Source organism: Shewanella yunxiaonensis (genome assembly GCF_018223345.1).
Taxonomy (GTDB): Bacteria; Pseudomonadota; Gammaproteobacteria; order Enterobacterales; family Shewanellaceae; genus Shewanella; species Shewanella yunxiaonensis.
Genome location: NZ_CP073587.1, coordinates 2,284,188 through 2,399,530 on the forward strand (window position 1 = coordinate 2,284,188; position 115,343 = coordinate 2,399,530).

Consider the following 115,343-nt stretch of genomic DNA (forward strand, 5'->3'; position numbering starts at 1 on the left):
TGTATATCCTTGCCCTCACCCAACAACTGTTGCGACACATGTTCCAGTGAATAGCGTTCAAATTTATAAAATGCCGCTTTGAGCCAATCGATGCCATCAAGTACAACAATGCCAGGCAACAGCAATGTTTCCGGTCGGAATTTGCCTTCAACCAACCACTCCAGCAAGGCGCCATCACGGCCAAGCGCGGCAGGAATGTTATAAAAAGCAAAACGGCGCCATAACAGCGCTAAATCAAAGGTCACTACCGACCATCCAAGCATGACATCTGGCTGCCATGCAGCGAACCAGGCAACCAAAGCTTCTAACAAGTGCTTTTCATCTGCAACCCAATCTATCCAGTCCTCACTACCATGAGCTTGACCCACCATTATCACTTTGCGCAACAGTACGCCTTGGTCATTCTCACCATATAAGCCAACGGAATACAGTTCGCCATTGAAACTGCACTCCACATCTAATGACACAACATTAAGTGCTACATCATCGGCCAATGTCGCAGGTCGAGCTTTACTGGCAACAAAATGAGCTGCATTATTCTCGTTAAAACAGCCAAAAAATTCGGCATCCAGAGCGATAAAACGCTCTATCAAATAGCGCTGGTGTGGACGAATTTCTGCTTCATGTAGCGCAATTTGCTGTTCCCGGCTCCAACGTTGTAGCTCACGAAATTGTTTGCGGTTGTGGCAATATACAGCAGCTACGGGTTGCTGCTGAAAGTCCTTCATCGGCAAATGACGACAGGTGACAGACGGGAATCTGCGGGCAATGGCGGCGACCGCAAATTGCGGAACAAAAGCCACCTGAGCTTCGCCAGGGACGTCCACCGTCAGCGGTCCTGAATCGGTCTTCAAACAGTAACGCAGGCACATCCCATCTGTGGCTGGCAATGTCTGCCGAGTAAGAATTCTGCCTTTGACTGTAGTGAAACCGCTGGTGGGCATAAAACACGTCCGCTGACATTAAAGGTTTATTAGCATAAGAAATTACTGTTAATATATACAGGATTATTTTCCAGGATCCATTCGATGCTTGCTGCCAATGTAAAAAACCAGATCCGCGAGATTTATAAGGCGATATCCAGCGCGCTACCCAATTTCCGCTCCCGCCGGGAACAAAATTATATGGTGGCAGAAATCTCCAAAACGTTGGCAGGGGAATACGATAAGCAGCGCCGCATCATAGTGATTGAAGCGGGTACAGGTATTGGTAAATCGCTGGCCTATATTCTGGGCACCATTCCGCTGGCATTGGCATCCAAGAAAAAAGTCTGTATCTCCACCGCAACCGTGGCACTGCAAGAGCAGTTGCTGCACAAAGACCTCCCCTTCTTTTTACAGCACTCGGGCATCGATTTTAAATTCGGCCTGGTAAAAGGGCGGCAGCGTTATGTTTGTCTGGCAAAGCTGGAGATGCTGATTGGCGAAAGCAGCACGGGTCAGATGGCAATGTGGCAAACCAAGCCGGATCAATCACAAATACAGTCACTGCAACAGTTACTGCAGGATTATCGCGCCGGACGCTGGAATGGCGAGTGGGATACCCTAGAAACCCCATTACCGGATCACCTTTGGCAACAGATAGCCTCAGATAAACACAGTTGTCATAAGCAACTGGCCAACCACGCAAAATGCCCGTTTCACAAAGCCAGAGAAGATATTGAGGAATGGGATGTGTTAATTGCCAACCACAGTCTGCTGCTGGCCGATCTAGAACTCGGTGGCGGGGTGATTCTACCAGAACCAGAAAATCTTTTTTATGTTGTTGATGAGGCCCATCACCTGCCAATTGTGGCGCGGGACTTTTCCAGCGCCCAAGTGCCTGTGCGAGGTGCTGCTGACTGGCTGGAGAAAATAGGCAAACTCGCCGGGAAGCTGCAAACACAGATAAAGAGTAACAATATCATCGCGCCAGCACAGGCGATGATGGACCACGTTGAGGAACTCACGTCATTACTCAATAAAGTGGCACATTTTTGCGAAACACAACCCAAGCTGTTTGCCAATGAAGATCAACGCTGGCGCTTTGAGCATGGCAAATTGCCAGGAGCCTTATTGATCCTGGCGGAAAACCTGGCTACCGCCAGTAGCGATGCACTCAAACAGTTCAATAAGATGCAATTGCTACTGAATGAAAGTTTTAAAGACGGTGAGATCCCCAAACATCAGGCCGAAGCCTTACTTACTGAATGTGGTTTTATGCTGCAACGGCTGGAAAACCTGCAGAAGCTTTGGAAAATGATGGCGCGGGAAGACAATCCGAAAGGAGCCCCCCTTGCCCGCTGGATTGAAGTGATTAGCGGTAAACAGCCTGACTATCTTTGCAGCGCATCCCCCATCGAAGTGGGCTTTATGCTGGAAAACATGCTGTGGGAAAAAGCTGCCGGCGTGGTACTTTGCAGCGCCACGCTGCGTGCGCTCAACAGCTTTGAACATTTCACTTATCAAGTGGGATTATCGCTCAATGATGGCAGTCGCTATCTGGCGCTACAATCACCGTTTGATTTTGCCAATAACGCGACACTGTTTTTACCGCAAATGCAGACTGAGCCCGCAGATGATGCCTATACGGACGAACTGGCGCAACAGATTAAAGCCTTGGTCGAAGAAGAGCAGGCAACCTTAGTGCTGTTTGCTTCTTACTGGCAAATGGAAAAAGTCACCGAGTTACTCAAAGACAAATTACCGGTTGCGCCGCTTATTCAGGGCAGTGCGCCGCGACAACTGTTGCTAGAAACGCATAAACAGCGTTGTGATAGCGGCCAACCCAGCATTTTATTCGGCACGGGCAGCTTCTCCGAAGGTCTGGATTTGCCCGGTGATTATCTGACCAATCTCATTGTCACTAAACTCCCTTTTGCTGTGCCCACTTCCCCCGTGGAACAGGCACATTCGGAATATATCAAACTGAAAGGAGGTAATCCTTTTCTACAATTGACGATTCCCGATGCCAGCCGCAAGCTAGTCCAGAGTTGTGGACGTTTGCTGCGAAAAGAGGAAGACTATGGCCGAATTACCATCCTTGATCGCAGGCTGGTCAGCAAACGTTACGGTAAAGCACTGCTCGACGCCTTACCGCCCTACCGCCGCGTTATTGAATAAGCCGGGAATTTTGTGGAAATAGTTGCACATTCAGGAAGCTGGTTGCTGTTAGCCATTGTTGGGTTAATTGCTGGCTTTATTGATGCGGTAGTTGGTGGTGGTGGGCTGTTGTCTATCCCCGCACTACTGACACTCGGGATGCCACCGCATCTTGCACTGGGTACCAATAAACTGGCGGCAAGTTTTGGCTCTTCAATGGCGGCTTACACCTACTACCGACAGCATCTGTTGCAACCCAAACTCTGGCGTTCCTGTTTTGTGGCGACCGCCATTGGTGCACTATGTGGCAGCATTTTAGTCTATCTGGTAGATACGTCTTGGCTTGAAAAGCTACTACCATTGCTGATCATCATCATCGCGCTGTACAGTCTGTTGAGTAAAAAGGCACTGAAAGACAAACCAGCTTTAGATGAAGAACATCCTAAACGCAGCCATAAGATCCTTCAGGGTTTAATCCTCGGCGGTTATGATGGTTTCGCTGGCCCTGGCATTGGCGCGATCTGGATAGTCAGCTCAAAAACACTCCATAAGTTGTCATTTCTTAAAAGCTGCGCTTTATCACGAGCAATGACCTTTGCCAGTAATACTACTGCGCTAACCGTGTTCTTATTGCTCGGCAAAGTTGACCTTGCTATTGGATTATTGCTTGGACTTAGCATGATGCTTGGCTCCTTTGTGGGTGCCCATTCAGCGATTCGCTTTGGCCTGCCGTTTATTCGACCACTGTTTATCACCATGGTCATGGCAATGGCGTTACATCTCACCTGGAGTGCTTGGTTATGAACCAACAACAACTGGTAAGCAAATTGCGTGAACAGTTGGTGCAGCTGGAACAACAAGTATTGCAACACGATGCATCACTCCCCGCCAAGGACCACAAATTACTGGCCCATCTTGAACGCTTCAATGATGAACTATTTCATCAGAATGGCGCCAAGCTCGCACCTTGTGTGCAACAACTCCGAGACAATATCAACCAATTAGAAAAACAGCTGCAATTACAGATGTCAGCAGCGACGGTCAGCAGGACCTGTGAAAAAATTCAGGATCGCTTTTCAGCACTAAAGCGGGCTATGGCAACCACGGCGATAGATGTCAAAGAACAGCAGCAACAAAAACTGAGTAAACAACGATATTTCCAGCAAAAGCAGTCCTTGCACCACGAGCAGAGCGGCTTCAGCTGGATTGCCAGTCAGGTGATGTCAAGCAGCCATAAGCTGTACGACGAACTAAATAAACACCTGAATTGGGAGAAGAAAATTTTATTCAAAATTGAACAATTGCAATCGCAGCTAGACACCTGTCATAGTACTGCAAAAATTGCGGTCCAGAATGACCTGCTTTTGATGCACCGCCGTTTGGGTAAGTGCCGCCAGGCCATCAGCTATATTGAAGATCGCATCCAAACGTTCGAACGCCCGCAGCAAAATAACCATCGTTAAGGAGCAACAATGAAATTAACTGTTACCGCTTCAGCGCTGTTTGCGCTTCTTAGCTCATCTTCCGTATTGGCGGCCAACCTCAATATTCCCATGTCTTTTGAATATTTGGCTCTGGATGGACAAGAAGTCGAGACTAACCATTTTACACATAAAGCAGACCTTACCCTGTCTGACGGCGAACACAAAATCGCGATCCGCTACAGTGATGTATACGATGATGGGATTAGCGAAAGCCCTAATTTTGTAAAGTCATCACCCTTCATTGTGACACTGAATACCAGCGGCGATCATCAATATATTCTGCTGCCGAAAAGCAAAATTGTAGCACCACAAAAATATGCCAAGGCGCCTGAAGTGATTATCAAACGTAAAGATGGTGGCGCAGTCGATTACAGTATCGTACAGACCCAACTGAAAGAAGATTCCTTTATGAGTAAACTTTTAGGCACGGATACTGGTGTTGATGTTGACTCTGCTTCTGTAGCCGTCACCGCAGGAAAGGAGTTACCCACTGCGCCTATCAAACAACCAACAGAAGTTGAGGCCATGACAACCCCAGTAACCGCACCCGCGGCACAGACTCCAGCGAGTCAGACAGACTCAGCACATGCCGGCCAAATGCTGCAATACTGGTGGTTGCATGCTGATGCGGCAACCCGAAAAGAGTTTATGAGCTGGGCTATCAAGCAATTGTAATGATTTGCTATTTTGATCCCGGTCAGCTATCACGCCAGCTACTCAACGCTGGCGTTACCCCCCCACCACCGCTTTCCGATTGGCAAATATCAGGCGCTGTTCCACTGGTTACAACAAAGTGATATTTGCCATCACTTTCAAATAATGTCGCCCTCAGCTATTGCGCCGGTTCAGCTATGTCTGGTTCATGATCCTGAGTATATCCAGCAGTTTATCAATGGCACACTTCCCAAAGAAAAAATGCGACGTATTGGATTCCCGTGGAGTGAAGCTTTGGTAAGGCGTACTTTACATTCGTTGGGAGGGACACTACTTGCTACGCAGCAAGCACTAGAACAGCGAATAGCCATGCAAATTAGCGGCGGTTATCATCATGCCTATCGCGACTTTGGCAGTGGCTATTGCATTTTTAATGATCTGGTATTTGCCGCTGCTAGCGTAATCAGTCAAGGAACAGTCGACCGCGCGCTGATCATTGATTGCGATGTCCATCAAGGCGATGGAACTGCCAATATGACGGTTGGGCGGGATGACATCATCAGTTGCTCTATTCACTGCACAAAAAATTTTCCTGCACGTAAGCAACAATCACACTACGACCTTGAACTACCACCTGACAGTAATGGCTCAGAGTATTTTGAGTTACTTCAGCAATCGATACCTTGGATATTGCATCGTCATCAGCCACAGATTATTTTTTATGATGCTGGTGTCGACGTTCATCGAGACGATGAATTGGGTCTGTTAAACCTAACAACGCAAGACATCTATCTGCGCGATAAATGGATATTAGGGCTTGCTGCTGCCAAGGAGATCCCAATTGTGTGCGTCAGTGGAGGCGGATATTGCCACGACACTCTACAATTAATCTCTAGACACAGTCAGTTATATCTTGCCGCCGCTGAATGCTTTGCAAACTGAAGGAGAACAGTGAATGCAACTGGATATCCGCAATTACTACGAAGTACTACTGATGGAAATTCTGTCTGATGAAGGGCTGCTAGAGGAGCTTCCTGAAAACTATCTGGCGGATCTTGCGTGTATTACGTTAAACCAATTGCCCGTGCGCTATATCCACCATCTGGTAGATACTTATTTTTACGATGATATTGGTGAACAAGAACAGATGCGCCGAGAAATCTACTCAGCACTGGAAAAATCCAGAGCCTTTTTGAAATCTAAATTAGCCAAAGACGGCAAGACAACTGAATCATCATCGATGAGCTAGACGGCTTTTAGTTAGATTTAACTGAACAATTTCTCATGAAATGTACCACCAAGTGTACGACTCGATGTTTTTCTGAGATAGCTCTTTGATTATAAGAAAGATTGGAGGCTCCCCCAGAGCCAACACCCCGGCACATGAATCGCTCGCTACGGTTGCTCCCTTCCGGGCCTGGCCGAGTTCACGAGTTATCATTGCGGGGGGACCCTGGGGTCGCCACTGATTTGCAGCGTTACTGCAACGGCGTGGATTATCTCCGAAGGAACCCTAGGGATCAAGGATAAATACCGGCAACTGAAGTAACTGACGATTAGATAAACAAAAAGTCCGCAATCACGGACTTTTTTATTTTTACTAAGCCTGGTCGTATCACAATGACAACAAGTGGCCGTTCTTTTCAATGAATTTCGGGCCAATCCCTTTTACTTTGGTCAAATCCTCTAAGGACGCGAATTTGCCGTTGGTTTCCCGATATTCCACGATTGCCTTGGCTTTTGCTTCACCAATCCCCTTAAGGAGCTGCAACTCAGCAGCACTGGCAGTATTAACATTTACTTTTTGTAGCTGCTCTGCTTGCTTAACAACTTCCGGAGCAACAGTTTCTGCATAGGATGTAAAAATATACATTGGTGCAAGCATGGCAACCGCCATTGCCACCGTTTTCAGATAGCGTTTCATATTGATTCTCCATTTAGATATCCGTAAAAATCAGGCCGAATTCCATATATCCCTAGCCCATGGAGAAGTGTAGTAAACGTTCAAAAATTAGCCAAATCTAAATTTACGACTTAGGATACTTCGTTATCTTCAGTCGCCTGCTTGGCTTTTTGGCGAAGTTGTTGCAGCTCTTGCAGTAATTCTTTATGAATACCCGACAAACGCGGTCGTTGTTTATCATCAAATGCTAGCGGTCGACATAGTGCCATCGCCTGATATCCGAGTCTGGCAGTCAGTAACCCCGCGCCGAGCCCCTGCCCTAATCTGGCGGATAACTTGCCAGTCAATTCAACAGATAACAATTGATTGCCGATATCCATCGCAAGTTCCGTTGTACCGGCATAAAGGATATTGAGCACAATCCCGCGAAAGAGCCTGATACGGCTCCAGTAACCCAGTTTGATACCATAACTCTCGGCTATCTGACTGATCATCTTCTGGTTGCGCCACAACACTAAGGCCATGTCTAACACGGCAAACGGGCTAATCGCCAGCAGTAACGCCGACTCAGCAGCAAAATGACGCACAATTTTTTTCGCCGCTTGATCTCGTTGGCGCAGCACAATAGTGTCAAATAAACGCACCTGTTCCGCATCATTCTGTTCCGGTGATAATGCCGCTTCCAACGCGCGGATCTCTGCGACTGCAGAAGAAGGCATTGAGGCGGTAATTCCCCGAATAAACGGCAGGGCCTCGCCCATCTGCATACTGCCGAGTAAACGTGCCCCGATAACCCTGTCATCCTCCATCTGTTTCAATTTTTTCAGCTGTCGCCATTCAGCCAGGGTAATCCCACCGGTCCATAACAACACCACCCCGATAACCGTACTGTAGAAGCCAAATAGCCAAGGGCTTTGGGTCCAGGCGTCAGCTAGCCCCAATCCGGTTTGCACAACGACGGCTGCTAGCAGTCCCGATAGCGCGAGTTTTGCCAGCCGTGATAATTTTTTGGGTCTGAGCAAGGTTCCAATAGAAGCCTGCTTTTTGGCATGATGCGCAAGTATCTCATCCGCATCGGCGGTATCCTTTACCGGTAGCAGAACTGTCGCAGTAGGTTCAAACGTCACTTGGGTAGTCTGCTGATACTCACGAAATGGACGAAGATTATCCTGCTCGGTTGTTTGCTGTGTTAAAGGCTGTGCAGTGTTTTCGTTTGACTGCATTTTCTGTTTTGACGTCATTGCAGTTTGTCCCCTAACAAAAACTCAAGCAGATGGTCGAGACGCACGTGTTCAAAGTCCTCGGCACTATCCACTTTAGGTGGCGCAAAATCACAGAAGTGAAACCCTTGTTGCTGCCAGAATGTTTCATCCGGCAAATGCCTTGGGACCTGACCAGGATAGAGCGTTACATATTGGCGATCGCTGAGTCGGGTACCGGTAACCACCTCCTGCTCACCATATTCGTTATCACTCACCATTCCTGGACGAGTGGCGCGAATAGCACTCACCGCCATGGTTTCAACACTACAGCCAGCACTGTCGGCAAAGTTTCGCCCTGGAGCCAGCATGGCATTTAACAGTGCTAACACATTACCTTGTTGATCACGAGTGATCTGATCCACTTTACTCGCGGCGAATAGCAGTTTGTCTATCTTGGGCGCAAACAGACGTCGTAACAAACTGCTGTTGCCAAACCGAAAACTCTGGGTAATGGCGTTAAGTGCCCGGGTCATATCTTCAAATTGTGCTTTACCGCGATTAAGCGCTGTAAAACAATCCACCAGTACCAACTGTCGGTCAAAGCCAGCGAAATAGTCGTAATAAAAGGGTTTGACGACTTTAGCGACGTACTCGCGGTAGCGGTGTTCTAGTACCCGATAAATTGAGCCAGATACCCATTTTTCTGCCATGAGTTGTTGGGGTAATAATGGGAAAAAGCTCAGGATTGGGGCGCCGGCCAAATCGCCGGGTAACAGCAATCTGCCCGGTTGTGCCAGATAAAATCCTTGCTGCTGTACCATGTCCAACAACAGTTGTTGGTAACTCGCCGCTACCATGGCAAGCTGTTCATCGCTGGCTTCAGCGTCAGGCAATAGGGCACTCACCTTTGCCTCAAAAGCCTCGAAATAGGGAGATAACCTGAAATTATCAATGGATGCCCACACGCTATCACACCATTGCTGATAACTCAGACCCAACATAGGTAAATCCAATAACCATTCACCCGGATAATCGACAATATCCAATAACAGGGTGGCACTAGTATCATCGAGAAACTTAGCTAACAGTCCTTGCGCCGGCCGAAACTTGATTGCTAACCGTAGTTCGCTGATATTGGTGGTGGACGGCGGCCACTGCGGTGTTTCCGCCAGTAATTGATTGAGCGCTGTTTCATAGCCAAAACTGGCTAATTGTAAATCCGGTTGTAGTACGCGTTTCGTCGCCAGCAATCGTTGATCTCGACACACGGAAAAAAGCGGCAGTTGTTTACTGTTATTGGGAGACACAAGTAATAGCTTATTGATGATTGCCGTAATAAACGCCGTTTTTCCTGCGCCGGCGAGTCCTGTGACTGCCAGTCGCAGATGCTGGTTTGCAGTGCGATAACTCAGCTCTAATGCTTTATTTTTCAGTTGCTGCCAGTGGCGATTCATAAGGCTCCCAAAAACAAAAAGGGCGGCCAGGCCGCCCTCTACGAGGATTACAGGTTGTTAATTTGACGTTTCAGTTCAAACTGTTCTGAGGTGACGTAAGTTTCCAGATCCCGCAATTTGGTTTCTAGCCCAGCAAAACGTTGATTCAGATCTCTAAGTGCCTGAGTTGCGGGTTCGCCAGCTTGCCAGACTTTCTTCTTGATACCGTGCTCGCGGTAGTCCGATTCAAATTCTTGCGGCTTCTCATCCAGGATCATCCACAGTGCAACATAGGCAACGACCATGACCGCTGAACCACCCAACAAGAAGATAGACACCACCGCCACTCTGACCAACCAGGTTTCAAGATTGAAGTAATCTGCAATTCCTGCGCATACTCCCGCAATCTTGCCATCACGCTTGTTGCGATAAAGCGTCTTCTTGCCGTTGTTTTTATCTGTCATGGCGTTGTCTCCATTCTGGTGACTCGGCATCCAAAATAGACTCTAACGTGGTAATACGTTGGCTCATCTTGTCAGCCTTGTCGATCAACTCATTGAGTTGTTTAAATTCTTCATCAGTCAGTCCCTTACCCACCTGCCGCTTGCTGCGATAATGAAGAATCAACCAGATGGGCGCCACAAAGATCATGAACAAAATCAGTGGTGCCATCAACAGATCCATATCCATAATTCACCTCAGCTTTAATCGTTATTCTTCAGACTTGGCAGCTTTGCCTTTAATTTTGGCTTTCAGTGCTGCCAGCTCTTCGCTGACTTCATCATCCGCTTTCAGTGCAGCAAACTCTTCATCCAAACTGTTTTTCTTCTTACCGCCCAGCTCATAAGCTTCGACTTCCGCTTCCAAGCCTTCAATGCGACGCTCATACTGTTCAAATTTCAGCATAGCATTGTCGATTTTGCTGGAATCCAGCTGCTTTTTAACTTCAAGACGAGAAGAGGCAGACTGCTTGCGGATGATAATGGTTTTCTGGCGAGCCTTAGCATCAGCCAGTTTCTCCTGCAATTGCGACACTTCTTCTTTCAAGCGCGCAATATGCTCTTCAATGACATCCCGCTCGGCTTCAAGATGCTGCACAGCAGTAGCAACCTTCTGCTTTTCAACCAGAGCAGCTTTAGCCAGATCTTCACGCTCTTTGGTTAATGCCAGTTCAGCTTTTTCCTGCCAGTCATTAACCTGTGTTTGCATTTTAGCAATGCGACGTAACAGCTCTTTTTTCTCAGCCAATACTTTAGCTGAAGTGGAACGTACTTCCACGAGCGTGTCTTCCATCTCCTGAATAATCAGGCGTACCATTTTTTCTGGATCTTCCGCCTTATCCAACAGTGCGCTGATATTGGAGTTTATGATATCGGCGAAACGCGTAAAAATTCCCATAATCCTATCCTCAAAAATTATTGTGGGTTGCGGACGTTCTAATACAGATACCGTGCCAATTTTTATAAATAGTTATATTTCAATATGTTACATGGATATAAAGTTTTTCTTTATTTATTTTTACTACCCACATATCATGAATTTCACCACTTATTAGTGTTAAAGACCAACGAATATCGTGAATAGATCCTATCAGCAAGATAATCTCATCGGCCAGTCCAACGCTTTTCTGGAAGTGCTGGAACATGTGTCGCAACTGGCGCCGTTATCTAAACCCGTGCTGATTATTGGTGAACGCGGTACCGGCAAAGAGTTGGTCGCCGAGCGTTTGCATTATCTGTCTCAACGCTGGGATCAGAACTTTATCAAACTTAACTGCTCTTCGCTTAGCGAAAATCTACTTGAAAGTGAACTATTTGGTCATGAAGCGGGCGCATTTACCGGTGCCCGTGCTCGCCATGAAGGCCGTTTTGAACGAGCCGATAGTGGTACCTTGTTTCTCGATGAACTTGCCAACACCTCCGGCTTAATCCAAGAAAAACTATTACGCGTGATCGAATATGGTGAATATGAACGCGTGGGTGGCAGTAAGACACTGACTGCCGATGTTCGGCTGATTTGCGCGGCCAATGAAGATTTGCCCTCTCTGGCGGAGGCGGGGGAATTTCGCGCCGATCTTTTGGACAGACTGGCGTTTGATGTGATCACCCTGCCACCGCTACGTTACCGTCAGGACGATATATTACCGCTAGCCGAACATTTTGCGTTGGGGATGGCCAAGCAGTTAAAACTGAAACTGTTTCCTGGCTTCACCAATAGTGCCATACACACTTTGATGAATTACGATTGGCCAGGCAACATCCGTGAACTAAAAAATACTATTGAGCGTAGTGTTTACCGTCACGGCAATGAAGATAAGCCGATTCGGGAAATTGTGTTAGATCCCTTTGAGTCGCCATTCAGACCTAAACAGCGAATAAAAACACTCTCCAGACAAAACGTCACACCATCAGATGTTGCAGTGCATACAGTGCCAGAGCCACCGCAACATCAAAGCGCTGAGATACCTACGGAGCTAGCAGTCCATCAGTTTGAATTTCCGGTGGACTTTAAACAGAGCTGCGAAGCCTTTGAAGTCGAGTTAATTCAGAAAGCGTTAGTCGCCAGTCAGTTTAATCAGAAGAAAACGGCTGAACTGCTGCAACTCAGTTATCACCAGTTGCGCGGTATTCTTAAAAAATACAATTTGCTGGACAAAAATTGAGAGAATTGCTCAAGACAACCTGACACTGTTAGAATGGCCGGTCTAGATCCAGATAACTAACAACGTGCAATGAAACTGCTGATGCTCAACACCAGACCGACGAATAACTCTGATTGCAGAGATTCACTGGTTAAGAAGCTAACTCTGAGGATGTTCATGCTCGATAAAGCAGCACTACGACAGCTACTGTGCGCAATGTTAGGACTCACCTTGTTTGGTTGTGGCCCACAGCCGGTCCCCTCTGGCTTAGTGTATTGCTCCGAAGGTAACCCTGAATCTTTTAATCCGCAAACCGTAACTTCAGGCACCACTATTGATGCGACCTCTCATCAAATTTATGACCGCTTAATTGATGATAATCCTTATACTGGCGAGTTTATTCCGGCCTTAGCCACTGCCTGGAACATCAGTAAAGATGGCCTGACGTACGACTTTGAACTGCGCCACGGCGTTAATTTCCAGGATCGTCCTTATTTTCATCCGACCCGAAAATTCGATGCCGATGATGTAATTTTTTCTTTTGAACGCATCATCGATAGTAATAATCCATTCCATGCAATATCACGAACTGGCTACCCATTTTTTGAAAGTGTTGGCTTCGAAAAACTGATCAAGCGAATCGTCAAATTGAGTGATGACAAAGTACGATTTGAACTCAATTATCCCGACGCCTCCTTTATGGCCAATATGGCGACAGATTTTGCGGTGATTCTGTCAAAGGAATATGCTGATCAGCTGCAAAAATCAGGAAAGATGCCAGATATTGATAGTAAGGCGGTGGGTACCGGTCCTTTTATGCTGGTTGATTATGTGAAGAATGATTATATCCGTTATCGTCGTAATCCAGGTTATTGGGGAACCATCCCAGCATCAGACCAACTGGTTTTTGATATAACGCCCAGGAGCACCATCCGACTGGCAAAACTCATTATCGGGGATTGTAATATTTCGGCGTTACCTAAGGCTGGGGAGTTACCCGCAGTCGCCACCCACGATAATTTAACCGTTGAAAGCCAGCCAGGAATGAACGTAGCCTACTGGGCTTTTAACACTCGCAAAAAACCGTTAGATAATATTAAAGTACGACAAGCCCTCGCTTATGCCATTGATAAGCAAAACTTATTACGTGCGGTATACCAAGATACCGCAATTGAAGCCTCTGGCATCCTTCCACCCTCATCATGGGCGTATACCGGCACTTCAGCAGAGTATCATTACAATCCCCAAAAGGCGCGACAATTACTGAAAGAGGCTGGGGTGCATAATCTCAGCATTGATATCTGGGCCATGCCGGTGGCGCGCATTTACAATCCCAACTCACAAAAAACCGCGGAGTTGATCCAGGCGGATCTTGCTGCGATTGGTGTGCGCGCTAATATTGTTAGCTATGACTGGAGTGTATTCACCCGTCGATTATCTAACAGTAACTATGATTCGGTACTGATTGGCTGGAGTGCGGATAACAGCGATCCTGATAACTTTTATACTCCACTGCTGAGTTGCAGCTCGGTACAATCTAAAAGTAATCGATCCAAATGGTGTAACAGCCAATATGACCAGCTAATTTCACGCGCCAAAACTATCACTGACAAAGGTGAGCGAACTGAATTGTATCGCCAAGCTGAAGAGTTAATTGATGCTGAAGTACCGATAGTGCCGCTTGCGTACGCCAAACGAATGTTATTGAAAGAAAATGATGCACCACCAATTATGCTCATGCCTTTCGGAGGTATTAATTTCAATAACGTCAGTGAGCGAGGGAAACAGTAATGGCCAACTATCTGATAAGACGCCTCAATCTGTTTATTGCAACCTCTTTATTGCTGATAGGCATATTGTTTTATGCCACGCATCTTTTTCCGGTCGATATTGGCTATGCCTTAAGTGGCATTCAGTATCCAACAGATGTGCAAGAGGTGCAGATCAAGCGGGATTACGACCTTGATAAAGGCAGCGTCCGTCAATTTATCGCGTATGCAGGAGAACGCTTAAGTGGGAATTTTGGCGTGTCGGCCACCTCAAAACGCCCCGTTTCAGAAGAGTTATTGGAAGTGCTACCCGCATCGTTTGAACTTGCCGTGGTCGCCGGCATTATTGCGTTAGTATTTGGGGTGCCGCTCGGGGTAATTGCCGCGTTAAGCCACCATCCATTTCTGAAGAAATTTATTATGGCCGGCACACTGACCGGTTATTCCATTCCGGTGTTCTGGTTAGGGCTGACCTTGTCATTTTGGTTTGGCGTTAAGTTAGGTTGGCTGCCTATTTCAGGCCAAATTAACTTGTTGTACGAAATTCGCCCCGTTACCGGGTTTATGTTATTCGACACACTGTTATCAGATTCACCATATCGTATAGCGGCTTTTCGCGATGCATTACTGCATATCATTTTACCGGCAGTGACCCTGGCGGTTCTCCCCTTCACGGTCGTGGTACGTATCACCCGCGCCGCCATGACCAATGTGATGAATCAAACCTATATTCGTGCTGCAGAAGCCCGTGGACTATCATCGGTAAAAATTGTGTTACATCATGCGCTTCCGAATGCCTTAATCCCGCTGTTGAAACACATTGGCCTGATGCTGGGCCCCTTTGCCAGTTATGCGATAGTTGTTGAAGTGATCTTTTCATGGCCGGGGGTGGGCTCATGGCTGGTCTCTGGCATATATCAACGTGATTATACCGTGATCCAGAGCGGTATTATGGCCGTGGCCTTGATCATTGTGTTTTTGAGCATTTTGATTGAGGTGCTGTACACCATAGCGAATCCGTTAAGTCGCAAGGAATTTTATGGCTCAAACTAAAACCTATTTAGATGACGCCATCCCCTCTCCAGCGTTAAAGGTTTGGCGTATCTTTGCTGCAAAGCCTCAAGCCATAACCGGGCTTTGGGGAGTGGGCGCATTATTATTGCTTGCGCTATTTGGCCACTACCTCGCACCTTTTGCGGCTGAATTTCAGGACCCCGATGCTTTGTTGCTGCCGCCATCATGGAATAGTAATGGTACTGTCGAACATTTCTTGGGAACCGATGATCTAGGTCGGGATATATTCAGCCGCTTGCTGTACGGCGTACGCCTGACGTTTGGCATGGCATTAGCCATTGTCAGTTCCGCGTTGTTGGCAGGCATCATCATCGGCTCTATTTCCGGGATGATGAGCGGTCTAAAATCCAGTATTCTCGGGCATTTACTGGATGCACTGTTATCGATCCCTTCCCTGTTAATGGCGATTCTGGTCGTCGCGGTTACTGGCCCTGGGCTTGGAAATGTGTTCTGGGCAGTTGGCATATCGCTGACACCACAGTTTGTACGTGCGATCCACCAGACTGTGCATGAAGAATTACAAAAAGAATATGTGACGGCAGCAAGGCTAGATGGTGCCAATTCACTGCAAATTTTCTGGTATGTCATCATGCCCAATGTGTGGGAAACCATCATTATTCAAACCACATTGGCGATTTCTGCGGCGATACTGGATATCGCCGCACTGGGATTTCTGAATCTCGGGGCTCAGGCACCACAACCTGAATGGGGCGCGATGGTGATGCAGGGATTGGACAGCTTCCTGACCGCGCCCTGGACAGTGACAATTCCTGGATTTGCTATTTTGCTGAGCGTGTTGTCTGTCAATCTCGTGGGTGATGGCCTACGCTCTGCAATGACGCCGATGAGAAACTGATTATGCCGTTACTCGATATCCGCAATCTCACAATTCAGATCGACACGCCTAGCGGTCCGGTCAAGGCGCTAGAAAAAGTCAGCTTGACCATCAATGCTGGTGAAGTGCATGGTCTCATCGGCGAATCGGGCTCTGGTCGCAGTATGTTAGCCCGCGCCATTTTGGGCCTTAATGAGCCCAACTGGACGATTACTGCAGATCGTATGATGTGGGACGGTCAAAACCTGATGGATATGACTCGTCAGCAACGTCGTAACTTGATGGGTGAAGATATTTCGATGATCTTTCAGGACCCCTCCGGCAGTTTTGACCCAGCATTCAGTGTTGGTAAGCAACTGTTGGAAGCTATTCCGCTCAACAAAAACCTGTTGTTTTGGAAGCGGCCCAAAGAGCGACAATACTTAGCGCAGAAATGGCTCCACAAGGTGGGAATCAAACATCCTCGTAAGGTGTTATCCAGCTATTCCTGGGAGCTGTCAGAAGGCGAATGCCAGAAAGTGATGATCGCGATGGCTTTGGCCAAGCAACCACGGTTGTTGATAGCTGATGAACCGACGGCCTCCATGGAACCAAGTACACAGGCACAAATTTATCGGTTGTTGACTCAGTTGAATCAGCTGCAGAACGTTACTATTCTGCTCATTAGTCATGAACTGGATACCCTGTCCAACTGGTGTAATCGCATGACAGTGTTATATTGCGGTCAGGTAATGGAATCTGGCCCAACTGCAGACTTGCTGGAACAGCCCAATCATCCCTATACCAAAGCACTGCTGGATAACATGCCGGATTACACGAATCCGAAAATCCATAAGATCATGATGCCAACACTGCCAGGCTCAGTTCCGGCGTTGCAGCATCTGCCTATCGGATGTCGTCTGGGTCCTCGTTGCCCGGAAGCAAGACGCAAATGTGTTACCCAGCCACTGCTGTCGCATTACAAAGATCGCTACTTTGCCTGCCATTTCCCATACCAGAGTGAGCCTATAGAAGATGACCCCCTTGCTTAAAGTCAAAGACCTCAGCAAAACCTACTTTTTGGGTTATCGTGGGTTTAAACGACAATATGCAGAAATTCTCAAGCCGGTGTCGTTTGAACTTGAAGAAGGTGAAACACTGGCCATTGTCGGCGAGGCTGGCTCAGGCAAGAGTACACTTGCGCGAATTTTGGTGGGGGCAGAATACCGCAGTGGCGGTGAAATTTTCTATCAGGGACAGGAATGGGATAAAAAGAATATCAAGCAACGATGCCGTCTAATCCGCATGATATTTCAGGATCCCAATACCTCGATGAACCCCAGACTCACCATTAATGAATTACTGACGGAGCCGCTGCGGTTTAATACGGATTTATCGAAACAGGAACGCCACGAATTAGTGGTTGAGACGCTGCGTAAAGTCGGCCTTTTACCCGAACATGGCGAGTTTTATCCGAATATGATTTCTGAAGGGCAGAAACAGCGCGTTGCAGTTGCGCGAGCGTTAATGCTGAGTCCTAAGATCATCATCGCTGATGAAGCGCTCAGTGCCCTGGATCTGTCAGTACGTGCGCAAATCCTCAACCTGCTGTTAAAATTACAGCGGGAAATGGGGTTGTCCTATATTTTCGTTAGCCACAATCTGAACGTGGTGCGACATATCAGCGATAAAGTTCTCGTGTTACATAAAGGTATGATTGTGGAATCTGGCGCGACGGAAGACGTGTTCAGTAATCCGCAACATGAATATACCCAACGATTATTGCAGGAGCAGGCACAATTAAACCGTCGTAGAGGCTGATTTAACTGCTCCAACCACTGTCCGCTGGGCGTCATTTAGGTAAAAATTAGTACCAATTGCAGCGGAAATACTTATCCTAGTGTCAATTTTGCTGGAAGAAGTTAACAAGATGATTATTAAACCCAAAATTCGTGGTTTCATTTGTACCACCACTCATCCACTTGGCTGTGAAGCCAACGTTCTGGAACAGATTAACTACACCAAAGCCAAGGGACAGATCACTAATGGCCCGAAACGAGTTCTGGTAGTAGGCGCTTCCAGTGGCTACGGCCTTTCATCCAGAATTGCTGCGGCATTTGGTTCCGGTGCGGCTACTATTGGCGTGTTCTTCGAAAAGCCAGGCACTGAAAGCAAACCTGGCACTGCGGGCTGGTACAACTCTGCGGCCTTTGACAAATTTGCCAAAGCTGAAGGACTTTACGCCAAAAGTATCAACGGCGATGCGTTCAGCCATGAAGCTAAAGCAAAAGTCATTGAGCTGATCAAACAAGATCTGGGTCAGATTGACCTGGTAGTGTACTCTCTGGCCTCGCCGGTAAGAAAGCTGCCTGACAGCGGTGACTTGGTACGTTCTTCACTCAAACCTATCGGCACTCCCTATACCTCTACTGCTGTCGATACCAATAAAGACACCATTATCGAAGCAACCGTCGAGCCTGCCACTGAGCAGGAAATCCAGGATACTGTGACTGTGATGGGCGGTCAGGATTGGGAACTGTGGCTACATGCTCTTGAACAAGCCGGTGTTTTAGCTGATGGCTGCAAAACCGTTGCATACAGCTACATTGGTACCGAGCTCACTTGGCCTATCTACTGGCATGGTGCGCTGGGTAAAGCCAAAATGGATTTGGACCGAGCCGCGCACGCATTAAACAGCGAACTGGCCGCCAAAAATGGCAGTGCCAATGTCGCCGTGCTGAAAAGTGTGGTAACACAAGCGAGTTCTGCAATTCCAGTCATGCCATTGTATATCGCAATGGTATTCAAAAAAATGCGAGAAGAAGGTCTGCACGAAGGCTGTATGGAACAAATATACCGCCTGTTCAGTGAACGTCTGTACCGTACCGATGGTCAGAAGCCTGCTACTGATGACGACAACCGTTTACGTCTTGATGACTGGGAGTTGCGGGAAGATATTCAGCAACACTGCCGCGACTTATGGCCGAAAATCACCACCGAGAATATCAGCGAACTCACTGATTATCAGGAATATAAAGCTGAATTTATCAAATTGTTCGGCTTTGGTATTGATGGCATTGATTACGAGCAGGATGTCAATCCGTTAGTAGAATTTGATGTCATCGAACTCTAGGTCACTAACGCCACCGCCAGGTGGCGTTTTTTATTCTCATTTGAGTTCTCTCTCCTATACTGAAATAGTTCGTATGTCACTAAAAGGAAGTCTAGATGAAAGTTAGCGCACGTAACTGTTTAAGTGGTATCGTTAAATCCATTGAAGTGGGTGCCGTCAATAACGAAGTGGTTATAGAACTGGCACCTGGCGTTGAAATCACTTCAGTCGTGACCAAAGCATCTGCCGAGCGGCTGGGCTTAAAGGTGGGCGGTAGTGCATATGCCCTGATTAAGGCGACAAGTGTGATGGTAGGTGTAGACGATTAAACAAGGCGGTGGCGCGTGGCGCCACCAGATTTTCTGATGACACAAACCCCGACTTGGGCCGACGTTCTGGGCCCAGAAAAAACGAAAGATTACTTTGTCAGTACGCTTAAATTTATTGATGCTGAACGCGCTCACCACAAATGCATTTATCCTCCCCAAGAAGATACATTCAATGCATTACGCTACACGCCATTGGCGGATGTCAAAGTGGTTATTCTGGGACAAGATCCTTACCATGGACCTGGACAAGCTCATGGTCTGTGTTTTTCAGTGAAAGCAGGTATCACACCGCCACCTTCGCTGCAAAACATGTTTCAGGAGCTTTGCCACACCGTACCTGGCTTCAGTTATCCTCAGAGCGGTGATCTTACGCCGTGGGCCCGACAAGGCGTTTTACTGCTCAATACGGTGCTGAGTGTCGAAGAGGGAAAAGCACACTCACATGCGCATTTGGGATGGGAACAGTTTACCGATAGGATTGTTGAAGCAGTCGACCGCTACCAGCACGGTGTCGCATTTTTGTTATGGGGACGCCATGCCGGTGACAAGGCACAACGCGTTAACCCTCGTAAGCATTTGGTTCTTAAAGCAGCACACCCATCGCCTTTATCTGCTAGCAGAGGCTTTTTCGGCTGTAACCATTTTAATCTGGCAAACCAGTATTTGCAGTCTCAGGGAAAAGTCCCCATCAGCTGGCAACTTTAAGCACTATTTTGACCATAAAAAGCCGGCGAATGCCGGCTTTTTATGGTTTCACGATTTTAGTTAGTGTGATAGGTAATTTCAGCCTTAGCCTTCAACATATCAATCACAGCACTGTAATCTGCCTCGCTGTATTGACTGTTCAAACGCTGTTTGACCGCTGCGAGCTGATCCGCAGACGCTGTGTCAATATTGTTGATCTTGTCCAACACGACTACTGCATAACCTTTCGCTAAAGCGACACTGTCGATACTCAAACCATCTTTGGCTTTAGCCATCTCAAATGCTTTTGCGACAATCGCTGGATCAATCCCCTGAGCAGTGCGAGTTACTGCACTATGAGCCTCAAGAGCAATACTGGAATCACCCTGTTTCAGTTTGGCGACCAACTCTTCAGCTTTTGCTTTAGCCAGATCATTAGCTTTCTGTTGTTTCAAACGGCCTTCAATATCCGCTTTCACTTCGTCATAAGCCATCAAACCTGCTGCTTCATGCTTCTTAAGCCGCACCACCATCACATCATTGTCACCGACTTCCAGCATGTTACTGTTCATTCCAGAAAGCACGTCACTGGAGAACGCGGCCTTGAGAATTGCAGGCTGCTGAAATGGTTCTGGCGCAGATTCACGGCTAAACAGTTCAGTTGATTGTACAGTAGCACCAACAACTTTGGCCGCATCTGCCAGCGTATCGGGGACTTCATAACTGGTATCAGACAACTTTTGCTGCAAGCCATAGAACTCGTTAACAGCTTTATCCATCTTCAACTTGTCAACAATTTTGGATTTTACTTCAGCAAAACTCGCCACTGCGCTCGGCTGAATATCCAACACTTTGATGATGTGGTAACCGTAAGCAGTATGAACAACATCTGAATATGCCCCCTTGTTGAGCGAGAACAGGGTCTTATCAAATTCAGGAGCCATCACCCCAGCTTCAAACCAGCCTAATTCGCCACCTTTTTCGGCGCTCAAGGTATCCTGAGAATCCTGCTTGGCCAATTTAGCAAAATCGGCACCATTCACTAATTGCTTATGAATGTCCTCAGCTTTGGTCTTAGCAGCAGCGTCGTTACCGGTGATCAGAATATGTGCCGCCAAACGTTTCTCAACGGTCTTATATTCGTCTTTATGCTGGTCGTAGTAAGCTTGTGCGTCGGCATCACTGACTTGTTGTTTGTCAGCTAAGGATTTAGCACTCAACTCCACATATTCCAGACTCACCATTTCTGGACGCTGGAACTGATCAGGATTGGCATCATAGAACTTTTTCAGTTCATCATCGGTTACTTTCACTTGGCTCAGGAAAGGATCTGAATCGACTTTCAGCAGCTGAATGTCTCGGGTTTGCGCCTGCAGTTTTGCCAACTCGCTGGCTTCACCCTTCAACACGAATTCACTACCAATCAGCGCATTAATAAGTTGACTACGGGTCATATCCGCCCGCATGGTTTCGCGGAAACTGGTAGGTTTAAAGCCCAATTGCTGCAACAAGGCTAAGTAACGATCATTGTTAAATTGACCATCTACCTGGAAAGCCGGTTCATTGCGAATTGAGGCAATAATCTGTTCGTCGGAAACCCGAAGCCCCAAGTTCTTGGCGGCTTGATCCAGTAAACGCTGCGCAATCAAACGCTGCAACACATTCTGCTTAACATTAGCCAGATAAGCATCATTGCCGGACAACGTATCGAACATATCACCTAACTGCTGTTTCAGACGGTTTTTTTCATTCTGAAATGCCTGTTCCAGTTCGGTTTGAGAAATATCTTCACCGTTTACCGTTGCCACAGCTGATTGTGAAGTACGCCCCAAGTAGCTGCTGACGCCGGCAAATGCAAAGGACAGGATCACCAACACCAAAATGACTTTGGCAATGACACTTTGTGCTCCGTCGCGGATTTTATCTAACATCAGTGGTCTCGCTTATGCGATAAATTCTAAAAAAAAGACGCATCACTGAAGGGATGCGCCTATCTGTAATGATTATTGGAGTGTTTCAAAAGACGCTGTATCACCTTCACCACACTCCGGACGCGACATTATCGCCATCCTTTCAGTCCGTAAAAAGCACCGCATGCCGCAGTGCTATTACAGAAGCCTTACAAGGCCGCTATGGAAATTAATTAACTGCGTCTTTCAGTGCTTTACCTGCTTTGAATGCAGGAATTTTAGCGGCTGCAATTTTGATCTCTTTCCCAGTCTGTGGGTTGCGACCAGTACGCTCAGCACGCTCACGTACTTCAAAAGTACCGAAACCAACTAGAGAAATCTTGTCGCCATCTTTCAGACCATCGGTCACAGCAGCGATAAAAGAATCCAGTGCGCGGCCGGCAGCGGCTTTGGAAATGTCAGCACCAGAAGCGATTTTCTCGATTAGTTCAGATTTGTTCATGTCATCCCCTTGAATGTAATTGTATGCACCGCAACCAAGTCCTTCTCTAGAGCGGTCTGCGGAGGCTTTTATAACAAGCTTGATTTGAAAGTTCAAGCCCCGTAGGAAAACCAAAATTATGAAATCGGATACAGCTCAAAGCCAGTCACTCCAAGGGCTTGGAGCAACTGGCTCTCCACGAACCTAGGCTACCACAGCTCTAGGCTTTGTTAACCACCTTTTTTCATTTTTTTTCAAATGGCTGGGCAATTTTTTGCGTCAGTCCAAATTTTTTACAACTTCAAACCCTGCAACGGGTCTTTCAAGTGCTAATTTCAATACTTCATCAATCCAACGCACTGGTTTGATTTCCAAATCAGCGACTACATTGGCCGGAATTTCTTCCAAATCGCGTTCGTTTTCTTTCGGGATCAACACTAACTTGATACCACCACGATGCGCAGCCAATAATTTTTCTTTAAGACCACCAATCGGTAATACTTCGCCACGTAAGGTGATTTCACCGGTCATCGCGACATCGGCACGCACAGGATTACCTGTCAGGCTGGATACCAAGGCAGTACACATCGCGGCACCGGCTGACGGACCATCTTTAGGTGTCGCACCTTCAGGCACATGCACGTGAATATCGCGCTTTTCATAGAAATCCGGATTAATACCTAACTGCTCAGAACGTGCTCTGACTACCGTTAACGCCGCCTGAATGGACTCTTGCATTACATCACCCAACGAGCCGGTATAGGTCAGTTTGCCTTTGCCTGGAACTGAGGTGGCTTCAATGGTCAGCAAGTCACCGCCGACTTCAGTCCATGCCAAGCCCGTGACCTGTCCCACCTGATTATGAGATTCCGCCTTGCCGTAATCGAACCGTTGTACCCCTAAGAAGGACTTGAGGTTATCCTGATCTACAGTCACATGTTGGATGTTCTTGTCGAGCAAAATCTGTTTCACGACTTTACGGCAGATCTTAGAAAGCTCACGTTCTAGCGCACGCACCCCCGCTTCACGAGTGTAATAACGGATAATGCCGACAATGGCACTGTCGTCAACGTTAATCTCATTCGGCTTCAGACCATTACGTTCAATCTGTTTCGGCAACAGATGCTGTTTGGCGATGTTAAGTTTCTCATCTTCGGTGTATCCAGACAGACGAATAACTTCCATACGGTCAAGCAATGGCCCTGGAATATTCATAGAATTAGACGTTGCCACGAACATGACATCGGACAAGTCATAATCCACTTCCAGGTAATGGTCATTGAAAGTGGAGTTCTGTTCTGGGTCCAGTACTTCCAGCAAGGCTGAGGCCGGATCACCGCGCATATCGGAACTCATCTTGTCGATTTCATCGAGCAGGAACAGAGGGTTCTTTACACCAACTTTAGACATCTTCTGAATGATTTTGCCTGGCATAGAACCAATGTAGGTACGACGATGCCCACGGATTTCTGCTTCGTCCCGCACCCCACCTAATGCCACGCGCACATATTTACGGCCCGTTGCTTTGGCAATCGATTGTCCCAGCGAAGTCTTCCCTACCCCTGGCGGTCCAACCAAACACAGGATAGGCCCTTTAAGCTGTTTCACACGGCTCTGTACCGCCAGATACTCTAGAATACGTTCTTTGACCTTTTCCAACCCATAATGGTCGGTATCCAAAACCACTTCGGCTTTGGAGAGGTCACGTTTGATCTTGGACCGCTGTTTCCAGGGCACCGAGGTCATCCAGTCCACGTAACTGCGCACTACCGTAGCTTCAGCTGACATCGGCGACATCATCCGCAGCTTATTCAATTCAGCAGTAGCCTTCTCTTTGGCTTCTTCAGGCATGCCTGCTTCTTCAATCTTACGACTGAGGGTCTCAAATTCGTCATGACCTTCGTCCAGATCGCCGAGTTCTTTCTGAATAGCTTTCATCTGCTCATTCAGATAGTACTCACGCTGGCTTTTTTCCATCTGCTTTTTAACACGCGAACGGATCCGCTTTTCCACCTGAAGCAGGTCGATTTCCGACTCCATGGTAGCCATCAGATATTCCAGCCGCTCGCCAACATTTACCATTTCCAGGACAGCTTGTTTATCCTGTAATTTCAAAGGCATATGCGCTGCCATAGTATCGGCCAGCCGGTCGGCTTCTTCGATACCACTGAGCGAAGTCAGAACTTCTGGCGGGATCTTTTTATTCAGCTTGATATAGCCTTCAAACTGACCAATAGCACTGCGCACCAGGACTTCTTCTTCACGGTCCTCTAGCGGCTGAGACTCCAGATAATGCGCGGTGGCAATAAAGAATTCTTCTTCTTGCACATACTGCTCAATCTTGGCGCGACGACCACCTTCTACCAATACCTTGACAGTACCATCTGGCAGTTTGAGCAACTGCAGAATGGAGGCAACCGTACCCACATCGAAAATATCGTCAGCAGTAGGTTCATCGAGATCGGCGTCACGCTGGGCAACCAGGATAATCTGTTTATCCTGTGCCATTGCCGACTCCAGACAACGGATGGACTTCTCTCGTCCCACGAATAACGGAATTACCATATGGGGATATACCACCACATCTCTTAGTGGCAGCACGGGTAATTCGATTCGCGCTTCACGCTCTATGGTCATAGTTCGATTCCGTTTCAGTTAAATGTATTACTGTGAGTATATTGGGGCTGCTTTATTGCTTTCAATGGCAAATATAAAAAAAGGAGTCACTCGGACTCCTTTATTTTTATGAAGATAAACACGTGCTTATTTAGTGTTCACCAGAGGCGGCTTGAGATTCACTGTTCTCATAAATCAAAATTGGCGCAGATTCGCCTTTGACCACAGATTCGTCCACTACCACTTTCACCACATTTTTCAGCGATGGCAGATCGTACATGGTGTTAAGCAGTATTGCTTCAACAATAGAGCGCAAGCCGCGGGCACCGGTTTTTCTGGTCATCGCTTTCTGAGCGATGGCTTTCAGTGCATCTTCACGGAATTCTAGCTCCACATTTTCCATCTCAAACAAGGCTGAAAACTGCTTGGTGATAGCATTTTTCGGTTCAGACAGAATTTGTACCAGTGCCGCCTCATCCAACTCGGATAAAGTAGCCACAACTGGCAAACGGCCAATAAACTCAGGAATAAGACCGTATTTAACTAAGTCTCCTGGCTCGACATCTAACAAGGTATCACTGATATTTTTCTTATCTGCCTGGCCTTTTACCTGAGCGCCGAAACCAATACCACTACCGATATGAGAACGCTGCTCAATCACTTTTTCCAACCCAGCAAACGCACCACCACAGATAAACAGGATCCGCGAGGTATCGACCTGCAAAAACTCCTGCTGAGGATGCTTGCGTCCGCCTTGTGGCGGTACCGCAGCGACGGTTCCCTCGATGAGTTTCAGCAACGCCTGCTGCACGCCCTCACCAGACACGTCACGGGTAATAGAGGGGTTATCAGACTTGCGGCTAATCTTGTCGATTTCATCAATATAAACAATACCGCGCTGTGCCTTTTCCACATCATAATCGCACTTCTGCAGCAGTTTCTGGATGATATTTTCAACGTCTTCACCGACATAGCCTGCTTCAGTCAATGTCGTGGCGTCAGCCATGGTAAATGGCACATCTAGGAAACGGGCTAACGTTTCTGCCAGTAAGGTTTTACCACTACCGGTAGGCCCGATAAGTAGAATATTACTCTTACCCAATTCGACGCCATCTTTAGGTACTGAATGCTTTAGACGCTTATAGTGGTTGTATACCGCTACCGAGAGCACCTTTTTAGCCTGTTCCTGGCCAATAACATAATCATCCAAGTGTGCCCGCAACTCATGCGGCGTCGGTAACTTGTCATGATCTCTCTTCGGCGAGATATCCTTTATCTCTTCACGGATGATGTCGTTGCATAACTCAACACATTCATCACACACATATACGGAAGGACCGGCAATAAGCTTACGTACTTCATGCTGACTCTTACCGCAAAAAGAGCAGTACAGCAGTTTACCGTTATCACCGTTGCCTTTATTGTCACCCATCACTTTTCCTCATATGCAGTGTCCACCTGTCACACTGCTTTTAGCTACTCTTTGAGCATAGCCCAGCGTGCAGCAAAATTCAGCCTAAAGCTATCAGTCTCGCTTACTTATCACGGAGTCAACCAAGCCATATTCCATCGCTTGAGTCGCACTCATAAAATTATCGCGGTCAGTGTCACGCTCAATCACTTCTAATGGTTGGCCAGTGTGCTCTGACAGGATCTGGTTCAGTTTGTTCTTGATACCCAAAATTTCCTGCGCATGGATAGCAATATCGGATGCCTGCCCCTGGAAACCACCCAGCGGTTGATGGATCATCACCCGCGAATTAGGCAAACAATGGCGTTTATCTTTTGCCCCGCCTGCCAGTAAAAATGCCCCCATACTGGCCGCTTGACCGATACAAACCGTACTGACGTCGGGTTTAATGAACTGCATGGTGTCATAAATTGCCATGCCAGCAGTCACTGAACCGCCAGGAGAATTGATATAAAGAGAGATATCTTTGTCCGGATTTTCAGACTCCAGAAACAGCAACTGCGCGACGATCAGATTAGCCATATGTTCTTCAACCTGACCAACCAGAAAAATCACCCTCTCTTTCAACAAACGAGAGTAAATGTCATAAGAGCGTTCACCTTTGGAGGTTTGTTCCACAACCATAGGAATTAACGCGTTCATAATGGATTCCGGTGCTGTCTGCATTCCTGATATTCCCTGTAAAAAAATGGCCCGCATGAGGGACCTCATACGGGCCATTATAAATGGCTAATGGCTTAACAAGTCAAGCGTAGGTTAGGCTCTACCGGCAGCCTTGTTCATAAAATCTTCAAAAGCGACAGTCTTTTCGGTCACTTTGGCAGATTTTAAAATAACTTCAACAGCTTGTTCTTCCAGCGCCAGGTTACGCATACTCTGCATCAGCTCTTTATTGCTGTTGTAGTATTCGATCACTTCTTTTGGATCTTCGTATGCTGATGCCATAGAAGCGATCTGCGCCTGAACACGCTCATCTTCTGGTTGCAGCTCGTTAGTTTTGATCACTTCACCCAGCAACAAACCAATCTTCACGCGACGCTCAGCCTGTTCTGCAAACAGCTCTGCTGGCAGTTCTGGCATCTTAGCGTTCTGACCACCAAAGCGCTGCAGCGCCTGACGACGCAGTACATCAACTTCACCGTCAACCAGGGCTTTTGGCAACTCGACTTCGTGACCAGCCAGCAAACCGTTCAGAACTTGTTCTTTAACGTTGCTCTTCAGTGCCTGCTGCAGCTCACGTTCCATATTCTTACGGATTTCAGCTTTCAGTGCGTCAACACCACCGTCCTTGATACCGAACAGGCTGGCAAACTCATCGTTCACTTCTGGCAGCTGTGCACCTTTTACAGATTTCACAACGATAGCGAATTTGGCGGCTTTTCCTTTAAGATTTTCAGCGTGATACTCTTCAGGGAAAGTCACATCGATATCAAACTCTTCACCGGCTTTATGACCTGTTACGCCCTCTTCAAAACCAGGGATCATACGGCCACTACCGATCTGCAGTTCAAAGTCTTCTGCTTTGCCACCCTCAAATTCTTCACCGTCGATGCTACCAGTAAAGTTAATGACAACTTTGTCACCATCTTCAGCAGCACGTTCAACGGCGTCATAAGTCGCATGCTGCTTACGCAGAGTTTCGATCATGTTGTCTACATCAGCATCCAGCACTTCTGCTACCGGCTGTTCAACTTCAATAGCGTCCAGCGCCTGCAGTTGAACTTCAGGATACACTTCAAAAGTGGCAGTAAATTCGAAACTCTCCGCTGAAGTAGCACCAGGTACCAATGTAGGTGCGCCAGCAGGATTCAGTTTCTCTGCAATAATAGCTTCAACAAAGTTACGCTGCATCACTTCACCAGTGATGTCCTGGCGAATCGCTTTGCCATAACGTTTTTCAATCACACTTGCAGGGACTTTACCTGGGCGAAAACCGGGGATACGGGCGCGCTTGGCTTCACGTTGCAGACTGTCTTTAACCAGTTTCTCGATCTGCTCGGCAGGAACAGAAATGGTCAGGCGACGCTCCAGGCCTTGGGTTGTTTCAACAGAAACTTGCATTGTTTTACCTCGAAATGTGTCTAACGTCCTTTTAATAGCCGAACTCATTCAGCTATTCAGGTATTCGGCTCTTGATTTTGTATTTGACTGGAATGCCCATCAGAACTGAATTTCGGCTCCGGTCGCACAATGTTCATAGTTATCAAGACGCAGCATTATATCGACGCTTATCTAATGAGTCGAGCCACAATGGTCCGGAAAAGACATAAAAAAAGCGACCTGAGGTCGCTTTTTTTAATGAAATAATGGGGTGACTGATGGGGCTCGAACCCACGACAACCGGAATCACAATCCGGGACTCTACCAACTGAGCTACAGTCACCACTGAAAGTGGTACGCCCGGCAGGATTCGAACCTGCGACCATCCGCTTAGAAGGCGGATGCTCTATCCAACTGAGCTACGGGCGCAGGGTCTGCAGGCCATTGCCTGCATCCTAACCAGGCCAGACAACGCGTTTGCATTATCTAAAATTTGGTCGGTGATAGAGGATTCGAACCTCTGACCCTCTGGTCCCAAACCAGATGCGCTACCGGACTGCGCTAATCACCGAAATCTGTCAGGTTATCGCCGATATTTTTGTCAGCGACTTCCAAGATAATCGCCACTGGGCGGCGTATCTCAAGAACGGAGCGCATCTTAGCGATTCACCCAGGTAGCGTCAATCATTTTTTTGGTCTACCACACTGGCTGCTGTTTTTTAATGCGACACAATGGAAATTCTGTGTTCACGGTCGCGTTTAACCATGACACTAACCTCCCCCGCTGCTAAAATATCGCCGCTCAAATTACTCATCGCGCCATATATAAAGGATACCCTACACCCATGACCGCTCAATTAATTGATGGCAAAGCGATAGCCCAATCCATAAGAAAAGAACTAAAGCAGAAAGTCGCTGATCGCCGTGCCGCAGGTAAACGTCTTCCGGGACTGGCCGTTGTGTTGGTCGGCGAAGATCCCGCTTCACAGGTATATGTGGGGAGTAAACGTAAAGCCTGTGAAGAAGTGGGCTATGTGTCTCGCTCCTATGATATGCCAGAGTCAACCTCCGAGGCAGAATTGCTGGAGTTGATTGACACGCTAAACAATGACAAAAGTATCGATGGCATTCTAGTACAGTTGCCGCTTCCGGTGCAGATTGAAGACGCTAAAGTCATTGAACGTATCCGTCCGGATAAGGACGTGGATGGTTTTCATCCCTACAACGTTGGCCGCTTGGCGCAACGAATTCCGCAATTACGTTCTTGTACACCGATGGGCATCATGACCTTGATTAAATCCACCGGGGTGGACCTGCACGGGATGGATGCAGTCGTTGTTGGAGCATCGAATATCGTGGGTCGTCCCATGACACTTGAACTGCTATTGGCTGGCTGTACCACTACCACTTGTCACCGTTTTACTCACGATTTACAGGATAAAGTCAGCCGCGCGGATTTATTGGTGGTCGCTGTTGGTAAACCCGGTTTCATTCCTGGTGAGTGGATAAAGCCTGGTGCCATTGTGATTGATGTCGGCATTAACCGTTTGGAAGATGGCCATCTGGTGGGTGATGTGCAGTTTGATGTTGCAGCAGAGCGTGCCTCATTTATCACGCCAGTTCCAGGGGGCGTAGGGCCCATGACCATTGCCAGTCTGCTAGAAAACACCTTATATGCGGCAGAACGCTATCACGACTGATCAACTGTCGCTGCATTGATGTAAACATAAAGCCAGCAAATTGCTGGCTTTATTATTTATTTAGGAAAGCAATTATTTCTTGCGCCAAGTGGTGCCACTTGCACCATCTTCGAGAATAACCCCCAGCTCATTGAGACGATCCCGTGCTTTATCGGCGGCCGCCCAATCTTTCTCTTTACGGGCACGATTACGCTCGGTGATCAGCGCTTCAATTTCGGCGACTTCTTCATCACTCCCCTGCCCTTGCAGAAAAGCTTCTGGAGACGAACTGAGAATACCCAATACATCAGCAAGCTGCTTCATTGCCACAGCCAACGCAGCAGCGGCCGCCAGATCAGTGGCTTTCAGGCGGTTGATCTCACGCACCATATCAAACAGTACCGAGTATGCTTCTGGCGTATTGAAATCATCGTCCATTGCGGCTTTGAAACGTTCGACGTACTCAGTGGCCGCAGCTGGTGCAACGCTGAGGTCTAAATCTTTTAACGCGGTGTACAGACGCTCAAGCGAGGCACGCGCCTGCTTGAGGTTATCCTCAGAGTAGTTGAGCTGGCTGCGGTAATGGCCGGACAACAAAAAATAGCGCACAGTTTCGGCATCATAGTGCGCCAGCACATCGCGAATGGTAAAAAAGTTGCCCAGTGATTTGGACATCTTCTCTTTGTCCACCATCACCATACCGGTGTGCATCCAGTAATTGACATACTTAGTGTCATGGGCACAGCAGGACTGGGCAATTTCATTTTCATGATGGGGGAACATCAAGTCAGAACCACCACCATGAATATCAAAATGATCCCCCAGATGTTTGCTGTTCATAGCCGAGCATTCAATATGCCAGCCAGGACGACCCGCGCCCCAAGGTGAATCCCAGGTTGGCTCGCCCGGTTTGGACATTTTCCACAGCACAAAATCCATCGGATTACGTTTGTTTTCGTCGACTTCGACACGAGCCCCGGCCTGCAGCTGATCCAAATCCTGCCCAGACAGACGACCATACGCTGGGAAGGACCCCACACTAAACAGCACATCGCCATCTGCCGCCACATAGGCATGACCGCGGTCAATCAACTGCTGCACCATTTCGATGATGTCAGCGATATGCAACGTGGCGCGCGGTTCCATATCCGGGCGTAACATGTTCAATGCATCAAAATCTGCATGCATATCGGCAATCAACCGCTCGGTAAGTGACTCACAGCTTTCGCCATTTTCATTAGCGCGCTTAATGATCTTGTCATCAACATCAGTAATATTACGCAAAAAATTCACTTCATAGCCTGCATAACGCAGATAACGCACTATCATGTCAAAAGAGACAAAAGTCCTACCATGACCGATATGACACAGATCGTAGATGGTAACGCCACACACATACATACCCACCTTACCGGGAGCAATGGGTTTGAATTCCTCTTTTTGGCGACTCAGACTGTTGTAGATCTTCAACATTGACGTTCTCTTAAACAAAAATAACGAAAAGGGTAAACTGGACCAAGAGTTTAGCATTGGCACAGGCAGTTGAATACCGCCCTTTAACGCCATTCCCGGATAAGTTAGAATCCGCCCACGAAATTTGTCCAAAGGAAAAATTATGATCACACTGCACACAAATCATGGCGATATCAAATTAGCCCTGAATGAAGAGAAAGCCCCACAGACAGCAGCCAACTTTGCGCAATACGCCAGCGAAGGTTTTTTTGATGGCACCATTTTTCACCGTGTTATCGATGGATTTATGATCCAGGGTGGCGGTTTCACTGCCGACATGCAGCAAAAGCCAACAAATGCCCCGGTCAAAAATGAAGCCAACAATGGCCTGTCCAACAAGACTGGCACCATCGCGATGGCGCGCACCTCAGATCCCCATTCTGCGACCGCGCAGTTCTTCATCAACGTTAACGACAACACTTTCCTGGATTTCAAAAGTGAATCAATGCAGGGTTGGGGTTATTGCGTATTTGGTGAAGTAGTTGAAGGTATGGACGTGGTCAACAAGATCAAGGAAGTCAGCACCGGCAATAGAGGCATGCATCAGGATGTACCACTGGAAGCCGTTGTGATCGAAAAAGTGACCATCAGCGAATAAGCGCGTATGCACACACTTTTTATCGGCGATCTGCATTTGAGTGCAGATCGCCCAGATATCACACAAGCTTTCATCCGCTTTCTTGATACGCAGCTAGCGGGGACTGAAGCGCTCTATATTTTAGGTGACCTGTTTGAAGTGTGGGTGGGTGATGATCTGGCAGAACCCTTTGCTATAGACATCGCGACACATCTTAAAACGGTTAGTCTTCAGCTACCCATCTATTTCATCCATGGCAATCGCGATTTTTTGTTAAGCCAAGATTACGCCAGGCAAGCCGGTATGAAGCTGCTACCTGAAGTTCAGGTACTATCGTTATATGGTCGGGAATCGGTGGTGCTGCATGGGGATAGCCTGTGTACACTGGATCATGATTATCAACGCTTTCGCCGCTTTCGTAATCGCCCATTCGTGCAATGGTGTTATCGCCATCTGCCACAACAACTGCGCGTGAATATCGCCGCCAAACTGCGTCGCAACAGTCAGCAGCAAAATCAGATCAAACCCGAGCAGATCATGGATGTCACCGTTGATGAAGTGTCCAAGCTATTGGCTCAATCCGGTGCTTCATTGATGATCCACGGACATACTCATCGACCAGCGATCCATGAACTGGGTCATGGGCAGCAACGAGCGGTGGTGGGCGACTGGTATCAGCAAGGCAGTATTCTGAAAGTCAGTCAGGATACCATCGAACTGCAAACGCTGCCGTTCGCTTAATCGGCTAACTAGGCAGGAATGCCACTGTGGAAACGGAACTCCGCATCGCTTGTCATTATCAGATGTGCTTCTGCCGCCACTAATTGCCCTATTCTGTCACTGATATCACCACCAGCAACGGCTCGAGCCAGTGACAGATAATCCTGATAATGGCGCGCTTCTGAACGCAGCAACGAGACATAAAAACGCCCGAGTTCCTCGTCCAGATATGGGGCGAGTTTAGCAAAACGCTCACATGAGCGAGCTTCAATCAGGGCGCCCACAATCAATTTATCAATCAAGGTCTGTGGCTCATGCGTTGTCACCTGCGTTAACAACCCTTTGGCATAGCGCCCTGCTGGAACATTGCTGTAGGGAATATTGCGTGCCTGCATAATTTCCAGCACTTGATCGAAATGATGTAACTCCTCTTTGATTAATCGCACCATTTTGGCAATCAGATCATCACTTTGTGCAAAATCGGCCCGAGGTAACAATGGTTTGTAGCAGACATCAGTTTCCTCGGTGTCGGATACTACCTGAGCCAGTAAATGGCTTTGGCTGTCCGCCCATTGCGATACTGACCGCGCGGAAGGCAGGTCAGCAACATGTTTGTCCAACAGATAAAGCGCCTGTTTTGCGGCTTTCACATCGCTATTGCTAGCTGTTGCCGCTCCAGCAGGAAAAAACCAGCGCTGGAATTCATCTACTGACCACTTATCAAAGCGAAACAGAAAGAACTCGTAAGGTTTCAACATATTCACTACAGCGTCTTGTGATGACACTGCGTATTTTCGCAGCAATTTACCGGCGGTCGCGGCCGCTTTCCATTCGCAGTTACAATGATCAATCAATAGCGCAGCCAGATTTTCTGGTTTACGTGCCTCGGTAATCCAGCCATCAGGCGTTTCACAGCCTAAGAAGTCCTTAATAGGTGCAAGCAATTGGGAATACATGTCTGATACTAACTAAATTTAATTGTGAAAATTTTCTCTTGTCGGCATTCTCTCGTCAACCGCTGGTCGCATCAAAACAGTGACGGTGATGGACTAGTAATAGTATTGGTTTGGGTCGTCACGATATTCTGTTCGAGGATTAAAAAGAACCAATTTTCACATACTAATGCCGTTCCTTTTTATTCAGATAATGCGTTCATGGTAAAGGCGGTTAAGTGGATAACCATTTTGCTAACGTATGCCTGCCACCATAAATGATGGCAATGACACCAAATTCCAAACCACAAATGCGCTCTCATAAAAAAAGGCCACCTATCGGTGGCCTTCAATGCATAACAATTAGATTACTGCTCTGTTTTCACATCGGAAAGTGAAGCAGCCGCACTGTCACCATCACTGTTGCCGTTGTGAGAATGATGAGTCTCGGTCAGGCGGCGCATCAGTGGTAAAACTGCCAACGCAATCAAAGTACAAACCACCGCTGCGATCCCCAGCTTATTGAACAGGCTGGTATAAATAGGCAATGTCTGTAGTGGATCGGTAATATCTCTAGGCACACTTGCGAAGTTTGCCACCACGCCACCTAAATACTGAGAAATACCGGACGCGACGAAATAAGCTCCCATCATAAAGCCGCCCATACGAGCAGGCACATAACGGGCAATCATCGCCAAGCCTAAACCACTCACCAGCAATTCACCCAGTGAATAGGAACCATAGCCCCAGATCATGATCCAGGATGAAGTTTTACCATCCACCGCAAACTGACCAGCGACACCGTAGATGAAGAACCCAATCGCAACAACAGCAAATCCCAACGCAAATTTTCCTGCGATAGAAAAGTCTTTATTGTTACGACCAGCCCAAGAGTAAGTCCAGGCCAATACCGGGCTCAGCAACATGATCCAGATAGGATTGAGTGCCTGGAACTGTGCAGGCGCCCAAGTCCACAGATGCACACCAAATACCTTGAAATCCCAGTCAACATTACGCAATGCGAACAAGTTCAGGGACGTAGACATCTGTTGATAGAACACGAAGAAAAATACGGTCTGAACGGTTAATACTAACGCCGCAATCAAACCGGCACGTTCACTGACTTCACTGTTGCGGATCAAGTGGGCAAAGATACCGAGAACAGCAACACCAGCAGCGTACACGAAGATACGAGCCACAGTTTGATATTCGAGAATAATGGCGGATAACACCACTGAAGCAGCTGCAGCAATCAATACCATAGCCAGTTTAGATTTGTTGACTGGATGACGATCGGGCTCAGAACCATATTCGGCAACAGCGTGACGCATGACAGAATAATTACCTAAACCGACTAACAAGCCCACACAGCAAACCGCAAACGCTGCATGCCAACCAAAATCATTACCATAAGTGGCATTCACATAATCTTTAATCCATGGAGTCAAGATCATTGAAATGGTTGAACCAACGTTGACCGCCATGTAATAAATGGTGAAGGCACTATCAATTTTAGCGTCATCACCATCATAGATTTTACGCACTAAGTTGCCAGCATTTGGCTTAAACAGGCCGTTACCGACGACGATAACGCCCAGCGCGGCGAACAGGAACCAGGTATTTTCTGTCGGGACGGTCATCAATGCGTAACCTACAGACAGCACCCCGGCACCCAGCAACATGGTACGTTTAGTCCCGAGTATTTTATCCCCAACCCAACCACCAATTGCTGGAGATACATAAATCAGTGCTGCACAAGCACTCCATACCAAGTTTGCTCTGTCATCAGCAAAACCTAAACGCTGCACCATAAAATAAATGATCAGCGCCTGCATGCCGTAATAACCAAAGCGTTCCCACAATTCGATTAGGGAGACCGTCATAAATGACTGAGTTTTGCTTACCTTAGCTGAGCCAAGAGTCATATTGCTTGCTTCCATCATTGTTGTAGTAATGTTTAAGGCCAAGAGTATAAGTCGAGTGCCGGGGTAAACCAATGTTGAACCCCGGCAAAATAGACTTTGTTACAAAAGCCTCGATATTGTTGCTGCCAAAAAGGGTGTATCACATCCGCTGCCACTTCCTTCACCAGTCAGATATGTTCACCACTTAAAAAAGCACCTCAAAAATAGGTGCTTTTTGTCATTTCTGACCTTTTTTAGCCATCATTGCCTTGAGATCAGCAAATGGATTAAAGGTCGCAGGTGCTTGCTTAGTTTCCGAAGTATCACCATAGGACACTAATTCTTCAAAGCGAGCATGTTCATTGTCATGACAATACAGGCATAACAGCTCCCAATTAGAGCCGTCCGATGGGTTGTTATCATGATTGTGATCGCGATGATGCACCGTGAGTTCACTCAGATTTTTATGAGTAAATTCTCTGGCACAGCGACCACAAACCCAGGGATACAGTTTTAACGCCTGTTCCCGATACCCTTTCTCACGGTTGGCCCGATATTCCCTGGCCTCCGCCAGTACCCGGTCCAATTTGCTTGGTGTTGTCATACCTGATTCCTACGTCTAACGACGCTACGACCTTAATTACTCACATATTCTGCATTAGAAAGATGCAGATAATGCAGATATTTCTCGTACTGAGTTACTACATCCGCCTGTAGCTGCTCTGGCGTATACCCCATAACATCATAATACTGCCCGCCATGTTCGAGAAATACTTCGACGCGATAATAGTGTCTATCACCGGTCTCAAGCAATGTTGGTAAGGTAAAACTGCGGATCCGCAAGGCGTATACAAAGGTTTGCACCTGGAGTTCCTCAATCAGCAAACGCACCCGGTCTTGCTCATATTGCAGTTTGGTATCAATGCCTCGTTCGACAAATTCACGCGCTACCATCGACAAAGCCGGTTCGGCAATGTCATCTAAATACTGCCGGGCGTCCTTATAACTCGGATGCGAAACCAACACTTCGAGGTGTTTTTGCCAAGGAACACTGGTCTGCGAATACTGCACACTAGTGTTATGTAAGCGCACACTCATTAGCTTCAAACGATCATCCTTTAACGCTTTGAATAAACCGATACACATCAGCAACATCACCACCAGAAACGGCATGGCGCTGGCGATTGATGCCGTCTGCAAGGCTTTCAGTCCACCGGCCAGTAATAATACCGAGGCGACAACGCCTTCAAGCAAAGCCCAGAAAATTCGCTGCCACACCGGCGCATTTTCATCACCACCAGACGTCAGATTATCCACCACCAGTGAGCCTGAATCTGATGAGGTCACGAAAAACGTTACCACCAGACACACACCTAGAATGTCCAAAAATCCTGACCATGGCAGGTGTTTAAAGAAAGTAAACAGCGCCACTGAGACATCTGAAGACACTGCATCAGCCAGATACTGAGCGCCGTGATTCATGATGGCGTCAATTGCCGAATTGCCAAAAACAGTCATCCATAAAAATGTAAAACCGGTTGGCACAAACAACACCCCCACCAAAAACTCACGAATTGTGCGACCACGGGAAACTCTGGCAATAAAGGTACCGACAAAAGGTGACCAAGAGATCCACCAGCCCCAATAAAAGAGCGTCCAACCGCCCAACCAATCATTTTTCTGCTGGTAAGCGTAGAGATTAAAAGTCTTATTAACGATGTCACTGAAATAAGCCCCAGTGTTCTGCACAAAATGTTGTAACAGATCCACCGTTGGACCAACGAGCAACACAAACATCATCAGCAGAAACGCCAAGCCCATATTGAGTTCGCTGAGGCTCTTAATGCCTTTGTTGACACCGGAGACCACCGAAGCAGTTGCCATCAGCGTGATCACACAGATAAGACCTACTTGTACGGCTGGGGAAATGGGAAAAGCATCTCCCATCAAAAAATGTAGGCCTGAATTAACCTGCGCCACACCAAAACCCAAAGAAGTTGCTACGCCTAACACTGTGCCAAGAACGGCTAAGGTATCGACACAGTGACCAATCGGGCCATAAATGCGATTACCAATCAGCGGATATAAAGCACTACGGGGTAATAAAGGTAAATTATGGCGATAACTAAAATAAGCGAGACTCAGGGCTACAATAGCGTAAATGGCCCAGGCATGTAATCCCCAGTGGAAAAAGGTAATTTTCAGCGCTTCTTTAGCAGCTTCCATCGTCTGTGGATCGGCATCAGGCGGTGCTAAAAAATGCATGACCGGTTCACCGATACCAAAAAACATCAAACCAATCCCCATCCCGGCAGAAAACAACATGGCGATCCAAGTTTTATAACTGAAATCAGGTTCGGAATGGTCAGGACCTAACTTAATATCGCCGTAACGGCTCAGCATAATAAACACGACGAACACCAGGAAAATCGCCACCGCCAGCACATAAAGCCAACCTGCTTTTAACTGTAACCAGGTTTGTACGCTATTGAATAGCGCCTGTGACTGTTGCGGCCATACTGCCGCAATCAATACCAGCGCCACCAGACAAATTACTGATGAAAAAAACACTGGTGGATTGATACTCGATTTTATCGACATAAACGCTCCCATCAGATGACAGGCTACTGCTTGGTAAACCGTTTCTCAGTCGTTGTGTACTTGCAGACTGCAGCAGCCAACACATTGCCAATGGGCGACAGCAAGGGTAATTCAGCGACATTGTTGCTCCGCGGCAAGGCTAGGAAACCTTTGATAATGGAGCAACATTCCCGCCGGCTCATGGGGCGGGAATTACGGGAACCGGAGCAAAATGAAACCGGCAAACCCGCTGAGATTACTACTGTTTTGGCAACAATTCGCGCCGATTATACACAAAATCAGCCAGATTGGGGAGCATAAAGGACGTTTGTACGGTTAATCACCCGGTTTGTGGTGATGATCGTGATCTGTCACCGCTGACTGCGAAATCCCTGCGGTCAGGTTAAAACGCATGGCTTCTTCAAATGACCAGTCGACTTTGATTAAGTCTTCCCGTTTCACCAGACTGGTGATCCCGGCCATCTGATAAGACAACTGAAACAGCACCGGAACCCAGTCGCCTTCAGGTAACGCATCCACCAACGGTTGTGGCGGGCGGTCAGTCATGATGAACCCCACAACGTAGCCACCATTAGCCTGGCGCACTAACACTGTCTGTTGTGACTTCGGTTTAGAAGGGTCGCGATTCATCAACGAGGCAATATCGCGAATACTGCCATACACAGACTTAAACAGAGGGAACCGCATCAACTGTCGTTCAACCCAGCTCCACAGCCACACCACCGGACTGACTGAAAACAGTAACCCTGCAATAAACACCAGCGCCACCACCAGCAGAAAACCCGCGCCAGGGAATGGGGATGGAGCGTGCACTATCGTTAGCAACAATTTTCCAAGTTCATCCAATGATGCAAATAGCGACCAGAACAACCACAGGCTGAGCGCCATCGGCAATAAATTGAGCAGACCTCGGATCAGGGTTTGTTTCATGATGTCCTCACAGCAACACCGACGACATGACGGTGCGATGGTTATCTTAGCACTACGACACTCCGCACCTCTACGGGCGAAGATTATCTGCCGCTTATTTCAGCAGCATAAGTGGAACACCTACTGACATAACACCTGAAATAACATGGTATCCATAAAAAACGCCAGCAATCGCTGGCGTTCAGTACACATAAGTGCAATCAGTCTTTTTCCATCTCTTCATAAGAAACGTGGCGGACATCGCGGCCTTTCACGTAATAAATCACATACTCACAGATGTTTTTACAGCGATCCCCTACCCGCTCGACCGCGCGCGCAGCCCACAGCACATCAAGAATGCCGGGGATAGAGCGTGGGTCTTCCATCATGTAAGTCATCAATTGGCGAATGATGCCTTCATATTCTTTATCGAGCTTGGCGTCTTCCTTATGCAGTTCTATCGCCGATTCCGCATCCATCCGCGCCAACGAGTCCAAAGTTGCGTGCAATAAACGGGTGGCATGGCGTCCCATGCTCTCAATACTCACCAACAACGGTTGCTGGTTATTGTTACGTTTTTCCAATGCTGCCTTGGCAATACGCACACAAGCGTCACCGATACGTTCCAGGTCCGCAATGGTCTTAGAAATCGCAATGACCAAACGCAGATCGCTGGCAGCAGGCTGACGCTTGGCAATAATACGGGTGCATTCTTCGTCAATGTCCACTTCCATGCCATTAACACGGTGATCGCCGTCAATCACCTGCTGTGCCAGTTCTATATCTAAAGCACCTAAAGCATCCAACGCCTGCTCCAACTGGCGTTCAACCAATCCGCCCATCGCCAACACTTTATTGCGAATATCTTCCAGTTCGGCACTGAACTGACCGGAAATATGCTTATTAAGATTTTTGTTTTCCATAAAATCTGCCTTTGTTCAGTGGGAGGCGTTAACCGTAACGCCCGGTAATATAATCTTCGGTTTTACTCTGCCGTGGCGTAGTAAAAATGGTATTGGTATCGCCATATTCCACCAACTCGCCCATATACATGAATGCCGTCTGATCAGAGACCCGTGCGGCTTGCTGCATGTTGTGCGTCACAATCACCACGGTAAACCGGGTTTTCAGCTCAGTGATCAGCTCTTCAATCGTCAGGGTTGAGATTGGGTCCAGCGCAGAGGTCGGTTCGTCCAGCAATAACACTTCGGGCTCGATGGCAATGGCGCGAGCAATCACCAGACGCTGCTGCTGACCACCAGACAAGCCAAAGGCGTTATCGTGTAAACGGTCTTTGACTTCATCCCAAATAGCGGCACCGCGAAGTGAACGCTCACAGGCTTCATCCAACTCGCGCCGATTATTAATCCCCTGTAATCGCAAGCCATAAACTACGTTTTCATAAATAGATTTCGGAAATGGATTGGGACGCTGAAATACCATGCCGACGTTGCGGCGCAATTTGGCAACATCCACTTTTTTATCGTAGATGTTGTGACCATTAAGCAGAATTTCACCATCGATATGACAGTTGTCTACCAGATCATTCATACGGTTGATACAACGAAGCAGCGTGGATTTACCACAACCACTGGGGCCAATGAAGGCAGTGACCTTTTTCTTGGGGATTTTCATCGACACGTTAAACAGTGCCTGCTTATCACCGTAGTGCAGATTAAGGTCGCGGATCTCCAGCGCCGTCTGTTCCGGTGGCAGATTCTTCAAATCTACTTTGGCAGAAGCGGTCATTAGTGAGGCATCTATCGAAATCATAGGTTGTTTCTGTCCTGTCTCTTGCACTGGCTGTTATCAGTTTTCCAGCGAACGATACTTTTCACGCAGATGGTTACGCACGCTGATAGCCGTCAGGTTAAGCGCCACAATCACAGTTACCAGGAGGAACGACGTGGCGTATACCAAGGGCCGAGCGGCCTCTACATTGGGGCTTTGGAAGCCCACATCATAAATATGGAACCCGAGGTGCATAAACTTACGTTCCAGATGCACAAAGGGGAAATTCATATCCACTGGCAGGTTAGGTGCTAATTTCACCACGCCAACCAGCATCAGTGGCGCAACTTCGCCAGCAGCGCGTGCCACCGCCAAAATCAACCCCGTCATAATGGCCGGGCTGGCCATCGGGATCACAATCCGCCACAGGGTTTCTGCCTTGGTGGCACCTAACGCCAAACTGCCTTGCCGGACCGCACTCGGGATACGCGACAACCCTTCCTCAGTGGAAACAATCACCACGGGTAAGGTCAGAATGGCCAAGGTCAAGGCCGACCAAATCACACCAGGCGACCCGAAAGTGGGCGATGGCAGCGCTTCTGGATAAAACAACTTATCGATGGAACCACCCACCATATAGACGAAAAAGCCTAGGCCAAAAACCCCGTACACAATTGAGGGAACCCCGGCAAGGTTAATCACTGCAATCCGAATAATCTTGGTCAACGCGCCTTTTCGAGCATATTCGTGCAGATAGATAGCCGCAATCACGCCAAATGGCGTGACAATGATTGCCATCAACAACACCATAAATACGGTACCGAATATCGCCGGGAACACCCCACCTTCGGTATTGGCTTCACGAGGATCTTCACTGACAAACCGGCCGACACGGACACACCAGGTGCCCAACTTCTGCCAGAAGCCCATGCGATTGACATAACTGACATCCAATACCGTATCTAATGGCAGTGTCACTTCCTGACCACGCATATCTTTAACGACTACCGCATCACGCCCTGCTTGTTCACGCAATGAGAACAACTGCTTTTCCAGTACCTGATATTTGGCCTGCAACTGCTGACGCTGCTGCGCCAGATCTGCCTGACGTTCAGCCGTCAGCTCATTGTCCAACTCATACTTACGCCCTTTGAGACGTAACCGTTCCAAATCATAATTGACTGAACCAATATCCTGTTTCTGCAAAGCATCGGCCTGCTCGTTGAGCGTAACGGCTCGCTGAATATACTGATGCAGTGTATCGGCAATATCACCCTGCGAGGGCAAACGCTTCCCGGACTCAAGGATGGCAACCGGATAACCATAGAAATTACCGTTTTTACTGCGCTCCAGCATTGCCAGCCCCTCTGGCGTAGTGCGACTTTTAATATCCGTTTGCAGTATCCAACGAAAATCCAGACTCACAAATTCGCGGTTACCTGTTTTCACCAGATACCGATTCACAAATTCACCAGGATCATTGGCAAACTGATGACCAGCAGCACGCAAGCGCTCGGTCGGCACCTGTTCGCGGTCGTGGATCTCTCCAATCAAGGTGTAGGGTTTGCCGTTTTCATCCTGCATCTGCCACTGATAAATGGTCGCCGGCCAAAAATAACTGAGTCCACGCCAGGCGATCAGCAGCAACAAGCCCAACACCGCAATCAGGCTCAGACTGACAGCGCCGCCTGTCATCCAAATCCAAGGTGCTCCGGATTTAAACCATTTGCCCATCAAACTGCCCCTTGCTCATATAAACGCTTCATCTGCCAATACCTTTACAGCGAGCTGTAACGTTCACGCAGCCGCTGGCGCACCACTTCGGCAATCGTGTTAAAGAAAAACGTGAAAATAAACAGCACAAATGCGGCTAAGAACAGCACCCGATAATGGGAACTGCCAATGGCGGACTCCGGCATTTCCACGGCAATGTTCGCCGCGAGTGTGCGCATGCCCTGAAAAATACTCCAATCCATGATGGCGGTATTACCGGTCGCCATCAGCACGATCATGGTTTCGCCTACAGCACGGCCAAGCCCCATCATGACCGCAGAGAAGATCCCGGGACTGGCGGTCAACAACACTACCCGAGTGAGTGTTTGCCAACGCGTTGCGCCTAGTGCCAGGCTGCCATTGGATAGATGCCGCGGCACTGAGAAAATGGCATCTTCAGCAATGGAAAATATTGTCGGGATCACCGCAAAGCCCATGGCAATACCCACTACCAGCGCATTGCGCTGATCAAAGCTCATGCCCAAGGTATTAGTAATGAACTGACGGGTATCACCATGAAACAGCCACAGCTCAATGGTGGGACTAATCGCAAATGAAAACCACCCAAAGAAGCAGATGACCGGGATCAGCAATAGCTCCTGATAAGTTTCTGGCAACAACGCTTTGATGCGAACAGGAAGCTTAGACCAGGCAAAAGCCGTGAGTAGTATGGTCACTGGCAACAGGAGTAACAGCAGAAGCAAGCCAGGCAAATGATCTTCAATCAACGGCGCTAACCACAAACCTGCTAAAAATCCCAGGATCACGGTGGGCAGCGCTTCCATAATCTCGATGGTCGGCTTGACCAGTGACCGCACTTTTGCAGACATGAAATATGCGGTGTAGATAGCACCAGCAATTGCCAGCGGAACTGCAAAAATCATTGCATAAAATGCTGCTTTTAACGTGCCAAATGCCAACGGCATCAGGCTCAGTTTAGCTTCAAAATCATCCGAGCCAGAGGTGGATTGCCATACATATTGCGGTTCCGGATAACCTTCATACCACACCTTGTTCCAGAGAGCGCTCCAGGAAACTTCCGGGTGTTCATTGCTCACACTAAATAACTGCAACTTGTCGCCAGCTTGCACAACCAGCGCATTGGAGCGAGGACTAAAACCCATTGCAACAGGGTTAGCCAAATCGAATTTCTTCGAGAATAACTCGCGTTCACTGGTGGTATACAACAGTTCTAAACGGCCATCTTCACTGACAGTAGCAAAACTCTTACGATAATATTCGCTGGCCAATGCACCAATATTACCTAAGCCCTTGAACTCTCGTATGTACTGATACAGCCGACCATGCTCACCAGCCACCTGAAAATATTGCGCGACCACGCCAGAGTTATAACTCACTAATAATGAGCTTGCCCCCGCCAACAAACTGATATTGCTGACCTTTGCTTTGGCACGCTCAAGATCCAATACCTGTAGCAAGCTGATATCATCGACATCATTAATGTTGTATATGAATACTTTATTACCGGACTGTAACATCAACTGGCGCTGATCAGGTGTCAGTAGCTGATGCTCTACAACTGGCGGAGTATTTGGCAACACGACAGTGTGTCGTTGCCATTCAACTTCCTCGGTGAGCATGTTTTGCTCGCCACCCAGTCGAGTCAGGAACCAGTGCTGATCTTTGCCGCAGTAAGCGAAACTGATTTTGTCACTATTGTAGGCAAACACCAGTTGCTGCAATGGCGAGCCATGGTCATCTACCGTCACTAATGGCTCACCCATGGGGTATCGAATTCCCGGGGTAATCAAACGTTGATTATTGGGATAACTGACGCTGAAATCGATGCCTGCCAATAATGCCTGGCCGTTGTCCAAACCCAGGGCAAATAGCTGCTGATTGGGTACTGAAGCCGCACTGCTCACGACTTTCGTACCTTCAGGCACAGGTAATGACAGGACTTTTTTTGAGCTATCTGCGACTCTGAAGAAATCTACCTGGCCTTGTTCATTTACCCGATAAATCAGCTCATTCTGTTCATCGGCACCGACCATCAAGGTCTTACCATCGGTAGCGACGGGCACACTGCTGAGCGGAATCACCTTAGCAGCGTCAAACACCGGCTTAATGACATATAACAGATAGAAAAATATCAGCAATAACGCCACAAAAACCATGATGCCACCAATGGTGACACCGGCTCTGGCCAGCTGATCTTTCAATGCACGCCGATTGCCACGTTTTTCCATCAAAAAATCATGGGATTCAGGAGCAGGCTTAGAGACCTGACTTTCCATCGAAAACCTCTATTATTTAAACTATAAGGCGTGTCACAATTATTGTCTTGTAGGCGGTAATTATCATAAATTACAACCTGCCAAACCGGTTCATTTCCACTCAGGTGGCATGTTCTGAATTATATGACGCAAAAATGACAGTAATGTTACACCGTCTGTTTTTAACAGCATACAGGAGCCGTCCCAATATGCGCCGATATCTGATTACATTACAGCTGCCTGATCGCAAAGGGTTGGTCGAGCAGATCGCCAACGCTGTCAGCCACCACGGGGGAAACTGGCTCGATTCTGAGCTGCGTCATATTGACGGTATTTTTGCCGCCATCTTGTTGCTGGAAATCGACGAGCAACATTGGGATGAACTGCAGGAAGCTCTGGAATCTATCGACGGACTGATGATGACTGCCGCGCCAGCGGCTCACTTTAACCCACCGCGTCTACGCCTGACCTATAATCTGGTAGCTTATGACCGTCCGGGTCTGGTTAAGGAAATATCCAACAAGCTTAGCAGCTTAGGGATAAATATCGAACGATTTAGCAGTAAATATGAAAGTGCCAGCCATACCGGTATCGCCCTGTTTCGCGCCACGATCAGTCTGGGTCTTAGCGATCCGCATCAGGAAGATTTACTCACGGAAGCGCTATATGAAATTGGTGATGATGTCGTAATAGACAAAGTACGAAGCCGTTAACATAGGTCAATCGAATTTTCCGGTCGGTATCATGGCATTCCAACTGATACACTGCCGGAAACTTCTTAATAAAACACCGCATTATGTTAGGTACGCTGGATAAAATGGCCGTCACCCTGGATGACAATGGCCTTGCACAATATTCGCTGCGCGTGGGTGCGCAGCAACTACCCCTGAATACGCTTATCGGAAAAAAACTCTCGTTAAACTTTACTGGCCGCATCCTCTGTTGCAATTGTGGTAACCGCACCAAGAAAAGTTACGCTCAAGGTCACTGCTTTGTCTGTATGCAGAAATTGGCCAGTTGCGATATGTGTGTGATGAAACCCGAAACCTGCCATTACGCCCAAGGCACCTGTCGTGAGCCACAGTGGGGACTGGAGCATTGCTTTGTACCGCATTATGTTTATCTGGCGAATACTTCTGGAATTAAAGTCGGCATCACCCGTCATACTCAACTGCCAACCCGATGGCTGGATCAGGGTGCGACGCAGGGAATGCCATTGTTTCGGGTTAACTCGCGTTATTTGTCAGGTCTGATTGAAGTCGCACTGGCGCAACTCATCGCTGATAAAACCAATTGGCAGGCGATGCTTAAAAGCGATAATGACCCACTGGATTTAAAAGCAGAAGCTGAGATATTGCTGCCGCAGATCAGTGCCAAGCTGACTGAACTGGATGGTTCAAAGCAATTTATTATTGAACCGCTCAACAGTGCCATTACTGACATCCGTTATCCGGTCACGGCATACCCCAGCAAAATTAAATCGCTCAATTTTGATAAAGATCCGTGCGTCAGTGGCACCCTGATGGGGATCAAAGGCCAATATCTGATATTTGATAATGGTGTTATCAATATCCGTAAATTTACTGCCTATGAAGTCGACGTAAGTTTGTAAGCCATTAATAGTCACGGTAACTGGGCTCACTAAATTGTAGTGACCGCCCAGTTACCGCCAAAAATCCCGTCTACCGCATTCTGCAAATGTTTTCAAATTGTTGCTAAACAGTTTCAATTTAGACCTTGGTCGGATATTAGCCAAAAGTTGTATCCATTAACATCAATAAGTTACATATATAACTACACACCCAGAGGTGATGCATGAATGCTATCTTTTTGATGTTAATGGGTTTAGGGGCGATGGCGATTGGCTATTTCGTCTACTCTAAATTCATCTGTGAAAAAATCTTTAAGGTTGATCCTAATTTCGTCACACCTTCCCATGCCATGCAGGATGGGGTGGATTACGTACCGACCAACAAATATGTGTTATGGGGGCACCACTTTACCTCTGTCGCCGGTGCGGCGCCGATTATTGGTCCCGCTATTGCGGTAATTTGGGGTTGGGTACCGGCGTTTTTATGGGTGACGCTGGGGACAATTTTCTTTGCTGGCGTTCATGATGCCGGTGCTATCTGGGCCAGTAACCGCAATAAAGCCAAGTCTATTGGTGCCGTTACCGGAGATGTCATCGGTTCCCGCGCGCGCTCTATCTTCATGGTGGTTATTTTCCTGGTGCTGCTGATGGTAAACGCCGTATTTGCGGTGGTAATTGCCAAGCAGCTGATTAACTTCCCCAGTGCGACAGTCCCGGTATGGGGGGCAATCGCGGTAGCGTTGATTGTGGGTCAGCTTATCTACCGTCAACACATCAATCTGCTGGTTGTGTCGGTTGTTGGGGTTATCGCGCTGTATGCGATGATCTATGTCGGCCCGATGATCCCGATTTCATTGCCTGAAATGGTGGGGCCACTGACTGATAACGAAAGCTGGATTATCTTATTATTCATCTACGCGGCAGTCGCTTCTCTACTGCCCGTATGGATGTTGCTGCAACCTCGTGACTACATTAATGGCATCCAGTTGTTTATCGGTCTGGGTCTGCTGTACGGTGCCGTCATTATTTCTGGTCCCGATGTGGTAGCGCCTGCGTTTAACACAAATGTACCGGAAGGAACACCATCGATTGTACCGCTGCTGTTCGTGACCATCGCTTGTGGCGCCATTTCCGGCTTCCATGGTCTGGTAGCCAGCGGCACGACGTCAAAACAGTTGGATAAAGAACCTGATCTGCGTTTCGTGGGGTACTTTGGTGCTATCGGTGAAGGCTCACTGGCATTGGCCGCAATTATTGCCTCTACCGCCGGCTTTGCCACCTTGGCTGACTGGCAGAATGTCTACCATTCATTTGGTCAAGGCGGGGTTGGTGCATTTATCCGTGGTGGTGCAAATATTCTGGAATCAGGTCTGGGCCTAGACGAAACCATGGCACAAACGCTGCTCACCGTAATGGTGGTTCTGTTTGCAGGAACCACCATGGATACTGGCTTGCGTTTACAGCGTTACATCTTCCAGGAATGGGGTGTCATTTACAAAATTGGCTGGATGAGTAAAGGCTCCATCGCCACGTTCCTGGCGGTAGGTTCCTGTCTGTTACTGGCATTTGGTGCAGGCGGTGATGGTGCAGGCGGCCTGTTGATTTGGCCGTTATTCGGTACCACTAACCAGTTGCTTGGCGGTCTGACACTGCTGGTGATCACCGTGATGCTGGTGAAACTGGGGCGGCCGATGATTTACACCCTGGCACCACTGGTGTTCCTGTTAGTCATGACTATCTCTGGTCTGGTGATCCAGCTCAAGGGCTTCTATGTCAAAGCTGACTGGTTCCTGTTCACGTTGGACCTGATTGTGTTGATTGCGGCAATCATCATTACGCTGGAATGTGTTGCGACATTAACCACAACCATTAAAGAGCGTAAAGCACAGGCCCAAGGAGACTAACTGATGAAACTGGAAAAGATCCGTCGTCTGTTTCGAGACTTCAGCCTGATGGCTGAAGAAGCCTATAACGCGCCATTTCGTTCGGCAATTGCACGAGCCAGGCGGGACCAGGACGATCTTTTCATGCTGCTGATTTTCTCCGAAATGATGGGCGTGCCCAATCCAGCCAGTTATTACACGTTGGAACTGCAGCCCATCATGCTGGAGAAATTTCACGACTGGCATCTGCGAATGGGCATGCCCCATTCGCCGCTTGACCAGTTTAAATGCTGTTAAGCAGAACGGCGGTACCTAATATGGACGTTCTTACTGATAAACAAGTTATCTGGGTCGGTGGCAAAGGTGGCGTGGGTAAAACTACCGTGTCTTCTGCCTTGGCTTTGCTGGCCGCCAGTCGCAACAAAAAAGTGCTACTGGTCTCCACCGATCCGGCACATAGTCTGTCTGATGCCTTTGCCAGACACATTGGCGATAGCATTACCCGCATGGCCCCCAATCTGGATGCCTTGGAAATTGACCCTGATCAGGAAGTGCAGCGTCATCTGGACCAGGTCACCAGCCAACTCAAACGTTTTACCCGCCCCGAGATGTACGGCGAAATTGAACGACAGATGCGGCTTACTCGGCAGTCGCCAGGGGCTCAGGAAGCAGCACTGTTGGAACGAATAGCCAACACCATTGAACTGGGGCAACAGCAGTACGACTTAGTGATATTTGATACGGCGCCAACCGGGCATACGCTACGGTTGCTGAGTCTTCCGGAAGCCATGGCCGCCTGGACACAAGGACTGCTGAAAGCCAATGAACGCTCGGAAAAGCTCGGCGCCGTGCTGGAACACCTTACGCCAAAAGCTGGCCGCGATATCGATAATCCTTTTGAAGATCCGGCTGAATATGCCACAGCTGGCATGGACCCGCGTAACAAAGAGATTGCGGAAACGCTGTTAACCCGGCAACGATTATTGCAACGTACCCGGGAGATTTTGCAGGATAAAAAGCGTACTGCGCTGCTGTTTGTGCTGACACCAGAAAAGCTGCCAATTCTAGAAACCAGTCGTGCAGTAGAGAGTTTACTCGCTGAAAAGCTGCCATTGGCGGGGTTGGTGGTTAACCGTATCTTGCCTGATAGTGCTGATGGCAGTTTCCTAGCACAGCGACGGGCACAGGAACGTAAACATCTGCAGGAAATTGATCAACGCTTCAGTCAGCTGCCGCTATATAAGCTGCAACTGCAACCGACTGACATCGAAGGTCTGAAAGGTCTGGAACAGATGGCCAAATGGCTGGAACTATCCGGCTTGTAAAGGGAGATTCACGCATGAAAAAGCCCGCTGCTGCGGGCTTTTTAATGACATTATCTATCAGTTTTCGATGCCTTTGCTCGCCAGGAACTCATCGTAAGTACCTTTAAAGTCAGTCACACCACGGCCAGAAATTTCAATGATACGGTTTGCCAATGATGATACAAATGCACGGTCATGGGAGACGAAGAACAGCGTACCTTCGTACATTTCCAAGGCGTTGTTAAGTGACTCAATGGATTCCATATCCAGGTGGTTGGTCGGTTCGTCCATTACCAGGATATTCGGCTTCTGCAACATCAGCTTGCCGAACAACATACGGCCCTGCTCCCCACCGGATAACACTTTCACTGACTTTTTAATGTCATCAGCACTGAATAACATCCGCCCTAATACGGCACGTACCGCCTGGTCATCATCACCTTCACGGCGCCACTGACTCATCCAGTCAAACAGATTCATCTCGTTTTCGAAATCATCCGCATGATCCTGCGCGTAATAGCCAATACTGCTGTTTTCAGACCACTGAATAGTGCCCTCTTTTTGTGGCAATTCATGGATCAGGGTGCGCACCAGGGTAGTTTTACCCGCGCCATTTTCACCTAGGATGGCGATGCGCTCACCCACTTCAGCAATCAGATTAACATCTTTAAACAATGGATGATCGTAACCATTACTGAGGTTTTCGACGATCAAGGCATTGCGGAACAGTTTCTTATCCTGTTCAAAACGGATATAGGGGTTAACACGGCTAGACGCCTTGACTTCATCCAGCTTAATTTTATCGATCTGGCGGGCGCGAGAGGTAGCCTGTTTAGCCTTAGATGCGTTAGCAGAGAAGCGGGCCACGAAGGTCTGCAACTCAGCAATCTGCGTCTTTTTCTTGGCATTTTCTGCCAACAAACGCTCACGGGCTTGGGATGCAGCTGTCATATACTCATCATAGTTGCCCGGATAAAGCCGCAGCTCACCGTAGTCCAAATCCGCCATGTGAGTACACACAGAGTTCAGGAAGTAACGGTCGTGAGAAATGATGATCATGGTGCTGTTACGCTGACTCAGCGTTTCCTGCAACCAGCGGATAGTATCGATATCCAAGTTGTTGGTCGGTTCGTCGAGCAACAGAATATCTGGGTCAGCAAACAGTGCCTGCGCCAACAACACACGCAATTTCCAGCCGGGCGCTACAGCACTCATCAAGCCGAAATGCTGTTCCAGCGGAATGCCAACCCCTAGCAACAACTCGCCGGCACGAGACTCGGCGGTGTAACCATCCATCTCAGCAAACTCCATTTCCAGTTCAGCGACCTTAATGCCATCTTCTTCGCTCATTTCCGGCAAAGAATAGATGCGGTCACGCTCCTGTTTCACCTGCCATAATTCTTTATGGCCCATGATCACTGTATCAATGACGCTGAATTCTTCGTAAGCAAATTGATCCTGATTCAGTTTGCCCAGACGTTCATTGGCGTCCAGCGATACGTTGCCAGATGTTGGCTCCAGCTCACCGGAAAGGATTTTCATGAAGGTGGACTTACCGCACCCATTGGCGCCAATCAGGCCATAGCGGTTGCCTTCACCGAATTTGACGGAGATGTTTTCAAACAGAGGCTTAACGCCAAACTGCATGGTGATATTCGCGGTTGTGATCACGTCAGAAATTCCAAATCTGTAGCTGAGTGGACAAAAATTCCAGACTGTTCGAGGACAGCCGGATAAAGCGCGTCACTATAAACAGCATTCGCAGATTTATCAACCGCAGTGCAATGACGTTTAGCTTGAAATGCAAGCCCGCTGCGCCAATTAGACAGCGGGCTTTATGCTATTGCAGGCGTTGATGGCGTAAGCGATTAGCGTTGGTAACGACGGTCAATGACGACAATGCCATGGCAGCACCAGCGATTACCGGACTGAGTAACACGCCAAAAAATGGATATAGCACGCCTGCGGCAATAGGGATGCCACAGCTGTTGTAAATAAACGCACCAAACAGATTCTGTTTGATGTTGCTAAGGGTCGCTTTGGATAAAGCAAACGCCTGCGCTAAATTTTCCAGTCGTGGGGTCAACAATGTCAGATCGGCACTTTCAATCGCGACTTCGGTACCGGTTCCCAGCGCCACACCGACATCGGCTGCCGCCAACGCCGGCGCATCATTGATGCCATCGCCCACCATGGCAACCACTTCACCTTGCTGTTGCAGCTTTTTTACCCACGCCTGCTTTTCATCCGGCATAACACCCGCGATAACCTGCTCAATACCTAACTGTTTGGCTACCGCGTTGGCCGTATGTTGATTATCCCCCGACAACAACACCAGTTTTTTACCTTGCTGTTGCAAAGCCGCTAACGCCGCCTTGGCATCCCCCCGAATTGGGTCACTGATGGCCAAAATGGCCTCCAGCTTGCCATTTTTGGCCGCCAGCACCGGTGTTTGTCCTAACGTAGCAGCATTATCCAGTTGCTGCTGCGCAGTCTGATCGACAGTGACATCCATGGCGGTTAGCAGTTTACGGTTACCCAACAGCCAATGATCATCACCAATAGTGCCGACTATGCCCTGTCCCTGACGATATTCAAATGCTGCTGGCGCTATCACATCTACCCCACGGGCTTTCGCGGCGTTGAGAAATGCCTGAGCCAGGGGATGACCGGATTGCAGCTCTAAACTTGCTACTGCTTGAAGCAAACGGGCTTCATCAAGTTCATCAGTATCTATGGCATGAATAGCAACTAGTTGCGGTTTACCTTCGGTGATGGTGCCCGTTTTATCCAGCACTACACAGCTGACATTACTGGCGGTTTGCAATGCTTCGCCATTTTTGATCAATACGCCCATCTGCGCCGCACGGCCAACTGCCACCATAATTGACATTGGCGTTGCCAAACCTAATGCGCAGGGACAGGCAATGATGAGGACACTAGTAAGGACCACTAAGGCATGTGACAGCTGAGGCGCTGGTCCGAAAAAGTACCAAAGCACCGCGGCCAATAGGGCGATAACAACGACCACCGGCACAAACACCCCGGCGATTTTGTCTGTCAGACGGCCGATGGGCATCTTCGAGGTTTGTGCTTCCTGTACTAAGGCGATAATTTTCGCTAGACGGGTATCTTTCGGTCCAACCGTCACACGGTAAGTTAATGTGCCATCACCATTAATAGTACCGGCACTAACAGTATCCTCACGCGTTTTTCTTACCGGCATGGGCTCGCCAGTCAGCATTGATTCGTCCAGCAGTGACTCACCACTAACGACTTCACCATCTAATGCCACCCGATCACCGGGGCGCAAGCGCAATACATCGCCGGGCTTTAGGTCAGCTATCGGCGTCTGCTGGTCTCCCGCATCGGTGATCAGTAATGCGGTATTGGCTTGCAGACCAATCAATTTTTGTACCGCCTCACTGGTTTTTCCGCGGGCACGCAATTCCAGTGAATGACCCAGGTTTATCAGACCAATGATCATCACGCTGGCTTCAAAATAAACATGGCGAGTCCCTTCAGGAAACCAGTTTGGGAACAGCACCACCGCTGAAGAATACAACCAGGCGCAACCGGTTCCCAACGCGATCAAGGTATCCATATTGGCACTTTTGGCTTTTAATGCACGCCACATGCCTTGGTAAAAATGGCCACCGCAACTGATGAGTAACAGTAAACACAACAGCGATACTGCGCCCCAGTTCCAACGCGAGCTATCGCTGTGCACTGTCATGTCGCCGCCGCTCATGCCCCAGATCATCAGCGGGATGCCGACGCCAAGCGTCACGACAGACTGAATGATCCGCGTACGGTATTCCTTGGCATCATGCGCGGCTTTATCCGCCATTGCGTTGGCTGCGTCTTCAACCACTTCACCACGGTAGCCAGCACTGGCCAGGATTTGTTGGGCATCTGCAACCGATACACCTTTTGCGGCGCTAACCTGTTTATCGGCCAGGTTAACACGCGCGTCAACTCCCGCATTGGCAAATGCCTTTTCTATTTTTACCACACAGCTGGCGCAGCTCATATCCGGCACAAACATCAACACACCTTCAGTGGCTGACGGCGCAATGGCAGCTGACTGGTGAGAGGGTTCTTCCTGAGTTTTGTGGTTCGACTGCGGAGCCGCAGCCACGACTGAGGCTCCTTCAGATTTTGGGGACTCATGGTCCTCCGCAATTGACCATGGTTCTGGGTTGTAACCTGCCCCCTCAATGACCGCTAACAGCTTACTATCATCAAGTTGACTCAGTACCGACACCTGCTTAGTTTGCAGATCAACTTTCACCTCATCAGCATCTGCGAGCGCTTTGCGAATAGAGGCTTCACAGTGACCGCAGGTCATATCCGGCACCTTAAACTGATGCCAGCTGCTGGTACACGGTTCCGACCACACATCAGGCGTGTAACCTGCGTCGCTGATGAGTGTCATTAGCGCTTGCTCGTTCAGGGAACTCAACACTGACACTTTCTTAGCAGGTAAATCGACCTTCACCTCGTCCGCATCGGCCAACGCCTTGCGAATTGTGGCTTCACAATGGCCACAGGTCATATCCGCCACCTTAAACTCGTGCCAATGGCTTTCTGATTTTTGCCAAGGTTCGGGCGTAAAACCGGCATTGGATATGGTTGCCATCAGTAACTGTGTATCCTGTTGACTTAGCACCGACACCTGCTTGGTTTGCAAATCAACTTTTACCTCATCAGCATCGGCTAATGCCTTCCGAATAGAGGCTTCACAGTGACCACACGTCATATCTGCAACTTTAAATTCATGCCAGCTGCTGGCGGTGTCTGCCGGGTACTCTGCCTGCTGCAAACGTTGCTTTGCCTCGGTCTCCGTTAGCGTAGCGTTATCATCCAACGTTAATGTCAGTGATTTTTCCGTCACATCGGTTTGCGCATTTACGCCGATGTCATCGGCGAATAACGCCATGATTTTACGGGCACAACCGCCACAGTGCATATTGTCGATATGAAATTGATAAGCTTTCATGTCCCTCTCCTAAGCAGCTCATCAGCAAACTGCTCATGGTAATCTGATACTGTAAAGGGTAAAGTCTCCAGTAGCTGGAGAGTCAAGCAGACGAGCAAAAGATGTTGCGAAAGTTCAGTAGTGGATCACAGGAGTCATACCATGAAAATCGGTGAAGTCGCCAAAGCGACGGGATTAAGTATCAAGAGCATCCGTTATTACCACGATATCGGATTGGTACAGGCCGAACGCGGTGACAATGGCTACCGGGAATACAGTGACGCGCAACTCGAATCGCTGCAGTTTGTGCAGCATTGTCGCGAGTTGGGTTTTAGCATTGAAGAATGCAAAGATCTGCTACTACTGAAACATGATCCACAACGCTGTGCCAGTGATGTAAAACGACTCGCCAGTGAACATCTGAAAGTACTCGAGCAACGAATGGCCAGCCTGCAAGCACTGCACGCAGAATTAAGTGAGTTGGTGAACCAATGTCATGGTGGCGATTCTCCGGAGTGCCCCATCATTGAAGGACTTTCTGGAAAATCTTGTTGCCACCACTGACATTAATGCTGTGCTGCTTTGGGTAATGCAGCCGCATTATCTATAGGCAATACGGGTAACTCGCCTGCCGGAGTGAAACCAAACACCTGCCCATAAAAAGATAATTCGGATTGCAATGAACGAATGTTATTTGCCGGTTTACGGAAGCCGTGCCCTTCCCCCTCAAACCCGATAAACGCGGTGGGTACCCCTTTGGCTTTCACTGCCTGATATATCAGCTCAGATTGATTGGGAGGCACGACTTTGTCATCCAGTCCCTGCAATAAAAGCAGCGGCTCATTCAGCCCTTCGAGATGATACAGCGGTGACCGATCATGAAAAATCTGCTTTGCAGCAGGATACGGGCCGATTAACTGATCAATATAATGGGATTCAAATTTATGTGTTTCCTGCGCCAGCACCGCGATATCACTGATACCAAAGTAACTGGTGCCAGCTTTAAACGTATCATGGAATGCCAGAGCTGCTAACACACTGAAACCTCCAGCACTGCCACCGCGAATCGCAACCTTGTCGGGGTCAACCCATCCTTCATCCACCAGGTACTTCACGGCATTGACCGCATCATCGACATCCGCCACACCCCATTTGCCGTAAAGGCTTTTACGGTATTGCCGACCATACCCAGTGCTGCCCCGATAGTTGAGGTCAAACACCGCAAATCCGCGCGTTGTCCAATACTGAATAGCGCTGCTATAGGCACTGCTGGCGGCTGCCGTGGGTCCGCCGTGTAACATCATCAGCAACGGCGGTTTGGTATCTTTGGGCGCGACATACTGTGGATTAGTCGGCGCATAGAAATAACCGTAAGCTTGCTGTCGCTCGTTGGTATCAAAACTTACCGCTACCGGCCGCGAGATATAATCGGGTTCTAATCCCTTGATAGCTGGGGCATAAACTAATTCGGTACCACGGCCAGACACCTTGTAGATACCATGTTCCGGTGTCGACTTTGCCCCCATAAAATACACACCTTTGTCAGCACTGATGACTTGTCCAACACTGGCGAAATCAGTCGCCAGCTCTTCGCTGACACCGCTGGTCAGGTCCTGACGCATCAGATGGACCTTGCCATCCTGGTGATAACTAAAAATGACACTATGGGCATTTTCAAACGCATAAGCGTGCTGACCGAAGCGCCATGCTGGCCCCCCTATTTCACCTTTGAGTTGGGTCACTTGCTCAATGCCACCCGCCGCAGTTACCCGATAGAGGTTCCACCAATTATCATAATCAGCAATAAAATACAGTTGGCCGTCCGGTGCATACATTGGCTGCATCAGCGACCCGTGGTGTCGCGGTGCAATTTGTCGAATATTGCTAATCTGGCCTTTCCGGTTGAGATCGCCTACCCATAACTGTGTGTTATCCCATGGCATATTAGGATGGTCCCAGGCTACCCACGCTAACTGTGTGTTATCCGCATTAATTGCCGGAGAGCTGAAAAAATCGTGACCTTCCACGAAGGTATCGCCTTCACCGGCGAAATTCAGATTGATAGTGACCAGACTGGCCTTAGCTTCACCTTCACCACGGTGATCTTCACGGACACAGATAATACGGGAACCTTTGGGATAGGAGATACAGTCTGCATGCCGAGTACCCGCAGGTGTCAACGCTAACGGAGGTTGATCGGGCGCGATACGATAAAACAGCTGATCGGACATTTTGCTGGCAAACACACTATTACCAATCGCCAAATACGGCGCACCGCCATATTCATGAACCCGTGAACCGACACCAAATGCTGCCGGAACGACATCAACAACTTTATCATTATCGTCAAGACGTTTAATGCCTATCTGCCCAGCTTGCGCAGGATCAGACTCACTGAAATAAATTGCACCATCGACACTTTGCATTTGCCCAAGCACCACCGATTGTCCAAACACATCATCAGCAGTTAACGGGGATTCCCAAGTACCATAGGCCGCAGTTTTCATCGTATGTTGTTCTTCAGGGGCACTGGTGTTTACTTCTACCGCTGGCTGAGGGCTACAAGATATCTGTAACGCCAATAATGCCGCCATACTCAGAATTCTCACCGCAGAGCCAAAGGTCATCATTGCCCTTTCCTTATGTTGCCGCAAAGCAGCATAGATAGAATTATTTTTTGCCTTTAAATTTATTTAAAAACCACTGTAGCACCCGATGTTGCTGTTCTTTCGATAAGCCAAAGAACACACATAACCAAGGCGATAACAAGTAGTACCAGTTGATGGGAGCGGTTGAACGCCCGCTGAAAAGCAAGTAAAAAAAGCCCCCATAAATCACCACCACACCTAAGCCGCCCAACACCAGCATGAAGCGCTTTATTCCAGTTTCCAGCCTGTGCATTGACCAGCCTAACCTCTAAAGTAACCGTTCTTAGAACAAGCGCAGATTGTTCAGTGTGACAGGCTTTATGTCAACTTCGGCGACGGCTACTTCGCTGGGAATAAACAGTTTACAACAACAAAAAATCCTGATTACTCCCCACGTTAGAACATTCTGTAACGAATGGGAATAGTCAGGATTTTGACTGGCGTCAGCGCACTAAAACTTACAACGTCAGACCGCCATCAATTTCAATGACCCGGCCATTAACATAGTCATTTTCAATCACAAATTTTACGGTGGCTGCGACTTCATCGGCCAGACCTAAGCGACCTACCGGCACGGCTTTTTCCAATCGCGCCAGCGCGTCTGGTTTCATCGCTGCCGTCATCTCAGTCGCAATCACACCTGGGGCAATCGCTACGGCTCTGATCTGATAACGTGCTAGCTCTTTCGCCCACCCCACCGCCAAGGATGCGACACCGGCTTTGGATGCAGCGTAGTTGCTCTGGCCGATATTACCGTGCCGAGCCAAGCTGGAGATATTGATAATGAGTCCTGGTTGTGCGGATTCAATCATGGCAGCTGCGGCTTCCCGGCCACATAAAAAACTGCCGCTGAGGTTAACATTAATTACCGCCTGAAACTGCGCCAGAGACATACGCTCAGTCACCTGCCCTTCTTTTGCTTTGAGTAGCATGCCGTCCAGCAGTATGCCAGCGTTGTTGACCAATACGTTGAGCTGACCAAAGTCTTCCAGAATAAATCGAAAAGTCGCAATCACATCCTCTTCGTCAGTGATATCCACCGCGTACCCCTGAACTTCAGTATCGCCCAACATGGCGCATGCTTGTTCCAGTTTCTGTTGGTCCACATCAATCAGGGCTAACTTGGCACCGGCGGCGGCCAGTAGTTGTGCCATCGCAAATCCGAGGCCACCCGCACCTCCGGTAATCGCCACCACCTTACCTTTTATCTCCATCAAAAATTCCTTGTGATTATGCTTTTTTATCGTTGAACTGTTCAAAAATACTGGAAAAATCGCGACGACCATTCCCCTTGCGAGCATGGGCAACAAACAGAGCACGTGCCAGTGCCCCCATGGGTGTGCTCGATAAACTTTTTAACGCAGTTTCCTGACTTAACCCCAGATCTTTAACCATCAGATCGACCATAAAGCCGCCTTGATAGTCTTTAGATGCCGGAACATCAGGCATAACACCGGGGCAAGGATTGTACTTTTCCAGCGTCCAGTTACCACCACTACTCGCCTTCATAATATCCGACAGCACTTTGGGATCCAAACCATTGTCGATGCCCATACTCAAGGCCTCACTGGTACCGACCATGAGCACTGACAGCAACATATTGTTACAGATCTTCGCTAACTGCCCACTACCTGGCCCACCCGCATGAAAAATATTGCGACCCATGGCTTCCAGAATTGGTCTGGCGCGGTCAACAGCGCCAACATTCCCCCCACAGATAAACGTCAGGGTCCCGGCGGCGGCACCTGCCGTTCCACCGGACACCGGCGCATCCACGAAATCAAAACCCTGTTCTTCTGCCTGCAGCGAAACTTCCTTGGCCGTCGCGGCATCAATGGTTGAGCAGTCAATCAGCAAGGTGTCTTCTGAGACTGTCTGTAATAGCCCTTTGCTATCACCATCCCCCAGATACAATGCACGCGTATGCTTTCCCGCAGGTAACATTGACACCACGACATCGGCACCAGTCGCCGCCGCAACGGCACTGTGGCAAGCCGTTGCGCCTTTTTCTGCCAAAGCCTCCGTCGCTTCGGTAATCAAATCAAACGCCCTGACCTTAAAGCCCTTGTGCAGTAGATTGATAGCCATCGGCAGGCCCATGTTGCCAAGTCCGACAAATGCTACAGTGCTCATATTGCGTGCTCCTGTTCAAAGAGATTAGTTAAAGATCAGCAAGAGGATGATCGTGTGAAAAAGGATCGGCTAACAGCGCGGCTAGCACATCCGGCGGTGCTAATTGACCTTTGCCATAACGCCATTGTGGCGAGCGATCTTTGTCGACTAACAGTGCTCTTACACCTTCGCAAAAATCACCGATAGCACAGCAGTTCAGGCTCCAACCTAATTCCATCCGGAAACAATCCGCCAACGTCAACGATTTGCCGAGATGAGCTTGCTCCCAGGCCAATGCCCAGCTCAGAGGGCTGCCACTGAGCATAGTGTTGCGAGCCTTATCTAGCCATGTGAGCTCGGACACCAACCGCTGCATTTTTTCCACTATCTGCGGCAGTTCTCCGGACATCAGCTCATCAAGCAGCGACTGATGAGCCTTCAGGCGACTGTTCCCGGAGTGCTCACTGCAATTTGCCGCTAACATCGTGAGTAAATCGTGAAGTTTCTGATGATTGAGTGTGTGATTGCCGCCCCAATTCAGAGTCGTCATGGCATCAAACAAGCGCTGTTTATCCGAGGAGGCCAGGAAATGATTAGCAAATCCGCAATATCGCGCATCGGCCGCATTAAGATTGTAAGCTGTGAGGCCAAGGAACAGTCCGGTTTTACCCGGTAACCGCCTCAGAAAATAACTAGCGCCCACATCCGGGTAAAGACCGATAGTGACTTCAGGCATGGCGATGCGCGAGCGCTCAGTAACAATGCGGTGACTTGCCCCCATCATCAGTCCTAATCCACCGCCCATCACAATACCATCGCCCCACAGCAGCACCGGTTTGCCGTAGGTGTGGATCAAATAGTCCAGTCGATATTCTTCTTCAAAAAAACGTTCAGCTTCGCAGGTAAAACTACCGGGATGGCATTGTTGGGCATAATAGATCGCCCGCACATCACCCCCGGCGCAAAAGGCTTTTTCGCCTTTTGCCTCAAGAATGACGGCAGCGATCTGCGAGTCCTGTTGCCATTGGCGCAATTGCTGGGCGAGTAGCCGCACCATGTCGAACGTCAATGCATTAAGTGACTTCTCTGCATTTAATGTGGCAATACCAAGCAGCTTGCCACTGACAGTTTTCAGGGTGGTAAACAGCACCTGTTCCACAAATACTCTCCCTATTGATTGTGCCAATGAGCCGGACGCTTCTCTATGAAGGCGTTGACACCCTCCTGTTGATCTTCAGTATCAAACAGCGCCACAAACAGTTCTCGTTCCAACGGTAATGCCTGACTTCTGGGCATATGACGACCTGATTGGATTAACCTTTTGCAAGCAGTAACACTGGCAGGACTTTGATGCTCCACCAGGCTGGCCAGTTTGAGCGCCTGCTGTAATGCACTGCCGCTGGCAACAACTTCTTCAATCAAACCGATTGCTAACGCTTTCGCCGCAGTGAGCCGTTCACCACAAAGGATCATCCGTTTGGCCCAGCCTTCGCCTACCAAAGCGGTCAGATTTTGTGTGCCGCCAGCACAGGGTAACAAGCCCACACTGGCTTCAGGTAACGCCAGTTGTGCCTGTTCTTCAGCAATGCGAATGTCACAGGCGAGAGCGACTTCGAGACCGCCGCCCATGGCATAACCATTGATAGCAGCAATCGACACCCCGCGAAATTGGCTGAGGGTTTCAAAGGCGGCCCCGAACGCCGCAGCGACTGTTGCTGCCAGCGCTTTGTCACCCTCAGCAAACTGTTTCAGATCCGCGCCGGCGGAGAAAAATTTGGTGCCAGCGCCGGTAATAATCAGCGCACGGATCTCCGGCTTGAGGTTTAACTGTTCGATAGTATCCCGCAGTTGCCGCAAGCTGGTTAAGGTCCAGGTGTTTGCGGGCGGATTATTGATAGTCAAAATGGCGCAATGGCCTTCAATTTCTACAATTGACGGTAACATAAGCTCCCCGGTTACAAAGCCAATACACTGTTTTGTTCCAGCAAACGCCGTGCAATAATCAGTCGCATAATTTCGTTGGTGCCTTCCAAGATCTGGTGCACACGAACATCACGAAAATATCGCTCTAACGGATATTCGCGGATATAACCATAGCCACCGTGGATCTGCAGCGCACTATCACAAATGGCAAATCCGGCGTCTGTTGCAAAGCGTTTTGCCATGGCGCAATAAGTTGTCGCTTCCACTGCCTGTTCATCCAATTTGACCGCGGCGAGATACATCATCTGCCGCGCGGCAACCAGTTCCGTGGCCATATCGGCGAGTTTGAATTGCAGTGCCTGAAATGCTGCCAGCGGTTTACCAAACTGCTGACGTTCCTGCATATAGTTGAGCGCCTGTTGCAGTGCGGCTTCAGCAGTGCCAACCGAGCAAGCAGCAATATTGATCCGCCCGCCATCAAGGCCTTTCATCGCCATTGTGAAGCCTTGACCTTCCGCACCTAAAAGATAACTGGCCGGGATCCGAACGTGGTCGAAACTGATCTGTCGCGTTGGCTGCGCATTCCATCCCAGTTTATCTTCAGCTTTACCATAACTGATGCCTTGAGCATCAGCAGGCACGGCAAAAGCTGATATACCTTTAGGGCCTGCATCACCGGTGCGAGCCATCACGATCAGTAACTCTGTCGCTCCGGCACCCGAGATAAAGCATTTAGTGCCATCCAACACATACTCATTCCCTTCGCGTTTGGCGCTGGTGGTAAGAGACGCGGCATCACTGCCAGCGCCGGGTTCTGTAAGGCAATATGAGGCCAACTTCTGTCCCGAGGTAAGACTTTCCGCCCAACTATTTTTCAGTTCAACGCTACCCCAGTAACAGAGCATCCAGGTCGCCATATTGTGGATGGTGATCATGGCGGTAGTGGTGGTACAACCCTGCGCCAGTTGTTCAAAGATCAATGCAGCATCCAGACGTGATAAACCAAGGCCACCACACTCTTCTGCAGCATATAAGCCACAAAAACCCAGCGCACCGGCACGCTGGATCACGGCTTTGGGGAAAGAATGTTCTGCATCCCATTGTGCCGCGTGTGGTGTCAGCTCCTCTGCGGCAAATTGCCGAGCCAATTCCACAAACTGGCGCTGATCTTCGTTCAGATTAAAATCCATTGGTAACTCCCGGCGGCAACTTAATACCGCCCTGTATCAAGGAATAATCGCTACGCGAAACCTATCAACCAAGATTGATGGTCATGTTCGGTGCGTGTGAAATGTCATCTTCAAACCAGCGACTGGTGATGGTCTTGGTTTCGGTATAAAAGCGCACGGCCTGTTTGCCATATGCATGCTGGTCGCCCAAAAAGCTACCTTTCCAACCAGTGAATGAGAAAAAGGGTAATGGTACGGGGATCGGAATATTGATGCCGACTTGCCCCACTTCAATTTCATGCTGAAATTTACGCGCCGCCGCACCGCTGGCAGTAAACAATGAGGTGCCATTGCCATAGGGATTTCGATTTACCAGGGCTATTGCCTGTTCAAGAGAATCAGCCACCATACAGCTGAGTACTGGTCCAAAGATTTCTTCCCGATAGAGCGTCATCTCTTCGGTGACACCGCTGAAGAGAGTCGGGCCAACCCAGTTACCTTGTTCATAACCAGCGACACTGGCATCAGCGCCATCCAACAGACACGCAGCCCCCTCGGCCTTGCCCTGCGCAATCAATCCCAGCACTCGCTGTTTGGCCTGCGGACTGATCAGTGGTCCAAATCCGGCGTCAGTATCGTCCCACAGTCCTGGCCGCACTTTCGCCATAGCGTCTCGAAGCTCTGGTAACCAGGCTTTGGCGGCGCCGACAAATACTGCCACGGAAATTGCCATACAGCGCTGACCCGCAGCACCGACTGACGCACCTACCAGCTGATTGATCACCTGCTGCTTGTTGGCATCAGGCATGATGACGCAGTGATTTTTGGCCCCCGCAAACGCCTGAACACGTTTCAGATGTTGAGTACCGGTCTGATAAACATGACGACCAACAGCCACAGAGCCCACAAAAGAAATTGCTTTAATATGTGGATGACAAAGCAAAGCATCCACCACCTCACGATCGCCATGCAGCAATTGCAGCACGCCTTTGGGAGCCCCGGCCTGCTCAAACAACTCCGCCAGGCGCTGAGCCGTCATCGGGTCCTGTTCAGAAGGTTTTAGTATGAAGGTATTACCGCAAGCAATCGCAAGCGGGAACATCCACAATGGGATCATTGCCGGAAAGTTAAATGGAGTGATCCCTACACAAACGCCCAACGGCTGGATCATGCTATAGGTGTCGATACCACCAGCCACATTCTCTACCGTCTCCCCCATCAGCAACGATGGGATATTGCAGGCATGTTCCACAACCTCAATGCCACGCCAGACATCACCACGCGCATCAGCAAAAGTTTTACCGGTTTCCTTTGCCAGGATGGTTGCCAGCTCATCATGGTGTTGCTTAAGCAGATGCTGATAACGCAGCATCAAGCGAGCCCGCTCTGGTACTGCCACTTTTCGCCACGCGGTAAACGCCTCCGCAGCACTGGTAATCGCCTGTTCAATCTCGGCGTAGGTCGCACAGTTTAGCTGAGCAAGCTCCTGATTATTGGCGGGATTAGTAATACTGATACAACGAGAACCGTTACCAGCCGTAAACTCGCCGGCAATTAAATGTTTTACGTGCGTTGTCATAAGAAATAAGTCCTGTGGTAGCTGCCATTAAACTTCGACAGCAATAGCAGTTGCCTCACCACCACCGATACACAAAGTGGCGACGCCGCGCTTGAGACCTCGGTGTTTCAGGGCGTGAATCAGCGTGACCAGAATACGGGCACCGGAACAGCCAATCGGGTGACCGAGTGCACAAGCACCACCATTGACATTGACTGTTGCAGGGTCCAACCCTAACTGACTGATTGCCAACATGGTGACCATGGCGAAGGCTTCATTGATTTCATAAAGGTCAACATCAGCAGATGACCAATCCAGCTTTTGCAGTAACTTGTTAACCGCACCGATCGGTGCCGTTGTAAACTGTGCAGGCGCTTGGGCGTGGCTACAGTGTCCTTTAATGGTTGCCAGAATCGGTAAGTCCAGTGCCAGAGCCTGAGCGCGACTTGTCAACATCAGTGCAGCGGCACCATCAGAGATAGAACTGGAATTTGCGGCGGTGATGGTACCATCCAGTGCAAATGCCGGTTTTAGTGCGGGAATTTTTTCTGGTTTAGCATTTCCCGGCTGCTCATCAAGATTAACCTGATAATCTCCACGACGATCATTGATGGTCACTGGCACCATTTCGTCATCAAATGCCCCACTGGCGATGGCGGAATTGGCGCGTTCCAGCGAGGTTAACGCCCAACTATCCATATCACGGCGACTCAAACCAAATTCATCGGCTGTTTTTTGCGCAAAACTGCCCATTGAACCTCCGGTGTAGGCATCTTCCAGGCCGTCGATAAACATGTGATCAACCAATCGACCATGCCCCATTCGTTGACCGGTACGGGCTTTATCCAGCATATAAGGCGCCCGGCTCATGCTCTCCATGCCACCAGCGATAATAATATTGGCGCTACCTGCACGGATCATATCGTGCGCCAGCATCACCGACTTCATACCCGAGCCACACACTTTGTTCAAAGTGGTTGCCCCGACCGACATCGGCAACCCAGCCCCCAAAGCGGCCTGACGAGCGGGTGCCTGACCGATGCCAGCCGGCAACACACACCCCAGCAACACTTCATCCACTCGCTCAGGTGGCACCTGAGTGTTGTGTAATAATTCCCTTATCACTGTGGCAGCCAGCTGTGGGGCGGGCACCGATGCCAGGCTCCCCAAGAATCCGCCCATCGGTGTCCGCCGTGCGGCGACGATCACTACTTCATCAGTGATTGCTACGCCCATCTTCGCCCCCTTGATAATTATGGGCTTCTCCCCAAAAGAAGCCTTCTTCGTTAAGCGACGCTACAAGATTACGTTTACGCGAACGTAAAGCAACTAGCCGTTGGTCTAATATTAGGTCACGCTGAAAAATTTGCGAGAGGATCGCCGCAGGAAAGCCGACAATGGCGAACCAATTGATGAGAGTGGACAACATAAACAAAAGGCCACCGTTAACGGTGGCCTCATGCTTCATTTAGGCTTTGCGCTGTTCCCAGGGAGTTTTCGCACTGAGATCGCTCAAGTCATACGGTGTCAGCTGATAGACGTAATAGTTGAGCCAATTACTGATGAGCAGGTTACCGTGACCAAACCAGCGAGCAACGGGTTCGGCATTGGGATCATCGTTGCGGAAGTAGTTTTGCGGGATCTGCGGATTGATGCCTGCGGCTAAATCTCGGAAATACTCGTCGCGCAAAGTGCCTTTACGGTATTCCGGATGCCCTGTCACAAACAGATTACGGTGGTCATTGCTGATCACTAGATAAGCACCGGCCTGTTCAGACTCAGCCAAGACTGACAATTGCGGATGGGCCTTTAATTCTGCCACGTCCATCTGTGCATAGCGGGAATGTGGCGCATAAAACACATCATCAAACCCACGCAGTAACGGTATATGGGCTTTTACCCGAGAATGTTCAAACACGCCGGAACACTTAACATCGAGAATTTTACGTTTCAGCCCGTACAGATGAAATAACCCGGCATGAGCTGCCCAGCATAGAAATAACACGGAGGTCACATGCGTCTGTGACCAATCGATCACCTCTTTGATATGATCCCAGTAAGTGACCTCTTCAAAGTCCAATTTCCCCAGTGGCGCACCGGTGATGATCAAACCGTCAAAGTTACGCTCTTTCACTTCCTCAAAATCGCGATAGAAAGTGTTAAGGTGATCCATTGGCGTGTGTTTGGACTCTTTATCATGGATACGCAATAAATCGATATCAACTTGCAGCGGTGTATTACTGAGCAAACGCAACAGTTGCGTCTCAGTTTCGATTTTGTTGGGCATCAGGTTGAGGATCAACACCTTCATTGGCCGGATGTCCTGCATGGCCGCCCGGCTCTCAGACATCACAAAGATATTCTCAGACTCAAGCACATCGGCAGCAGGTAAATTATCAGGAATTCTTACGGGCATCATCCGCCTCTTACTGTTTGATAGAGACTCTCGGTTCTCTGGTTTACGCTTGATTATTCGTACTGGCTGACTTTCTTCTGCAAAGCTAACGCTGAATGGAGAAACTGCAATACGGACTGATGATTAGGATCATACATAAAGACATCTGGATGTCTACACTTCCATGATTAAATCTTGAGAAGGCGTCACTATCATCCTATCATAAAGCCCATTTTCTGCCGCAGAGTCACATTATGTCCGCTACTTCAGCCATTATTGTTGGTGCCAGTTCCATGTTAAGTAAAGAGATTGCCAGGCAATTATCCGCCGAAGGAGTTGCACTGGCGTTATTGGCTCATGACGCTGAATCTATAAGGGAATTCGCTGAGGAATTACCGGCACCGGCCAAAGTGTATGATTTCACCATTGAAGACCCACAGATATTGATCCCGCAGCTTGAAGCCGTATGGCGGGAGATGACGGACGTGCGGCTAATTCTGGTTAACACTGGACTCAATTCCTATCACCCTGAATTACCTTGGGCGTTAGAGCAGGAAATCATTGAGGTCGATGTTCGAGGGTTTGCAGCCGTCTGCAATACCGCGTTTCGGTTATTCCAAAAGCAAGGTGTTGGACAGATTGCGGCGATCAATTCCATTGCGGGTCTGCGAGGTGGTCCCAGTGTAGCGTTTCATGCTGCAAAAGCCTTCGCTCAAAATTACCTGGAAGGGCTATCTATGCATGCCCAACGGTTAAAACTCCCTATTACCATCACAGATATTCAACTGGGACTATTAGACAAGGCTGCATTACAACGCAGCCGACTATGGCTATCACCCGTCGATGAAGTTGCACGCCAAGTGGTGGATGCACTGCTTAAGGGTAAGCGCCGTGTTTATGTCACCAAGCGTTGGCGTCTGGTGGCATGGCTTACCAAGCTGCTACCAGAATATATCTACAACACGCGCCACTGGAAAAAGAAAAAATCAAAAGAAGTCTCTTCAACAGAACAACATTAATGACCACCACCTCGTTAGGAGGTGGTTTTACATTGATAATAAAAAAGGCGCCAATTGGCGCCTTTTTTACTCCCCCCCAACAACGCAATCTAGAACGAATAACCAACACTGATCATGTAAACCCAAGGATCAATATCAGTACTAACTTTGTAGTTGGTATCCGCTAATGTGAATTTCACATCAGTATTAATTTTGGCGTACCAAATCGACGCGTTAACTAACCAATCTTTATTTATCTGGTAATCCAAACCTACCTGAGCCGCCAATCCCCAAGAATTGCTCAGACTTAGATTATCCAGACCCAACTCTTTAGCCCCAGCAGTAAAGTCGTTATCAAAGAACATGGTGTAGTTTACGCCCGCCCCAACATAGGGACGCAACTTAGACTGCGCATTACCAAAATAGTACTGAGCCACTAATGTGGGTGGTAACTGCTTGGTGTCGGCAATCTTACCAAGGCCTTTCAATTTTACGTCATGGCTAAAGGGAGTAGCAGCCAGTAATTCAACGCCCCAATTATCAGTCAGCATATAACTGAAATTCAGTCCTAACTGAGTGTCGTTGTCTACCTTAAACTCCCCAAAGGTCAATACATCATCACTAGATTCGTTTGGAGCTACCACCGCGGCACCAGCTCGAACAATAATGTCCCCAGCCTCATGAGCCATTGCCGGTGCAGCAGCAGAAAACAGTGCAGCAACTATCAATCCTGACAGGATATTCTTTTTCATTCATTCACTCCATAGCGACTTGATACCGCATCAATTTTCATATTTCTTGTAACTGCAACGTCTACCCTGCCACCATCAACACTTAACAACATTGATCTAAATCAATTCTAATTCCATGACATCAAACAGATCTATATCATTGATTAATAGCTCACATTATTGTTTTATTGCATATTTTATACACCTTTAAAGTGTGCACTCGTTAACATTTCACACAATTCAACAGTACAGATTTTGTGCAAAATTAAATTTAGCTAAAAAATTAAAATCTGATAGTTAGATTAGTGATAACAACTGGTCCAATCAGATATATATGCTGATTTTTATAGTTTTATTAGTGTTTTATAAATTTACCAAAAGGCATCTTATTTGCTCACGTTCCACACCAGCAAATAATGAGTAAATAAAGAGGCTGCTACAGACCCCCCAGTGACCAGATAACAAAAAGCCCCTGAATCGCTTCAGAGGCTTTTTAATTAACGGAGAACGAGCCGATTACTTGTCTGCTTCTTCTCTATCCATGTTCTCTGTAGTTTCCAACCAGAGCGCATTGATAATACCAAAGGAACAAGCCAGCAACAGACCGAGTACCCAAGTGAAATACCACATAACTGTCGCTCCTTAGTAAAGTGAAGAACTGTTTGTTTCAATGTGCTGACGGCCGATACGACCATACATTTTGTAATAAGTGTACAAAGTGTATGCGAGCACAGTTGGAACAAAAATAATGGCCACCCAGGTCATGACTGTCAGAGTCAGATGGCTTGCAGTAGCATCCCACATGGTCAGACTGACGTTAGGATCCAGTGATGATGGCATCACGAATGGGAACATAGACACGCCACAGGTCAAGATCACCCCAGCAATGGTCAATGAACTAAACAAGAAGGCAAATCCTGAACGTCCCATACGGCTAGTGACAACCACTAACAGTGGTGATACCAGACCAATGATGGGGAAGATAACAGTCAATGGGTACTTGCTGTAGTTAGTCAACCAAGCGCCAGCTTCCACAGCAACCTGTTTAGTCGTTGGATCTGAGGCAGCATGAGTATCTAAGGCTGATTTCAGGACATAACCGTCAATACCGTAAGCTAACCACACACCAGCTACCGCAAACAGCACCAGGACTACCAGAGACAGGATCTGAGCCACACCCGCAACACGGGCACGCAATTCACCTTCAGTCTTCATTTGCAGCCAGCAAGCGCCCTGATTCATGAACATTGCGGCACTGATCAATCCGGCCAACAGGCCGTACGGATTCAGCAGATACAGCAGGTTAAGAATCCAGTTGCTGTCACTAGTGCCATAGTAGGCACGCAGATATTCATCAAAATGGAATGGCACGCCCTGCAGCAGGTTACCGAAGGCGACACCGATCACCAATGGGGGGATGAAACCACCGATGAACAGACACCAGTCCCAAGTTTTACGCCATTTTGGATCCTGAATTTTTGAACGATAGTCAAAGCCAACTGGGCGTAACCACAAGGCAGCCAATACCAGGATCATCGCAACATAAAAACCTGAGAATGATACTGCGTAAACCATTGGCCATGAGGCAAACAGTGCTCCACCGGCAGTGATCAACCAAACCTGGTTGCCATCCCAATGCGGCGCTACAGTATTGATCATTACGCGGCGTTCAGTGTCGTCCTTGCCCACGAAAGGCAACAGTGCACCAACACCCATATCAAACCCGTCTGTTACGGCGAAGCCTATCAGCAGTACACCGACCAGGGCCCACCAGATAAATCTTAATATTTCATAATCAAACATGGTCTAATCCCTCTGCTCAGGCTTCCAATTTTTCAAAGTGATAACGGCCTGTCTTCAGACTGCTGGGGCCACGGCGAGCAAATTTGATCATCAGATACAGTTCAACCACCAACAACACTGTGTAAATCAGCGTAGCGGTAATGATACTGAACCACAGATCACCCGCGCTCAGAGAGGACGCAGACATGTAAGTTGGCAGCACTTCGGAGATTGTCCAAGGTTGGCGACCATACTCAGCCACAAACCACCCACATTCAATCGCAATCCAAGGCAACGGCAAACTATAGAAAGCCGCTTTAAGTACCCAAGGCTTTTCTTCGATCTTATGACGAGTGCTTTGCCAGAATGAAGCGGCATACACCAGCAACATCACGAAGCCCAACGCAACCATCACACGGAAGCTATAGAACAAGGGGGCTACATTAGGGATAGAATCCTTAGCAGCAGCTTTGATCTGTTCATCAGTAGCATCGACGATTTTATCTGTGTAAGGCTTCAATAGCAGGCCATAACCTAAATCGACTTTTTTCTCTTCGAATGCGGCTTTATCAGCAGGATCAACCACTATGCTTGGATCTTTCTTAGCTTTACGTAATTTTTCCAGTAATGCATATGCAGTCATACCATTACGGATACGGGCTTCGTGTTCTTTAACCAGATCGTGAATACCGGTAACCTGTTCATCAAGAGAGCGGGTTGCGATAATGCCCATTGCATAAGGGATCTTGATAGCGAAGTCGGTTTCCATCTCTTTCTGATTCGGGTAACCGAAAGCAGTGAAAGAAGCAGGTGCGGGTTCGGTATGCCATTCAGCTTCAACAGCAGCTAATTTTACTCGCTGAACTTCACCCATGCGGTAGCCGGACTCATCGCCCAACACAATTACTGACAGGATAGAAGCCATACCGAAACTAGCGGCTACTGCGAATGAACGACGCGCAAATGGCAGGTCACGTTTTTTCAGGATGTAGTAGGCGCTGATGGCCAATACAAACATAGAACCTGCAACATAGCCTGAAGCGACTGTATGTACGAATTTCACCTGGGCTACTGGGTTAAACAGCAGTTCAGTGAAACTGGTCATTTCCATTCGCATGGTTTCGTAGTTAAACACTGAACCGACTGGGTTCTGCATCCAACCATTTGCCACAAGAATCCACAAAGCAGACAGGTTGGTACCTAATGCAGTCAACCAGGTAGCTGCCAGATGCTGTCGCTTCGACATGCGATCCCAACCGAAGAAGAACATACCGACGAAAGTAGATTCAAGGAAGAATGCCATCAGGCCTTCGATGGCCAGTGGTGCACCGAAAATATCCCCAACGTAATGAGAATAATAAGACCAGTTAGTCCCGAACTGGAACTCCATAGTCAAACCGGTAGCGACCCCCAATGCGAAGTTGATACCGAACAACTTACCCCAAAACTTGGTCATGTCCTTGTACACTTGCTTATTTGTCATCACATAAAGTGATTCCATAATAGCTAGCATGAAGGTCATACCCAGAGTGAGGGGAACAAACAAGAAGTGATACATGGCTGTCAGCGCAAACTGGAAGCGCGATAGCTCAACAACCTCTCCAACTATCATTTGTGACTCCTTACATGGTAATCCATCAACCCGTTTCAATCCCCATTAAAACGACCCGACGGTGAGTAGGATAGCGTTAGTAATTTTGTAAATTTCTATCTGATGCTGCTCCATCAGATAAACCATCCAAATGATTCCCGAACGGCTATTCAGCAACACTAACCTTGTAAATCAGGTTTTCACTGCCTTAACGTGACGCGAATCACATTTCATTAGAATTTTGTGTATAACTTCAAAATCCACATCATGCTTGATACAAACAAAACATTAAATATCAGTGATTTGGATAAATGCGCTCGCCAAAATTCGCCATCATTTTATACCACTTGATTTTGACTCAAATCAATCAAACCCTCGGATTTAAGCGGGTTTTGAGGCAAGCCACACACTAGCCATAACGTATCATTGACACATTGTCTTTTACATGCTAGGAGCAACTGACAAACTTCATTTTTTATTATTTTTCACCGCTAAGTTAGTAAGTTATACAAAAAACCCAATTTAAATACATTTTAACTTTTATATCTTAATATTTTTCTAAGTTTAAAAAATAACGTCAGAACATAAATATAACTTATATTATTGTTTTATATACATTTTTAATAAATAAAAAATTATATTTAATTATTATTAGATTTTTATTGATTACTTAATCTAATAGTATTTTTTATTTTTATCACACCAAATCATTCGGTAATTTTCTTCAGGAGTGCATCCCATTACGCCGAATTCTGCTGCGCGCTGCGTAGAGGTTGGCAGTCTCAGTTACATTGATGGAGACAATTAGCGGTAAGTTTTCGCAAAATGCATGTTGCTAAAATTTTTTAAATATAAACTATCTTATTGTTTTTAATCGATTTAAATTTATTTAATTACAGTAATAATAATAGAACGCGATATCATTAAATTTAATGCAGATATTAGCACTTAAAGAGCAGTACATAACCTCACCGGCTATTTAAAGAAGCGCGCGAATAAATTAGGAAGAGCCCAAAAAAGGCAGGTTCGGAAAGAATCGTAAACATCTGGTCAAGCCACTGATTTTACTCACTTCAGTGGGTTCGAAAGTAAAAATGACAACATAACCATATGAAAATTATTGAATTTAACCATATAACAACATAGATAAAAAAGGCGGGTGTTAAATTTACCCGCCTTTTTCCATCAGAAAAAATTTATATAACTCGCTTTAACCAACATTCACTCTGGCATTGCGGAACATCCTCATCCAAGGACTATCTTCGCCCCAGTTATCTGGGTGCCATGAGTTTGCAACCGTACGGAATACACGTTCTGGATGCGGCATCATGATAGTTACCCGACCATCTTTGGATGAAATGCCTGCCAACCCTTCTGGAGAGCCGTTTGGGTTTTGCGGATATAGTGTCGCTATCTCACCTTTTCCAGTCACATAACGCAACGCCACAGTACCACTTTGTTCCGCTTGCTGTTGCGCTGTATTAGAGACAAACTCCGCTCGACCTTCACCATGAGAGACTGCAATGGGCATTCTGGAACCGACCATACCATTGAAAAACAACGATGGACTCTGTTGAATTTCCACCAGACTGAAACGCGCCTCAAACCGTTCAGAACGATTACGAACAAAACGCGGCCAATGCTCGGCACCTGGAATAATTTCCTTAAGGTTAGAGAGCATCTGACAGCCATTACACACACCCAACGCAAAACTGTCGTTACGAGCAAAGAACTGGCTGAATTCCTCTCGGGCACGGGCATTAAACAGAATTGACTTAGCCCAACCTTCTCCGGCACCTAATACGTCACCATAAGAGAAGCCACCACAGGCTACCAGCCCTTGGAATTGCCCCAATTGGATGCGTCCTGAAAGAACATCCGACATGTGCACGTCGATACTTTCAAAACCGGCACGGTCAAATGCTGCGGCCATTTCAGTCTGCGAATTAACGCCCTGCTCGCGCAGAATAGCCATTTTGGGTGCCACCCCTTTGAGAATATACGGCGCAGCCACATCTTCCTGCGGATCGAAGCCCAACTTCACGGTAAGACCTGGATCGGTAGCATCTTGTTTTAGCGCAAATTCTTCACTGGCACATTCTGGGTTATCACGCAGTGCCTGCATGCGATATGTGGTTTCAGACCAGAGTTTACGGAGCTCGGTACGACTGGCACTGAACAGTTCACGCGAACCATCACTAATACGCACGACATCGTCTTGATTCATCGAAGCGATGGGCAAACAATTCACACCCGCGGCCTGATAGGCAGCAGTAATTTCGGCAACCTCTGCGGCGGCGACCTGAATCACAGCACCAAGTTCTTCGTTGAACAAGCGGGCAATATCACTGCCGGGCAATGCACTTACATCCACATTCAGACCGGTATGCCCGGCAAAGGCCATCTCAGTCAGGGTAACAAACAATCCGCCGTCACTCCGATCGTGGTAGGCCATGAGTTTATGTTCAGCGACCAGTGTCTGCGTCACGTTGAAGAACCCTTTCAGCACGGCGGCACTGTCTACGTCGGGCGCCTTATCACCTAATTCGCCATATACCTGTGCTAAACAGGACCCCCCAAGACGCTGCTGACCGTTGGCAACGTCCACCAGCAATAAAGCAGTTTCCCCTTTATCACTACGTAACTCAGGTGTAACCGTATTGCGAATATCACGCACGGCGGCAAAAGCCGTGATGATCAATGACAATGGGGCGATAACGGCTTTGTTGCCTTCACTGTCTTGCCACGCAGTTTTCATCGACATGGAGTCTTTACCGACAGGAATCGTCAGTTCCAACTCTGGACACAGTTCTTCCCCCACTGCTTTTACTGCGGCATACAAACCGGCATCTTCGCCGGGGTGGCCAGCGGCCGCCATCCAGTTAGCGGAGAGCTTAATGCGTTTCAAATCACCAATATCGGCACCTGCAATATTGAGCAGCGATTCCGCCACCGCCATACGCGCAGAGGCGGCAAAGTCCAATAACGCCAGCGGTGTACGTTCACCCATCGACATTGCTTCACCAGCGTAAGTGTCGTACGTTGCCGCAGTGACCGCGCAATCGGCCACTGGCACCTGCCAAGGGCCAACCATCTGGTCCCGATTGACCAAGCCGGTAACGGTGCGATCGCCGATGGTGATCAGGAAAGTTTTGTCGGCGACGGTCGGTAAACTCAGTATACGTTTAACCGCGTCTGCCAACTGAATTTGACTCTTATCCAGCGGCTTACCAGTTGCCTGCAAACTGCTGACGTCACGGCTCATTTTTGGCGGCTTGCCCAGCAATACTTCCAATGGCAGATCAATCGGCTTATTGTCGAAATGGGTGTCGTGTAGGCTCAGATGTTCTTCTGCTGTTGCTTCACCAACAACGGCAAATGGGGCACGTTCACGTTCGCAGATAGCTGTAAAGGTTTCAAGCTTTTCAGCCGCAACCGACAGCACATAACGTTCCTGTGATTCGTTACACCAAATCTCTAATGGACTCATACCCGGTTCATCAGATGGCACATTGCGCAGTTCAAATTTGCCACCACGACCGGCATCGCTCACCAGTTCAGGGAAAGCGTTAGACAAACCACCGGCACCCACGTCATGAATAAACTGGATTGGGTTATCGTCACCTAGTTGCCAACAGCGATCGATCACTTCCTGACAACGACGTTCCATTTCCGGGTTGTCACGCTGCACAGAGGCAAAATCCAGGTCTTCGCTGGATTGTCCTGATGCCATGGAAGAAGCCGCGCCACCACCCAGACCGATATTCATCGCCGGGCCGCCCAAAACAATCAGCTTGGCTCCGAGCGATATTTCGCCCTTCTGTACGTGTTCTTCACGGATATTACCCAGTCCACCGGCCAACATAATGGGCTTGTGATAGCCACGGACTTCGACACCGTTGTGGCTGCTCACCTGCTGTTCATAGGTACGGAAATACCCCAAGAGTGCCGGGCGACCGAACTCGTTATTAAATGCGGCACCGCCTAATGGGCCATCCATCATAATATCGAATGCGCTAACAATACGTTCCGGCTTGCCATAATCCCCTTCCCACGGTTGTACAAACCCAGGGATTTTCAGGTTAGAAACACTGAAGCCGGTCAAACCTGCCTTAGGTTTTGAACCGCGACCAGTAGCGCCTTCATCGCGTATTTCACCGCCAGAACCGGTGGCAGCGCCAGGATAAGGACTAATGGCGGTCGGATGGTTATGGGTTTCTACCTTCATCAAAATATGGACAGGTTCGGCGTGATAACGATAAACACCATCGCTATCAGGGAAGAACCGTCCGGCATCACAACCGGTCATCACTGCAGCATTATCTTTATAAGCAGATAACACATAGTCGCCCGTCGTTTCATAGGTGTTCTTAATCATCTTGAATAACGACTTGGGCTGTACTTCACCGTCAATGGTCCAGTCTGCATTAAAGATTTTGTGGCGGCAGTGTTCTGAGTTTGCCTGCGCGAACATCATCAATTCGATATCGTTGGGGTTACGCCCCAGTTTGACGAAGTTCTCAACCAGATAATCAATTTCATCGTTGGCGAGCGCTAAGCCTAACTGACGGTTAGCAATTTCCAGTGCTCGACGCCCTTCGGCGAGAATATTCACGCTGACAACTGGCTTAGGTTCGGCTTTCTGGAACAGGCAAGCGGCCGCTTCAAAGTTATTCAGAACCACTTCCATCATGCGATCATGCAACAGTGACTTCAGTTGTTTGAGCTGAGGAGCATCAAGCTCTTCTGCCTGAACATAGTACGCAATACCGCGCTCTAGGCGTTTAATCGCTTTCAAACCACAGTTTTGTGCAATATCAGTGGCCTTTGAAGACCAGGGAGAGATAGTGCCAGGACGCGGAGTAACAAACAGCAATTGCCCCTGTGGTTCATGAGATTCAATCGCTGGACCATAGGTGAGAATTTTTTCCAGCTGGCTTTTGGCTTCATCAGTTAAAGGCGCTGTCACATCAGCCAAATGCACAAATTCAGCGTAGATATCCTTAACAGGCAACCCATTGGCACTGCAGGCTTGCAACAATTTTTGCACTCGGAAAGCTGAGAGTGCCGGGGCTCCGCGGATGATTTCCATCACGTCTTATCACCTTATATAGATAGGATTACTGGGTCAGAAGTGGCGATATTATAGGGAAATACCGAGGGTAAATCACCTTGCAGTTTGCGCAATTCACCGCCATATATGGTATAAACTTATTCAATAAGAGGAACATAGCGTTCAGCACACCAAACAACGCCCTTAAGGACACAGATAACTGGTACAACAGTTGAGGCAACAGGCTGAATTGTAGACGTAAATTATCAAGCGGATAAATTTGCGGCAACTTGATGGGATAACACTCATCGGAAACTCAATTAGCCGATACTCATGAAAAAATTAACTGCTGTTTTCACCGTGATTCTGTTGCTGGCAGGTTGTCAGAAGCTGCCATTAACTGAAACGCCACCACCCACGCCACCGGGTCAGTTTGAGACTCTGCGGGTAGGTACGCTATACGGTCCACAAATCTACGTTGAGTCAACCCGCGGCGACAGTGGTTTCGACTATGAATTAGCAACGCGTTTCGCTGATTTTCTGAATAAGCCATTGGAGATGGTGCCCTACGGCAATATTCAGGAACTCTATCAGGCGCTGGATACTGGAAAGATTGACCTGATTGCAGCCGGACTTGCCGATACAGAAAGCCGCCGGTCGCTATTTCGCTTAAGTCCACCGTTATATCATGTAAATCAAATATTGGTATATCGAGAAGGTACACCGGTACCTACAGATTTAGCGGACCTCAACAGCCCCCTAGAAATTGCGGCAGATTCTTCGTTTGTCGAAACGCTAGAAGATCTCAAACCGGAATATCCCTCACTGCAATGGCATGAAGCGAATGACAAAGATAGCGAAGAGTTGTTGTCGATGATCGCCAGTGGCGATCTGCAATACACGGTAGCAAACTCCAGCAGTCTGGAAATCAATCGTCGCTTTATGCCGGAACTGCGCGCCGGTATGACACTCAAAGAGCAGCAGCCAATCGTCTGGCTTCTGGCACATAACCATAGCGATACCTTGATGAGTGAACTTTTGCGTTTCTGGCATCAAGAGAAACGCGATGGCACGCTGGATCATCTGGTGGAAAAATATTTCGGCCACGTAAAGCGGTTCGATTATGTGGACACCAGAGCTTTTATCCGAGCGGTAAAAGGTCGACTACCACAATTTGAACAATGGTTTAAAAGTTACGCGGGTGAATTAGACTGGCGCAAACTCGCGGCAACAAGTTATCAGGAGTCTCACTGGAATCCGCAGGCACGCTCTCCAACTGGTGTACGCGGCATGATGATGCTGACCATTCCTACGGCGGAACAGTTAGGAATTGAAGATCGTCTGGATCCTCAGCAGAGTATTCGTGGTGGAGCAGAATATCTGGCGTCGATACTGGATACCCTGCCTGCCTCTATTCCAGACGAAGAACGGATGTGGTTTGCACTGGCGTCCTATAACGTTGGCTTTGGTCACGTAGAAGATGCCAGAGTGCTCACCGAAAAGATGGGAAAAAATCCCAGTGCCTGGAAAGACGTAAAGCAGGTACTGCCGCTGCTGCAAAAACGCAAATACTACCAGCAAACTAAATATGGATATGCCAGAGGCAGTGAAGCGGTGCAATACGTCGACAATATTCGTCGTTATTACGATACCTTGGTTTGGTTGGATAACCAGCAGAGTCAACAGGCATTGGCAGATAATGATAATAGCGATACCACACAGTCACAGGCGATATCTGCGACGGACCCAGATGCTGAAGCCGTCATTCAACCACGTTAACGAATTGTGAATTCTAAGCATAAATGTTACTGGCGGCAAAGGCATTAACCTGATAACGTGGTAACGAATTTTTTTGCCGAGACAGCCAGCCAATGAAAGCAGGTTCCATCACCCGCAATGCCGCCCATAGACGGCGCCTTATCAAGAAAATCCACCGCAAACGTATCTTTGCCAGAGAAAGATTATTTTCTGGCTTTTATTATATTAATCACCACCACCATCACCACAGTTGCCCAATTTTAGCTGTTTCTTTTCCTGGCGACGGCGGCGAAAAAAACTGCTGAGTAACTCACCGCATTCCGTCGCGAGTACTCCGCCACTCACCTGTACCTGATGGTTGAAAATCGGATGTTGTAACAGGTCAATTACCGACCCGGCAGCACCGGTTTTAGGATCGGGGGCACCGAAGACTACACGCGCTACCCGACTATGCACCATAGCCCCAGCACACATGGCGCAAGGCTCCAAAGTGACGTACAAGGTGGTGTTAAGTAAGCGATAGTTTTGCAAAACCTGTCCAGCCTGACGTAGACAGATAATTTCGGCGTGTCCGCAAGGATCATGACTGCCGATGGGCTGATTGCGGCCACTGGCAATCAGCTGGTTATCCCTTACCAGCACCGCACCTACCGGCACTTCTCCAGCGGCTTCAGCCTCCTTTGCCAGCGTCAGCGCCTGCTGCATCCAATAATTATCCTGCTGTTCTGTCATAGCTAACTCATTCAACCCGAATTACACAAAACAAAGAGCGCCGTAGCGCCCTTTGAAAATTCGTCGGTAGTATTATTACCGGTCATTATTCCCACTCGATAGTGGCTGGCGGCTTACCGGAGATATCGTAAACCACACGGGAAATGCCGTCGATCTCATTAATGATGCGGTTAGAAACGCGCCCCAGAAAATCATATGGCAGGTGCGCCCAATGTGCGGTCATAAAGTCGATGGTTTCTACTGCACGCAGTGACACCACCCAGTCATATTTACGGCCATCGCCCATCACCCCGACACTCCGCACCGGCAGGAACACGGTGAATGCCTGGCTGACTTTCTGATACAAGTCAGCTTTATGCAGCTCTTCAATGAAGATGGCATCGGCACGGCGTAGCAAGTCACAGTACTCTTTCTTCACTTCACCTAACACGCGAACACCAAGGCCTGGTCCAGGGAATGGATGACGGAACAGCATGTCATAAGGTAAGCCCAGCTCCAAACCGATCCGGCGGACTTCATCTTTGAACAGTTCACGCAACGGTTCTACCAACCCCAGCGCCATATCTTCAGGCAAACCACCCACGTTATGATGCGATTTAATCACATGGGCTTTTCCAGTAGCACTTCCCGCAGACTCAATCACATCAGGGTAGATAGTGCCTTGCGCTAGCCATTTGGCATTCACGCGCTTAGAGGCTTCTTCATCAAAGATTTCTACGAACACGCGGCCAATGATTTTACGCTTGGCTTCTGGATCGTTGACCCCTTTCAGAGCGTCCAGGAAACGGTTTTCACCATCAACATGCACAATATTCAGGCCAAAATGATCGCCAAACATCTCCAGCACTTGTTGTGCTTCATTTAGGCGCAACAAACCATTATCAACAAACACACAAGTCAGCTTGTCACCAATGGCGCGGTGCAGCAACATCGCGGTAACCGATGAATCAACGCCGCCAGACAAGCCCAAGATCACTTCGTCATCACCGACTTGTGCTTTAATCCGTGCGACAGCGTCTTCAATGATGGAGGCAGGCTGCCATTTATTATCACAGCCGCTGATCTCCAGCACGAAGTGCTCCAGAATACGCAAGCCTTGACGAGTATGAGTGACTTCCGGGTGGAACTGCACGCCATAGAAACGCTTGGCTTCATTAGCCATTGCTGCAAATGGACAGGTGTCAGTGCTGGCAACCGCTTCAAAACCTTCAGGGATGGCCGATACTTTATCACCATGGCTCATCCATACATCCAGTAACGGCTTACCTTCAGCATTCACCGCATCCTGAATATCATGGAACAGCGCAGAAGATTGCAACATTTCCACTTGGGCATAGCCGAATTCACCTTCACCTACCCCCTTAATCACTTTACCGCCCAACTGCTCACTCATGGTCTGCATACCATAGCAGATGCCTAATACCGGAACCCCGGCGTTAAACACATACTCTGGTGCACGTGGTGAATCTGCTTCGGTAACACTTTCTGGACCGCCAGACAGGATGATGCCATTCGGGGCAAAATCGCGGATCTGTTGCTCGCTGACATCCCAGGCCCACAGTTCGCAATACACGCCGATTTCTCGAATTCGACGGGCAATCAACTGGGTGTACTGAGAGCCAAAATCCAGGATCAGTATTTTGTGCTCATGAATATTGCTCATTGAAAACCTTTATTTCTGGTGCAATTGCCACCATTGCTGGCGGCATCAACTAAAAAGCAAGGGCGACTGTCGCCGCCCCGAGATTATTATCAGCCACGAACGTTGTAGTTCGGTGCCTCTTTGGTAATCGTCACATCATGCACATGGGATTCCCCCATACCGGCAGAAGTGACCTTCACGAACTGTGCTTTTTCATTCAGTTCTTGAATTGTGGCACAACCGGTCAGTCCCATGCAGGAACGTAACCCGCCCATATGCTGATGGATAAGTTCTTTAATTTTGCCTTTGTAAGGTACACGGCCTTCGATACCTTCCGGTACCAGCTTATCTGCGGCGTTATCACTCTGGAAATAACGGTCAGATGACCCTTTAGACATCGCGCCCAAGGAACCCATGCCGCGGTAAGATTTATAGGCACGGCCTTGATATAGTTCTACTTCACCAGGGGCTTCATCAGTACCGGCAAACATTGAACCGGCCATAATGCAGGAAGCACCGGCAGCCAACGCTTTTGCCAAGTCGCCAGAATAACGGATACCGCCGTCTGCGATGACGGGAATGCCTAGGTGCTTAACTGCTTCCACCGCATCAGATACCGCAGTAATTTGTGGTACACCCACACCAGTTACGATACGAGTGGTACAAATGGAACCAGGGCCAATACCCACTTTAACTGCGTCGACACCCGCTTCTACCAACGCCAACGCGCCCTCAGCAGTTGCAACGTTACCACCCACAATCTGTAATTCAGGATATTTAGCTCTAGCATCACGGATACGCTGCAACACACCTTCTGAATGTCCATGTGACGAGTCGATCAGCAGCACGTCGATACCAGCTTTAACCAGTGCATCAATGCGATCTTCATTTCCGGCACCAGCGCCAACAGCGCCACCTACACGCAGACGACCAAACTCATCTTTACAGGCGTTCGGTTTACGTTCCGCTTTCTTGAAGTCCTTAACAGTGATCAGACCTTTAAGTTTGAAGTCATCATCCACTACCAAGACTTTTTCAATACGGCTAGAGTGCATCAATTTCTGCACTTGATCGTGCTTGGTGCCTTCTTTAACAGTGACCAGACGTTCTTTAGGTGTCATCACTTCCTGCACCGTCTTACTGTGATCAGTCACAAACCGAACGTCACGACCAGTGATAATACCTACCAGTTCGTTGGCATCAGTTACTACCGGATATCCGGCAAAGCCGTTGCGCTCAGTCAGCACATGCAGCTCAGCAATTGTGGTAGAAGGGGTAACGGTGACCGGCTGAGCCACAACACCCGCTTCATAACTTTTAACTTTACGAACTTCTTCGGCCTGAGCTTCAATGCTCATATTTTTGTGGATAAACCCAATACCGCCTTCCTGAGCAATAGCGATGGCCAGACGGGCTTCTGTCACAGTGTCCATCGCTGCTGACAGCAATGGAATATTGAGCTCAATCTTTTGGGTCAACCGGGTTTTCAGGCTTGCGGTATTAGGGAGAACGGTGGAGTGCGCTGGCACCAATAACACATCGTCAAAGGTAAGCGCTTCTTTGATTAAACGTAACATTGCAACATCTCCCCTTGCGGTAGGATACAAATCAAAATAGAGGTGAAATATTGCGGCGGCATTATACCTTGCAAGCTTTCATGGGTAAATGGGAAAATAACTAAAAATTCTGTCAGGAAAGTGATTGATGTCGGAATCGGCTAATCAGGTATACACCGTCTCCCGTCTGAATGGCGAAGTGAGACAACTGTTGGAAGGACAATTTGGCCGTATCTGGCTCAGTGGCGAAATCTCTAATTTTTCAAATCCGTCCTCCGGCCATTGGTATCTCACGCTGAAAGACAGCCATTCCCAGATCCGCTGTGCCATGTTTCGCACACGCAATCAGCAAGTTACCTTCCGCCCCATTAACGGCCAACAGGTACTGGTACGCGCCAACATCAGTGTGTATGAACCTCGAGGTGATTATCAATTAATCATTGAGACCATGCTGCCGGCAGGCGATGGACTGCTGGCGCAGCAATTTGAAGCCCTAAAAATGAAACTGGCGGCCGCTGGCTTATTTGCTGCGGAGAGTAAACGGCCATTACCAAGCAGTATTCAGCGCATCGGTGTGATTACGTCCCCTACCGGCGCAGCCATCCGCGACGTGCTCAAGGTGCTGTCACGACGAGATCCTTCCATTGAGGTGGTTATCTATCCTGCCGCCGTACAGGGCGACCAAGCGCCTCTGCAGCTGATCCGTGCCTTAGCGTTGGCCAATATGCGGCAAGAGGTGGACGTGCTGCTGCTCACTCGTGGTGGCGGCAGTCTGGAAGATCTGTGGGGCTTTAACAACGAAGCTCTGGCCTACGCCATCTATAACAGTGAATTGCCAGTAATTTCTGCGGTCGGGCATGAAGTGGATATCAGTATCAGTGACTACGTGGCAGATCTGCGAGCACCGACACCGTCGGCCGCCGCCGAGATGCTGTCCCGTGATGCAACAGAGAAGCAGCAGAAACTGCGTACCGCTAAAGCACGGTTGTTACAAGGTTGGCAACACTGGCAATTATTGATACGTCAGCGACTACAACTGCTGGATCACCGCTTGCAACGCCAAGACCCGTTACGCCAGCTGCAGCAGCTGGCACAGCGCTTTGATGAACAGCAACTGCGACTGACTTCAGCATTAAGAGAGTTACTGCAGCATAAACACCAACAACAGCTGACGCTCAGTGGCCGACTCAACGCTCAGCATCCTCGACACCGCTTGGCGTTAGCAAGCAAACGCTTGGAATATCTGACGCAGCAACTGCACAAGCAAACCCAACTTAGACTACAGCAGGCACAACAGCGGCTCAGCCATGGTGCTCATGCGCTAGAAAACGTCAGTCCATTGGCGACGCTTAGTCGCGGCTACAGTATCAGTCGGAATGCTGCTGGTGAAATCGTCACCGATGCAACGCAACTGCAGCCCGGAGACACTCTGCGCACCCTGGTGCAACATGGCGAAGTGATATCAACCGTCAATAAAGTGCATTCCTAGCATCGCGGTGGCATAACGCTCAGCTGTACTTATGATGGCATCAAGAAAACAACAAAGCCGGAGATATCTCCGGCTTTTTCATGCATTATTCGCGATTCTTCAGATGCGTCATCATCCGTTTTCGACGACGTTGCTGACTTAAGGTCAATTTCTCGGTCTTACCTTCGAACGGGTTTTCCCCTTCCTGAAAGCGTAACTGGATCGGGGTACCAACAATATTCAGCGTGCGCCGATAGTAATTCATCATGTAACGCTTATAGGAATCTGGTAAACGCGAAACCTGGTTACCATGGATCACAACGATTGGTGGGTTATACCCCCCGGCATGAGCATACTTCAGTTTTACACGGCGACCATTCACCAATGGTGGCTGATGATCATCCTGTGCCATCTGCATGATCTTGGTCAGCATCGACGTACCAACGCGGCGGGTCGCACTTTGATAAGCTTCTTCTATGGACTCGAACAAATGGCCGACGCCAGTGCCATGCAACGCCGAAATAAAGTGGATCCGCGCAAAATCAATAAAACCTAAACGACGATCCAATTCGGTTTTTACCCGCTCTTTAATGTCGGTATCGATGCCGTCCCACTTGTTGACGGCAATGACTAATGCACGGCCAGCATTAATGGCGAAGCCTAACAGCCCCAGATCCTGCTCGGCAATCCCCTCACGGGCATCAATAACCAACAACACAACGTTGGCATCTTCTACCGCTTTCAGGGTCTTGATGACAGAGAATTTTTCAACAACGTCATGCACCTTCGCACGACGGCGCACACCGGCAGTATCGATCAGCACATATTCTCGGCCATCGCGTTCCATCGGAATATAGATAGAATCGCGCGTGGTGCCGGGCTGATCGTAGACGACGACCCGCTCTTCGCCCAAAATACGGTTGGTCAGTGTCGACTTGCCCACGTTAGGCTTACCGATAATGGCCAATTTGATGGGCAACTCTTGCAGACGTGTCTGCTCCGCTTCCGCCTCTTCTTCGGTATATTGCCGTACCGGTTTACGCGGTTCGTCACTCTCGTCTTCGCCTTCATCATCAGCCATCGCTTTAGCAAATGGGGCCAATGCATTGTCAATCAGGCTGGAAACACCACGGCCTTGTGACGCGGCAATCTGATAGATTTCACCCAGACCTAACGCCCAAAACTCAGCAACAGCAGAATCGCCATCGATACCATCAACCTTGTTAGCGACCAGAAAGGTCATCTTTTCACGAGAACGCAAATAACGAGCGATGGCTTCATCGGCAGCAGTCAGACCGGCGCGGGCATCAGTCATAAATAACACGACATCAGCCTCGGCGATCGCGGCCAGCGACTGTTCGGCCATTTTGGTTTCAATGCCTTCTTCGCTACCGTCAATACCACCAGTATCGACGACAATAAACTCGTGTCCGGACAAAAACGCCCGACCATACTTACGATCCCTGGTCAGCCCCGGGAAATCCGCCACCAGCGCATCGCGGGTACGGGTAAGCCGGTTGAACAGAGTCGATTTTCCCACATTGGGTCGCCCCACTAGGGCCACGACAGGAATCATGTTTTTCCTCTTACAAATTCTTAAACAACAAAAAGCCCCCGGGTTGGCTCCCGGAGGCTTCGTAAAACGATATTGTACCTGTTACGGGAGAGAAATGGCAGCTACCTTACCATCTCGGGTCTGCACATAAATTTTATCATCAGCAACTTGAGGTTGGCTGAACAATCCAGATCCGTCCACTTTAACACGGCCTACAATCTTACCAGATTCACGATCGATAAAGTGCAGATAACCTTCAAAATCACCCACAACCACATACCCACGATAAACTGCTGGAGACGTCAACTGGCGATTAGCCAACTCACTATTGCTCCACAACTCCAAACCATTACGACGATCAACAGCATAGACGTTACTGTGGTCATCAACTAGGTACAGATCGACACCACTCTCGGCGAGTTCATGGAAACTGGAGTACTTACGGCTCCAAACCACACGGCCACTGCGCAGTTCCATACTCACTAAGTTACCGTTATAACTCACGGCATAGATATTGCTGCCAATCAGCAAAGGGGTCATGTCAACATCAGCCATACGACTGAATTCATTACCGCCTTTTGGCACATAGATGGGCTGTTCCCACGCGGCCTGACCACTGGTTTTTACCACGACAGCGACTTTGCCATCGGCAGTACCAACAAAGAAACCACCTTCGGCATATGCAGCTGAACCAGTGCCACGTAATGTTAAGTTGGGCAAAGTAGACTCGTAGGTCCAAAGCTTGGCACCAGTATCAACGTTGAACGCATCTAAAGCACCGGTAGAGCAATTAACCACTACGGTATCTTCAGCCACGGTAGGGGCTGACAGTAACTCACCACTCGCAAGGCTATGCCAGATAGGCTTACCGGTTTCAACATCCAAGGCAACCAGTAAACCGCTTTCACCACCCACAAATACTTTATTTTGGGCAACGGTAATGCCTGCAGCCAAACGAGCACCTTTGGTTTCTTTCAACGGCCCGTCGCCAAACAGATCATTAAAGTCTACTTTCCATAGCTCATCACCACTTTTTTCATCAAAAGCGGCAACTTTGCCATCTCTGGAAGCAACAAAAATTTTGCCGTAACGAATTGCGGGGTGGAGTCTGGAGTAGTAATCACCTACGCCATCACCGACAGAGTCATCCCATACCACATCAGGGTGCACTGTTGGCGTGATATCCGGTAATGGACTAACAGGCGCTTCATCTACGTCACTGGACGCACAACCTGCAAGAGCACCTACGACCAAACCACAGGCAATAAGAGTTTTACACCATGACATCATCCGGTGGTTCCTTATGCCTGATTAAGATTATCGAGTTTCATTTGCAACGCAGGACTGGAGGCAGCGCCACCTTTTTCAATCGCTGCTTGATATGCACTGCGCGCCTTGGCGGCATCGCCCTTGCGCACATAGAAGTCACCTTCAAGTTCAGATTTTTCTGCAGCGAAGGCATCATCTGACACATTATTTAAGGTCGTCAAAGCAGCATCTAATTGTCCCTGTTCAGCCTGAACACGAGCCAGACGTAAGCTAGCAATCGCAGCAACTACTGGTGTTGGTTTAGCGGCTAACACTTCTTGTAACGCGGAAGAAGCCTTGTCCAAATCACCGGATTCAGCCGCAGTTTTAGCGACGATTAGCTGCATCAATGCGGAATAGCCAGGCTGTGAATGAGCTTTGTCAAATTGAGCGGCCGCAGCCAGTGTGCTGGCAGCATCTTTGCTAGTTGATAAGGCAGTGTTGAAAGCTTCAGAAGCGGCTTCGGCTTTCTTAATCTGGTAACTGGAATAGTAATTCCAGCCATAAAGTGCACCCAGTCCTATCACTGCACCAGCCAAAATCGAAGTGCCGTAATCCTTCCAAAACTTTTTAATCGCTTCGACCTGTTGTTCTTCTGTGCTGTAAATTTCCACCCGCACTACCCCTTATTATTTTTTGAGTTGTTCCGTCAGATAAGCAGCCAATGAAGTGCGCTCAACCAACTGTTGTTCGCTATCTTCACGTAACGGTTTAACGGCTACCTTGTTATCCGCCAATTCACTTTCACCAATAATCAACGCGTAAGCCGCGCCACTCTTATCAGCTCGTTTAATCTGTTTTTTAAAGTTACCACCACCACAGTGGCTCATGACTCGCAGTGTTGGCAGCGCTTGACGCAGTTCCTGAGCTATCTTGATCGCTTCAGGGACACATTCGTCGCCCATCGCTGTGACATAAACGTCCACAGGTGAAGCAACATCTGCCGTCAGGCCGAGGGTTTCCAGCAATAACACAATGCGCTCCAGGCCCATTGCAAAACCCACCGCCGGCGTATCTTTACCACCCAACTGTCCCACCAGGCCGTCATAGCGCCCGCCTGCTAATACAGTACCTTGAGCGCCTAGGCTATCTGTCACCCATTCAAACACGGTACGGTTATAATAATCGAGACCACGTACCAGCCGGGGATTAACTTTGTATTGGATGCCAACCGCTTCGAGTAGTTCACACAATCGTGAAAAATGTGCTTTGGATTCTTCACCGAGATAATCCATCAACACTGGGGCGTCCGCCAACAATGCCTGAACTTCGGGATCTTTGCTATCCAGTACCCGTAGCGGATTGCTGTACATGCGGCGTTGGCTGTCTTCGTCCAACACTGCTTTATGTTGTTCAAGGAAAGCCACTAATGCATCGCGATAAGCAACACGTTCTTCGTTATCACCGAGAGTATTGAGCTCTAACGAAACATGCTGGCGCATACCCAGCTTATCCCACAACGAAGCCGACAACATCAAGACTTCTGCGTCGATTTCAGCACTGGCGATACCATAAACTTCCACCCCAAATTGGTGGAACTGACGATAACGTCCCTTTTGCGGTCTTTCGTGACGGAACATTGGGCCGATATACCACAGGCGTTGTTCCTGGTTATATAACAAGCCATGTTCATTACCTGCACGCACGGTAGACGCGGTACCTTCGGGGCGCAGGGTCAAACTGTCACCATTGCGATCGGCAAAGGTATACATCTCTTTTTCGACGATATCGGTCACTTCACCAATAGACCGTTTGAAAAGATCGGTGTTTTCTACGATGGGAGTGCGGATTTCACTGTAGCCGAATGACGCAACAGAGGCGCGCAATACCGCCTCAACTTTTTGCCATACGGGACTCTGGTCGGGCAGAATATCATTCATGCCACGAATCGCTTGGATCTGTTTTGCCACTGTTAGACTCGTTTGTTCCAGGCCGGAAAGTTAAAAAATGCCAGCATTATAAGCGGTTCGCGAAGTAACGCCAAACCGCGGGATGACGCGTGGCTCACACTGCGAAATTATTCCTCGGATTTCACATCAATACGCTGCGCGATCATCGCGGCTTTAGCGCGAATACGTGCTTCCAGCGTATCTATCAGGTCATCGTTGTCGAGACGTTCTTTCTGGCGCACACCGTCTTCATACAAACCGCTTTTATTGTGTCCCCCGGCCAAACCGAGGTTGGACACCAGCGCTTCGCCGGGACCGTTTACCACACAGCCAATGATGGATACATCCATGGCGGTGGTCACATCTTCCAGACGTTGCTCCAGTGCATTGACAGTACCAATCACATCAAATTCTTGGCGTGAGCATGACGGACAGGCAATAAAATTGATGCCACGAGAACGGATCCGCAAAGATTTGAGAATATCAAATCCCACTTTGATCTCTTCTACCGGATCGGCCGCCAGTGATACACGAATGGTATCGCCAATACCTTCCGCCAGCAGCATACCTAATCCAACCGCGGATTTTACCGCACCTGAACGGGCGCCGCCCGCTTCGGTAATGCCTAAATGCAATGGTTGCTTGATCTGCTGTGCTAACAAACGATACGAGGCAACCGCCAAAAATACATCGGATGCTTTCACTGATACCTTGAACTGGTCAAAGTTAAGTCTGTCGAGGATGTCGACATGACGCATGGCTGACTCCACCAGAGCTTCCGGAGTCGGTTCACCATACTTGTCCATCAAGTCTTTTTCGAGACTACCGCCATTAACTCCGATGCGGATCGGAATATTTTTATCGCGGGCCGTTTCGACAACCTGGTGAATACGTTCTTCATTTCCGATATTTCCAGGATTGATACGTAAACAATCGGCACCGTATTCGGCCACTTTCAGCGCAATGCGATAATCAAAATGGATGTCAGCAACGAGCGGTACATTGACTTGCTGTTTGATCAGCTTGAATGCTTCCGCCGCATCCATTGTCGGAACAGAAACTCGCACAATATCGGCGCCAACGCGTTCCAGTGCATGGATCTGCTTGAGTGTAGCTTCGACATCAGTGGTACGAGTATTCGTCATTGACTGCACGGCAATGGGGGCACCATCACCGATAGGCACGTTACCCACATAAATACGCGTTGAAGGACGGCGTTTGATTGGAGATTCGGTGTACATCGTATTCTGCTCTATCTCTTAATCTGACCGTCACACGGCCAGCATCTATTCTTGACTGTTTCAGGCTTTGGGAAGCGTGAGTCGGGCAACTCTACCTTCAGGGAACGGTGTCAGATCCACCGCGGTGCCATTATAACTGACGCTGACACTTTGCGGCGCACCTAATACCAAGCTGATAGGCGGTTTACCACTAACGGCAATATTGTGACCCGCAGATTTTAAACCATCAACCAGTGTCTTACCGTCAGCATCCAACGCCTTAATCCAGCAGTCCCCTTTAAGGCTGATTGCCAATTGGGCACTGGTAACCGCTGACAAGGATTCATCACTGGCGACCGCTTGTGGCACAGTTGTAGCGAGCGCAGTAACATCACTCGTTGCCGCGGTCACTGCTGCATCAGGCATTGCCTCATTCTGCGGCGCTGGTTCCTGCGACTGACTAGCGTCAGAGACTACCGCACCTGGCACTTCAATTGGCGTATCTTCCGCCTTGGGTCCGCTGTTGTTGTCAGCTTCAGATATACTGCTATCCGCAACGGATGAAGGCTCTGATTGCAGTTCTTCTACGGTGGGTTTTGAAAAATTTTCAGTCACGGCCGCAGGCTTTTGCAACCACCACAAGACTAGCAATGCCAGAGACACTATCACGATAAGATAGGTGAGGACCATCAACCGCTTGTCCCAGTTTTTCTGGGTTGTCTTACGGGAAAAACTCTGCATCACTGGCGCCGCGACCATGGGCACCTGACGCGTCAAGCACGCTTCAATACGCGGTGCGTCGATCTCCAGGAAACGGGCATAGTTACGCACGTATCCCCGCACATAAGTGCTGGAAGCGATATTGCCAAACTCATCGTTCTCAATATCGGCCACAATAGATACACGAAGGTGCAATTTAGCCGCAGCATCCTGCTGACTTAACTGTTTTTCCTCACGTGCATGTTTCAGTATGGTGCCAAGCGTTTCCTCATGCTCGGTCGGAATTGTCTTGTCATCTTCCTTGTCGACATCATTTTTAATATCAGTCATCAGTGCATACTTGCCCGGTATTCTTTTGCCTGGGGAGAGGTTGGAAATTTCGCCAACAACAACACGCCATAACTTTTGGCGGCTTCACTATCATGTAACCCACGCGCAATTTTAATCGCGAGTGCCAAACTAAGCGCTGAATCCATCGCTACCCGATGATAACGATCCATCTGAACCTTGGCTGCCTGGTAATTACCCTGCCCCAATTCCATTTCGGTCAGTTCCAGCAATGACACCTGCCTGTTTGGCTCATACTTTAACGCCATCTCAAAATACTGTCTTGCTTTTTCTATTTCACCCGCCTTGCGCTGGCAAATCCCTAAGTTTTCATAACTCGAAGCGATGCGATTGTATTTGGGGTTATGGACGGCGCGCAGAAACATTTTCTCTGATTTAGCATATTTGCCATTTTGACAGAGAAACACACCGAAGTTGTTTGCGGCATCGCCAGTAGCATTGCTGGCATTAATCGCACGCTCGTAGGTATCTTCGGCTTTCTGCTTTTCGCCGACGGTTTGATAGTAATAGGCCAAAGCGACGTTTACCTCTTCTAAATCAGGGGCGTATCCCATCGCTTTATCAAGATTGAATTTCGCCTGTTCAGTATTGCCTTTTTTTAAGTAGGTTAGCCCTAACTGAACCCGCTCCAGCGCGGCGGCGTTTTTATCAAATTTGTGTTCAACTACCGGAATATCAGTTCCGGCATAAGTTTTCTCAGTCACACATCCCGGCAGCGTCGAACAGATGGCTGCCAGCATCGCCAAGCCCCACAATTCGTGCTTCATTGGCAAACCCTTTAATGTTGACAAACAATGCGTTAACTCATTGTGACTGATATTTGGTTTTGTTGCATTCGTTTTTTTGCCAAACGTTTTGTACGGTCACGAATGTCGCCAGCTAACTGGCCACACGCCGCATCAATGTCATCCCCGCGAGTTTTTCGGACGATGACCGTCAGACCATATTCCATCAACACTTTGGCAAATCGATCGATTCTGGAATTGGAAGAACGACCATATGGCGATCCAGGATAAGGGTTAAATGGGATCAGGTTAACTTTGCAGGGGGTATCTTTCATCAATTCGGCCAGTTCGTGCGCTTGTTCAGTGCTGTCATTAATATGATCGAGCATGACATATTCCACAGTGACACGGCCACGATTGGCATTGGATTTCCCAATATAACGACTGATACCCGCCAGAAACTCTTTCAGTGGGTACTTTTTGTTAATGGGCACTAATTCGTTACGTAACTCGTCATTAGGCGCGTGAATACTTACGGCCAATGCCACATCCAGCACATCGCCCAGCTTATCCAATGCCGGCACTACGCCAGAGGTTGATACTGTGACTCGCCGTTTAGAGAGTCCGAAGCCAAAATCGTCGAGCATAATATCCAGCGCGGGGACCAGATTTGCCATATTGAGCAAAGGCTCACCCATTCCCATCATGACAACGTTGGAGATCGGACGATCACCAGTTTCATATTTCAACCCCAGAAAGCGTGAAACTCGCCAGATCTGACCGACAATTTCCGCGACGGTCAGGTTACGGTTAAATCCTTGCTGTGCGGTGGAGCAGAAGGTGCATTCCAATGCACAACCTACTTGAGATGACACACACAAAGTAGCGCGATCATCTTCGGGAATATAGACGGTTTCGACTTCCTGCCCTTCACCCACATTGATCGCAAACTTGATGGTGCCATCGGAAGATTTCTGATAAGTGGATATCTGCGGTGCCGAGATTTCACACTTTTCACTGAGTTTGGTGCGCAGGTTTTTATTGATATTGGTCATCTGCTCAAAATCATCAATGCCGTAGTGGTATACCCACTGCATTACTTGATCAGCACGGAAAGGTTTTTCGCCCAATTCTGCGAATAACGCTCGCATGCCTTTACGATCAAGATCCAGCAAATTGATCTTTTTTTCGTTCATTTGACTCACCTCACACCAATACCTGTAACAGGGCGGCGAATTATACAGACCATAGCCAATTTTAGCCAGAGAAGGCGCTAAATAACCAGGTGTCTCGTAGTTGTGAACTGCGAAGATTTAAGTTCCGTTAAAGTCTACTATGGTTAGCTTACCAGCCAAATTCCATTGTTTGACCAATGACGCCGGATGAGTCGGCAGTTTTGCTATGTTTGCACTTACTATCACTGTATTAATTGCTATCACAATTTCTTTTCTCTGTAGTGTTTTTGAAGCAGTGCTGCTGTCGGTAACACCCAGCTATATTGCCAGTCTGCGCAGCTCTGCACCGCTGGCAGCCAAGCGGCTTGAGCAACAAAAAAAGGCCGTGGAATCCCCTTTGGTGGCAATTTTAACGTTGAACACTATTGCCCATACCGTCGGTGCGGCTGTCGCGGGCGCACAGGCCGCACATGTGTTTGGCGATGACATGGTGGGGGTGTTTTCTGGGGTTCTGACATTTCTTATTTTGTTTTTGTCGGAGATCATCCCTAAAACAATAGGGGCTAACTATTGGCGCAGTCTGGCTCCCACTGTATCCATTATTCTATTGTGGATGGAACGACTCTGTCTGCCCTTGATCTGGGCCTCCAATAAAGTCACTAAGCTCTTTGGCAAAGGTGATTCCGGCCAGTACATTCGTCAGGAAATTAGTGCCATGGCAAAGATTGGTGTCGAATCCGGAGAGCTTGACCGTCAGGAAAGTAAAATTCTGACGCAGATGATGAAAGCCAAAGAAATGCCGGCCAGCGCCATCATGACGCCAAGAACCGTGATGTTTACGCTTCCCGCAGAGACTCGTCAGCGTATCTTCGTGCGGGATTACCTGAACAAGCCTTTTAGCCGCATTCCTATTTATGAGCATGATCATGACAATATTATCGGCTATATCAACCGCACAGACGTGCTGTTGGCAGAGCGCTATACCCCAGAAGCCCCCATTGCGGCGGTAAAGCGGGTACTGTTGGTAATACCAGATTCCGCGCGCATTTTGCCGCTGTTTGAGCTGATGATTAAACGCAATACTCAAATTGCCATGGTAGTCGATGAATATGGCAGCACCCGCGGTCTGGTGTCGCTGGAAGATATTATCGAGTCACTACTTGGGTTGGAAATTGTTGACCTTAACGATCCTGCCATCGATATGCAGCAGTTAGCACGCCAGTTATGGGAGAAGCGCATGCTGGAAAAAGGCATTCGCTTGTCTGAAGATGATAGTGAGCAAGAAGAGCCGCATCACTGATTGGTCATCGACAGCACACTCTCAGGGCGTCACAAAAACGTCCCTTGTGCTGTAACACTTCAGGTGTACAATCTCTGTTTAATTACAGAGGATGTTATGACTTACCGTTTAACGCTCACCCATATCAACGATACCCACTCCCATTTCGATCCCAGTCTGGTGCAGTTCAAAGTACAACTGCAGCACGGACAGTTTACGCTAGCGAGCCACAGTGGCGGCTACAGTCGCATTGCCGCGCAAGTGACAAAACTACGGCAGCAAGCCCAGGCACAACAGCGAGAGATGCTGTTTCTGCATGCAGGCGACAGTTTCCACGGCACGTTGTTTTACAGCGAATTCAAAGGCCGGGCGAACGCCCGACTGCTGGAATTACTGCGGCCGAATGCCATGACGATTGGCAATCATGATATTGATGATGGTAATGCGGTGCTGGCAGATTTTATCCGTACGGTTTCGTTTCCTGTGATGGCTGCCAATATGGATATCAGCCACGAGCGACCTGAGAAAATAGGCAGTTTTCAGGGGTTAAATAATCTCTATCCCTGGGACAACGACGTAGGAATTGGTCGCTATCTGTTACGCGATTTTTATGATCAAAAACTCGCCATTATCGGTATTACGCTGGATCAGATGAATAAAGTAGCAAGACCGGATCCAGACACAGTGTTTCTTGATGCTATTGCGACCACCAAGGCTACGGTGAGTTACCTGAAACAGCAAGGTGTGGCTCATATCCTGCTGCTAAGTCATCTTGGCATAGATCAGGATCGACAACTTGCCACAGAAGTTCCCGATATCAGCCTAATTATCGGTGGCCACACTCACACGCTGATGGGGGAATTTACCGATTTGGGCCTACCCTGTTTGCCCTATGCGGAATCAATCAACGGCATCCCCATTGTCCATGCCGGGAAACATGCAGAAACCTTAGGGATTGCCGATATCGAATTTGATGACCGAGGTCGGGTTACAAAAATACAAGGCTCCAGCCACTTTATGCTCGATAGGCATTTTCTGCTCAGCGGTGAAACGGCTGCCTTGGAAAGTGATTATCGGGAAGCACAAGAGCTGTTGGCAAACCATTCAGGCATTTTATGGGATGAGCAGGACGAACGGATAAGCCAAGTCATCGACAGTGAATTTCGCCCGGCGATCAGCAATATGGAACAGCAGGTATTGGCTTTCGTTCCTAAAACCTTGCTACACACCCGGCTGCCAAGTCACAACCTGCCTCACGGGAGTGAAATCGCCCCCTGGGTCAGCCAGAGTATGTTTCTGGCGGCAAAAGCTCAGGATCCGCGAGTAAACTTCGCCTTACATAACGCCGGAGGCGTGCGCCAATCACTGGTGCAGGGACAGGTCACGCTGGCGGATGTGATGGGCAGATTACTGCCGTTTGAATTGCCATTGGTGAAATATGAGATTGCCGGTGATGCGTTGTTCCGAGTCTTGGAGTCAGCAATCAACGCGGCAACGAATAACAGTGTCATGGGTACTGGTGCTGGCAGTTTTCCTTATACCTACGGCCTACGATATTTCTATGATGGCCGACTGGCACTCGGTCAGCGCCTGTTTCGCTTAGAATTGCAAGATCATCTCGGTGGTTGGCAAGCGCTGCAACGGGACGACTTTTATATCGGGGTGTCCACCAGCTACACCGCCAGTGGTAAAGAGGGGTATGACGCACTGCTGGAAGCCCGTTGGCAACAGGCACTGCCAGAAGTGACCTTACCCAGTGCCTTCATTCGATTATTGCAACAGACTCCGGCGTTTGATACCCAAATGCAGCCGATGGTGTATTACACCAGCCATCTTACCGGGTTGGCCGATAGCTCAGGCATCAGTAAGTAAACCACTGCTGTCGGCACAAGTGTTCCACAAACCAGTTAAGTGCCTTGCCACATTCCCCTTTTCGCCAGGCCATGTACATAGGTAGTGGCGGTCTGGGCACTGCGACCTTGCGCACAACCAGGGTGCCTTCGTCTAATTGTTGACGGATCAGATGCAGCGGTAAAAAGCCGACACCAGTTCCCTGCTGCTGCAAGCGGACTTTATCAGCCATAGATGACACGCGGATCTGCTGCCGACTGGCAAAAATACCGCTGGAGCGCTGTAACAATGACTGCGAGCTATCGGCTACGACGATAGAGGGAAACTGCAATAATGCCTCCGACGGAATTTCTGCATCGTGTTGCGCCAAGGGATGCGTTGGCGCTATGGCAAACACAAACTCCACTTCCCCCAACTGCTGCAGTTCATATTGCCCCCGAGGTAATTCACCAGAAACGCCAATCGCAATATCGGCACGTCCGGAATATAACGCATCCCAGCCACCGCCCAACGCCTCTTTAGACAGACTGATTGTGACTTGCTTGCCGAGGTGAGTGAACTCTGCGATAGATTTCATCACGGGCTCGTCCGGCAAAATACTGTCCAGTGCCAGCGATACGGCAGTTTCCCAGCCCGTCTCCAACTGTCGCACCGCATCTTCCAGACGTGCAGCGGCTGCCAGAATTTCTCGCCCCTGCGTCAACACCAACAGCCCCACATCGGTAAGCTGGGCACGTGTGCCCTTACGTTCAAATAATCTGCTGCCGAGATCCTGCTCTAGCTTTTGTACCGTATAAGTTAATGCTGATGGTACCCGAAAAAGCGACTCGGCAGCCGCTGCGAAACTGCCCTTTTTATCTATGGCATCCAACACCTTAAGTGCATCCAGACTGATCACAGGATTCATGAAATTTCCAATATTCAATTTTTTTAAAATTTAACTTCAAAATGTTCCGATTTTCAAGCCGTAATGACCTGGCTAGACTTGCTTTCAACGACAGGGAATCTCCCTAAGCCAGATTTAAACAAGATTCAAATTTACTGAGGAAAACATCATGAAAAAACTTATCGCAACGCTCGTTAGCAACAATGCTGGTTATGCACCACTGATTATGCGTGTGCCTGTCGGTCTGACACTGATGGCTCATGGTAGTCAAAAGCTGTTCGGCATGTTTGGTGGGTATGGTTTGGAAGGTACGGGTCAATGGATGGCATCCATCGGTCTGACGCCCGGTTACCTGATGGCATTGCTGGCCGGTTCCGGTGAGTTCTTCGGCGGTCTGTTCCTGTTATTAGGGCTGCTGTTACGTCCAGCCGCGGCTGTAGTAGCATTCACCATGCTGGTAGCACTGTTTACCGTACATATTCACAACGGTTTGTTTATGGCGAATAACGGCTATGAATACGCGTTGACATTAGCGGCGATTGCCCTATCCCTGGTCGTGTCTGGTGCGGGTAAGGTATCGCTGGACAATATTATCGCCCGTAAACTTTAACTGGGAGGAATTACTGATGATTACTGTAAGAAAAGCCGCTGAACGGGGTCAGGCCGACTTTGGCTGGCTCAAGAGCCGCCACACCTTCTCATTCGGTAATTACTACGACCCACGTTATATGGGAGTGTCCGCCCTTAGGGTGATTAACGATGATAGGGTCACCCCCGGACAGGGGTTCGCCACTCACGGGCACCGCGACATGGAGATCATCAGCTACGTTATCTCTGGTACGATTGCCCACAAAGACAGCTACGGCCATGTGAAAGACTTGCCCGCAGGAGAGTTTCAGTTGATGTCGGCCGGCAGTGGCATCTATCACAGTGAGTTCAATCCTTCGGCAACGGAACCTCTGCACTTTCTACAGATCTGGATCCAGCCAGCAATCACTGGCGGTGTCCCTGGATATCAGCAGAAAGCCTTTGCACAGACTGAAGCGCTTACGGCGGTTGTTACCCCAGATGGTCGCGATGGCACGTTGCAGATAAAACAAGATGTCACCGTGTATCGTCTGATATTGGCAGCCAGCGAACAACTGACCTTGCCGCTGACAAGCACACGAACTTTGTACCTGCATCTGATTGGCGGCGAGCTGGAACTGAATGGTAGCAAGCTTAGCACAAGTGATGGCATCAGTATCACTGATGAACAGCTGCTGACAGTGAACGCCAACAATGATGTGGAAGCACTGGTATTTGACCTACCCTAAGTCCTCCCAGTGTCATGGGATAACGACGTAAAAACCGGCGCAGGCCGGTTTTTTATGTAGACGTGGCTACCTTATTATCTGCTAACTTTTCTACTAGCGGACAGTACATTAAAAAACTCGTGAGCTGCTGGCCAGATTTTTCTTGATAGCAACGATGGTGGCTGCGAAATCCCTGCCGCTCAAACACGGTTTTAGATTGCATTGAGGCGTGAGTACTGAGTCTTGGTAATGCTTGCTGAAGCGCCCACAGCTTTACCGTAGTGATCAGCTGTGCCGCTATTCCTCGGCGCTGCCAGCTCGGTAAAACATATAAACAACTGATGTAACCCGCTTCCCCATACTGGCGTTCCACCTGCACAAAACCAATACAATGATCGCCGCTATCGAGCGCCAGCCAAGCGGTGCTATGGCGTAAACGCAACTGCCAGTACTTTTCCGAACGCGGGGCACGGGACCAGGCGTTACACTGCGCCGTGGAATAAAAACCACCCGCAAGAGATTGTACGGATTGATGATAAACGAGTGACACTTCAGCGGCAAAATGCCGGTGTTGTGCATGAGAATAAAGAACCAGGGTCGCTGCCATCCAGCGAAAACCTCAATAAAGGCTAAAATCGCCTTGATTCTTGCTGGTAACCTCAACAAACGCAAGCAGTTTTCAGTCGTTGAGTCATAATGTTTTCGTTGCGAAACCGCGAAAAGAAAGCCGCCTCTATGGCGGCTTTCTTAACGGATTACGCGTTTATGGCCGGGTAGCATTCATGACGGTTTGCGGAATCGTCTGTCGTACTTTGGCGACATCCGCCGCGGTGACTGCCGGAGCCTGGTTATTCCAGGCATGACGCACAAAGGTGAGCAACTGTGCCACTTCATCATCGTTAAGCCGCCAACCAAACGCTGGCATAGCCAATGCTTCTGGAGCCCCTTTGGTAGACGGTAAACGTGCACCAGCCAGCACCACATGGATTAACCCACTTGGATCTTTGGCATTAACCAAGGCATTGCCATCCAGCTTTGGAAATACCCTGGCAGCGCCTTGTCCCTGCGTAAAATGGCAAGCACCACAACTGTCGAGATACAAACGTGCGCCAGAGTTAATGCCCACTTTGGCACTATCAAGTTCGTCACTGGTTTTCTTGGTAGCAGCGGCAGTCATCGCTAGCGAGTTACCATCTCCAGGCAATGACTTGAGATAGTCGGCAATTGCCGCCAGGTCATCCTGACTCAAATAACTGAGACTGTGTTCAATCACTGAGGTCATTTCACCGGCTACGGCAGTAGTATCATTGCGGCCATTGGCGAGATAGTCGACAATTTCGGCTTTACTCCAATTTGCCAATGCCCCTTTATCGCCACCTCTCAGACTTGGGGCTGTCCAGATGCCAATTTTGCCGCCACTGAGGAAGCTATTATCGGATTCATCATAGCCTTTTTCCTGAAAAGCTATGCCTCGTGGACTATGACAGCTGCCACAGTGACCTAATCCTTGTACCAGATAGGCACCACGATTGAAGCTATCAGACTTGCTGGTTTTAGCCTGATAGGCCTTATCGTTTGCAAACATCCAGTTCCAGAAGCTAATGCCCCAGCGCTGGTTAAACGGGAAACTTAACGCGGTTTCAGGGGCTTTTTGATCAACCGCAGTAACGCCGTCCATAAAATAGGCGTACAACGCTTTAACATCATCGGCAGTCAACATGGCATAGTCCGGATAGGGCATTGCCGGATACAAGTTACTGCCATCAGCTCGTTTACCGTGTCTCAACGCTGCATCAAATTGAGCTAGCGTGTAATTGCCAATTCCCGCAGTCTTACTTGGCGTAATGTTAGTGGAATAGATTTTCCCAAACGGACTGTCAATTGCTAAACCTCCAGCAAATGGCTTGCCCCCCGGAATAGAGTGACAAGCGATACAATCCCCTGCGCGGGAAAGATATTCACCCTTGTCGATGGTGGCTTTATCAAAAGCTTGTGCTTCAGTTGTCGCTAACAAGGCCAACGGCAACAGCATCATGATCAGATTGCGTTTCATCTGCTGCTCCTTATGCTTGAACCAATGGGCCGGGATGTTTCAGGTACTGTTCACGGATTGCTTTGGCTGACCAGTACGCCAATGCTCCAACTAACATTGTCGGGTTGTACTGCAGGTTCTGTGGGAATGAACTTGACCCCAGAACAAAGACGTTATGAACGTCCCAGCTTTGTTGATAACGATTAAGCACACTCGTTTTGGGATCAGTTCCCATAATCGCCCCACCCACGTTATGGGTAGATTGATAGGGCCGCACATCATAATGCGTACCTATGTCCTTAAATGACATTTTTAAAAAGTCAGGATTAAGTCCTTTGGCCAGTGCCCCTACTTTATTCTTCATAAACTGGGTCATGCGCAGATCGTTTTCTTTCCAATCAAAGGTCAAACGCAGCAATGGCAAGCCATGATTGTCCTTGTAGTTGGGATCCAAGCTCAAATAACAATCCCGGTAGGACATGTTGGAACCATGTGAACTAATGGTCATCGAGTGACCATAGTAATCCTTGGCGGCTTTTTTCCAGCCAGTCCCCCAACTAGGTGAGCCCTGAGGCAATGGCAGATTACGTATTGGTTGGCCATTGGTTTGCGCCGCCAGCAAATAGGAGCCACCAATAAAGCCTTCTTTAGCGAAATCGATCTGGTTGATAGCAAAATCATCTACTGTGGTGGCATTACTGCCGGCACCGATGAAGGGGTTAAACACCTTGTCTTTAAAAAACAATGTTGCTCCGCCCATCATCTGGTAAGCGTAGTTACGACCCACTGTGCCAGTATTAGATACCGGGTCGTAAGGCTGACCAATACCTGACAACAACAAGAGTCTCACGTTGTTATACGCAAATGTCCCCACCACCACAATCTTCGCGGGCTGGAACACCTCTTCACCATTGCCATCAATATATGTCACACCGATGGCAGTCTTCTTATCATCGGCAAGATTCACCTTGATCACTTCACAGCCAGTGCGATAAGCAAAATTCTTATGCTGCTTTAGCGCGCCAAGAATCGAGGTTTGAGGTGATGCTTTGGAATAGTTGATACATCCATATCGTTCACAGAAACCACAGAAGTTACAAGGACCTAACTGCATACCATAAGGATTGGTGTAAGCCTCAGAAGCATTAGATGAGGGCAACGGGAAGGGATGTAATCCCTGCGCTTTGGCCGCTTCGGTAAACAGATCATCGTTAAGGGTTCGTTTCAGCGGTGGTAATGGATATTCATTGCTTCGAGGTCCTTCAAATGGGTTACCACCTGCTTGAATTTTGCCATTGATATTGCCCGCTTTTCCGGAAACCCCCAACACTTTATCGAAGAAATCAAAGTGCGGTTCCAGCTCTTCATAACTGACTCCGTAATCCTGGATAGTCATGTCCATTGGCATAATATTTTTGCCGAAGGTTTCTTCCACATAACTGCGTAGACGCAGCTCTTCTGGCATTGGACGCCAGGTATGACCGTTCCAGTGAGTACCGGCCCCGCCGACACCATCACCCGGCAAAAATGAACCGAGATGCCGATAGGGAACTGCGGTTTCCGTCAGACTATGGCGCACGGTGATGGTACTTTTAGCTGGCTTCACCATCAACTTGTAACGTACTCCGTAAGTCAGTTCATCTGCCATTTTCGGATACGCGAAATCGGGTACGGTATCACGGTCTTCGCCACGCTCCAATGCCAACACATTCAGGCCTTCTTGTGCCAGCTCCATGCCCATGATCGCATTGGTCCAGCCCAGCCCAACCAATACAACATCGACAGCTTTCTGTTGCTGAGCCATAAATTACCCCCTATCACCATTCAGACTAACGGGCCCCATTGGATAGGGAACGTTATGCAAATCCACCCATTCTAGATAGGAAGCTCGGGCACCTGGGAAGCCAATCATCTTCCACGCCGCCATCTCTTTATTGCCTCCATGCATAGGGTCGGCAAAATAGCCTTCTTTGGTGTTTTGTAGGAGGAACTCAAAAAACTGTTTAGCACTAACATCCGCCAGGTCAATCTGCCCCAGCTGTAGTTGTGTTAACAGATTATCCTGTTGCTCAGCTGACAGCTCGGCAAAGGATTTTCCCAGTGTCTTCTGACAATAGCTATCTGTTGCGGCAATACCTTTCTGGTAAGTTTGCGCGGGTGTCAGCGGTGATTGGTATCCAAGTTCGGCAGGCGCTTCAAAAAATGGCCCCTTCATATACCAATCTTTCGCTTGCCCGAAATCACCTTGCATCTGCCGATCAATAAACACCGGAACATTGGCCTGTAATGCCCCCGGGCCATTATCATCTGCAGGAATAAGTCGATCACATGCTGCCAGCACAAAGCGCCATTCGGCGTCACTAAAAAATACTGGCTTATATTGCGCAAGTTCGGGAGCGGCATTGGCATTTGCCGATAGCATTACACCTGTGCCGAGTGCTGAAGCGGAGATCACCCACATTGCGCCTTTTACGAAACGGCGGCGGGAATCATCTGTTAAATTTGGATCCATAGGAACTCCTGTGTGCCCTGATACGACGTCACATTTGCCTGTACACTTCAGGCAAACGCTCTGTCGGCAGTCGTTAGGCGAAATCCATATGGATCAGTCGATAGTTACGGCATGCATCCTAATTACAGAGCAGCGAAAAAACGTTTGTCTGACCAAGCCGGGCCAATGCTGCTATGCACCACTGATGAATCATTAAGAAGTTTATCTTTTCGAAAAATCCAGAGTCATAGGAAAAGAAGCTTCCGCTGTACCATCAAAAAAAGCGACATAGTTCAAAAATTGAAATTTCATATCATCTTATTTATTGATGTTCTGCAGTGCCCGCGTATTATCTGTTGCAACATGCCGATAGTTCAATCCATTGCAACATGAAAATATGTTATCAGTGTATTTCCTAAAACGAATAACCAGTGATATAGCATAATTGCAGTTAATTCGTCGAAGGATGATGGCATTTTTGAAGGATAAAAAAACAGCACCCAACGTTGAAACAGCGCCCACCAATTCGTGATAGGGAACTTAGTTTACTGTTTTAATCGTTAAATAAAAAACACCCGACAATCGTGGAAGCGTTATTGCCGGGTGTGTTGGAATTTTTGTGGTGAACAAAAACTATTTCTTGGCGATCTCACCAACAAACATCAGTTTGTCAAAAGTACGTTTCAGCGTTTTACTAGTGAAGTTGCTCATCCACATCTGTTCGACCATCTGCACTTTGTCGCCTTTTTCCACTTTAACCTGAGGACCGGCAGCCCAGAAAGTGGTGTCACCTTCTTTCACTTGAACGTAGGTATAGCCACCGCTGTCCATCGTATCCAGAATAGTACCTTCATGCACTTTGCCCATGGCCCATGCTGAGGTTGCAATACCGAAAACCATTGCCGCAGCTGCCAGGATTTTTGCCAGTTTTACCATGTGAATCAATTCCTGTTGTCAATAAAACCGAATGCCATTAAATCACGGCTTACTTCATAAATCACTAATAGGTGTCACACTTTTATCGCATCGTCTCATTTTAGCAATGGCCTTAACATCCCTTCCAAGCCATTGAGTTTCACTTCGTATATCAGAGCCAATTGCTGACCCAGCTTTCCGGGGGGGAAACCGCGAGAATGAAACCACACCAGATAGGGCTCAGGTAACTCCAGCAGTTTGCGACCGGCATACTTACCAAAAGGCATCGTCTGATTGATTGCTTCTAACAGTAATTGCTGATCCATTATTTATCCTTGAGAACATGCTTCAAAAATGATCATGATCTCAATACCGCACGGCATGTGATCTTAATCATCAATAACTTAGCCAATAAATCCCAACCTATTTATAATATTTTTTTATATATAAACTAATTTTTTAGTTCCAAATGAATTAAAAAATACGGCTTTTATATAACTATTGCAGCACCGTAACAAATCATAGCGAGTTTATGACAGTGTCAAACTACTCAACATATTGATTATATTATTTTTTTAGTCTGATGTTGCAGCTTTTTAGCCGTGTGTCATATTTACGGCGCGCCATAGTATAACGCCAAAATAATGACGACAAACTTTATGATAATTTATCTATAAATCATATACTTGACTGAAAAAACTTTACATTTAACATTAGATTTAACAAGTCAATTAATATGCCGGTCGCGCTACTTACAGGGTTGTCTCGTAAGTTCCGCAACTACAGGTGAGGAACGGATTATGATCATTCTGGTTGGTGGAGAAAAAGGTGGCAGTGGTAAAAGTTGCGTCGCACAGAACCTTGCGGTGTTTTTAGCAAAGGAATGTGGCGCTGCGGTCATTATGGTGGACTGCGATCCCCAACGAACCACCTCTGACTGGATCCAGGCACGCAACCAACACCCAGAATTAACCAGTATTAACTGTGTGCAGTTATACGGAAAAATTCGTAATGATCTCCTTAGCCTCGAGCAACATTACGACGTAGTAATTGTCGATTGTGGTGGACAAGATAATCTGGCCCTGCGTGCCACCATGTCTGTTGCATCGCATGTGTTGATGCCATTACGCCCGAAACGTCGTGACCTTAAGACCGTCAGCCATATGGATGATGTAGTGGCTACCTGTATGATGATTAACCCCAAGATGCAAGCATCCTTTGTAATTACTCAATGCCCTAACCTGCCAAGTCAGGCTGGACGTATTGATGAAGCGAAAGAGGTTTGCCGCACTTATGACATCAACGTGCTGGACAATGTCACCTTCAGCCGCAATATCTACGATGATAGTGAAGAATCAGGTCGTTCCGTGTTGGAAATTGAACCAAAAGGTAAAGCTGCGGATGAAATTCGTGGTATTGCCTGTGAAGTGCTGCAGGTCAACAGCGCGGCAGAACTTCGCAAAAAATTCATGAACCTTAAAGTCAACGCTATGGGGGCGCAGTATGGGTCTGGCAGATCTGAAGAAAAACGCTACGCAATGTAATCGTGCGGCAAGCGTACAGAATTTGCGTCCATCCATAGACGAATTTATTGAGGACGCCATCCTTTATGCGCTCGGCAAAGAGCGCCGTTACGAGCAACGACATGATGTTGTCGAACGTGACAACATCATCACTTTGCACCGTCATTTTGCTGGTCAGGACAATGAATTTCTGCCATCCCAGAATTCTTGTCCGCTGAAGCGGGCGACTTTTACCTTGGGTAGCCCAACCATCGAGCAATTGACGGATTTGTCTGTGGAAGCAGATGTATCGAAATCTCGGATGTTGAGATTTTTAACCAGTTACTTCGATAATCTGAGCCCACAACAGCGTAAGTTGTTGTATCAGCAGTTTATGGTTGACTAACTCCCTTGTTCTTCCTGAGTTCATACTAAAACTCCTACCAGTTGCTGACAGCTGCATATTTTTGTCTTTATGCTGTCAGCTTTTTTTTATCAATTTTACCGTTCACCGGCCTATTAAGCGCTGGCATCCGCCTATCAAGCAGCCTAAACTAATGTAAAAAAATCTCAGGTAAACATTATGTTGAGTATAAGAAATTTAACATCCGCACTTTTGCCTGGTGCCTTAATGCTAGTTTTTTGTTCTCCGCTCTCGCTGGTATATGCGGATGAACCCACCAATTTGAATCAAGTTTCCCACAATCCGCAGACGATAAAAGCAGACGCGGTGCTTGATCAGCTGCACCGAAGTGCTGCTGCCGCAGATTGGGACAGCTATTTTGAGTTATTTACTGACGATGCCGGATTTGTTGGTACAGATATCTCTGAGCATTGGAGTATGCAAGATTTTGAACGTTATGCCAGAACCAGTAAGGGATGGAGCTACAAAACCCAGTCCCGAACAATGGTTCGCCACGGCGATGTCGTTGTCTTTGACGAAATTCTGGATAACACGAATTACGGTTTATGCCGGGGCACCGGCACTATGGTTCTGACCGAAGATGGCTGGAAAATTCTGCAATACCATCTCAGTTTCCCGATCCCAAATGAATTAGCCCCGAGGATCACCGATCAAATTAAGGTCTTTCGTAAAAAAACAGCAGCTAAAGGCTCCTGAATGCCAGCGAGAAACAGAGATTCGCTAATTGGGCAACATGAGTAAAACTGTCGAATTCTGCTTGGGTTATGTCACGGTTACTATTGGCGCGATCCCCATAAAAAATGCCAATAATTTTATTTTCGACCCGCAAAGGCGCCATCAGGAAGCCCAGCTCTGGCAACGTTCGTTGCAATAGGCTGCCTGCTGGCGGAAACTCTGGAGCGTTTTTACCTGACCAGCACGGTAATTGTCGCTCCAGACAATATTTAAGCAGCTGGGTTTCTTCATTAATTTCCAGTGCAAAATGTTGTTTCATCAACTCTGCATCATCACCGAGGGCAATTCTTGGCTGTAACCTTTTCCGGTTGGGTGATAACAGCAACACCGCGCAACGATCCAATCCAATCCCATCTAGCATCCCTAGCAACGCGATTTGGATTACCTGATTAAAATCGGCTTTGTCCTGAGCTAAGGATGTCAGCTGTCTGAGTTTCTCCAATAACCCACTGATATTGGGCTCTCGTATCTGATATTGCGGAGGGGACGCCAGCTCGTTTAATACGCCATTCTTCGGCAAATATTCCATCAGCACTTTTGCACCATAGTCAGTTGTTAAACGCTGGGTATCTTCCAGACAATACTGCAAGCGCTTTTTAAACTCACCGGGAGTTAGTTGCATCAGTTCGGCACATTGTTGCAGACGCCGTTGCAACTCGGCAGAGGAGTCTTCGCCGCCCGCCATCGCATCGCTGAGTTTATTGGCAAGAAAAATAGTACGAACTTCTGGCGTGCGCGCATCAGGATTTACCAGTGACTTCATCAACAGTTCGCCTAGCCCCCAGTTTCTGGCGAGCCCCTGCGTCAGCTGATTAAAGGAAATGCCCAAGTATTCACGAGTGGTCGTTAAACGACACATATTGTCACTGCACTTGTTTAACAAACTATCCAGTTCATCTGCCTGCTGACCAGCAGCACTCCAGAATGCACTTTCACCGAGTTGGTATAACAAGGCTGCGATAAATGCTTCTTCCTGCAGTTCCTCATCATGCTCAGCCAACATCATCTTGGTCAACATGGCTGACTGAAAGGAATTGGCCATTAACTTAAGCAATCGATGATAAACAGACTCCGACATATTCTTGCTTTCCAGCAAGCTGGTCAGCAATTTCGCCGTTATGCAGATATTGCGGATTACATCAAAGCCGAGCACAACAGCAGCACGACTTACCGTCGTCACCTGACTGATGCCTTTGTTGTAAATAGCACTATTAGCCACCCGCAGCACCCGCGAAGTCAGGGCATTATCGTGCATAATACTGCGCCCCAAGACCCCCATCGAGGACACATCATCTTTCGCAAGCTGCTCGAGTGTGCGGATCATGGAACCAAGAGCAGGCATCTCCTGCTCACTGATACGACGCACCCAAAAATCCGCGCCTTGTGGATTTGTTTTCAACGCATTACCTTCAGGGAAAGATTATCCGGCAAATTCAATACCGGTTTATTGTTGTATAAACATAACTCACGCTGCAGCAATTTACATTCAAGTAACAGAAATTTTCCTGAAATTTCAGCGGGTATGAACAAAAAAGCGGCGCAAAAGCGCCGCTCGGCATACACGATAAAGGACTCAGAACTGCGCTTCCTCTGTTGATCCCGTGAGCGCCGTTACCGAAGAGCTACCGCCCTGGATAACATTGGTGACTTTATCAAAGTAACCGGTACCCACTTCCTGTTGATGTGCCACAAAGGTGTAGCCTTTTTCAGCGGCGGCAAATTCAGGCTGTTGAACTTTTTCCACGTAGTGTTTCATACCTTCGCCACGGGCATATTCGTATGCCAGATCGAACATGTTGAACCACATATTATGGATCCCCGCCAACGTAATGAACTGATATTTATAGCCCATATCCGACAAGGCCTGCTGGAAACGTGCGATGGTGGCATCATCCAAGTTTTTCTTCCAGTTAAAGGACGGTGAGCAGTTGTAGGCTAACAGCTTGCCGGGGAACTTGGCATGAATTGCCTCAGCAAAGCGACGCGCCTCCTCAAGATCTGGCTTCGCCGTTTCACACCATACCAAGTCAGCGTAAGGGCAATATGCCAAACCGCGAGCAATCGCCTGCTCAAGTCCCGCGCGCACCCGGTAAAACCCTTCGGAGGTACGCTCACCAGTGATAAAGTCACTATCATATGGATCACAATCAGAGGTCAGCAGATCCGCCGCATTGGCATCTGTACGGGCAATGACTAAGGTTTCCACTCCCGCCACATCTGCGGCCAGTCTTGCCGCCACCAGCTTCTGTACCGCTTCCTGCGTCGGCACCAACACCTTACCGCCCATATGACCGCATTTTTTAACTGAAGCAAGCTGGTCCTCAAAATGGACCCCGGCAGCCCCTGCTTCAATCATCGACTTCATCAGTTCATAGGCGTTGAGCACGCCACCGAAACCGGCTTCAGCATCGGCTATAATCGGTAAAAAATAATCGGTAAATCCTTGTTCACCAGGATTGCCCCCTTGACTCCACTGGATCTGATCTGCCCGGCGAAACGCATTATTGATCCTGGAGACAACCGCAGGTACCGAGTTTGCTGGATACAGAGACTGGTCAGGATACATAGTGCTTGCGAGGTTAGCATCTGCCGCTACCTGCCATCCTGACAGATAAATGGCTTCAATTCCTGCCTTAGCCTGCTGTACGGCCTGCCCCCCAGTCAAAGCCCCAAGGGAGTTGACGTACCCTTTTCGGGCACTGCCATTCACCAGCGACCAGAGCTTCGCGGCCCCCATTTTAGCCATGGTATTTTCTGGCACGACTGAACCACGTAATGCCACCACTTCCTCTGCGGTATAAGGTCTGCATACGCCTTTCCAACGTGGATTCTTGGCCCAATCCTGCTTCAAGGCATCAATTTGCGCTTGACGATTCATTTGGCTTGCCTCAGTCATCTTTACACTCCTCACAAGTTTGCATCGGCCCCAACCGATGTTTGAAGTTACGGGCTGAGCCCAGTCAATTGATACAGGTTATGCTGTTAGTAACCGGTAACCCGGTAGTGTTAAGAAATCCACCAACTCATCAGCAGTGGTGATTTCTTCCAACAAGGAAGCCGCCTGGATAAAACGGCCGTGGGTAAAGCGCTGTTCTCCGACTTCTTTTTTCACAGCGGCCAGCTCTTCTGTGAGCATGTTGCAGAACAACTCTTTGGTCACCAGTTTGCCATTGCTCAACGACTTACCGTGACGGATCCATTGCCAAATGGACGTGCGGCTAATTTCTGCGGTAGCGGCATCTTCCATCAGACCATAGATAGGTACACAACCATTGCCACCGATCCAGGCTTCGATGTACTGCAATGCAATACGAATGTTCAGACGCATCCCCTCTTCAGTGCGACTCCCATCACAAGGTGCCAACAATTCTGCCGCGAGTATCGGAGCGTCAACATCACGGGTGATATGCAGCTGGTTGGGTCTTTCCTTGCCGATGTAATCATCAAAAATTTCCAGTGCAATCTGCGCTAAGCCAGGATGAGCAATCCAGGTACCGTCATGGCCGTTGCGCGCTTCCAATTCCTTATCGGCACGTACTCGTTCCAATACTTTAGCGTTGACCTCAGGATCTTTTGCCGGAATAAAGGCAGCCATTCCGCCCATTGCCAGTGCCCCACGCTTATGGCAGGTTTTGATCAATAATCGGGAATAGGCGCTGAGAAATGGTTTATCCATCCCCACCTGTTGCCGATCTGGCAACACGCGATCGGCATGATTTTTAAGTGTTTTGATATAGCTGAAGATATAGTCCCAACGACCGCAGTTCAGAGCGACAATGTTAGAGCGAAGTTCATAGAGAATTTCATCCATCTCAAACACTGCTGGTAAAGTTTCAATCAAACAGGTGCATTTGATCGTGCCCGGCTGCAGACACAAACGCTCTTCTACAAAAGCAAACACCTTGGCCCACCAACGCGCTTCCAGGTGACTTTCCAGCTTGGGGATATAGAAGTATGGACCACTGCCCTTTGCCAACAGCTGACGGTAGTTGTGGAAGAAGTACATGCTGAAGTCAAACAGACAACCGGGGATTGGTTTACCATTAAACAACAGATGTTCTTCCGGAAGATGAAGTCCTCTTACACGTGCCACCAGCACCGCAGGATCATCACATAACTGATAATGCTTACCGGTTTCCGGTGCGGTATATTCGATCTCTCCGCGTACCGCATCCTGAAGATTCACCTGCCCCTGAATAAGTTTTTCCCAACTTGGGGCCAACGAATCTTCAAAGTCCGCCATGAAGACTTTTACGCCGGCATTTAACGCATTAATGATCATCTTGCGGTCGACCGGACCGGTAATTTCCACGCGCCGGTCGAGCAGATCTTTCGGGATGCCTCTAATTTTCCAGTCACTATCTCTTATCGATTGTGTATCCGGTAAAAAGTCCGGCAACGCACCAGCGTCGATACTTTGCTGACGCTGCTTTCGCCGCGCCAGCAAAGTATCAACTTCCGCAGCAAATTCCTGACAAAGTGCCTGTAGTAATGCACATGCTCCTTCGGTTAATACCCGTTCCTGACCAGTAATAGGGTTTGCTTTAATCTCCAAGCTACTACTCGCAGCAGTGGATGGGCGTTCAGCAGTCTGTTGCATTGGCAGCCTCCAGGTTTGAAAAATCTCAGCTATAAAACTTTCATATGTTCTTTTAAGACCAAAACCTAGCGATAAAAAATAGACAATGCAATAGCCAAAAAGTCATAGATAAATATGATATCCATCAAAAAAATTGGTATGACCAAAATAAGAAAAGGCATTGATAATATTGTTTTATATGGTTTTATTTTTAATTATTTATGTAATGCAAAAAAGATGGTGAAATTTGTCAGACTTCTTTACCAGTTTTAGTTATTTGTTATATATAACGTAATTAAATTACAATAGTAATTTATAATTTACGCTTAAATTACCGATATCGAAGAGTTTAATGAAAAGATGCCGTCATAAATTGACCACTAAGGAAGGCATAAAATCATATTGAAAACATTATGTTATATTAAATTCAGCGACTACGGCATTAAAACAAACGTTTTAAATTGACGTTGACGTCAACTTGATCAGGTTAATGCAAAAGAGTTATGCCGTGAATACTGTGATTAGATCGTCAACAAAGTTGACGAATTTGGTAAGTACAAAAATTTTTTATAAAAATCGTTAAAAAGCACCGAGATCCTTAAATCCCCTTATCACGGTCAGCACGCATCAGGGACTCTAATTCCGCTTTACCTTCATTGGATATGCGGATCAACGCTTTCAAATCATCCTTATGTTCTGCACCGGCAACGACTTGCGCTTTATCATGCTCCGCAAATATACGTACCCGTTCAGAGGCTTGAACCTGGGACATACCCAGAGTTTGTAGCACACTCTCACTGGCACTTAGCGCAGAGCCAAAGGTTTCACGAAATACCCGAGTCACACCCATATTCATCAATCGATAGGCATGGTTACGGTCACGGGCACGAGCCACAATAGTGACATGCGGGAAATGAGTCTGTACTTGATTGACTATCTCTAGCGAATCATCGACTGAATCAACAGTGATCAGTATTACTCTGGCTTTGGTGAGTCCGGCAGAAAGCAGCATATCCAATCTTTTAGCGTCACCAAAATACACCTCACTGCCGAATTGCCTTACCACATCCACATGACGTGCATCTTTATCTAATGCCACAAACGGGATGCCTGTGGATGCCAATATACGGCCGGTAATTTGCCCCATTCGGCCAAATCCGGCGATGACGACTTCACTTTCACCAGGATCAATAACATCCGCCAAGCGATTATGATCTTCGGCAGGCTTGCCCGTGGCACGAAACGCACGGAGCAAGTAGGGAGTCACCGCCATCGACAGCCCGATCACCAATACCAGGGCCTGGCTTAACTCCTGGGATAATAGTCCTGACAGATGCGCTTGAGATAACAACACAAATGCAAATTCACCACCTTCAGCAAGAATCAAACCTAATGCCACGCTACTGCGCCAAGCATGGCGACGCAGCTTGCCAAGTAGAACCAACACTAATGTCTTAATCGCCAGCATTGCCAGCAATATACCTAACAACAACAACGGTTCTTTTAGCAGTAGGCTGAGATCCATACTCATGCCGACCGCCATAAAGAACAGTCCCAAGAGCAATCCTTTAAATGGATCTATATCGGTTTCCAGCTGATGGCGATAACTGGAGTTGGCCAGCAGAACCCCCGCAAGGAATGCGCCCATGCCCGATGACAAACCTAGCCACGCCATCAAGGCAGCACTTCCCATCACCAATAACAATGAAAAAGCAGTCAGCACTTCGCGAACACCGCTCGCAGCAACCAGTTGCAGCAACCGAGGCAATAAGTACTTGCCCATAAGCAGAAAACCTAATAGTGCAACACAGGTCCAATACCAAGGTACGGCACGATGTCCGGCATCAGCAGCATTGGGGGCAAGGTATGCTGTCAGCAGCAACATGGGAATAACAGCCAAATCCTGCATCAACAGGACGCCAAACGCATCACGACCAACAGGCGTGGTCAGTAAGCGCTGATCGGTCATCAGTTGTACTGCGAATGCTGTCGAGGACAAAGATAATGCCGCGCCGATGATAATCGCTGCAGGCCATGAAAGCCCTACATATGCGGAAAAAATAGCGACTGCGGCCCAGGACAATAATAACTGTCCACTGCCAAGGCCAAAAATGGCGCTGCGAAGTTCCCACAGTTTTCCCGGGCTAAGCTGTAACCCCATCATAAACAGCATTAACACCACCCCAAATTCAGCGAAATGTAACACTGACTGTGGCTCAGACACCACGCCAATGCCTGCGGGGCCTAAGATCACGCCTGCGGCCAGATAAGACAAAATGGGGCCGACCCCAAAACGCTTGCCAAGCGGTACTAATACAACACCCGCTAACAGAAAAAGTAGGGTCGAGATTAATATGTTGTCCTGTTCCATCAGGATTCCTTATGACAGCAAAGTATGGGGTGAGACAGCGGATCAACAGCAATCGCTAACAACAGGTCGCACGCAAATACAGAAATATTTGGCACCAGGTGACGAGCACTAAGATATGTGATTAACGTGGCCAAAGCTGCAATTTCAGTAAAGGCCTTTGGAGAGCTTCAGTATAAGCGCATTGCCAGCGGATAATAAATGCTTAATTAAGGTTTAATGCATTTGGTTCAGTTACTGAACGCCTCGGTCATATTCAGCAAGTCAGGTTGGGTTTCTGGGGCGCCACCAACGGTGTTACCTCCAGTGTCTTTGGCAACGTTCATCGCGTGGTGGGCACGGTTAATCAACGGCTCCAAACTGAGGTCATCTTCAGTTCGGCAACTGACGCCGACACTCGCAGTTGCAGTAAATTGATGACCACTGCGATTGCTGGAGATGTCGGCAATTGCCAGACGGAGTTTGTCGGCCAGGGATAGCGCATCTTTTGCAGTGGCATCAGGCAAAATCACAAGAAACTGCTGCCCACCGTTACGTGCAAAAATAGATTTCCGAGGCAGTAATGGTGACAAAGTTTCCGCAATCCGACAGAGCATCCAATCACCGGTACCAAAGCCAAAACTGTCGTTTATCACTTTGAAATTATCCAGTGCTAACACCAGAACACTGAAATCCCGGTTCTGACTCATTGCCTGAACAAAACTGATATCGCCCATGGATTGAGCTGCAGCTCGGTTATATATCCCCGTCAGAAGGTCGTGACGTGACAGCCTCATATAACGCTGTTTCTGTTGCCAGCCCCAATAGGCAAAACCAGCCAACATGACCATGACAACGCTAAGTAAACTCACGAACATGACCATATTGTTGTGCTCCTTTTCCCGTAGCATTTCACGAGTAAGCAGCAGTTCACGTTCTTTATTTAATAACTTAAGTTCTTGTTCTCGTTCATTAGCACTGAAGTGAGCAGCTTGATAGGCCAACGCTTTTACGCGATTTTCGTCAAACAACTTGCCGCTGATATCCAGATATTGTTGCTGATATGCGAATGCCTTTTCAAACTCCGACTTGCCAGCCGCCACGTCCGCGAGCACCTTTAGCGCTTCACTTCTGGCTTCCATATTACTGCTGTCGTCTTTAGCTTCCAGCACGTTGAGCGCCATGAATTCCGCTTCCTTTTTATCTCCGAGCGCTAAATCAACCTTCGCCAATAAAGCACTGGTACTGATAATTTCAGTCGCGAAATTAAACTTTTGATACTGCGCCAATGAAATGCGGAAATATTTTTGGGCAGTATGATTGTCGCCGAGCATACTGGCGGTATCAGCGAGACCTTTGTTAATCATGGGGACAATTAATGAGTAGCCGTGTTGGGTGCAGTAGCCCAGTCCCTCCTGTAAGCTCTCATTAGCTTGCTTCAACAAGCCCCTTCCGCTTTGAGACATCGCCAGTAAAAAGATCCCATAACAACGTGCCTTGGTATCTTTTTGCTCTTCAGCGAGGTCCAAAATGCGAGAAGCATACAACCCCATTTCATCGTATGCGCCTAACTCATCATACAAATTTGCAATGCGGAAATAGGAATCACGTTTTTCAACCGGATCGTCGACTTTTTCAAGTAATGCTAAATTGCGCCCCATCACGATCAACGCATCCCGATACCGCCGCAAGCCAATGAGACAAACAGCACGATAATTGTATATCTGACTTAAATATCGGGGAGCACTTATCTTGGCTTCTGCTTTATCAAGATATGCCAGTGCATCATCAAACTTACCGCTGAAAATCTTGCTGATGGCGGAGGAAATTAATAATCGAGTGGCTTGTTCTGAGGTAAAGGAGCCAATACGCGGCGTCAATAAATCAATTTGCTTTTGTGCAGCAGTGACGTCAGTTTTT

The 115,343-nt window shown here is 48.3% G+C and carries 98 protein-coding genes, 3 tRNA genes, 1 other RNA gene and 1 pseudogene (2 of these 103 cut by a window edge); 35 read left to right on the plus strand and 68 right to left on the minus strand.

The features are described 5' to 3' along the window. A protein-coding gene (locus KDN34_RS10450; RefSeq protein WP_212593731.1) for a DNA polymerase II crosses the window boundary here: on the minus strand, positions 1–944 show its 5' end (the start). Its footprint begins 1,420 nt before the window's first position; only the first 944 of its 2,364 coding nucleotides appear in the window; its start codon is at positions 942–944; its stop codon lies beyond the left edge, outside the window. 84 nt (positions 945–1,028) lie between these two features. Here KDN34_RS10450 and dinG point away from each other — a divergent pair, with 84 nt between their 5' ends. From dinG to KDN34_RS10480, 6 genes are read left to right on the plus strand one after another with little or no spacing between them, the layout of a single operon-like run. Next, on the plus strand, positions 1,029–3,101 hold the full coding sequence (dinG, locus tag KDN34_RS10455) for an ATP-dependent DNA helicase DinG (protein WP_212593732.1): 2,073 nt from the start codon (positions 1,029–1,031) through the stop codon (positions 3,099–3,101). Positions 3,102–3,113: 12 nt separating this feature from the next. Then, positions 3,114–3,884, plus strand: a complete 771-nt coding sequence (locus KDN34_RS10460; RefSeq protein WP_212593733.1) for a sulfite exporter TauE/SafE family protein — start codon at positions 3,114–3,116, stop codon at positions 3,882–3,884. Next, positions 3,881–4,543 (plus strand): primosomal replication protein, encoded by a 663-nt coding sequence (locus tag KDN34_RS10465; protein WP_212593734.1) that lies wholly within the window; start codon positions 3,881–3,883, stop codon positions 4,541–4,543. The genes KDN34_RS10460 and KDN34_RS10465 overlap by 4 nt, the downstream gene beginning before the upstream one ends. A gap of 9 nt (positions 4,544–4,552) precedes the next feature. Then, entirely contained in the window at positions 4,553–5,239 is a 687-nt protein-coding gene (locus tag KDN34_RS10470; protein WP_212593735.1) for a DUF2057 domain-containing protein, read from the plus strand. A 12-nt stretch (positions 5,240–5,251) separates the two neighbouring features. After that, a complete protein-coding gene (locus KDN34_RS10475; RefSeq protein ID WP_212593736.1) occupies positions 5,252–6,160 on the plus strand; it encodes a histone deacetylase family protein in 909 nt (302 codons plus the stop codon). Between the two features lie 13 nt (positions 6,161–6,173). Then, complete coding sequence (locus tag KDN34_RS10480) at positions 6,174–6,467, plus strand: late competence development ComFB family protein (RefSeq protein WP_212593737.1); 294 nt, start codon at positions 6,174–6,176, stop codon at positions 6,465–6,467. Between the two features lie 110 nt (positions 6,468–6,577). Here KDN34_RS10480 and ffs read toward each other — a convergent pair. The 7 genes from ffs to pspA form a co-directional block, all read right to left on the minus strand. Beyond that, positions 6,578–6,675, minus strand: an RNA gene (gene ffs / locus KDN34_RS10485) — signal recognition particle sRNA small type. Positions 6,676–6,833: 158 nt separating this feature from the next. Continuing rightward, complete coding sequence (locus KDN34_RS10490; RefSeq protein ID WP_212593738.1) at positions 6,834–7,142, minus strand: ComEA family DNA-binding protein; 309 nt, start codon at positions 7,140–7,142, stop codon at positions 6,834–6,836. 110 nt (positions 7,143–7,252) lie between these two features. Then, positions 7,253–8,362: a TIGR01620 family protein gene (locus KDN34_RS10495; protein ID WP_228730315.1), complete on the minus strand. Its 1,110-nt coding sequence runs from the start codon at positions 8,360–8,362 to the stop codon at positions 7,253–7,255. Next, a complete protein-coding gene (locus KDN34_RS10500) occupies positions 8,359–9,777 on the minus strand; it encodes a YcjX family GTP-binding protein (RefSeq protein ID WP_212593739.1) in 1,419 nt (472 codons plus the stop codon). The genes KDN34_RS10495 and KDN34_RS10500 overlap by 4 nt, the downstream gene beginning before the upstream one ends. A gap of 47 nt (positions 9,778–9,824) precedes the next feature. Continuing rightward, positions 9,825–10,220, minus strand: coding sequence for an envelope stress response membrane protein PspC (gene pspC / locus KDN34_RS10505; protein WP_212593740.1), 396 nt, complete (start codon positions 10,218–10,220; stop codon positions 9,825–9,827). Beyond that, on the minus strand, positions 10,210–10,446 hold the full coding sequence (gene pspB / locus KDN34_RS10510; protein WP_212593741.1) for an envelope stress response membrane protein PspB: 237 nt from the start codon (positions 10,444–10,446) through the stop codon (positions 10,210–10,212). The genes pspC and pspB overlap by 11 nt, the downstream gene beginning before the upstream one ends. A gap of 21 nt (positions 10,447–10,467) precedes the next feature. Further along, entirely contained in the window at positions 10,468–11,154 is a 687-nt protein-coding gene (gene pspA / locus KDN34_RS10515; RefSeq protein ID WP_212593742.1) for a phage shock protein PspA, read from the minus strand. Between the two features lie 178 nt (positions 11,155–11,332). Here pspA and pspF point away from each other — a divergent pair, with 178 nt between their 5' ends. The 9 genes from pspF to ung all read left to right on the plus strand — a co-directional run bounded on the left by pspF (position 11,333) and on the right by ung (position 20,200). Beyond that, positions 11,333–12,418: a phage shock protein operon transcriptional activator gene (gene pspF, locus KDN34_RS10520; RefSeq protein WP_212593743.1), complete on the plus strand. Its 1,086-nt coding sequence runs from the start codon at positions 11,333–11,335 to the stop codon at positions 12,416–12,418. A gap of 150 nt (positions 12,419–12,568) precedes the next feature. Further along, a complete protein-coding gene (locus KDN34_RS10525; RefSeq protein ID WP_212593744.1) occupies positions 12,569–14,188 on the plus strand; it encodes an ABC transporter substrate-binding protein in 1,620 nt (539 codons plus the stop codon). Further along, complete coding sequence (locus tag KDN34_RS10530) at positions 14,188–15,219, plus strand: ABC transporter permease (protein ID WP_212593745.1); 1,032 nt, start codon at positions 14,188–14,190, stop codon at positions 15,217–15,219. The genes KDN34_RS10525 and KDN34_RS10530 overlap by 1 nt, the downstream gene beginning before the upstream one ends. Continuing rightward, positions 15,206–16,096, plus strand: coding sequence for an ABC transporter permease subunit (locus tag KDN34_RS10535; RefSeq protein ID WP_212593746.1), 891 nt, complete (start codon positions 15,206–15,208; stop codon positions 16,094–16,096). Before KDN34_RS10530 ends, KDN34_RS10535 begins: the two co-directional genes overlap by 14 nt. Positions 16,097–16,098: 2 nt before the next feature. Further along, positions 16,099–17,106, plus strand: coding sequence for an oligopeptide/dipeptide ABC transporter ATP-binding protein (locus KDN34_RS10540; protein WP_212593747.1), 1,008 nt, complete (start codon positions 16,099–16,101; stop codon positions 17,104–17,106). Beyond that, entirely contained in the window at positions 17,090–17,875 is a 786-nt protein-coding gene (locus KDN34_RS10545; RefSeq protein ID WP_212593748.1) for a peptide ABC transporter ATP-binding protein, read from the plus strand. The genes KDN34_RS10540 and KDN34_RS10545 overlap by 17 nt, the downstream gene beginning before the upstream one ends. 109 nt (positions 17,876–17,984) lie before the next feature. Then, positions 17,985–19,187 (plus strand): enoyl-ACP reductase FabV, encoded by a 1,203-nt coding sequence (fabV, locus tag KDN34_RS10550; protein WP_212593749.1) that lies wholly within the window; start codon positions 17,985–17,987, stop codon positions 19,185–19,187. Positions 19,188–19,282: 95 nt separating this feature from the next. Further along, positions 19,283–19,495, plus strand: coding sequence for a TOBE domain-containing protein (locus KDN34_RS10555; protein WP_212593750.1), 213 nt, complete (start codon positions 19,283–19,285; stop codon positions 19,493–19,495). Between the two features lie 36 nt (positions 19,496–19,531). After that, a complete protein-coding gene (gene ung, locus KDN34_RS10560) occupies positions 19,532–20,200 on the plus strand; it encodes a uracil-DNA glycosylase (RefSeq protein WP_212593751.1) in 669 nt (222 codons plus the stop codon). Positions 20,201–20,256: 56 nt separating this feature from the next. On the opposite strand, the gene KDN34_RS10565 is transcribed toward ung, so the two are convergent. From KDN34_RS10565 to KDN34_RS10605, 9 genes are all read right to left on the minus strand, one after another. After that, positions 20,257–22,110 (minus strand): SurA N-terminal domain-containing protein, encoded by a 1,854-nt coding sequence (locus KDN34_RS10565; RefSeq protein ID WP_212593752.1) that lies wholly within the window; start codon positions 22,108–22,110, stop codon positions 20,257–20,259. A 208-nt stretch (positions 22,111–22,318) separates the two neighbouring features. Next, positions 22,319–22,591 (minus strand): nucleoid-associated protein HU-beta, encoded by a 273-nt coding sequence (gene hupB, locus KDN34_RS10570; RefSeq protein WP_169563336.1) that lies wholly within the window; start codon positions 22,589–22,591, stop codon positions 22,319–22,321. Positions 22,592–22,849: 258 nt separating this feature from the next. After that, positions 22,850–25,207 (minus strand): endopeptidase La, encoded by a 2,358-nt coding sequence (gene lon / locus KDN34_RS10575; RefSeq protein ID WP_212593753.1) that lies wholly within the window; start codon positions 25,205–25,207, stop codon positions 22,850–22,852. Between the two features lie 130 nt (positions 25,208–25,337). Then, the gene (gene clpX, locus KDN34_RS10580) at positions 25,338–26,618 is read right to left on the minus strand and encodes an ATP-dependent protease ATP-binding subunit ClpX (protein WP_212593754.1); all 1,281 of its coding nucleotides are present in this window, start codon (positions 26,616–26,618) and stop codon (positions 25,338–25,340) included. A gap of 93 nt (positions 26,619–26,711) precedes the next feature. Beyond that, positions 26,712–27,323, minus strand: coding sequence for an ATP-dependent Clp endopeptidase proteolytic subunit ClpP (gene clpP / locus KDN34_RS10585; RefSeq protein WP_212593755.1), 612 nt, complete (start codon positions 27,321–27,323; stop codon positions 26,712–26,714). A 90-nt stretch (positions 27,324–27,413) separates the two neighbouring features. Further along, a complete protein-coding gene (gene tig / locus KDN34_RS10590; protein ID WP_212593756.1) occupies positions 27,414–28,718 on the minus strand; it encodes a trigger factor in 1,305 nt (434 codons plus the stop codon). A gap of 246 nt (positions 28,719–28,964) precedes the next feature. Continuing rightward, positions 28,965–29,040: transfer RNA gene (locus KDN34_RS10595), tRNA-His, on the minus strand. Between the two features lie 9 nt (positions 29,041–29,049). After that, a tRNA-Arg gene (locus KDN34_RS10600) sits at positions 29,050–29,126 on the minus strand. Between the two features lie 65 nt (positions 29,127–29,191). Next, positions 29,192–29,268: transfer RNA gene (locus KDN34_RS10605), tRNA-Pro, on the minus strand. A 274-nt stretch (positions 29,269–29,542) separates the two neighbouring features. On the opposite strand from KDN34_RS10605, the gene folD reads away from it, so the two are divergent. Beyond that, positions 29,543–30,397, plus strand: a complete 855-nt coding sequence (gene folD, locus KDN34_RS10610) for a bifunctional methylenetetrahydrofolate dehydrogenase/methenyltetrahydrofolate cyclohydrolase FolD (RefSeq protein ID WP_212593757.1) — start codon at positions 29,543–29,545, stop codon at positions 30,395–30,397. Positions 30,398–30,469: 72 nt separating this feature from the next. Here the strand turns inward: folD and cysS are convergent, their stop codons facing one another. Next, positions 30,470–31,849, minus strand: coding sequence for a cysteine--tRNA ligase (gene cysS, locus KDN34_RS10615; RefSeq protein WP_212593758.1), 1,380 nt, complete (start codon positions 31,847–31,849; stop codon positions 30,470–30,472). Positions 31,850–31,991: 142 nt separating this feature from the next. Here cysS and KDN34_RS10620 point away from each other — a divergent pair, with 142 nt between their 5' ends. Together KDN34_RS10620 and KDN34_RS10625 are read left to right on the plus strand one after the other, a co-directional pair. After that, positions 31,992–32,486, plus strand: a complete 495-nt coding sequence (locus tag KDN34_RS10620) for a peptidylprolyl isomerase (protein ID WP_212593759.1) — start codon at positions 31,992–31,994, stop codon at positions 32,484–32,486. Positions 32,487–32,492: 6 nt separating this feature from the next. Then, on the plus strand, positions 32,493–33,206 hold the full coding sequence (locus KDN34_RS10625) for a UDP-2,3-diacylglucosamine diphosphatase (protein WP_212593760.1): 714 nt from the start codon (positions 32,493–32,495) through the stop codon (positions 33,204–33,206). Positions 33,207–33,214: 8 nt separating this feature from the next. Here the strand turns inward: KDN34_RS10625 and miaE are convergent, their stop codons facing one another. The 4 genes from miaE to KDN34_RS10645 form a co-directional block, all read right to left on the minus strand. Beyond that, entirely contained in the window at positions 33,215–34,141 is a 927-nt protein-coding gene (gene miaE / locus KDN34_RS10630) for a tRNA isopentenyl-2-thiomethyl-A-37 hydroxylase MiaE (protein ID WP_212593761.1), read from the minus strand. A gap of 344 nt (positions 34,142–34,485) precedes the next feature. Beyond that, complete coding sequence (locus tag KDN34_RS10635) at positions 34,486–36,042, minus strand: peptide MFS transporter (protein WP_212593762.1); 1,557 nt, start codon at positions 36,040–36,042, stop codon at positions 34,486–34,488. A 217-nt stretch (positions 36,043–36,259) separates the two neighbouring features. Then, a complete protein-coding gene (locus KDN34_RS10640; RefSeq protein WP_212593763.1) occupies positions 36,260–36,625 on the minus strand; it encodes a YajD family HNH nuclease in 366 nt (121 codons plus the stop codon). Positions 36,626–36,657: 32 nt separating this feature from the next. Beyond that, a complete protein-coding gene (locus KDN34_RS10645) occupies positions 36,658–38,622 on the minus strand; it encodes a BCCT family transporter (RefSeq protein WP_212593764.1) in 1,965 nt (654 codons plus the stop codon). A gap of 156 nt (positions 38,623–38,778) precedes the next feature. Between KDN34_RS10645 and KDN34_RS10650 the strand changes: the two genes are divergently transcribed. Then, positions 38,779–38,922, plus strand: a complete 144-nt coding sequence (locus KDN34_RS10650) for a hypothetical protein (protein ID WP_212593765.1) — start codon at positions 38,779–38,781, stop codon at positions 38,920–38,922. A gap of 15 nt (positions 38,923–38,937) precedes the next feature. Here KDN34_RS10650 and KDN34_RS10655 read toward each other — a convergent pair whose 3' ends face one another. The 5 genes from KDN34_RS10655 to KDN34_RS10675 all read right to left on the minus strand — a co-directional run bounded on the left by KDN34_RS10655 (position 38,938) and on the right by KDN34_RS10675 (position 45,293). Beyond that, the gene (locus tag KDN34_RS10655) at positions 38,938–39,552 is read right to left on the minus strand and encodes a DUF502 domain-containing protein (protein ID WP_212593766.1); all 615 of its coding nucleotides are present in this window, start codon (positions 39,550–39,552) and stop codon (positions 38,938–38,940) included. A gap of 200 nt (positions 39,553–39,752) precedes the next feature. Continuing rightward, positions 39,753–40,454: a phosphate signaling complex protein PhoU gene (gene phoU / locus KDN34_RS10660; RefSeq protein WP_212593767.1), complete on the minus strand. Its 702-nt coding sequence runs from the start codon at positions 40,452–40,454 to the stop codon at positions 39,753–39,755. A 28-nt stretch (positions 40,455–40,482) separates the two neighbouring features. Next, entirely contained in the window at positions 40,483–41,304 is an 822-nt protein-coding gene (pstB, locus tag KDN34_RS10665) for a phosphate ABC transporter ATP-binding protein PstB (protein WP_212593768.1), read from the minus strand. A gap of 36 nt (positions 41,305–41,340) precedes the next feature. Next, positions 41,341–42,996 (minus strand): phosphate ABC transporter permease PstA, encoded by a 1,656-nt coding sequence (gene pstA / locus KDN34_RS10670; RefSeq protein WP_212593769.1) that lies wholly within the window; start codon positions 42,994–42,996, stop codon positions 41,341–41,343. Positions 42,997–43,040: 44 nt separating this feature from the next. Then, positions 43,041–45,293: an ABC transporter permease subunit gene (locus KDN34_RS10675; RefSeq protein WP_212593770.1), complete on the minus strand. Its 2,253-nt coding sequence runs from the start codon at positions 45,291–45,293 to the stop codon at positions 43,041–43,043. Positions 45,294–45,481: 188 nt separating this feature from the next. Here KDN34_RS10675 and KDN34_RS10680 point away from each other — a divergent pair, with 188 nt between their 5' ends. From KDN34_RS10680 to KDN34_RS10700, 5 genes are all read left to right on the plus strand, one after another. Further along, positions 45,482–45,985, plus strand: a complete 504-nt coding sequence (locus KDN34_RS10680) for a glycine cleavage system protein R (RefSeq protein WP_212593771.1) — start codon at positions 45,482–45,484, stop codon at positions 45,983–45,985. Between the two features lie 83 nt (positions 45,986–46,068). Further along, the gene (locus tag KDN34_RS10685; protein WP_212593772.1) at positions 46,069–46,884 is read left to right on the plus strand and encodes a DUF2797 domain-containing protein; all 816 of its coding nucleotides are present in this window, start codon (positions 46,069–46,071) and stop codon (positions 46,882–46,884) included. 203 nt (positions 46,885–47,087) lie between these two features. Then, complete coding sequence (locus KDN34_RS10690) at positions 47,088–48,767, plus strand: carbon starvation CstA family protein (protein ID WP_212593773.1); 1,680 nt, start codon at positions 47,088–47,090, stop codon at positions 48,765–48,767. A 3-nt stretch (positions 48,768–48,770) separates the two neighbouring features. Further along, positions 48,771–49,043 carry a cory-CC-star protein gene (locus KDN34_RS10695; protein WP_212593774.1) on the plus strand — a complete coding sequence of 91 codons (273 nt, stop codon included), beginning with the start codon at positions 48,771–48,773 and terminating at the stop codon, positions 49,041–49,043. Positions 49,044–49,063: 20 nt separating this feature from the next. Next, on the plus strand, positions 49,064–50,071 hold the full coding sequence (locus tag KDN34_RS10700) for an ArsA family ATPase (RefSeq protein ID WP_212593775.1): 1,008 nt from the start codon (positions 49,064–49,066) through the stop codon (positions 50,069–50,071). 57 nt (positions 50,072–50,128) lie between these two features. On the opposite strand, the gene KDN34_RS10705 is transcribed toward KDN34_RS10700, so the two are convergent. The 3 genes and pseudogenes from KDN34_RS10705 to KDN34_RS17455 form a co-directional block, all read right to left on the minus strand. Beyond that, on the minus strand, positions 50,129–51,721 hold the full coding sequence (locus KDN34_RS10705; RefSeq protein ID WP_212593776.1) for an ABC-F family ATPase: 1,593 nt from the start codon (positions 51,719–51,721) through the stop codon (positions 50,129–50,131). Positions 51,722–51,890: 169 nt separating this feature from the next. After that, entirely contained in the window at positions 51,891–54,098 is a 2,208-nt protein-coding gene (locus KDN34_RS10710) for a heavy metal translocating P-type ATPase (RefSeq protein ID WP_228730483.1), read from the minus strand. A 168-nt stretch (positions 54,099–54,266) separates the two neighbouring features. Continuing rightward, a pseudogene (locus tag KDN34_RS17455) lies at positions 54,267–55,052 on the minus strand (heavy-metal-associated domain-containing protein); the annotation flags it as partial. A gap of 141 nt (positions 55,053–55,193) precedes the next feature. Between KDN34_RS17455 and cueR the strand changes: the two are divergent. Next, the gene (gene cueR / locus KDN34_RS10715; RefSeq protein ID WP_212593778.1) at positions 55,194–55,595 is read left to right on the plus strand and encodes a Cu(I)-responsive transcriptional regulator; all 402 of its coding nucleotides are present in this window, start codon (positions 55,194–55,196) and stop codon (positions 55,593–55,595) included. A 2-nt stretch (positions 55,596–55,597) separates the two neighbouring features. Here cueR and KDN34_RS10720 read toward each other — a convergent pair whose 3' ends face one another. The 10 genes from KDN34_RS10720 to metA all read right to left on the minus strand — a co-directional run bounded on the left by KDN34_RS10720 (position 55,598) and on the right by metA (position 66,857). Beyond that, positions 55,598–57,658 carry a S9 family peptidase gene (locus tag KDN34_RS10720; protein ID WP_407695802.1) on the minus strand — a complete coding sequence of 687 codons (2,061 nt, stop codon included), beginning with the start codon at positions 57,656–57,658 and terminating at the stop codon, positions 55,598–55,600. Between the two features lie 43 nt (positions 57,659–57,701). Then, positions 57,702–57,932 carry a hypothetical protein gene (locus KDN34_RS10725; RefSeq protein WP_212593780.1) on the minus strand — a complete coding sequence of 77 codons (231 nt, stop codon included), beginning with the start codon at positions 57,930–57,932 and terminating at the stop codon, positions 57,702–57,704. Positions 57,933–58,137: 205 nt separating this feature from the next. Next, positions 58,138–58,893 carry an SDR family oxidoreductase gene (locus KDN34_RS10730; RefSeq protein WP_212593781.1) on the minus strand — a complete coding sequence of 252 codons (756 nt, stop codon included), beginning with the start codon at positions 58,891–58,893 and terminating at the stop codon, positions 58,138–58,140. A gap of 16 nt (positions 58,894–58,909) precedes the next feature. After that, the gene (mmsB, locus tag KDN34_RS10735) at positions 58,910–59,812 is read right to left on the minus strand and encodes a 3-hydroxyisobutyrate dehydrogenase (RefSeq protein WP_212593782.1); all 903 of its coding nucleotides are present in this window, start codon (positions 59,810–59,812) and stop codon (positions 58,910–58,912) included. A 28-nt stretch (positions 59,813–59,840) separates the two neighbouring features. After that, on the minus strand, positions 59,841–60,950 hold the full coding sequence (locus KDN34_RS10740) for an enoyl-CoA hydratase/isomerase family protein (protein ID WP_228730316.1): 1,110 nt from the start codon (positions 60,948–60,950) through the stop codon (positions 59,841–59,843). A gap of 11 nt (positions 60,951–60,961) precedes the next feature. Then, positions 60,962–61,735 (minus strand): enoyl-CoA hydratase, encoded by a 774-nt coding sequence (locus KDN34_RS10745; protein WP_212593783.1) that lies wholly within the window; start codon positions 61,733–61,735, stop codon positions 60,962–60,964. Between the two features lie 11 nt (positions 61,736–61,746). Further along, the gene (locus KDN34_RS10750; protein ID WP_212593784.1) at positions 61,747–62,904 is read right to left on the minus strand and encodes an acyl-CoA dehydrogenase family protein; all 1,158 of its coding nucleotides are present in this window, start codon (positions 62,902–62,904) and stop codon (positions 61,747–61,749) included. 64 nt (positions 62,905–62,968) lie between these two features. Then, positions 62,969–64,462 (minus strand): CoA-acylating methylmalonate-semialdehyde dehydrogenase, encoded by a 1,494-nt coding sequence (locus KDN34_RS10755; RefSeq protein ID WP_212593785.1) that lies wholly within the window; start codon positions 64,460–64,462, stop codon positions 62,969–62,971. Positions 64,463–64,489: 27 nt separating this feature from the next. Beyond that, positions 64,490–65,677 carry a thiolase family protein gene (locus KDN34_RS10760; protein ID WP_212593786.1) on the minus strand — a complete coding sequence of 396 codons (1,188 nt, stop codon included), beginning with the start codon at positions 65,675–65,677 and terminating at the stop codon, positions 64,490–64,492. A 232-nt stretch (positions 65,678–65,909) separates the two neighbouring features. Then, positions 65,910–66,857 carry a homoserine O-acetyltransferase MetA gene (gene metA, locus KDN34_RS10765; RefSeq protein WP_212596618.1) on the minus strand — a complete coding sequence of 316 codons (948 nt, stop codon included), beginning with the start codon at positions 66,855–66,857 and terminating at the stop codon, positions 65,910–65,912. A gap of 233 nt (positions 66,858–67,090) precedes the next feature. Between metA and KDN34_RS10770 the strand changes: the two genes are divergently transcribed. Continuing rightward, positions 67,091–67,855, plus strand: a complete 765-nt coding sequence (locus KDN34_RS10770) for an SDR family NAD(P)-dependent oxidoreductase (RefSeq protein ID WP_212593787.1) — start codon at positions 67,091–67,093, stop codon at positions 67,853–67,855. 89 nt (positions 67,856–67,944) lie between these two features. On the opposite strand, the gene ompW is transcribed toward KDN34_RS10770, so the two are convergent. From ompW to purL, 5 genes are all read right to left on the minus strand, one after another. Next, entirely contained in the window at positions 67,945–68,586 is a 642-nt protein-coding gene (ompW, locus tag KDN34_RS10775) for an outer membrane protein OmpW (RefSeq protein WP_212593788.1), read from the minus strand. 495 nt (positions 68,587–69,081) lie between these two features. Next, positions 69,082–69,195 carry a cytochrome bd-I oxidase subunit CydX gene (cydX, locus tag KDN34_RS10780; RefSeq protein WP_212593789.1) on the minus strand — a complete coding sequence of 38 codons (114 nt, stop codon included), beginning with the start codon at positions 69,193–69,195 and terminating at the stop codon, positions 69,082–69,084. A gap of 12 nt (positions 69,196–69,207) precedes the next feature. After that, a complete protein-coding gene (cydB, locus tag KDN34_RS10785; protein ID WP_212593790.1) occupies positions 69,208–70,368 on the minus strand; it encodes a cytochrome d ubiquinol oxidase subunit II in 1,161 nt (386 codons plus the stop codon). Positions 70,369–70,384: 16 nt separating this feature from the next. Beyond that, a complete protein-coding gene (locus KDN34_RS10790) occupies positions 70,385–71,959 on the minus strand; it encodes a cytochrome ubiquinol oxidase subunit I (RefSeq protein WP_212593791.1) in 1,575 nt (524 codons plus the stop codon). Between the two features lie 1,189 nt (positions 71,960–73,148). After that, a complete protein-coding gene (gene purL / locus KDN34_RS10795) occupies positions 73,149–77,030 on the minus strand; it encodes a phosphoribosylformylglycinamidine synthase (protein WP_212596619.1) in 3,882 nt (1,293 codons plus the stop codon). 294 nt (positions 77,031–77,324) lie between these two features. Here purL and mltF point away from each other — a divergent pair, with 294 nt between their 5' ends. Continuing rightward, entirely contained in the window at positions 77,325–78,770 is a 1,446-nt protein-coding gene (mltF, locus tag KDN34_RS10800) for a membrane-bound lytic murein transglycosylase MltF (RefSeq protein WP_212593792.1), read from the plus strand. A 204-nt stretch (positions 78,771–78,974) separates the two neighbouring features. Here mltF and tadA read toward each other — a convergent pair whose 3' ends face one another. The 3 genes from tadA to guaB form a co-directional block, all read right to left on the minus strand. Next, entirely contained in the window at positions 78,975–79,481 is a 507-nt protein-coding gene (gene tadA, locus KDN34_RS10805) for a tRNA adenosine(34) deaminase TadA (protein WP_212593793.1), read from the minus strand. Between the two features lie 85 nt (positions 79,482–79,566). Continuing rightward, positions 79,567–81,144: a glutamine-hydrolyzing GMP synthase gene (gene guaA / locus KDN34_RS10810; RefSeq protein WP_212593794.1), complete on the minus strand. Its 1,578-nt coding sequence runs from the start codon at positions 81,142–81,144 to the stop codon at positions 79,567–79,569. A gap of 89 nt (positions 81,145–81,233) precedes the next feature. Continuing rightward, the gene (gene guaB / locus KDN34_RS10815) at positions 81,234–82,700 is read right to left on the minus strand and encodes an IMP dehydrogenase (protein WP_212593795.1); all 1,467 of its coding nucleotides are present in this window, start codon (positions 82,698–82,700) and stop codon (positions 81,234–81,236) included. A 127-nt stretch (positions 82,701–82,827) separates the two neighbouring features. On the opposite strand from guaB, the gene xseA reads away from it, so the two are divergent. After that, complete coding sequence (gene xseA, locus KDN34_RS10820; RefSeq protein ID WP_212593796.1) at positions 82,828–84,168, plus strand: exodeoxyribonuclease VII large subunit; 1,341 nt, start codon at positions 82,828–82,830, stop codon at positions 84,166–84,168. A gap of 85 nt (positions 84,169–84,253) precedes the next feature. Here the strand turns inward: xseA and der are convergent, their stop codons facing one another. The 8 genes from der to KDN34_RS10860 all read right to left on the minus strand — a co-directional run bounded on the left by der (position 84,254) and on the right by KDN34_RS10860 (position 93,108). Beyond that, the gene (der, locus tag KDN34_RS10825; RefSeq protein WP_212593797.1) at positions 84,254–85,723 is read right to left on the minus strand and encodes a ribosome biogenesis GTPase Der; all 1,470 of its coding nucleotides are present in this window, start codon (positions 85,721–85,723) and stop codon (positions 84,254–84,256) included. 81 nt (positions 85,724–85,804) lie between these two features. After that, the gene (gene bamB, locus KDN34_RS10830) at positions 85,805–86,992 is read right to left on the minus strand and encodes an outer membrane protein assembly factor BamB (RefSeq protein ID WP_212593798.1); all 1,188 of its coding nucleotides are present in this window, start codon (positions 86,990–86,992) and stop codon (positions 85,805–85,807) included. A gap of 11 nt (positions 86,993–87,003) precedes the next feature. Continuing rightward, positions 87,004–87,624, minus strand: coding sequence for a YfgM family protein (locus KDN34_RS10835; protein WP_212593799.1), 621 nt, complete (start codon positions 87,622–87,624; stop codon positions 87,004–87,006). Between the two features lie 15 nt (positions 87,625–87,639). After that, the gene (gene hisS, locus KDN34_RS10840) at positions 87,640–88,920 is read right to left on the minus strand and encodes a histidine--tRNA ligase (RefSeq protein WP_212593800.1); all 1,281 of its coding nucleotides are present in this window, start codon (positions 88,918–88,920) and stop codon (positions 87,640–87,642) included. Positions 88,921–89,027: 107 nt separating this feature from the next. Next, the gene (gene ispG / locus KDN34_RS10845) at positions 89,028–90,140 is read right to left on the minus strand and encodes a flavodoxin-dependent (E)-4-hydroxy-3-methylbut-2-enyl-diphosphate synthase (RefSeq protein WP_212593801.1); all 1,113 of its coding nucleotides are present in this window, start codon (positions 90,138–90,140) and stop codon (positions 89,028–89,030) included. Between the two features lie 60 nt (positions 90,141–90,200). Continuing rightward, on the minus strand, positions 90,201–91,169 hold the full coding sequence (locus KDN34_RS10850) for a RodZ domain-containing protein (protein WP_212593802.1): 969 nt from the start codon (positions 91,167–91,169) through the stop codon (positions 90,201–90,203). Then, positions 91,169–91,954: a type IV pilus biogenesis/stability protein PilW gene (gene pilW / locus KDN34_RS10855; RefSeq protein WP_212593803.1), complete on the minus strand. Its 786-nt coding sequence runs from the start codon at positions 91,952–91,954 to the stop codon at positions 91,169–91,171. Before pilW ends, KDN34_RS10850 begins: the two co-directional genes overlap by 1 nt. Positions 91,955–91,986: 32 nt before the next feature. After that, on the minus strand, positions 91,987–93,108 hold the full coding sequence (locus KDN34_RS10860; protein WP_212593804.1) for a bifunctional tRNA (adenosine(37)-C2)-methyltransferase TrmG/ribosomal RNA large subunit methyltransferase RlmN: 1,122 nt from the start codon (positions 93,106–93,108) through the stop codon (positions 91,987–91,989). 205 nt (positions 93,109–93,313) lie between these two features. Between KDN34_RS10860 and KDN34_RS10865 the strand changes: the two genes are divergently transcribed. Both KDN34_RS10865 and KDN34_RS10870 read left to right on the plus strand, forming a co-directional pair. Then, positions 93,314–94,387, plus strand: a complete 1,074-nt coding sequence (locus KDN34_RS10865; RefSeq protein ID WP_212593805.1) for a CNNM domain-containing protein — start codon at positions 93,314–93,316, stop codon at positions 94,385–94,387. Positions 94,388–94,483: 96 nt separating this feature from the next. Next, positions 94,484–96,238, plus strand: a complete 1,755-nt coding sequence (locus KDN34_RS10870; protein ID WP_212593806.1) for a bifunctional metallophosphatase/5'-nucleotidase — start codon at positions 94,484–94,486, stop codon at positions 96,236–96,238. On the opposite strand, the gene KDN34_RS10875 is transcribed toward KDN34_RS10870, so the two are convergent. Then, a complete protein-coding gene (locus tag KDN34_RS10875) occupies positions 96,228–97,124 on the minus strand; it encodes a LysR substrate-binding domain-containing protein (RefSeq protein ID WP_212593807.1) in 897 nt (298 codons plus the stop codon). The two genes, KDN34_RS10870 and KDN34_RS10875, sit on opposite strands and share 11 nt — an antisense overlap. A gap of 148 nt (positions 97,125–97,272) precedes the next feature. Here KDN34_RS10875 and KDN34_RS10880 point away from each other — a divergent pair, with 148 nt between their 5' ends. Together KDN34_RS10880 and KDN34_RS10885 are read left to right on the plus strand one after the other, a co-directional pair. Continuing rightward, on the plus strand, positions 97,273–97,713 hold the full coding sequence (locus KDN34_RS10880) for a DoxX family protein (protein WP_212593808.1): 441 nt from the start codon (positions 97,273–97,275) through the stop codon (positions 97,711–97,713). 16 nt (positions 97,714–97,729) lie between these two features. After that, positions 97,730–98,419 (plus strand): pirin family protein, encoded by a 690-nt coding sequence (locus KDN34_RS10885; RefSeq protein ID WP_212593809.1) that lies wholly within the window; start codon positions 97,730–97,732, stop codon positions 98,417–98,419. Between the two features lie 52 nt (positions 98,420–98,471). Here the strand turns inward: KDN34_RS10885 and KDN34_RS10890 are convergent, their stop codons facing one another. From KDN34_RS10890 to KDN34_RS10915, 6 genes are all read right to left on the minus strand, one after another. Continuing rightward, positions 98,472–99,005: a GNAT family N-acetyltransferase gene (locus tag KDN34_RS10890; protein ID WP_212593810.1), complete on the minus strand. Its 534-nt coding sequence runs from the start codon at positions 99,003–99,005 to the stop codon at positions 98,472–98,474. Between the two features lie 156 nt (positions 99,006–99,161). Continuing rightward, a complete protein-coding gene (locus KDN34_RS10895; RefSeq protein WP_212593811.1) occupies positions 99,162–100,451 on the minus strand; it encodes a cytochrome c in 1,290 nt (429 codons plus the stop codon). A 10-nt stretch (positions 100,452–100,461) separates the two neighbouring features. Then, positions 100,462–102,234: a GMC family oxidoreductase gene (locus KDN34_RS10900; protein WP_212593812.1), complete on the minus strand. Its 1,773-nt coding sequence runs from the start codon at positions 102,232–102,234 to the stop codon at positions 100,462–100,464. Positions 102,235–102,237: 3 nt separating this feature from the next. Next, complete coding sequence (locus KDN34_RS10905) at positions 102,238–102,942, minus strand: gluconate 2-dehydrogenase subunit 3 family protein (protein ID WP_212593813.1); 705 nt, start codon at positions 102,940–102,942, stop codon at positions 102,238–102,240. A gap of 612 nt (positions 102,943–103,554) precedes the next feature. After that, positions 103,555–103,857 carry an NrfJ gene (locus tag KDN34_RS10910; protein ID WP_212593814.1) on the minus strand — a complete coding sequence of 101 codons (303 nt, stop codon included), beginning with the start codon at positions 103,855–103,857 and terminating at the stop codon, positions 103,555–103,557. Positions 103,858–103,952: 95 nt separating this feature from the next. Next, positions 103,953–104,162, minus strand: a complete 210-nt coding sequence (locus KDN34_RS10915) for a DUF3820 family protein (RefSeq protein WP_212593815.1) — start codon at positions 104,160–104,162, stop codon at positions 103,953–103,955. Between the two features lie 474 nt (positions 104,163–104,636). On the opposite strand from KDN34_RS10915, the gene KDN34_RS10920 reads away from it, so the two are divergent. From KDN34_RS10920 to KDN34_RS10930, 3 genes are all read left to right on the plus strand, one after another. After that, positions 104,637–105,380 (plus strand): AAA family ATPase, encoded by a 744-nt coding sequence (locus KDN34_RS10920; protein ID WP_212593816.1) that lies wholly within the window; start codon positions 104,637–104,639, stop codon positions 105,378–105,380. Then, positions 105,340–105,744: a hypothetical protein gene (locus tag KDN34_RS10925; protein ID WP_212593817.1), complete on the plus strand. Its 405-nt coding sequence runs from the start codon at positions 105,340–105,342 to the stop codon at positions 105,742–105,744. Before KDN34_RS10920 ends, KDN34_RS10925 begins: the two co-directional genes overlap by 41 nt. 225 nt (positions 105,745–105,969) lie before the next feature. Next, complete coding sequence (locus tag KDN34_RS10930) at positions 105,970–106,458, plus strand: nuclear transport factor 2 family protein (RefSeq protein WP_212593818.1); 489 nt, start codon at positions 105,970–105,972, stop codon at positions 106,456–106,458. Here KDN34_RS10930 and KDN34_RS10935 read toward each other — a convergent pair. From KDN34_RS10935 to KDN34_RS10955, 5 genes are all read right to left on the minus strand, one after another. Beyond that, positions 106,445–107,839: an HDOD domain-containing protein gene (locus KDN34_RS10935; protein ID WP_212596620.1), complete on the minus strand. Its 1,395-nt coding sequence runs from the start codon at positions 107,837–107,839 to the stop codon at positions 106,445–106,447. The genes KDN34_RS10930 and KDN34_RS10935 overlap by 14 nt on opposite strands. A gap of 231 nt (positions 107,840–108,070) precedes the next feature. Then, positions 108,071–109,393, minus strand: a complete 1,323-nt coding sequence (aceA, locus tag KDN34_RS10940) for an isocitrate lyase (RefSeq protein WP_212593819.1) — start codon at positions 109,391–109,393, stop codon at positions 108,071–108,073. 78 nt (positions 109,394–109,471) lie between these two features. Next, positions 109,472–111,097: a malate synthase A gene (aceB, locus tag KDN34_RS10945; protein WP_212593820.1), complete on the minus strand. Its 1,626-nt coding sequence runs from the start codon at positions 111,095–111,097 to the stop codon at positions 109,472–109,474. 577 nt (positions 111,098–111,674) lie between these two features. Then, positions 111,675–113,447: a monovalent cation:proton antiporter-2 (CPA2) family protein gene (locus KDN34_RS10950; protein ID WP_212593821.1), complete on the minus strand. Its 1,773-nt coding sequence runs from the start codon at positions 113,445–113,447 to the stop codon at positions 111,675–111,677. A gap of 227 nt (positions 113,448–113,674) precedes the next feature. Next, a protein-coding gene (locus KDN34_RS10955; RefSeq protein WP_212593822.1) for a GGDEF domain-containing protein crosses the window boundary here: on the minus strand, positions 113,675–115,343 show its 3' portion. The gene runs 74 nt beyond the window's last position; 1,669 of the gene's 1,743 nt are visible here — the last part of the coding sequence; its start codon lies beyond the right edge, outside the window; it ends in the stop codon at positions 113,675–113,677.

What these genes read in the sequence shown, in the direction of transcription:
- dinG (WP_212593732.1), top strand. Translation starts at nt 1,029, where the DNA reads ATGCTTGCTGCCAATGTAAAAAACCAGATCCGCGAGATTTATAAGGCG.
- KDN34_RS10465 (WP_212593734.1), top strand. Translation starts at nt 3,881, where the DNA reads ATGAACCAACAACAACTGGTAAGCAAATTGCGTGAACAGTTGGTGCAG.
- KDN34_RS10470 (WP_212593735.1), top strand. Translation starts at nt 4,553, where the DNA reads ATGAAATTAACTGTTACCGCTTCAGCGCTGTTTGCGCTTCTTAGCTCA.
- KDN34_RS10480 (WP_212593737.1), top strand. Translation starts at nt 6,174, where the DNA reads ATGCAACTGGATATCCGCAATTACTACGAAGTACTACTGATGGAAATT.
- KDN34_RS10490 (WP_212593738.1), bottom strand. Translation starts at nt 7,142, where the DNA reads ATGAAACGCTATCTGAAAACGGTGGCAATGGCGGTTGCCATGCTTGCA.
- KDN34_RS10495 (WP_228730315.1), bottom strand. Translation starts at nt 8,362, where the DNA reads ATGACGTCAAAACAGAAAATGCAGTCAAACGAAAACACTGCACAGCCT.
- KDN34_RS10500 (WP_212593739.1), bottom strand. Translation starts at nt 9,777, where the DNA reads ATGAATCGCCACTGGCAGCAACTGAAAAATAAAGCATTAGAGCTGAGT.
- pspC (WP_212593740.1), bottom strand. Translation starts at nt 10,220, where the DNA reads ATGACAGATAAAAACAACGGCAAGAAGACGCTTTATCGCAACAAGCGT.
- pspB (WP_212593741.1), bottom strand. Translation starts at nt 10,446, where the DNA reads ATGGATATGGATCTGTTGATGGCACCACTGATTTTGTTCATGATCTTT.
- pspA (WP_212593742.1), bottom strand. Translation starts at nt 11,154, where the DNA reads ATGGGAATTTTTACGCGTTTCGCCGATATCATAAACTCCAATATCAGC.
- KDN34_RS10525 (WP_212593744.1), top strand. Translation starts at nt 12,569, where the DNA reads ATGTTCATGCTCGATAAAGCAGCACTACGACAGCTACTGTGCGCAATG.
- KDN34_RS10530 (WP_212593745.1), top strand. Translation starts at nt 14,188, where the DNA reads ATGGCCAACTATCTGATAAGACGCCTCAATCTGTTTATTGCAACCTCT.
- KDN34_RS10535 (WP_212593746.1), top strand. Translation starts at nt 15,206, where the DNA reads ATGGCTCAAACTAAAACCTATTTAGATGACGCCATCCCCTCTCCAGCG.
- KDN34_RS10540 (WP_212593747.1), top strand. Translation starts at nt 16,099, where the DNA reads ATGCCGTTACTCGATATCCGCAATCTCACAATTCAGATCGACACGCCT.
- KDN34_RS10545 (WP_212593748.1), top strand. Translation starts at nt 17,090, where the DNA reads ATGACCCCCTTGCTTAAAGTCAAAGACCTCAGCAAAACCTACTTTTTG.
- fabV (WP_212593749.1), top strand. Translation starts at nt 17,985, where the DNA reads ATGATTATTAAACCCAAAATTCGTGGTTTCATTTGTACCACCACTCAT.
- KDN34_RS10555 (WP_212593750.1), top strand. Translation starts at nt 19,283, where the DNA reads ATGAAAGTTAGCGCACGTAACTGTTTAAGTGGTATCGTTAAATCCATT.
- ung (WP_212593751.1), top strand. Translation starts at nt 19,532, where the DNA reads ATGACACAAACCCCGACTTGGGCCGACGTTCTGGGCCCAGAAAAAACG.
- KDN34_RS10565 (WP_212593752.1), bottom strand. Translation starts at nt 22,110, where the DNA reads ATGTTAGATAAAATCCGCGACGGAGCACAAAGTGTCATTGCCAAAGTC.
- hupB (WP_169563336.1), bottom strand. Translation starts at nt 22,591, where the DNA reads ATGAACAAATCTGAACTAATCGAGAAAATCGCTTCTGGTGCTGACATT.
- lon (WP_212593753.1), bottom strand. Translation starts at nt 25,207, where the DNA reads ATGACCATAGAGCGTGAAGCGCGAATCGAATTACCCGTGCTGCCACTA.
- clpX (WP_212593754.1), bottom strand. Translation starts at nt 26,618, where the DNA reads ATGGGTGACAATAAAGGCAACGGTGATAACGGTAAACTGCTGTACTGC.
- clpP (WP_212593755.1), bottom strand. Translation starts at nt 27,323, where the DNA reads ATGCAGACAGCACCGGAATCCATTATGAACGCGTTAATTCCTATGGTT.
- tig (WP_212593756.1), bottom strand. Translation starts at nt 28,718, where the DNA reads ATGCAAGTTTCTGTTGAAACAACCCAAGGCCTGGAGCGTCGCCTGACC.
- folD (WP_212593757.1), top strand. Translation starts at nt 29,543, where the DNA reads ATGACCGCTCAATTAATTGATGGCAAAGCGATAGCCCAATCCATAAGA.
- cysS (WP_212593758.1), bottom strand. Translation starts at nt 31,849, where the DNA reads ATGTTGAAGATCTACAACAGTCTGAGTCGCCAAAAAGAGGAATTCAAA.
- KDN34_RS10620 (WP_212593759.1), top strand. Translation starts at nt 31,992, where the DNA reads ATGATCACACTGCACACAAATCATGGCGATATCAAATTAGCCCTGAAT.
- KDN34_RS10625 (WP_212593760.1), top strand. Translation starts at nt 32,493, where the DNA reads ATGCACACACTTTTTATCGGCGATCTGCATTTGAGTGCAGATCGCCCA.
- miaE (WP_212593761.1), bottom strand. Translation starts at nt 34,141, where the DNA reads ATGTATTCCCAATTGCTTGCACCTATTAAGGACTTCTTAGGCTGTGAA.
- KDN34_RS10635 (WP_212593762.1), bottom strand. Translation starts at nt 36,042, where the DNA reads ATGACTCTTGGCTCAGCTAAGGTAAGCAAAACTCAGTCATTTATGACG.
- KDN34_RS10640 (WP_212593763.1), bottom strand. Translation starts at nt 36,625, where the DNA reads ATGACAACACCAAGCAAATTGGACCGGGTACTGGCGGAGGCCAGGGAA.
- KDN34_RS10645 (WP_212593764.1), bottom strand. Translation starts at nt 38,622, where the DNA reads ATGTCGATAAAATCGAGTATCAATCCACCAGTGTTTTTTTCATCAGTA.
- KDN34_RS10650 (WP_212593765.1), top strand. Translation starts at nt 38,779, where the DNA reads ATGGAGCAACATTCCCGCCGGCTCATGGGGCGGGAATTACGGGAACCG.
- KDN34_RS10655 (WP_212593766.1), bottom strand. Translation starts at nt 39,552, where the DNA reads ATGAAACAAACCCTGATCCGAGGTCTGCTCAATTTATTGCCGATGGCG.
- phoU (WP_212593767.1), bottom strand. Translation starts at nt 40,454, where the DNA reads ATGGAAAACAAAAATCTTAATAAGCATATTTCCGGTCAGTTCAGTGCC.
- pstB (WP_212593768.1), bottom strand. Translation starts at nt 41,304, where the DNA reads ATGATTTCGATAGATGCCTCACTAATGACCGCTTCTGCCAAAGTAGAT.
- pstA (WP_212593769.1), bottom strand. Translation starts at nt 42,996, where the DNA reads ATGGGCAAATGGTTTAAATCCGGAGCACCTTGGATTTGGATGACAGGC.
- KDN34_RS10675 (WP_212593770.1), bottom strand. Translation starts at nt 45,293, where the DNA reads ATGGAAAGTCAGGTCTCTAAGCCTGCTCCTGAATCCCATGATTTTTTG.
- KDN34_RS10680 (WP_212593771.1), top strand. Translation starts at nt 45,482, where the DNA reads ATGCGCCGATATCTGATTACATTACAGCTGCCTGATCGCAAAGGGTTG.
- KDN34_RS10685 (WP_212593772.1), top strand. Translation starts at nt 46,069, where the DNA reads ATGTTAGGTACGCTGGATAAAATGGCCGTCACCCTGGATGACAATGGC.
- KDN34_RS10690 (WP_212593773.1), top strand. Translation starts at nt 47,088, where the DNA reads ATGAATGCTATCTTTTTGATGTTAATGGGTTTAGGGGCGATGGCGATT.
- KDN34_RS10695 (WP_212593774.1), top strand. Translation starts at nt 48,771, where the DNA reads ATGAAACTGGAAAAGATCCGTCGTCTGTTTCGAGACTTCAGCCTGATG.
- KDN34_RS10700 (WP_212593775.1), top strand. Translation starts at nt 49,064, where the DNA reads ATGGACGTTCTTACTGATAAACAAGTTATCTGGGTCGGTGGCAAAGGT.
- KDN34_RS10710 (WP_228730483.1), bottom strand. Translation starts at nt 54,098, where the DNA reads ATGTTTGTGCCGGATATGAGCTGCGCCAGCTGTGTGGTAAAAATAGAA.
- cueR (WP_212593778.1), top strand. Translation starts at nt 55,194, where the DNA reads ATGAAAATCGGTGAAGTCGCCAAAGCGACGGGATTAAGTATCAAGAGC.
- KDN34_RS10720 (WP_407695802.1), bottom strand. Translation starts at nt 57,658, where the DNA reads ATGACCTTTGGCTCTGCGGTGAGAATTCTGAGTATGGCGGCATTATTG.
- KDN34_RS10725 (WP_212593780.1), bottom strand. Translation starts at nt 57,932, where the DNA reads ATGCACAGGCTGGAAACTGGAATAAAGCGCTTCATGCTGGTGTTGGGC.
- KDN34_RS10730 (WP_212593781.1), bottom strand. Translation starts at nt 58,893, where the DNA reads ATGGAGATAAAAGGTAAGGTGGTGGCGATTACCGGAGGTGCGGGTGGC.
- mmsB (WP_212593782.1), bottom strand. Translation starts at nt 59,812, where the DNA reads ATGAGCACTGTAGCATTTGTCGGACTTGGCAACATGGGCCTGCCGATG.
- KDN34_RS10745 (WP_212593783.1), bottom strand. Translation starts at nt 61,735, where the DNA reads ATGTTACCGTCAATTGTAGAAATTGAAGGCCATTGCGCCATTTTGACT.
- KDN34_RS10750 (WP_212593784.1), bottom strand. Translation starts at nt 62,904, where the DNA reads ATGGATTTTAATCTGAACGAAGATCAGCGCCAGTTTGTGGAATTGGCT.
- KDN34_RS10755 (WP_212593785.1), bottom strand. Translation starts at nt 64,462, where the DNA reads ATGACAACGCACGTAAAACATTTAATTGCCGGCGAGTTTACGGCTGGT.
- KDN34_RS10760 (WP_212593786.1), bottom strand. Translation starts at nt 65,677, where the DNA reads ATGGGCGTAGCAATCACTGATGAAGTAGTGATCGTCGCCGCACGGCGG.
- metA (WP_212596618.1), bottom strand. Translation starts at nt 66,857, where the DNA reads ATGCCCGTAAGAATTCCTGATAATTTACCTGCTGCCGATGTGCTTGAG.
- KDN34_RS10770 (WP_212593787.1), top strand. Translation starts at nt 67,091, where the DNA reads ATGTCCGCTACTTCAGCCATTATTGTTGGTGCCAGTTCCATGTTAAGT.
- ompW (WP_212593788.1), bottom strand. Translation starts at nt 68,586, where the DNA reads ATGAAAAAGAATATCCTGTCAGGATTGATAGTTGCTGCACTGTTTTCT.
- cydX (WP_212593789.1), bottom strand. Translation starts at nt 69,195, where the DNA reads ATGTGGTATTTCACTTGGGTACTCGGTCTGTTGCTGGCTTGTTCCTTT.
- cydB (WP_212593790.1), bottom strand. Translation starts at nt 70,368, where the DNA reads ATGTTTGATTATGAAATATTAAGATTTATCTGGTGGGCCCTGGTCGGT.
- KDN34_RS10790 (WP_212593791.1), bottom strand. Translation starts at nt 71,959, where the DNA reads ATGATAGTTGGAGAGGTTGTTGAGCTATCGCGCTTCCAGTTTGCGCTG.
- purL (WP_212596619.1), bottom strand. Translation starts at nt 77,030, where the DNA reads ATGGAAATCATCCGCGGAGCCCCGGCACTCTCAGCTTTCCGAGTGCAA.
- mltF (WP_212593792.1), top strand. Translation starts at nt 77,325, where the DNA reads ATGAAAAAATTAACTGCTGTTTTCACCGTGATTCTGTTGCTGGCAGGT.
- tadA (WP_212593793.1), bottom strand. Translation starts at nt 79,481, where the DNA reads ATGACAGAACAGCAGGATAATTATTGGATGCAGCAGGCGCTGACGCTG.
- guaA (WP_212593794.1), bottom strand. Translation starts at nt 81,144, where the DNA reads ATGAGCAATATTCATGAGCACAAAATACTGATCCTGGATTTTGGCTCT.
- guaB (WP_212593795.1), bottom strand. Translation starts at nt 82,700, where the DNA reads ATGTTACGTTTAATCAAAGAAGCGCTTACCTTTGACGATGTGTTATTG.
- xseA (WP_212593796.1), top strand. Translation starts at nt 82,828, where the DNA reads ATGTCGGAATCGGCTAATCAGGTATACACCGTCTCCCGTCTGAATGGC.
- der (WP_212593797.1), bottom strand. Translation starts at nt 85,723, where the DNA reads ATGATTCCTGTCGTGGCCCTAGTGGGGCGACCCAATGTGGGAAAATCG.
- bamB (WP_212593798.1), bottom strand. Translation starts at nt 86,992, where the DNA reads ATGATGTCATGGTGTAAAACTCTTATTGCCTGTGGTTTGGTCGTAGGT.
- ispG (WP_212593801.1), bottom strand. Translation starts at nt 90,140, where the DNA reads ATGTACACCGAATCTCCAATCAAACGCCGTCCTTCAACGCGTATTTAT.
- KDN34_RS10850 (WP_212593802.1), bottom strand. Translation starts at nt 91,169, where the DNA reads ATGACTGATATTAAAAATGATGTCGACAAGGAAGATGACAAGACAATT.
- pilW (WP_212593803.1), bottom strand. Translation starts at nt 91,954, where the DNA reads ATGAAGCACGAATTGTGGGGCTTGGCGATGCTGGCAGCCATCTGTTCG.
- KDN34_RS10860 (WP_212593804.1), bottom strand. Translation starts at nt 93,108, where the DNA reads ATGAACGAAAAAAAGATCAATTTGCTGGATCTTGATCGTAAAGGCATG.
- KDN34_RS10865 (WP_212593805.1), top strand. Translation starts at nt 93,314, where the DNA reads ATGTTTGCACTTACTATCACTGTATTAATTGCTATCACAATTTCTTTT.
- KDN34_RS10870 (WP_212593806.1), top strand. Translation starts at nt 94,484, where the DNA reads ATGACTTACCGTTTAACGCTCACCCATATCAACGATACCCACTCCCAT.
- KDN34_RS10875 (WP_212593807.1), bottom strand. Translation starts at nt 97,124, where the DNA reads ATGAATCCTGTGATCAGTCTGGATGCACTTAAGGTGTTGGATGCCATA.
- KDN34_RS10880 (WP_212593808.1), top strand. Translation starts at nt 97,273, where the DNA reads ATGAAAAAACTTATCGCAACGCTCGTTAGCAACAATGCTGGTTATGCA.
- KDN34_RS10885 (WP_212593809.1), top strand. Translation starts at nt 97,730, where the DNA reads ATGATTACTGTAAGAAAAGCCGCTGAACGGGGTCAGGCCGACTTTGGC.
- KDN34_RS10890 (WP_212593810.1), bottom strand. Translation starts at nt 99,005, where the DNA reads ATGGCAGCGACCCTGGTTCTTTATTCTCATGCACAACACCGGCATTTT.
- KDN34_RS10895 (WP_212593811.1), bottom strand. Translation starts at nt 100,451, where the DNA reads ATGAAACGCAATCTGATCATGATGCTGTTGCCGTTGGCCTTGTTAGCG.
- KDN34_RS10900 (WP_212593812.1), bottom strand. Translation starts at nt 102,234, where the DNA reads ATGGCTCAGCAACAGAAAGCTGTCGATGTTGTATTGGTTGGGCTGGGC.
- KDN34_RS10905 (WP_212593813.1), bottom strand. Translation starts at nt 102,942, where the DNA reads ATGGATCCAAATTTAACAGATGATTCCCGCCGCCGTTTCGTAAAAGGC.
- KDN34_RS10910 (WP_212593814.1), bottom strand. Translation starts at nt 103,857, where the DNA reads ATGGTAAAACTGGCAAAAATCCTGGCAGCTGCGGCAATGGTTTTCGGT.
- KDN34_RS10915 (WP_212593815.1), bottom strand. Translation starts at nt 104,162, where the DNA reads ATGGATCAGCAATTACTGTTAGAAGCAATCAATCAGACGATGCCTTTT.
- KDN34_RS10920 (WP_212593816.1), top strand. Translation starts at nt 104,637, where the DNA reads ATGATCATTCTGGTTGGTGGAGAAAAAGGTGGCAGTGGTAAAAGTTGC.
- KDN34_RS10925 (WP_212593817.1), top strand. Translation starts at nt 105,340, where the DNA reads ATGGGTCTGGCAGATCTGAAGAAAAACGCTACGCAATGTAATCGTGCG.
- KDN34_RS10930 (WP_212593818.1), top strand. Translation starts at nt 105,970, where the DNA reads ATGCTAGTTTTTTGTTCTCCGCTCTCGCTGGTATATGCGGATGAACCC.
- KDN34_RS10935 (WP_212596620.1), bottom strand. Translation starts at nt 107,839, where the DNA reads ATGCCTGCTCTTGGTTCCATGATCCGCACACTCGAGCAGCTTGCGAAA.
- aceA (WP_212593819.1), bottom strand. Translation starts at nt 109,393, where the DNA reads ATGACTGAGGCAAGCCAAATGAATCGTCAAGCGCAAATTGATGCCTTG.
- aceB (WP_212593820.1), bottom strand. Translation starts at nt 111,097, where the DNA reads ATGCAACAGACTGCTGAACGCCCATCCACTGCTGCGAGTAGTAGCTTG.
- KDN34_RS10950 (WP_212593821.1), bottom strand. Translation starts at nt 113,447, where the DNA reads ATGGAACAGGACAACATATTAATCTCGACCCTACTTTTTCTGTTAGCG.